This window comes from Pseudomonas sp. OTU5201 (assembly GCF_038440135.1).
GTDB lineage: Bacteria > Pseudomonadota > Gammaproteobacteria > Pseudomonadales > Pseudomonadaceae > Metapseudomonas > Metapseudomonas resinovorans.
In genome coordinates this window covers 1-112,327 of the sequence record NZ_JASATC010000008.1, presented here as the reverse complement: position 1 = coordinate 112,327, position 112,327 = coordinate 1, and the positions used below count along the sequence as shown (strand labels likewise).

105 protein-coding genes, 1 tRNA gene and 1 pseudogene (1 of these 107 cut by a window edge) are annotated in these 112,327 nt (G+C 63.9%); 56 read left to right on the top strand and 51 right to left on the bottom strand.

Annotated elements, in window-relative coordinates; genetic code table 11:
- The 16 genes from AAHM40_RS07395 to AAHM40_RS07320 form a co-directional block, all read left to right on the top strand.
- Positions 1–648: the 3' portion of a 5-oxoprolinase subunit PxpA gene (locus AAHM40_RS07395; protein WP_342244067.1), read on the top strand. 111 nt of this gene lie to the left of the window's left edge; only the last 648 of its 759 coding nucleotides appear in the window; its start codon lies beyond the left edge, outside the window; the stop codon is at positions 646–648.
- Positions 649–694: 46 nt separating this feature from the next.
- Positions 695–943 carry an acetyl-CoA carboxylase gene (locus AAHM40_RS07390; RefSeq protein ID WP_342244066.1) on the top strand — a complete coding sequence of 83 codons (249 nt, stop codon included), beginning with the start codon at positions 695–697 and terminating at the stop codon, positions 941–943.
- A 10-nt stretch (positions 944–953) separates the two neighbouring features.
- On the top strand, positions 954–2,342 hold the full coding sequence (locus tag AAHM40_RS07385; protein ID WP_342244065.1) for an acetyl-CoA carboxylase biotin carboxylase subunit: 1,389 nt from the start codon (positions 954–956) through the stop codon (positions 2,340–2,342).
- Position 2,343: 1 nt separating this feature from the next.
- Positions 2,344–3,225 (top strand): 5-oxoprolinase subunit B family protein, encoded by an 882-nt coding sequence (locus AAHM40_RS07380; RefSeq protein WP_342244064.1) that lies wholly within the window; start codon positions 2,344–2,346, stop codon positions 3,223–3,225.
- Positions 3,215–4,192 (top strand): 5-oxoprolinase subunit C family protein, encoded by a 978-nt coding sequence (locus tag AAHM40_RS07375; RefSeq protein ID WP_342244063.1) that lies wholly within the window; start codon positions 3,215–3,217, stop codon positions 4,190–4,192. The genes AAHM40_RS07380 and AAHM40_RS07375 overlap by 11 nt, the downstream gene beginning before the upstream one ends.
- Positions 4,193–4,297: 105 nt before the next feature.
- Entirely contained in the window at positions 4,298–5,632 is a 1,335-nt protein-coding gene (locus AAHM40_RS07370; RefSeq protein ID WP_446731543.1) for a purine-cytosine permease family protein, read from the top strand.
- Positions 5,633–5,800: 168 nt separating this feature from the next.
- Positions 5,801–6,859, top strand: a complete 1,059-nt coding sequence (gene bioB, locus AAHM40_RS07365) for a biotin synthase BioB (protein WP_342244062.1) — start codon at positions 5,801–5,803, stop codon at positions 6,857–6,859.
- Positions 6,860–6,956: 97 nt separating this feature from the next.
- Positions 6,957–8,138 carry an 8-amino-7-oxononanoate synthase gene (gene bioF / locus AAHM40_RS07360; RefSeq protein WP_342244061.1) on the top strand — a complete coding sequence of 394 codons (1,182 nt, stop codon included), beginning with the start codon at positions 6,957–6,959 and terminating at the stop codon, positions 8,136–8,138.
- Positions 8,131–8,856: an alpha/beta fold hydrolase gene (locus AAHM40_RS07355; RefSeq protein WP_342244060.1), complete on the top strand. Its 726-nt coding sequence runs from the start codon at positions 8,131–8,133 to the stop codon at positions 8,854–8,856. Before bioF ends, AAHM40_RS07355 begins: the two co-directional genes overlap by 8 nt.
- Positions 8,849–9,667: a malonyl-ACP O-methyltransferase BioC gene (bioC, locus tag AAHM40_RS07350; protein ID WP_342244059.1), complete on the top strand. Its 819-nt coding sequence runs from the start codon at positions 8,849–8,851 to the stop codon at positions 9,665–9,667. The genes AAHM40_RS07355 and bioC overlap by 8 nt, the downstream gene beginning before the upstream one ends.
- A gap of 1 nt (position 9,668) precedes the next feature.
- Positions 9,669–10,364: a dethiobiotin synthase gene (gene bioD / locus AAHM40_RS07345; RefSeq protein WP_342244058.1), complete on the top strand. Its 696-nt coding sequence runs from the start codon at positions 9,669–9,671 to the stop codon at positions 10,362–10,364.
- A gap of 63 nt (positions 10,365–10,427) precedes the next feature.
- Complete coding sequence (locus AAHM40_RS07340) at positions 10,428–10,673, top strand: hypothetical protein (RefSeq protein WP_342244057.1); 246 nt, start codon at positions 10,428–10,430, stop codon at positions 10,671–10,673.
- Between the two features lie 282 nt (positions 10,674–10,955).
- Positions 10,956–12,761 (top strand): phenylacyl-CoA dehydrogenase, encoded by a 1,806-nt coding sequence (locus tag AAHM40_RS07335; RefSeq protein ID WP_028631141.1) that lies wholly within the window; start codon positions 10,956–10,958, stop codon positions 12,759–12,761.
- 174 nt (positions 12,762–12,935) lie between these two features.
- The gene (locus AAHM40_RS07330; protein ID WP_342244056.1) at positions 12,936–14,228 is read left to right on the top strand and encodes a GGDEF domain-containing protein; all 1,293 of its coding nucleotides are present in this window, start codon (positions 12,936–12,938) and stop codon (positions 14,226–14,228) included.
- 109 nt (positions 14,229–14,337) lie between these two features.
- Positions 14,338–16,131: an acyl-CoA dehydrogenase C-terminal domain-containing protein gene (locus AAHM40_RS07325; protein ID WP_342244055.1), complete on the top strand. Its 1,794-nt coding sequence runs from the start codon at positions 14,338–14,340 to the stop codon at positions 16,129–16,131.
- 186 nt (positions 16,132–16,317) lie between these two features.
- Positions 16,318–18,096, top strand: coding sequence for an acyl-CoA dehydrogenase C-terminal domain-containing protein (locus AAHM40_RS07320; protein WP_342244054.1), 1,779 nt, complete (start codon positions 16,318–16,320; stop codon positions 18,094–18,096).
- Positions 18,097–18,199: 103 nt separating this feature from the next.
- On the opposite strand, the gene AAHM40_RS07315 is transcribed toward AAHM40_RS07320, so the two are convergent.
- Complete coding sequence (locus AAHM40_RS07315; RefSeq protein ID WP_342244053.1) at positions 18,200–18,850, bottom strand: endonuclease I family protein; 651 nt, start codon at positions 18,848–18,850, stop codon at positions 18,200–18,202.
- Between the two features lie 374 nt (positions 18,851–19,224).
- Entirely contained in the window at positions 19,225–20,124 is a 900-nt protein-coding gene (locus AAHM40_RS07310; protein WP_342244052.1) for a LysR family transcriptional regulator, read from the bottom strand.
- Positions 20,125–20,227: 103 nt separating this feature from the next.
- Here AAHM40_RS07310 and AAHM40_RS07305 point away from each other — a divergent pair, with 103 nt between their 5' ends.
- From AAHM40_RS07305 to AAHM40_RS07295, 3 genes are read left to right on the top strand one after another with little or no spacing between them, the layout of a single operon-like run.
- A complete protein-coding gene (locus AAHM40_RS07305) occupies positions 20,228–20,926 on the top strand; it encodes an MOSC domain-containing protein (RefSeq protein WP_342244051.1) in 699 nt (232 codons plus the stop codon).
- The gene (locus tag AAHM40_RS07300; RefSeq protein ID WP_342244050.1) at positions 20,923–21,162 is read left to right on the top strand and encodes a hypothetical protein; all 240 of its coding nucleotides are present in this window, start codon (positions 20,923–20,925) and stop codon (positions 21,160–21,162) included. The genes AAHM40_RS07305 and AAHM40_RS07300 overlap by 4 nt, the downstream gene beginning before the upstream one ends.
- Entirely contained in the window at positions 21,137–21,328 is a 192-nt protein-coding gene (locus AAHM40_RS07295) for a hypothetical protein (protein WP_342244049.1), read from the top strand. The genes AAHM40_RS07300 and AAHM40_RS07295 overlap by 26 nt, the downstream gene beginning before the upstream one ends.
- An 80-nt stretch (positions 21,329–21,408) precedes the next feature.
- Here the strand turns inward: AAHM40_RS07295 and AAHM40_RS07290 are convergent, their stop codons facing one another.
- From AAHM40_RS07290 to AAHM40_RS07280, 3 genes are all read right to left on the bottom strand, one after another.
- A complete protein-coding gene (locus tag AAHM40_RS07290; protein ID WP_342244048.1) occupies positions 21,409–22,203 on the bottom strand; it encodes a carbon-nitrogen hydrolase family protein in 795 nt (264 codons plus the stop codon).
- 14 nt (positions 22,204–22,217) lie between these two features.
- On the bottom strand, positions 22,218–23,900 hold the full coding sequence (locus AAHM40_RS07285; protein WP_280284055.1) for a flavin monoamine oxidase family protein: 1,683 nt from the start codon (positions 23,898–23,900) through the stop codon (positions 22,218–22,220).
- A 313-nt stretch (positions 23,901–24,213) separates the two neighbouring features.
- Positions 24,214–24,681: an Lrp/AsnC family transcriptional regulator gene (locus tag AAHM40_RS07280; RefSeq protein WP_342244047.1), complete on the bottom strand. Its 468-nt coding sequence runs from the start codon at positions 24,679–24,681 to the stop codon at positions 24,214–24,216.
- Positions 24,682–24,858: 177 nt separating this feature from the next.
- Between AAHM40_RS07280 and AAHM40_RS07275 the strand changes: the two genes are divergently transcribed.
- The gene (locus AAHM40_RS07275) at positions 24,859–25,317 is read left to right on the top strand and encodes a hypothetical protein (RefSeq protein WP_342244046.1); all 459 of its coding nucleotides are present in this window, start codon (positions 24,859–24,861) and stop codon (positions 25,315–25,317) included.
- Here AAHM40_RS07275 and AAHM40_RS07270 read toward each other — a convergent pair.
- A pseudogene (locus tag AAHM40_RS07270) lies at positions 25,314–25,469 on the bottom strand (DUF533 domain-containing protein); the annotation flags it as partial. The gene AAHM40_RS07275 and the pseudogene AAHM40_RS07270 overlap by 4 nt on opposite strands.
- A gap of 282 nt (positions 25,470–25,751) precedes the next feature.
- Here AAHM40_RS07270 and AAHM40_RS07265 point away from each other — a divergent pair.
- A complete protein-coding gene (locus AAHM40_RS07265; RefSeq protein ID WP_280284051.1) occupies positions 25,752–26,009 on the top strand; it encodes a DUF2790 domain-containing protein in 258 nt (85 codons plus the stop codon).
- A gap of 529 nt (positions 26,010–26,538) precedes the next feature.
- Here the strand turns inward: AAHM40_RS07265 and AAHM40_RS07260 are convergent.
- Positions 26,539–27,108 (bottom strand): tetratricopeptide repeat protein, encoded by a 570-nt coding sequence (locus AAHM40_RS07260; RefSeq protein ID WP_342244045.1) that lies wholly within the window; start codon positions 27,106–27,108, stop codon positions 26,539–26,541.
- A 215-nt stretch (positions 27,109–27,323) separates the two neighbouring features.
- Here AAHM40_RS07260 and AAHM40_RS07255 point away from each other — a divergent pair, with 215 nt between their 5' ends.
- The 4 genes from AAHM40_RS07255 to AAHM40_RS07240 all read left to right on the top strand — a co-directional run bounded on the left by AAHM40_RS07255 (position 27,324) and on the right by AAHM40_RS07240 (position 31,673).
- Positions 27,324–28,229 carry a LysR substrate-binding domain-containing protein gene (locus AAHM40_RS07255; RefSeq protein WP_342244044.1) on the top strand — a complete coding sequence of 302 codons (906 nt, stop codon included), beginning with the start codon at positions 27,324–27,326 and terminating at the stop codon, positions 28,227–28,229.
- A 184-nt stretch (positions 28,230–28,413) separates the two neighbouring features.
- Complete coding sequence (locus tag AAHM40_RS07250; protein WP_342244043.1) at positions 28,414–29,703, top strand: NAD(P)/FAD-dependent oxidoreductase; 1,290 nt, start codon at positions 28,414–28,416, stop codon at positions 29,701–29,703.
- Positions 29,704–29,737: 34 nt separating this feature from the next.
- A complete protein-coding gene (locus tag AAHM40_RS07245; RefSeq protein WP_342244042.1) occupies positions 29,738–30,295 on the top strand; it encodes a helix-turn-helix domain-containing protein in 558 nt (185 codons plus the stop codon).
- Between the two features lie 25 nt (positions 30,296–30,320).
- Complete coding sequence (locus AAHM40_RS07240) at positions 30,321–31,673, top strand: glutamine synthetase family protein (protein WP_342244041.1); 1,353 nt, start codon at positions 30,321–30,323, stop codon at positions 31,671–31,673.
- A 99-nt stretch (positions 31,674–31,772) separates the two neighbouring features.
- On the opposite strand, the gene AAHM40_RS07235 is transcribed toward AAHM40_RS07240, so the two are convergent.
- Positions 31,773–32,678, bottom strand: a complete 906-nt coding sequence (locus AAHM40_RS07235; protein WP_342244040.1) for a LysR family transcriptional regulator — start codon at positions 32,676–32,678, stop codon at positions 31,773–31,775.
- A 110-nt stretch (positions 32,679–32,788) separates the two neighbouring features.
- On the opposite strand from AAHM40_RS07235, the gene AAHM40_RS07230 reads away from it, so the two are divergent.
- Together AAHM40_RS07230 and speB are read left to right on the top strand one after the other, a co-directional pair.
- A complete protein-coding gene (locus AAHM40_RS07230; RefSeq protein ID WP_342244039.1) occupies positions 32,789–33,871 on the top strand; it encodes a polyamine ABC transporter substrate-binding protein in 1,083 nt (360 codons plus the stop codon).
- A 66-nt stretch (positions 33,872–33,937) separates the two neighbouring features.
- Positions 33,938–34,900, top strand: a complete 963-nt coding sequence (gene speB, locus AAHM40_RS07225) for an agmatinase (RefSeq protein WP_342244038.1) — start codon at positions 33,938–33,940, stop codon at positions 34,898–34,900.
- 109 nt (positions 34,901–35,009) lie between these two features.
- Here speB and AAHM40_RS07220 read toward each other — a convergent pair whose 3' ends face one another.
- The 4 genes from AAHM40_RS07220 to AAHM40_RS07205 all read right to left on the bottom strand — a co-directional run bounded on the left by AAHM40_RS07220 (position 35,010) and on the right by AAHM40_RS07205 (position 41,201).
- Entirely contained in the window at positions 35,010–36,269 is a 1,260-nt protein-coding gene (locus AAHM40_RS07220; RefSeq protein ID WP_342244037.1) for an OprD family porin, read from the bottom strand.
- Between the two features lie 125 nt (positions 36,270–36,394).
- The gene (locus AAHM40_RS07215) at positions 36,395–37,951 is read right to left on the bottom strand and encodes an acyl CoA:acetate/3-ketoacid CoA transferase (RefSeq protein WP_342244036.1); all 1,557 of its coding nucleotides are present in this window, start codon (positions 37,949–37,951) and stop codon (positions 36,395–36,397) included.
- Between the two features lie 86 nt (positions 37,952–38,037).
- Complete coding sequence (locus tag AAHM40_RS07210; RefSeq protein ID WP_342244035.1) at positions 38,038–39,423, bottom strand: GntP family permease; 1,386 nt, start codon at positions 39,421–39,423, stop codon at positions 38,038–38,040.
- A gap of 314 nt (positions 39,424–39,737) precedes the next feature.
- A complete protein-coding gene (locus AAHM40_RS07205) occupies positions 39,738–41,201 on the bottom strand; it encodes a sigma-54 interaction domain-containing protein (RefSeq protein ID WP_342244034.1) in 1,464 nt (487 codons plus the stop codon).
- Positions 41,202–41,317: 116 nt separating this feature from the next.
- On the opposite strand from AAHM40_RS07205, the gene AAHM40_RS07200 reads away from it, so the two are divergent.
- Complete coding sequence (locus AAHM40_RS07200) at positions 41,318–41,476, top strand: YqaE/Pmp3 family membrane protein (RefSeq protein ID WP_342244033.1); 159 nt, start codon at positions 41,318–41,320, stop codon at positions 41,474–41,476.
- Between the two features lie 33 nt (positions 41,477–41,509).
- Here AAHM40_RS07200 and AAHM40_RS07195 read toward each other — a convergent pair whose 3' ends face one another.
- Entirely contained in the window at positions 41,510–42,358 is an 849-nt protein-coding gene (locus AAHM40_RS07195; protein WP_342244032.1) for an EamA family transporter, read from the bottom strand.
- A 111-nt stretch (positions 42,359–42,469) separates the two neighbouring features.
- On the opposite strand from AAHM40_RS07195, the gene AAHM40_RS07190 reads away from it, so the two are divergent.
- Positions 42,470–43,381: a LysR substrate-binding domain-containing protein gene (locus tag AAHM40_RS07190; protein ID WP_342244031.1), complete on the top strand. Its 912-nt coding sequence runs from the start codon at positions 42,470–42,472 to the stop codon at positions 43,379–43,381.
- A 98-nt stretch (positions 43,382–43,479) separates the two neighbouring features.
- Here AAHM40_RS07190 and AAHM40_RS07185 read toward each other — a convergent pair whose 3' ends face one another.
- From AAHM40_RS07185 to AAHM40_RS07155, 7 genes are all read right to left on the bottom strand, one after another.
- Positions 43,480–44,142 carry a flavin reductase family protein gene (locus AAHM40_RS07185; protein WP_342244030.1) on the bottom strand — a complete coding sequence of 221 codons (663 nt, stop codon included), beginning with the start codon at positions 44,140–44,142 and terminating at the stop codon, positions 43,480–43,482.
- Positions 44,136–45,656: an amidohydrolase family protein gene (locus tag AAHM40_RS07180; protein WP_342244029.1), complete on the bottom strand. Its 1,521-nt coding sequence runs from the start codon at positions 45,654–45,656 to the stop codon at positions 44,136–44,138. Before AAHM40_RS07180 ends, AAHM40_RS07185 begins: the two co-directional genes overlap by 7 nt.
- The gene (locus tag AAHM40_RS07175; RefSeq protein WP_342244028.1) at positions 45,653–46,849 is read right to left on the bottom strand and encodes an amidohydrolase family protein; all 1,197 of its coding nucleotides are present in this window, start codon (positions 46,847–46,849) and stop codon (positions 45,653–45,655) included. Before AAHM40_RS07175 ends, AAHM40_RS07180 begins: the two co-directional genes overlap by 4 nt.
- A 148-nt stretch (positions 46,850–46,997) precedes the next feature.
- Positions 46,998–48,050 (bottom strand): extracellular solute-binding protein, encoded by a 1,053-nt coding sequence (locus AAHM40_RS07170; protein WP_342244027.1) that lies wholly within the window; start codon positions 48,048–48,050, stop codon positions 46,998–47,000.
- A 50-nt stretch (positions 48,051–48,100) separates the two neighbouring features.
- Complete coding sequence (locus AAHM40_RS07165; RefSeq protein ID WP_028631102.1) at positions 48,101–48,892, bottom strand: ABC transporter permease; 792 nt, start codon at positions 48,890–48,892, stop codon at positions 48,101–48,103.
- Positions 48,892–49,806, bottom strand: coding sequence for an ABC transporter permease (locus AAHM40_RS07160; RefSeq protein WP_028631101.1), 915 nt, complete (start codon positions 49,804–49,806; stop codon positions 48,892–48,894). Before AAHM40_RS07160 ends, AAHM40_RS07165 begins: the two co-directional genes overlap by 1 nt.
- A gap of 1 nt (position 49,807) precedes the next feature.
- Positions 49,808–50,893: an ABC transporter ATP-binding protein gene (locus AAHM40_RS07155; RefSeq protein WP_342244026.1), complete on the bottom strand. Its 1,086-nt coding sequence runs from the start codon at positions 50,891–50,893 to the stop codon at positions 49,808–49,810.
- A gap of 142 nt (positions 50,894–51,035) precedes the next feature.
- Between AAHM40_RS07155 and AAHM40_RS07150 the strand changes: the two genes are divergently transcribed.
- Entirely contained in the window at positions 51,036–51,725 is a 690-nt protein-coding gene (locus tag AAHM40_RS07150) for a GntR family transcriptional regulator (RefSeq protein ID WP_342244025.1), read from the top strand.
- A gap of 7 nt (positions 51,726–51,732) precedes the next feature.
- Positions 51,733–52,470 carry an aspartate/glutamate racemase family protein gene (locus tag AAHM40_RS07145; protein ID WP_342244024.1) on the top strand — a complete coding sequence of 246 codons (738 nt, stop codon included), beginning with the start codon at positions 51,733–51,735 and terminating at the stop codon, positions 52,468–52,470.
- Between the two features lie 193 nt (positions 52,471–52,663).
- Here AAHM40_RS07145 and AAHM40_RS07140 read toward each other — a convergent pair whose 3' ends face one another.
- Positions 52,664–52,999, bottom strand: a complete 336-nt coding sequence (locus AAHM40_RS07140) for a hypothetical protein (protein WP_342244023.1) — start codon at positions 52,997–52,999, stop codon at positions 52,664–52,666.
- Positions 53,000–53,092: 93 nt separating this feature from the next.
- On the opposite strand from AAHM40_RS07140, the gene AAHM40_RS07135 reads away from it, so the two are divergent.
- Positions 53,093–53,590: a DUF1543 domain-containing protein gene (locus tag AAHM40_RS07135; RefSeq protein ID WP_342244022.1), complete on the top strand. Its 498-nt coding sequence runs from the start codon at positions 53,093–53,095 to the stop codon at positions 53,588–53,590.
- Positions 53,591–53,644: 54 nt separating this feature from the next.
- Here the strand turns inward: AAHM40_RS07135 and AAHM40_RS07130 are convergent, their stop codons facing one another.
- The 6 genes from AAHM40_RS07130 to rpsU form a co-directional block, all read right to left on the bottom strand.
- Positions 53,645–54,598 (bottom strand): 1-phosphofructokinase family hexose kinase, encoded by a 954-nt coding sequence (locus AAHM40_RS07130; protein ID WP_342244021.1) that lies wholly within the window; start codon positions 54,596–54,598, stop codon positions 53,645–53,647.
- A gap of 101 nt (positions 54,599–54,699) precedes the next feature.
- Positions 54,700–54,776 (bottom strand) — tRNA-Ile (locus tag AAHM40_RS07125).
- Between the two features lie 15 nt (positions 54,777–54,791).
- Complete coding sequence (locus AAHM40_RS07120) at positions 54,792–58,529, bottom strand: bifunctional diguanylate cyclase/phosphodiesterase (RefSeq protein ID WP_342244020.1); 3,738 nt, start codon at positions 58,527–58,529, stop codon at positions 54,792–54,794.
- A gap of 141 nt (positions 58,530–58,670) precedes the next feature.
- On the bottom strand, positions 58,671–60,524 hold the full coding sequence (rpoD, locus tag AAHM40_RS07115; RefSeq protein ID WP_342244019.1) for an RNA polymerase sigma factor RpoD: 1,854 nt from the start codon (positions 60,522–60,524) through the stop codon (positions 58,671–58,673).
- 66 nt (positions 60,525–60,590) lie between these two features.
- On the bottom strand, positions 60,591–62,579 hold the full coding sequence (gene dnaG, locus AAHM40_RS07110) for a DNA primase (RefSeq protein WP_342244018.1): 1,989 nt from the start codon (positions 62,577–62,579) through the stop codon (positions 60,591–60,593).
- A 189-nt stretch (positions 62,580–62,768) separates the two neighbouring features.
- Positions 62,769–62,984 carry a 30S ribosomal protein S21 gene (gene rpsU, locus AAHM40_RS07105; protein WP_010795989.1) on the bottom strand — a complete coding sequence of 72 codons (216 nt, stop codon included), beginning with the start codon at positions 62,982–62,984 and terminating at the stop codon, positions 62,769–62,771.
- Positions 62,985–63,190: 206 nt separating this feature from the next.
- Here rpsU and tsaD point away from each other — a divergent pair, with 206 nt between their 5' ends.
- On the top strand, positions 63,191–64,216 hold the full coding sequence (gene tsaD / locus AAHM40_RS07100) for a tRNA (adenosine(37)-N6)-threonylcarbamoyltransferase complex transferase subunit TsaD (RefSeq protein ID WP_342244017.1): 1,026 nt from the start codon (positions 63,191–63,193) through the stop codon (positions 64,214–64,216).
- A gap of 31 nt (positions 64,217–64,247) precedes the next feature.
- On the opposite strand, the gene plsY is transcribed toward tsaD, so the two are convergent.
- Positions 64,248–64,817 (bottom strand): glycerol-3-phosphate 1-O-acyltransferase PlsY, encoded by a 570-nt coding sequence (plsY, locus tag AAHM40_RS07095; RefSeq protein ID WP_342244016.1) that lies wholly within the window; start codon positions 64,815–64,817, stop codon positions 64,248–64,250.
- Between the two features lie 51 nt (positions 64,818–64,868).
- Between plsY and folB the strand changes: the two genes are divergently transcribed.
- Together folB and folK are read left to right on the top strand one after the other, a co-directional pair.
- The gene (gene folB, locus AAHM40_RS07090; RefSeq protein WP_028631090.1) at positions 64,869–65,222 is read left to right on the top strand and encodes a dihydroneopterin aldolase; all 354 of its coding nucleotides are present in this window, start codon (positions 64,869–64,871) and stop codon (positions 65,220–65,222) included.
- A complete protein-coding gene (gene folK, locus AAHM40_RS07085; RefSeq protein ID WP_342244015.1) occupies positions 65,213–65,755 on the top strand; it encodes a 2-amino-4-hydroxy-6-hydroxymethyldihydropteridine diphosphokinase in 543 nt (180 codons plus the stop codon). The genes folB and folK overlap by 10 nt, the downstream gene beginning before the upstream one ends.
- Here folK and AAHM40_RS07080 read toward each other — a convergent pair.
- From AAHM40_RS07080 to AAHM40_RS07025, 12 genes are all read right to left on the bottom strand, one after another.
- Entirely contained in the window at positions 65,728–66,960 is a 1,233-nt protein-coding gene (locus AAHM40_RS07080; protein WP_342244014.1) for a multifunctional CCA addition/repair protein, read from the bottom strand. The two genes, folK and AAHM40_RS07080, sit on opposite strands and share 28 nt — an antisense overlap.
- A gap of 32 nt (positions 66,961–66,992) precedes the next feature.
- Positions 66,993–67,502, bottom strand: coding sequence for a DUF4136 domain-containing protein (locus tag AAHM40_RS07075; RefSeq protein ID WP_342244013.1), 510 nt, complete (start codon positions 67,500–67,502; stop codon positions 66,993–66,995).
- A gap of 65 nt (positions 67,503–67,567) precedes the next feature.
- Complete coding sequence (locus AAHM40_RS07070) at positions 67,568–69,133, bottom strand: SpoVR family protein (RefSeq protein ID WP_342244012.1); 1,566 nt, start codon at positions 69,131–69,133, stop codon at positions 67,568–67,570.
- Positions 69,134–69,146: 13 nt separating this feature from the next.
- Positions 69,147–70,418 (bottom strand): YeaH/YhbH family protein, encoded by a 1,272-nt coding sequence (locus tag AAHM40_RS07065; RefSeq protein ID WP_342244011.1) that lies wholly within the window; start codon positions 70,416–70,418, stop codon positions 69,147–69,149.
- A gap of 98 nt (positions 70,419–70,516) precedes the next feature.
- The gene (locus AAHM40_RS07060; RefSeq protein WP_342244010.1) at positions 70,517–72,439 is read right to left on the bottom strand and encodes a PrkA family serine protein kinase; all 1,923 of its coding nucleotides are present in this window, start codon (positions 72,437–72,439) and stop codon (positions 70,517–70,519) included.
- Between the two features lie 288 nt (positions 72,440–72,727).
- A complete protein-coding gene (gene glpE, locus AAHM40_RS07055) occupies positions 72,728–73,057 on the bottom strand; it encodes a thiosulfate sulfurtransferase GlpE (protein WP_342244009.1) in 330 nt (109 codons plus the stop codon).
- A complete protein-coding gene (locus AAHM40_RS07050; RefSeq protein WP_342244008.1) occupies positions 73,050–73,877 on the bottom strand; it encodes a symmetrical bis(5'-nucleosyl)-tetraphosphatase in 828 nt (275 codons plus the stop codon). Before AAHM40_RS07050 ends, glpE begins: the two co-directional genes overlap by 8 nt.
- 11 nt (positions 73,878–73,888) lie before the next feature.
- Complete coding sequence (apaG, locus tag AAHM40_RS07045; RefSeq protein ID WP_342244007.1) at positions 73,889–74,269, bottom strand: Co2+/Mg2+ efflux protein ApaG; 381 nt, start codon at positions 74,267–74,269, stop codon at positions 73,889–73,891.
- Between the two features lie 31 nt (positions 74,270–74,300).
- Positions 74,301–75,107 (bottom strand): 16S rRNA (adenine(1518)-N(6)/adenine(1519)-N(6))-dimethyltransferase RsmA, encoded by an 807-nt coding sequence (rsmA, locus tag AAHM40_RS07040; RefSeq protein WP_342244006.1) that lies wholly within the window; start codon positions 75,105–75,107, stop codon positions 74,301–74,303.
- Between the two features lie 122 nt (positions 75,108–75,229).
- Positions 75,230–76,228: a 4-hydroxythreonine-4-phosphate dehydrogenase PdxA gene (pdxA, locus tag AAHM40_RS07035; RefSeq protein ID WP_342244005.1), complete on the bottom strand. Its 999-nt coding sequence runs from the start codon at positions 76,226–76,228 to the stop codon at positions 75,230–75,232.
- Between the two features lie 74 nt (positions 76,229–76,302).
- Entirely contained in the window at positions 76,303–77,595 is a 1,293-nt protein-coding gene (locus AAHM40_RS07030) for a peptidylprolyl isomerase (RefSeq protein ID WP_342244004.1), read from the bottom strand.
- Positions 77,576–80,353, bottom strand: a complete 2,778-nt coding sequence (locus AAHM40_RS07025) for an LPS-assembly protein LptD (RefSeq protein WP_342244003.1) — start codon at positions 80,351–80,353, stop codon at positions 77,576–77,578. Before AAHM40_RS07025 ends, AAHM40_RS07030 begins: the two co-directional genes overlap by 20 nt.
- 126 nt (positions 80,354–80,479) lie before the next feature.
- Here AAHM40_RS07025 and AAHM40_RS07020 point away from each other — a divergent pair, with 126 nt between their 5' ends.
- Genes AAHM40_RS07020 through AAHM40_RS07010 form a run of 3 tightly spaced genes read left to right on the top strand, consistent with a single transcriptional unit; the run spans position 80,480 to position 82,942 of the window.
- Complete coding sequence (locus AAHM40_RS07020) at positions 80,480–81,505, top strand: aminoglycoside phosphotransferase family protein (protein WP_342244097.1); 1,026 nt, start codon at positions 80,480–80,482, stop codon at positions 81,503–81,505.
- A complete protein-coding gene (gene murU / locus AAHM40_RS07015; RefSeq protein WP_342244002.1) occupies positions 81,502–82,173 on the top strand; it encodes an N-acetylmuramate alpha-1-phosphate uridylyltransferase MurU in 672 nt (223 codons plus the stop codon). Before AAHM40_RS07020 ends, murU begins: the two co-directional genes overlap by 4 nt.
- Before the next feature lies 1 nt (position 82,174).
- On the top strand, positions 82,175–82,942 hold the full coding sequence (locus AAHM40_RS07010; protein WP_342244001.1) for a TerB family tellurite resistance protein: 768 nt from the start codon (positions 82,175–82,177) through the stop codon (positions 82,940–82,942).
- 15 nt (positions 82,943–82,957) lie between these two features.
- On the opposite strand, the gene AAHM40_RS07005 is transcribed toward AAHM40_RS07010, so the two are convergent.
- Positions 82,958–83,977 (bottom strand): alpha/beta hydrolase family protein, encoded by a 1,020-nt coding sequence (locus AAHM40_RS07005; RefSeq protein WP_342244000.1) that lies wholly within the window; start codon positions 83,975–83,977, stop codon positions 82,958–82,960.
- A 134-nt stretch (positions 83,978–84,111) separates the two neighbouring features.
- Here AAHM40_RS07005 and AAHM40_RS07000 point away from each other — a divergent pair, with 134 nt between their 5' ends.
- From AAHM40_RS07000 to trpC, 12 genes are all read left to right on the top strand, one after another.
- Complete coding sequence (locus tag AAHM40_RS07000) at positions 84,112–86,502, top strand: PAS domain-containing sensor histidine kinase (protein WP_342243999.1); 2,391 nt, start codon at positions 84,112–84,114, stop codon at positions 86,500–86,502.
- The gene (locus AAHM40_RS06995) at positions 86,499–87,128 is read left to right on the top strand and encodes a response regulator transcription factor (RefSeq protein WP_342243998.1); all 630 of its coding nucleotides are present in this window, start codon (positions 86,499–86,501) and stop codon (positions 87,126–87,128) included. The genes AAHM40_RS07000 and AAHM40_RS06995 overlap by 4 nt, the downstream gene beginning before the upstream one ends.
- 151 nt (positions 87,129–87,279) lie before the next feature.
- Complete coding sequence (locus AAHM40_RS06990; protein ID WP_342243997.1) at positions 87,280–88,389, top strand: ABC transporter ATP-binding protein; 1,110 nt, start codon at positions 87,280–87,282, stop codon at positions 88,387–88,389.
- 49 nt (positions 88,390–88,438) lie between these two features.
- Positions 88,439–89,470, top strand: coding sequence for an ABC transporter substrate-binding protein (locus tag AAHM40_RS06985; protein ID WP_342243996.1), 1,032 nt, complete (start codon positions 88,439–88,441; stop codon positions 89,468–89,470).
- 112 nt (positions 89,471–89,582) lie between these two features.
- Positions 89,583–90,830, top strand: coding sequence for an ABC transporter permease (locus AAHM40_RS06980; RefSeq protein ID WP_342243995.1), 1,248 nt, complete (start codon positions 89,583–89,585; stop codon positions 90,828–90,830).
- A gap of 10 nt (positions 90,831–90,840) precedes the next feature.
- Positions 90,841–91,668 carry an ABC transporter permease gene (locus AAHM40_RS06975; RefSeq protein ID WP_342243994.1) on the top strand — a complete coding sequence of 276 codons (828 nt, stop codon included), beginning with the start codon at positions 90,841–90,843 and terminating at the stop codon, positions 91,666–91,668.
- Between the two features lie 139 nt (positions 91,669–91,807).
- Positions 91,808–92,476 carry a ribulose-phosphate 3-epimerase gene (rpe, locus tag AAHM40_RS06970; RefSeq protein WP_274800885.1) on the top strand — a complete coding sequence of 223 codons (669 nt, stop codon included), beginning with the start codon at positions 91,808–91,810 and terminating at the stop codon, positions 92,474–92,476.
- Position 92,477: 1 nt separating this feature from the next.
- Positions 92,478–93,317 (top strand): phosphoglycolate phosphatase, encoded by an 840-nt coding sequence (locus tag AAHM40_RS06965; protein ID WP_280284008.1) that lies wholly within the window; start codon positions 92,478–92,480, stop codon positions 93,315–93,317.
- A gap of 91 nt (positions 93,318–93,408) precedes the next feature.
- Complete coding sequence (trpE, locus tag AAHM40_RS06960) at positions 93,409–94,896, top strand: anthranilate synthase component I (RefSeq protein WP_342243993.1); 1,488 nt, start codon at positions 93,409–93,411, stop codon at positions 94,894–94,896.
- A 10-nt stretch (positions 94,897–94,906) separates the two neighbouring features.
- Positions 94,907–95,500 (top strand): aminodeoxychorismate/anthranilate synthase component II, encoded by a 594-nt coding sequence (locus AAHM40_RS06955; protein WP_342243992.1) that lies wholly within the window; start codon positions 94,907–94,909, stop codon positions 95,498–95,500.
- Positions 95,500–96,549, top strand: coding sequence for an anthranilate phosphoribosyltransferase (trpD, locus tag AAHM40_RS06950; protein ID WP_342243991.1), 1,050 nt, complete (start codon positions 95,500–95,502; stop codon positions 96,547–96,549). Before AAHM40_RS06955 ends, trpD begins: the two co-directional genes overlap by 1 nt.
- Entirely contained in the window at positions 96,546–97,382 is an 837-nt protein-coding gene (gene trpC / locus AAHM40_RS06945; protein WP_342243990.1) for an indole-3-glycerol phosphate synthase TrpC, read from the top strand. The genes trpD and trpC overlap by 4 nt, the downstream gene beginning before the upstream one ends.
- A gap of 60 nt (positions 97,383–97,442) precedes the next feature.
- Here trpC and crp read toward each other — a convergent pair whose 3' ends face one another.
- Positions 97,443–98,087, bottom strand: coding sequence for a cAMP-activated global transcriptional regulator CRP (gene crp, locus AAHM40_RS06940; protein WP_028631060.1), 645 nt, complete (start codon positions 98,085–98,087; stop codon positions 97,443–97,445).
- Positions 98,088–98,313: 226 nt separating this feature from the next.
- Between crp and AAHM40_RS06935 the strand changes: the two genes are divergently transcribed.
- On the top strand, positions 98,314–98,736 hold the full coding sequence (locus AAHM40_RS06935) for an OsmC family protein (RefSeq protein WP_028631059.1): 423 nt from the start codon (positions 98,314–98,316) through the stop codon (positions 98,734–98,736).
- Between the two features lie 248 nt (positions 98,737–98,984).
- Entirely contained in the window at positions 98,985–99,779 is a 795-nt protein-coding gene (speD, locus tag AAHM40_RS06930) for an adenosylmethionine decarboxylase (RefSeq protein ID WP_280284097.1), read from the top strand.
- Positions 99,780–99,839: 60 nt separating this feature from the next.
- On the opposite strand, the gene coq7 is transcribed toward speD, so the two are convergent.
- Together coq7 and AAHM40_RS06920 are read right to left on the bottom strand one after the other, a co-directional pair.
- Positions 99,840–100,487, bottom strand: coding sequence for a 2-polyprenyl-3-methyl-6-methoxy-1,4-benzoquinone monooxygenase (gene coq7, locus AAHM40_RS06925; RefSeq protein ID WP_342243989.1), 648 nt, complete (start codon positions 100,485–100,487; stop codon positions 99,840–99,842).
- 118 nt (positions 100,488–100,605) lie between these two features.
- Positions 100,606–100,944, bottom strand: coding sequence for a histidine triad nucleotide-binding protein (locus tag AAHM40_RS06920; protein ID WP_342243988.1), 339 nt, complete (start codon positions 100,942–100,944; stop codon positions 100,606–100,608).
- A 90-nt stretch (positions 100,945–101,034) separates the two neighbouring features.
- Between AAHM40_RS06920 and AAHM40_RS06915 the strand changes: the two genes are divergently transcribed.
- Positions 101,035–102,516, top strand: a complete 1,482-nt coding sequence (locus tag AAHM40_RS06915) for an AAA family ATPase (protein ID WP_342243987.1) — start codon at positions 101,035–101,037, stop codon at positions 102,514–102,516.
- A 6-nt stretch (positions 102,517–102,522) separates the two neighbouring features.
- On the opposite strand, the gene AAHM40_RS06910 is transcribed toward AAHM40_RS06915, so the two are convergent.
- The 5 genes from AAHM40_RS06910 to hemJ all read right to left on the bottom strand — a co-directional run bounded on the left by AAHM40_RS06910 (position 102,523) and on the right by hemJ (position 106,556).
- Complete coding sequence (locus AAHM40_RS06910; RefSeq protein WP_342243986.1) at positions 102,523–103,311, bottom strand: SDR family NAD(P)-dependent oxidoreductase; 789 nt, start codon at positions 103,309–103,311, stop codon at positions 102,523–102,525.
- A 55-nt stretch (positions 103,312–103,366) separates the two neighbouring features.
- Positions 103,367–104,404, bottom strand: a complete 1,038-nt coding sequence (locus AAHM40_RS06905) for a DUF805 domain-containing protein (RefSeq protein ID WP_342243985.1) — start codon at positions 104,402–104,404, stop codon at positions 103,367–103,369.
- A gap of 463 nt (positions 104,405–104,867) precedes the next feature.
- Positions 104,868–105,128: a hypothetical protein gene (locus AAHM40_RS06900; RefSeq protein ID WP_342243984.1), complete on the bottom strand. Its 261-nt coding sequence runs from the start codon at positions 105,126–105,128 to the stop codon at positions 104,868–104,870.
- A gap of 19 nt (positions 105,129–105,147) precedes the next feature.
- Complete coding sequence (locus AAHM40_RS06895) at positions 105,148–106,110, bottom strand: NAD(P)H-dependent flavin oxidoreductase (RefSeq protein ID WP_342243983.1); 963 nt, start codon at positions 106,108–106,110, stop codon at positions 105,148–105,150.
- Between the two features lie 20 nt (positions 106,111–106,130).
- Positions 106,131–106,556 carry a protoporphyrinogen oxidase HemJ gene (gene hemJ / locus AAHM40_RS06890; protein ID WP_342243982.1) on the bottom strand — a complete coding sequence of 142 codons (426 nt, stop codon included), beginning with the start codon at positions 106,554–106,556 and terminating at the stop codon, positions 106,131–106,133.
- A 133-nt stretch (positions 106,557–106,689) separates the two neighbouring features.
- On the opposite strand from hemJ, the gene argC reads away from it, so the two are divergent.
- Together argC and erpA are read left to right on the top strand one after the other, a co-directional pair.
- Positions 106,690–107,724, top strand: coding sequence for an N-acetyl-gamma-glutamyl-phosphate reductase (gene argC / locus AAHM40_RS06885; protein WP_342243981.1), 1,035 nt, complete (start codon positions 106,690–106,692; stop codon positions 107,722–107,724).
- Between the two features lie 151 nt (positions 107,725–107,875).
- On the top strand, positions 107,876–108,226 hold the full coding sequence (gene erpA, locus AAHM40_RS06880; protein ID WP_028631048.1) for an iron-sulfur cluster insertion protein ErpA: 351 nt from the start codon (positions 107,876–107,878) through the stop codon (positions 108,224–108,226).
- Positions 108,227–108,288: 62 nt separating this feature from the next.
- On the opposite strand, the gene AAHM40_RS06875 is transcribed toward erpA, so the two are convergent.
- Together AAHM40_RS06875 and AAHM40_RS06870 are read right to left on the bottom strand one after the other, a co-directional pair.
- A complete protein-coding gene (locus AAHM40_RS06875) occupies positions 108,289–109,380 on the bottom strand; it encodes an anhydro-N-acetylmuramic acid kinase (protein ID WP_342243980.1) in 1,092 nt (363 codons plus the stop codon).
- Between the two features lie 4 nt (positions 109,381–109,384).
- Entirely contained in the window at positions 109,385–110,824 is a 1,440-nt protein-coding gene (locus tag AAHM40_RS06870) for a peptidoglycan DD-metalloendopeptidase family protein (RefSeq protein WP_342243979.1), read from the bottom strand.
- 184 nt (positions 110,825–111,008) lie between these two features.
- On the opposite strand from AAHM40_RS06870, the gene tyrS reads away from it, so the two are divergent.
- Positions 111,009–112,208, top strand: a complete 1,200-nt coding sequence (gene tyrS / locus AAHM40_RS06865) for a tyrosine--tRNA ligase (protein ID WP_342243978.1) — start codon at positions 111,009–111,011, stop codon at positions 112,206–112,208.
- Positions 112,209–112,327 lie beyond the last annotated feature (119 nt).

The window sequence follows — 112,327 nt, the reverse complement described above, 5'->3', positions numbered from 1 at the left end:
ACCGGCTTCCACGCCGGAGATCCCAACACCATGCTGCGCACCGTCGAACTGGCCCAGCGCCATGGCGTGGCCATCGGCGCCCACCCGGGCTTCCGCGACCTGGTGGGCTTCGGCCGCCGGCACATCAATGCGCCGGCCCAGGAACTGGTCAACGACATGCTCTACCAGCTCGGTGCGCTGCGCGAATTCGCCCGCCTGCAGGGCATGCCCTTGCAGCACATCAAGCCCCACGGCGCGCTTTACATGCACCTGGCGCGCGACGAAGGCGCGGCGCGCCTGTTCGTCGAAACCCTGCGCCGCCTTGACCCCGAGCTGCTGCTGTTCTGCATGGACGGCTCGGCCACCTGCCGCATCGCCCGCGAACTGGGCCAGCCGGTGGTGCGCGAGTTCTATGCCGACCGCGACTACGACGCCTCCGGTTCCATCGTGTTCATCCGCCGGGTCACCGCGCTGGACCCGGAGCAAGTGGCCGACAAGGTCCTGCGTGCCTGCCAGGAAGGCGTGGTGCGCACGGTGGATGGCCAGGACATCCCGATCGCCTTCGAGTCGGTGTGCATCCACAGCGACACCCCCGGGGCCCTGGCCCTGGTCCAGCGCACCCGTGCCCGCCTCGACGCGGCTGGCATCGCCGTCCGGGCGCCGCGCTGAACCCCCTACTTCGCCTGCCTAGACAATGATTACAAGAGGATCAGATATGGCCGAGTTCCATGTGCTTTCGCCCTTGCCGGGCACCTTCTACCGCAAGCCGAGCCCGGATGCCGACAACTACGCCAGTGCCGGCGACACCGTGCAGGCTGGCGCCGTGATCGGCCTGGTGGAGGTGATGAAGCAGTTCTCCGAACTGACCGCCGACCAGGGCGGCCGCGTGCTGGCGTTCCACGTCGAGGACGGCGACCCCGTCGAGCCGGGGCAATTGCTGGCCGTCATCGAAACCGACGCGTGAGGGCAGGGCGATGAGCAACTCCATCCACAAACTGCTGGTGGCCAACCGCGGCGAGATCGCCGTGCGCATCATCCGCGCGGCCCAGGCCCTGGGCATTCCCACCGTGGCGGCGTGCAGCGAGGCGGACGCCGAATCGCTGCCGGCGCACCTGGCCGACGAGGTGCGGATCATCGGGCCGGCCCGCGCCGACAAGAGCTACCTGAACGCCGAGGCCCTGCTGCAGGCAGCGCGGGACAGTGGCGCCAATGCCATTCACCCGGGTTATGGCTTTCTCTCCGAGAATGCGGCCTTCGCACAGGCGGTGGTCGAGGCGGGGCTGATCTTCGTCGGCCCGGATGCCGACACCATCCGCCGCATGGGCGACAAGGCCGAAGCGCGGCGCACCGCCCAGGCCGCCGGCGTGCCGGTGGTGCCGGGCTCCCCGGGCGAACTCGATGACCTCGCCGCAGCCCTGGCCTGTGCCGAGACGGTGGGCTACCCGCTGCTGATCAAGGCTTCCGCCGGCGGCGGTGGGCGCGGTATCCGCATCGCCCACGATGCCGCCGAACTGTCCCGCGAGTTCCCCCTGGCCCAGCGCGAAGCCCAGGCCGCCTTCGGTTCGGGCGCCGTGTACCTGGAGCGCTTCATTCGCCAGGCGCGGCACATCGAGGTGCAGATCCTCGGCGACGGCCAGCACGCGGTGCACCTGTTCGAGCGCGAGTGCTCGCTGCAGCGCCGCCGGCAGAAGGTCTTCGAGGAGGCGCCATCGCCCGCCCTCAGCGCCGAACAGCGCCAGGCCCTGTGCGACAGCGCCGTGCGCCTGGCCCGCGACATCGGTTACTGCGGTGCCGGCACCCTGGAATACCTGTTCGATTCCCACAGCGGCGAATTCTTCTTCATCGAGATGAACACCCGCATCCAGGTCGAGCACCCGATCAGCGAGATGATCACCGGCATCGACCTGGTGCAGTGGATGCTGCGCATCGCCGGTGGCGAGCCGCTCTCGCTGCGCCAGGAGGACATCCGCATCCAGGGCGCGGCGCTGGAGATGCGCATCAACGCCGAAGACCCGGCGCGCAACTTCTTCCCCAGCCCCGGTCTGGTGGAGCAACTGGCCTGGCCCCAGGGCGAAGGTATCCGCGTGGAAAGCCACCTGTTCGAGGGCTACCGCGTGCCGGCCTACTACGACTCGCTGCTGGCCAAGCTGGTGGTACATGGCGGCGACCGCGCCGAGGCCTTCGCCCGCGCTGAAGCGGCGCTGGACGCCACCCGCCTCACCGGCATGGCGACCACTCTGCCGCTGCACCGCTTGCTGCTCGCCGACCCGGCCGTGCGCGATGGCCAGTTCGACACCGGCACCCTGGAACCCTGGCTCGCCGAACGGGCCGCTCTGCTGGCGCCCGCCGCCCCGGAGGCTTGAGATGAACGCAGCACCTGTGCGCTACAGCTTCGGCGGCGACGAGCACCTGTTCGCCGAAGTGTCCGAGTCCATGTCGCTGGAAGCCTTCTTCCGCGGCATGGCGATCACCCGCGCCGTCGAGCAGCAGGCGCTGCCCGGCGTGCTCGACATCTGCCTGGCCAACGCCTCCTTCCAGATCCGCTTCAACCCCGACCAAATCGCCCCCGAGGCGCTGCTGGAAAAAGTCCGCGAACTGGAAGCCCAGGCCACGGCCGAGCGCAGCATCCAGACGCGGATCATCGAGATTCCGGTGCTCTACAACGATCCCTGGACCCATGAAACGCTGATGCGCTTCCGTGACCGCCACCAGGACCCGTCCTCCACCGACCTGGAGTACGCGGCCAAGGTCAACGGCTTTGCCGACGTGCAGGCGTTCATCGAGGCCCACAGCGGCTCGCCCTGGTTCGTCTCCATGGTCGGCTTCGTCGCCGGGCTGCCCTTCATGTACCAGATGGTCGAGCGCGAGCAGCAACTGCAGGTGCCCAAATACCTGCGCCCGCGTACCGACACGCCGAAGCTGACCCTCGGCCACGGCGGCTGCTTCGGCTGCATCTACTCGGTACGCGGCGCCGGCGGCTACCAGATGTTCGGCGTCACCCCGGCGCCCATCTACGACCCGCAACAGAGCCTGGGCTACCTGAAGGACTCCATGGTGTTCTTCCGCTCCGGCGACATCGTCCAGTTCAAGCCCATCGACCGCGCCGCCTACGACCAGGCCGTGGCCGAGGTCGAGGCGGGAACCTTCCAGTTGCGCATCCGTCCGGTCAGCTTCGACCTGGATGCATTCATCCAGGACCCGCAAGGCTGCAAGCAGCGCCTGCAGGAGGTGCTCCATGTCGATTAAGGTGCAGAAACCCGGCCTCGCCACCTCGGTGCAGGACGCCGGCCGCGAAGGCCATTACCACCAGGGCATCCCGCCCTCGGGGGCGCTCGACCAGTACGCCCTGCGCGCAGCGAACCTGCTGGTGGGCAACCCGGCGACCGCCGCGCTGCTCGAATGCACGCTGCTCGGCCCGCAACTGGAGTTCCAGCGCGACGCCCTGGTGGCGGTCTGCGGCGCGCACATGACGCCGCGCCTGGATGGCGCCGAAATGCCGCTGGATACCGCCTTCCGCGTCCGTGCCGGCCAGGTGCTGGGCTTCGACTACATCAAGGCCGGGGCCCGCGGCTACGTGGCCATCGACGGCGGCATCGACGTGCCGGAAGTGCTTGGCAGCCGCTCCACCTATGGCCTGGGCGCCATCGGCGGATTCCACGGCCGGCGCCTGGTGGCCGGCGACGAGCTGCCGCTGGGCCGGCCGTCCGCGCAGGATCGCGAAGGCCTGGCCCTGCCGCGCTCGCTGCAGATCGAGCTGGGCGGGGAGGTTACCCTGCGCGTGGTGCCGGGCCTCTACCACCATCGCCTCACCGCCCGCGCGGCGGAGCAATTCTTCGCCGATACCTGGACCGTGGGCTCGGAGGCCGACCGCACCGGCTATCGCTTCAAGGGCGGCACGCCGCTGGAGTTCGAACCGCGCGAGCAGCCTTTCGGCGCCGGCTCCGATCCGTCGAACATCGTCGACGCCTGCTACCCCATCGGCTCGATCCAGGTGCCCGGCGGGCTGGAACCCATTGTCCTGCACCGGGACGCGGTATCCGGCGGCGGCTACGCGATGATCGGCACGGTGATCAGCCCTGACCTCAACCTGATCGCGCAGATGCAGCCGAACCAGCGCGCGCGCTTCGTCGCCATCTCCCTGGAGGAGGGTCTGGCCGCCCGACGCCAGTACAACCAGCAACTGGAACGCCTCAAGCGCTTCTTTCTTGCCTGAATAACAACAGACGCGTCGATACGACCGGTGGCTCCCTGTGCGCAGGGGGCCGTCGCGGTCCCCTGCTGGCGCAAATCCCGGATTTCATCTTGCGGAGAAACCAAGATGGCAAGCCTGTCGAAACAAGAACAAGACATCGACCTTTCCACCCAACCCGTCCCGCTCGACGCCCGCATGGGCAAGCTTTCGCTGACCATGGCCTGGTGGGCCGTGTGCAGCGCCATGTTCTACATCGTGGTCGGCGCCTCGCTGGCACTGGCCTATGGCGCGCGCAACGCGATCATCGGCATGCTGCTCTCGGTGGTCTGCTACGGCGTGATCAATGCGCTGATCAGCCGCTTCGCCGTGCGCAGCGGCCTGTCGGTGGCGCTGTTTTCCCGCCTGCTGTTCGGCCGCCTCGGCGCCTCCCTGGCGACGCTGATCTTCTTCTCCACGGCGATCTACTACGCAGTCTTCGAGGGCTCGGTGATCGCCGTGGCGTTCAACCACCTCTACCCCTCGATTTCCTACCCCGTGGCGGCGCTGCTGGTGGTGCTCTACAGCGTGCCGCTGATCTTCGGCAGCGTTCAGAACTGGCTGGACAAGTTCAACGGCGTGCTGCTGCCCTTCTACCTGTTCGGCCTGCTGGCCGCCGTGGCGCTGTCCATTGGCGAATACGGCTACCAGCCGCAGTGGCTGGACTTCGGCCCGGCCGCGCCTGCGGCCACCGGCTGGTGGGATTGCTTCACCGCCTACATGGGCGTGTGGGTGCTAATGATGTTCACCTTCGACTACGCCCGTTTCGGCAAGCCGGAAGATGCCCGCTACCACGGCCGCTGGAATTTCGGCATGCCCTTCTACCTGGTGACCTTCCTGCTCAACGGCATGGCCGGCATCTATCTCGCGGCGAGCATTCCGCGCCAGGGCGAGCTGAGCGAAGTGACGGTGGTGCTGGCCATCCTCCAGCTCATGGGCATCTGGGGCCTGCTGTTCGTCTGGGTGACCCAGACGCGGATCAATACCGCCAACTACTATCTGGCCACGGTGAACATGCAGGCCTTCTTCGGCGAGCTGCTGCGTCTGCGCCATTCGCGGCTGGTCTGGGCCCTGGTGGTGGGGGCGGTGGTCTACGGCCTGATGCTGGCGGATGTCTTCGCCTGGCTGCTCAAGGCGCTGGCCTGGCAGGGGGTGTTCGTGGTGGCCTGGGTCGGCGTGGCGCTGGCGCACATACTCGGCAAGGGTGCGGCCGAGGTGACCGACTCCCCCAACCTGAATGTCGGCGGGCTGGCCGCCTGGTTCAGCGGCGTGCTGCTGGGCTTCGCGCTGATGCAGGCCGGTGGCGTACTGCAGTCGTTCTCGGCGCCCTTGACCTTCCTGGTTTCGGCGGGCGTCTACGCTGCCGCGCTGCGGCTGCGCCGGACGGGGGGATCCGTCCTGGCCAGAGGACTTGCCGACCAGTAGACGGCCATGAAATTGATTTGATCAATAAATGATCAGATGTAAACCTGTGTCCAGTTTGTGGTTGACAGCGTCACAGCTCAACTTATGATGCCCTAAGCCTGAATTCCCGGACTCCACGTCCGGGTATCCCTGACAAGAGGCGCCGCACAAGCGTCGAAGGAAACCTCCATGAGTGCAACCGCATCCATCGCTACCCGTCACGACTGGTCCCTCGCCGAGGTGAAGGCTCTGTTCGAGCAGCCGTTCAACGACCTGCTGTTCCAGGCCCAGACCGTCCACCGCGCGCATTTCGACCCGAATCGGGTACAGGTTTCCACCCTGCTGTCGATCAAGACCGGCGCCTGCCCGGAAGACTGCAAGTACTGCCCGCAGTCCGGCCATTACAACACTGGCCTGGACAAGGAAAAACTGATGGAAGTGCAGAAGGTCCTCGAGGCCGCTGCCGAGGCCAAGGCCATCGGCTCGACCCGCTTCTGCATGGGCGCCGCGTGGAAGCACCCGTCCGCCAAGGACATGCCCTACGTGCTGGAAATGGTCAAAGGCGTGAAGAAGCTCGGCCTGGAAACCTGCATGACCCTCGGCAAGCTGACCCAGGAGCAAACCCAGTCTTTGGCCGAAGCCGGCCTCGACTACTACAACCACAACCTGGACACCTCGCCGGAGTACTACGGCAACATCATCACCACCCGCACCTACAGCGAGCGTCTGCAGACCCTGGCCTACGTGCGTGAGGCGGGGATGAAGATCTGCTCCGGCGGCATCCTCGGCATGGGTGAGTCGGTGGCCGACCGCGCCGGCCTGCTGATCCAGCTGGCCAACCTGCCGGAGCACCCGGAATCGGTGCCGATCAACATGCTGGTGAAAGTGAAGGGCACCCCGTTGGCGGAAGAGAAAGACGTCGACCCGTTCGATTTCATCCGCACCCTGGCGGTCGCCCGCATCATGATGCCGAAGTCCCACGTGCGCCTGTCCGCCGGTCGCGAACAAATGAACGAGCAGATGCAGGCACTGGCCTTCATGGCTGGCGCCAACTCGATCTTCTACGGGGAGAAGCTGCTGACCACCAAGAACCCGCAGGCGGAGAAGGACATGCAGCTGTTCGCTCGCCTGGGTATCAAGCCGGAAGAGCGTGAAGAGCACGCCGACGAAGTGCACCAGGCTGCCATCGAGCAGGCTCTGGTGGAACAACGCGATTCGCAGCTGTTCTACGACGCTGCATCCGCCTGACACCGCGTCAACGACCCCTGTAGGAGCGAGCTTGCTCGCGAGGGCGGCTCCTGCAGGTTCGCCAGCAAGCTGGCGCCTACGAGCAACCGAACCGCCCATGCCTTTTGATCTCGCCTCGCGTCTTGCCGCCCGCCATGCGGACAACCTCTATCGTCAGCGCCCGCTGCTGGAGAGCCCACAAGGGCCCGAAGTTGTGGTGGATGGCCGGCGAATGCTGGCCTTCTGTTCCAACGACTACCTGGGCCTGGCCAACCATCCCGAGGTGGTCCGTGCGCTGCGCGATGGCGCGGAGAAGTGGGGTGCCGGTGGCGGTGCCTCGCACCTGGTGATCGGTCATAGCGGCCCGCACCACGAGCTGGAACTGGCCTTGGCCGAGTTCACCGGCCGCCCTCGTGCGCTGCTGTTCTCCACCGGCTACATGGCCAACCTGGGCGCGGTGACCGCGCTGCTGGGCAAGGGCGATACGGTGCTGGAAGACCGCCTCAATCATGCGTCCCTGCTGGATGCCGGCCTGCTCTCCGGTGCGCGTTTCTCGCGGTACCTGCACAACGATGTCGACAGCCTGGCCAGCCGCCTGGAAAAAGCCGAGGGCAACACGCTGGTGGTCACCGACGGCGTGTTCAGCATGGACGGCGACCTGGCCGAGCTGCCCGCCATATGCGCTGCGGCCAAGGCCCGTGGCGCCTGGGTGATGGTGGATGACGCCCACGGCTTCGGTCCCCTTGGCGCCACTGGCGGCGGCATTGTCGAGCATTTCGGCCTCGGCCAGGACGATGTGCAGGTGCTGGTGGGCACCCTGGGCAAGGCCTTCGGCACCGCCGGCGCCTTCGTCGCTGGCAGCGAGGAGCTGATCGAAAACCTGATCCAGTTCGCCCGTCCCTACATCTACACCACCAGCCAACCGCCGGCCGTGGCCTGTGCCACGCTGAAGAGCCTGGAGCTGCTGCAGCGCGAGAGCTGGCGCCGCGAACACCTGGACAAGCTGATCCGTCGCTTTCGTGAAGGCGCGGCCGAAATCGGCTTGACCCTGATGGACAGCCCGACGCCCATCCAGCCCATCCTCATCGGCGACAGCGCCCGTGCGATGAAGCTATCGGCCCTGCTGCGCGAGCGCGGCATCCTGGTCGGCGCCATTCGCCCGCCCACCGTGCCAGCGGGTAGCGCGCGGCTGCGTATCACGTTCTCCGCCGTCCACACGGAAGAGCAGCTTGAATCCTTGCTGAGTGCCCTGGCCGAATGCTGGGCAACCCTGGCGAAGGAGGACGCCCTTGATGCGTGAACGCCTGATTCTGCTGCCGGGCTGGGCTATCGGCCCGGCCGCCCTGGAGCCCCTGCGTGATGCCTTGCTGGAGCGCGCGCCGCACCTGCTGGTGGAGGTCGAGCCGTTGCCCGCCCTGGAGCAGGCCGGCGCCTGGCTGGACGAGCTGGACGCCCGCTTGCCCCAGGACTGCTGGCTCGCGGGTTGGTCCCTCGGCGGCATGCTGGCCGCGCAACTGGCTGCACGTCGTGGCGACGCCTGCCGAGGGCTGATCGGCCTGTGCAGCAACATGAGTTTTCGCGACCGTGATGATTGGCCGTGTGCCATGTCCCAGGAAGTCTTCGCGGCCTTCCACGAGGCCTGCCGCCTCGATCACGTACAGACCCTGAGGCGCTTCACCATGCTGGTGGCCCAGGGCGCGCGGGATGCCCGTACCCTGGCGCGGCAGCTGCAGGTCACCCAGGTGCCCACCGAGCCCAAGGTGCTGGATGCCGGCCTGCGTCTGCTGGACGTGCTGGATATCCGCGCGGCCGTCCAGGGCTACGGTGGTCCGCAACTGCACCTGTTTGGCGGGCGCGATGCGCTGGTGCCAGCTACGGCCGCCGCCGCGCTGCTGGAGTGGCTTCCCGACCTGGAAGTCCAGGTGGTCGACGACGCCAGTCACGGTCTGCCGCTGGAAGGACCCGATGAGGTCGCAGCGGCCATCCTCCGATTCATGCGCGAGGGTGACGATGTCTGACGCGCGAATCGCCGCCGAAGAAGCCGAAGGTCATCTGCCGGACAAGCGCCAGGTGGCGGCTTCCTTTTCTCGTGCTGCAGATAGCTACGACAGCGTCGCCGCCTTGCAACGGGCGGTCGGCAACGAACTGTTGCGTCGACTACCGGAAAGGTTCGTGCCGCAACATTGGCTCGACCTGGGCTGCGGCACCGGCTACTTCTCACGGGCCTTGGCTGGACGTTTCCCGGAGAGCGATGGCCTGGCGGTGGATATCGCCGAGGGCATGTTGCGTCATGCCCGTCCTCTGGGTGGCGCCCGGCGCTTTATTGCCGGGGACGCCGAGCATCTGCCATTGGCCAGTGGAACCCAGCAACTGATTTTCTCCAGCCTCGCCGTGCAGTGGTGCGCTGACTTCGCCGCCGTGCTCGCCGAAGCGCGCCGCGTATTGCAGCCGGGTGGCGTGTTCGCCTTCAGCAGCCTGTGCGTCGGCACCTTGCAGGAACTGCGCGACAGCTGGCAGGCCGTGGACGGCTTCGTCCACGTCAATCGCTTCCGTCGTCTGGAGGACTACCAGGACCTCTGTGCCGCCAGCGGCCTGCTGCCGCTGGACCTGGGCAGCGAACCCCAGGTGCTGCACTACGCCGACCTGCGCACCCTGACCCACGAACTCAAGGCCCTTGGCGCGCACAATCTCAACCCCGGCCGGCCGGGTGGCCTAACCGGGCGGGCGCGCATCCTCGCGCTGGTGGAGGCCTACGAGCGCTTCCGCCAGCACCAGGGCCTACCGGCCACGTACCAAGTGGTCTACGGCGTACTGAAAAAGGAAGACTGACATGGCGGCGGCTTACTTCGTCACCGGCACCGACACCGAGATCGGCAAGACCACCATCGCGACCGGCCTGCTTCACGCTGCGCGGATGCAGGGCCTGTCCACTGCGGCTGCCAAGCCGGTCGCGTCCGGTTGTGAAGAGACCCCTGACGGCCTGCGCAACAGCGATGCCCTGGCGTTGCTGCGAGAGTGTTCGTTGCCGCTGACCTACGAGGAGGTCAACCCGCTGGCCTTCGCTCCAGCCATCGCCCCGCACCTCGCAGCACGTGAAGCGGGTGTCGTGCTGGATGTTGATTCGCTGACGGCACCAGTGCGCAGGGTGCTGGCCGGGGGCGCTGATTTCAGCCTGGTGGAAGGTGCTGGCGGCTGGCGCGTTCCGTTGGCGGGTTCCGCCAACCTCTCTGACCTTCCGATTGCCCTTGGGTTGCCGGTGATCCTGGTCGTCGGAGTGCGCCTGGGCTGCATCAACCATGCGGTACTGACTGCCGAGGCCATTCTGCGCGATGGCCTGACTCTCGCAGGCTGGGTAGCCAATGTGGTCGATCCGCAGACCTCGCGCCTGGCCGAGAATCTCGCCACCCTGGCCGAGCGACTGCCAGCACCCTGCCTGGGCCGAGTGCCCCGCCTGGACGAAGCGACCCCGGCCGAGGTGGCGCGCCATCTCGACCTGTCGCCGCTGGGCACATTCGTCCCGCGCTGATTGCGCAGCGCGCGACGGGCTGCTTCAATTGCGGGCATCTCCCTCCGAGCTTCGGTATCCGACATGGAAATCCAGGGTAGTGGCTTTAGCGCCGGTCTTGGCGCGATTCAGTCCGGCCAGCGCATGATCCAGCAGGCAGCCAGTGAAATAGCCAGCAACACAGTCAGCGGCGAGGGTGCTCAGCAGCCAGCCGACCTCACCACCATCCTGCTCGCCCTGGAGGCCGGCAAGGTCCAGGCAGAGGCTGGCAGCATGGTCGCCAAGGCCACCGACCAGATGATTGGCAGCCTGATCGATACTTTCGCCTGACCTCTCAAGGGCCACTTCTCGTGGCCCTTTCGCATTCTTCTCGCCCTTCGCCCATCCAGCGCTGCTGCGCTGTTTCTTGATCTTTACTGTCTGAAGGCAGGGCTTCGTGCTGCCTGCCAGGGGGGGCGTGACCGACCGGTCCGGCGGAGCGCTTGACAAGGTTTTGGCATAAACGTATGTTTCAAACGCCTGTTTGATTGTTCCCGCAATCACCACAAGATGCCGTTAGCGACCGGCGCTCCGGTCAGCTGAACCAGGAACCCACTGCAGAGGTTTACCGCTATGCCTGATTACAAGGCCCCCTTGCGTGATATCCGCTTCGTTCGTGACGAGCTGCTCGGCTACGAAGCGCACTATCAGAGCCTGCCTGGCTGCCAGGACGCTACCCCGGACATGGTCGACGCCATCCTCGAAGAGGGTGCCAAGTTCTGTGAGCAGGTAATCGCTCCGCTGAACCGTGTGGGTGACACCGAAGGTTGCACCTGGAGCGAGTCCGGTGTTAAGACCCCGACTGGTTTCAAGGAAGCCTACAAGCAGTTCGTCGAAGGCGGCTGGCCGAGCCTGGCCCATGACGTCGACCACGGCGGTCAAGGCCTGCCGGAATCCCTGGGCCTGGCTATCAGCGAGATGGTTGGCGAGGCCAACTGGTCCTGGGGCATGTACCCCGGTCTGTCCCACGGCGCGATGAACACCCTGTCCGCCCACGGGACCGACGAGCAGAAGCACACCTACCTGACCAAGCTGGTATCCGGCGAGTGGACCGGCACCATGTGCCTGACCGAGCCGCACTGCGGTACTGACCTGGGCATGCTGCGCACCAAGGCCGAGCCCCAGGCTGATGGTTCCTACAAAGTCTCCGGCACCAAGATCTTCATCTCCGCCGGTGAACACGACATGGCCGACAACATCGTCCATATCGTCCTGGCCCGCCTGCCTGATGCCCCGGCCGGCACCAAGGGTATTTCCCTGTTCATCGTTCCGAAGTTCATGCCGAACGCCGATGGTTCGGCCGGTGAGCGCAACGCCGTTTCCTGCGGTTCCATCGAGCACAAGATGGGCATCCACGGCAACGCAACCTGCGTGATGAACTTCGACGGCGCTACCGGTTACCTGATCGGCCCGGCGAACAAAGGCCTGAACTGCATGTTCACCTTCATGAACACCGCTCGCCTGGGTACTGCGCTGCAAGGCCTGGCCCACGCCGAGATCGGTTTCCAGGGTGGTATCAAGTACGCTCGCGAGCGTCTGCAGATGCGTTCCCTGACCGGCCCGAAAGCGCCGGAGAAGGCGGCCGACCCGATCATCGTCCACCCGGACGTGCGTCGCATGCTGCTGACCATGAAGGCCTTCGCCGAAGGCAACCGCGCCATGGTCTACTTCACCGCCAAGCAGGTAGACATCGTCAAGTACAGTCAGGACGAAGAGCAGAAGAAAGCTGCTGACGGCCTGCTGGCCTTCCTGACCCCCATCGCCAAGGCCTTCATGACCGAAGTGGGCTTCGAGTCCGCTTCCCACGGCATGCAGATCTACGGTGGTCACGGCTTCATCAGCGAGTGGGGCATGGAGCAGAACCTGCGCGACTGCCGTATCTCGATGATGTACGAAGGCACCACCGGCGTTCAGGCGCTCGACCTGCTGGGCCGCAAGATCCTGATGACCCAGGGCGAAGCGCTCAAGGGCTTCACCAAGATCGTGCACAAGTTCTGCCAGGCCAATGAAGCCAACGAATCCGTGAAGGAGTTCGTCGAGCCGCTGGCCAAGCTGAACAAGGAGTGGGGCGAACTGACCATGAAGGTCGGCATGGCCGCCATGAAGGACCGCGAGGAAGTCGGTGCCGCTTCGGTGGACTACCTGATGTACTCCGGCTACGCCTGCCTGGCTTACTTCTGGGCCGACATGGCTCGCCTGGCTGCCGAGAAACTGGCTGCCGGCGAAGGCGATGCCGCCTTCTACAAGGCCAAGCTGCAGACCGCGCGCTTCTACTTCAAGCGCATCCTGCCGCGTACCCGTACCCATGTAGAAACCATGCTGTCCGGTGCCAGCAACCTGATGGACATGGCCGAAGAAGACTTCGACCTGGGTTACTAAGGTTCAGCGCAACACGAAGAGCCCGCCGTTTCGGCGGGCTTTTTCGTTTCCGGCGTGCCCCAACCGCCGGGTTGTGGAGGACTTCGCACCGGCCCCCGTGCTTGCTTTTCGTACCTGTGCAATCATATCGCCATCTCGATTTTTCCCGTCTTTCGAATCCCAGGATCAGATCCCGTGCGGCCTCGTGCGTCCTATCGCCCCAGTCATTTCCTGCCTCCCTTGTTGCTGGTGATCGGGGGCGGAGTGGCGGGCTCGCTGTCGGGAATGAGCGAGTTCTTCACCTCACTCTTCAACGTGCTGCCCACCTTGCTCCTCCTACTGGGCGGCGCCTTCTGCTCGGCCTACGGGCGGGTGCGCCAGGTGGCGCTGCTGCTGGTGGTCTACCTCGCGTACTACCAGTTGGATACCCAGGTCGATTACTACCAGGCCGAGCGCGTGGTGCGGGAAGACGCCGGGCTCGTGTTCCACCTGGCCAGCCTGCTGCTGCCCATGCTCTACGGCCTGTATGGCTGCTGGGAGGAGCGCACCCATTTGCTGCAGGACTTCGTCGCCCGAGGTGCTGTGCTGATCGCGGTGCTCGGTGTGGTGGTGGCTCTTGGCAACAGCTACCCGGACGTCGTACTGGGCTTCATCGTCAAGGTTCACTGGCCGCTGCTGCACGGCAGCTGGATGACCCTGGTGCAGCTCGCGTATCTCGCATTCGTCGTGGCCCTGGTATCCCTGCTGGTCAACTACCTGCGCCAGCCGCGACCGCAGCATGCCGCGCAGTTGCTGGGACTGGCCGGCCTGCTGTGGATGCTGCCCAAGGCATTCCTGCTGCCCCACGCCCTGCATGTGATGAGCAGTATGGTGATGCTTGCCCTGACCGCTTCGGTGGCCCATGAGGCGTACCAGATGGCCTTCCGCGACGAGCTCACCGGTCTGCCCGGCCGCCGCGCCCTGAATGAGCGGCTGCGGCGTCTCGGGCGTAACTACGTGCTGGCGATGACCGATGTCGACCACTTCAAGAAATTCAACGACACCTATGGCCACGACGTCGGTGACCAGGTGCTGCGCCTGGTGGCCAGCCGGCTGCGCAAGGTGGGCGGCGGCGGCAAGGCTTACCGTTATGGCGGCGAGGAGTTCACCATCCTCTTCCCTGGCAAGTCGGTGGAGGATTGCATGCCCCACCTGGAAGCCGTGCGCCAGGCCATCGAGCAGTATCAGATGCACCTGCGTGACCAGGGTAGCCGACCGAAGAATGACGAAACCGGTAGGGCTAGACGCGGTGCTCCGAGCGGGCAGACCGTATCGGTGACCATCAGCATCGGCGTGGCTGGGCGCGACGCCGAGCAGCGCACCCCGGAAGAGGTGATCAAGGCCGCCGACCAGGCGCTCTACAGCGCCAAGAGCGCAGGTCGCAACCGGGTCTTCCGCCATGGTGAGAACCGTCGGGGGGCGGTGCGGGTGAAGCGGGCGACTGGCTGATACGCCCGGTTATGACGCTGCATTCAGCAGCGGCAGCGTCGTTGTGGGTGTCATGGAGGAACAGTAGGGTCGATGGTTCGAGTGCTGCCCCTTTCAAGGAGAACCTGCCATGCCCGAATACAAGGCCCCCCTGCGCGACATCCGCTTCCTCACCGACGAAGTCTTCGATTACCCGGCCACCTACGCGGCCCTGAACGCCAGTGATGCCACCCCGGACATGGTCGCCGCCATCCTCGAAGAAGGTGCCAAGTTCTGCGAGCAGGTGCTCTCGCCGATCAACCGCTCCGGCGACGAAGAGGAGTGTCAGTGGCGGGACGGCGTGGTGACTACGCCCAAGGGCTTCAAGGAAGCCTTCGCCCAGTACGTCGAAGGTGGTTGGAACGGTCTGGCGGCAGACCCGGCCTACGGTGGCCAGGGCCTGCCCCATTCCCTCGGATTGATCATCAGCGAGATGGTCGCCTCGGCCAACCAGTCCTGGGCCATGTACCCGGGCCTGACCCACGGCGCCATGTCGGCCATCCATGCCCACGGCAGTGAAGAACAGAAACAGACCTACCTGACCCGCCTCACCGAAGGCCGCTGGACCGGCACCATGTGCCTCACCGAGCCCCACTGCGGCACTGACCTCGGCATCATCAAGACCCGCGCCGTGCCGCAGGCCGACGGCAGCTACGCGATCTCCGGCACCAAGATCTTCATCTCCGCCGGCGAACACGATATGAGCGAGAACATCATCCACCTGGTGCTGGCCAAGTTGCCCGACGCACCAGCCGGCACCAAGGGCATCTCCCTGTTCATCGTGCCTAAATTCCTCCCCGCCGGAGAGGGCGTGGGCGCGCGCAATGCCGTGTCCTGCGGCTCCATCGAACACAAGATGGGGATCAAGGCCTCGGCCACTTGCGTGATGAACTTCGACGGCGCCACCGGCTACCTCATTGGCGAAGCCAACAAGGGCCTGAACTGCATGTTCACCATGATGAACCACGCCCGCCTCGGCACCGGCATGCAGGGCCTCTGCCTCGGCGAAGCCAGCTACCAGGGGGCCGTGCGCTACGCCAACGACCGCCTGCAGATGCGCGCCCTCACCGGACCCAAGGCGCCGGACAAGGCCGCCGACCCGATCATCGTGCACCCCGACGTGCGCCGCATGCTGTTGACCATGAAGGCCTTCAACGAAGGCAACCGCGCCCTGGCCTACTTCACTGCCCAGCAACTGGACATCGCTCACCGCAGCGAGGATGCCGCCGCCCGCGAGGAAGCCGACAATCTGCTCGCATTCCTGACTCCCATCTGCAAGGCCTTCATGACCGAATCCGGGCTGGAAGCCACCAACCTCGGCATGCAGGTATTCGGTGGACACGGGTACATCCGCGAATGGGGCATGGAACAGCTGGTGCGCGACTGCCGCATCGCCCCCATCTACGAAGGCACCAACGGCATCCAGGCGCTGGACCTGCTCGGCCGCAAGGTGCTGGGCAGCCAGGGCAAGTTGCTGCGTGGCTTCACCAAGCTGATCCACAAACTCTGCCAGGCCCAGGCCGAGCATCCGCGTCTCAAGGTCTATGCGTCCGAACTGGCGCGCCTCAACCAGCAGTGGGGCGAGTTGACCCAGCAGGTCGGCATGGCCGCCATGAAAAACCCGGACGAGGTGGGTGCCGCTGCGCTGGATTACCTGATGTATTCCGGCTACATCACCCTGGCCTACTTCTGGCTGCGCATGGCCCTGGTGGCCGATGCCAAGTTGCAGGCAGGCGAGGGCGACAGCGCCTACTACCAGACCAAGCTGGTGACCTGCGACTTCTACTTCAAGCGCCTGCTGCCGCGCACCGAAGCCCATCGTGCGGCAGTGGAGGCAGGCAGCGACTGCCTGATGGGGCTGCCGGCCGAGCATTTCTACTTGTAAGCACCGATGAACGGCTTGAGGCCCGCCCCGTGCGGGCCTTTTCCATTCTGGATAGCGAAGTGACCGCGAGTGAATATATGGTCACTAAATGACACTATGTCTCCAAAAAGTTGGTCATGTACACTTCCGGTCTATCCGTGAAACCGGCCAACCCGGCCACCTGTAGAGTGTTTGCGAGGTTTGCACATGGCTGACTACAAAGCGCCCCTGCGCGATATGCGCTTCGTCCTCAATGAAGTCTTCGAGGTGTCCAAGCTCTGGGCCGAACTGCCCGCCCTGGCCGAAGTGGTCGATGTCGATACCGCTTCCGCCATCCTGGAAGAAGCCGGCAAGGTTACCGGCGGCGTCATCGCCCCGCTGAACCGCAGCGGCGACGAAGAAGGCTGCCAGTGGAAGGACGGTGCCGTGAGCACCCCGGCCGGTTTCCCCGAGGCCTACAAGACCTACGCCGAAGGCGGCTGGGTCGGCGTGGGTGGCGACCCCGTCTTCGGTGGCATGGGCATGCCCAAGGTGATCTCCGCCCAGGTCGAAGAGATGGTCAACTCGGCCAACCTCTCCTTCGGCCTGTACCCGATGCTGACCGCCGGCGCCTGCCTGTCGATCAACGCCCACGCCAGCGAAGAGCTGAAGGAAAAGTACCTGCCGAACATGTACGCGGGTGTCTGGGCTGGCTCCATGTGCCTGACCGAACCCCATGCCGGCACCGACCTCGGCATCATCCGCACCAAGGCCGAACCCCAGGCCGACGGCAGCTACAAGATCACCGGTACCAAGATTTTCATCACCGGCGGTGAGCACGACCTGACCGAGAACATCATCCACCTGGTACTGGCCAAGCTGCCGGACGCCCCGGCGGGTCCGAAAGGCATCTCCCTGTTCCTGGTGCCCAAGGTAATGGTCAACGCCGATGGTTCCCTGGGAGGGAACAACTCCCTGTCCTGCGGCTCCATTGAGCACAAGATGGGCATCAAGGCATCCGCCACCTGCGTGATGAACTTCGACGGCGCCACTGGCTACATCATCGACGCCCCGAACAAGGGCCTGGCCGCCATGTTCACCATGATGAACTACGAGCGTCTGGGCGTCGGTATCCAGGGACTGGCTTCCGGCGAGCGTTCCTACCAGAGCGCCGTGGAATACGCGCGTGACCGCATCCAGAGCCGTGCCCCGACCGGCCCGGTCGCCAAGGACAAGGCCGCCGACCCGATCATCGTCCACCCCGACGTGCGCCGCATGCTGCTGACTATGAAGGCTGCCAACGAAGGCGGTCGTGCGTTCTCCAGCTACGTTGCCATGCAGCTGGATACCGCCAAGTTCAGCGAAGACACCGTCGTGCGCAAACGCGCCGAAGAAATGGTCGCCCTGCTGACCCCCGTCGCCAAGGCGTTCCTCACCGACCTCGGCCTGGAAACCACCGTCCACGGCCAGCAAGTGTTCGGCGGCCACGGCTTCATCCGCGAGTGGGGCCAGGAGCAACTGGTGCGTGACGTGCGCATCACCCAGATCTACGAAGGCACCAACGGCATCCAGGCCCTCGACCTCGTGGGTCGCAAGGTAGTGGGCAGCGGCGGCGCGTTCTACAAGCACTTCTCCGACGAGATCAAGGCCTTCGCCAACGGCGCTTCCGCCGAGCTGGCCGAATTCGTCGAGCCGCTGAAAGCTGCCATCGCCAACCTCGACGACTTGACTGCCTGGGTCCTGGACAGCGCGAAGAACAACCCGAACGAAATCGGCGCTGCCTCGGTCGAGTACCTCCACGTGTTCGGCTACACCGCCTATGCCTACATGTGGGCCCTGATGGCCCGCGCTTCGCTGGGTAAGGAAGGCCAGGATGATTTCTACGCCAGCAAGCTCGGCACCGCGCGTTTCTACTTCGCCCGCCTGCTGCCGCGCATCCACTCCCTGACCGCCTCGGTGAAGGCCGGCAGCGAGTCGCTCTACCTGCTGGACGCCGCGCAGTTCTAAGCGGCACTCCGCAAACACGAAGCCCCGCTTGTGCGGGGCTTTGTGCTTTCTGAAGCGAGGTCCTCTGCCGGGGCAAATTCAATCGCCCCTGCAAGGCGGCTTCCTACGGCTGCAACGAATCCGCCAGCGTCGGGTCGTCGATAAAGCGGTTGCGATTGCCTTGGATGGCTTCGATGCGGCTATTGCGAGCGCGTTCGTCATCGTCCACCGGGTCCAGGCGGTTCCACTGCTGGAACATCTGCAACTGGCCAACGATGGGCAGGCCGTATTCGCTGTGCATGTAGAAGATCGCCCGAGCCACGTTGCCCTTGGCGGCATCGCGGGGCTCCACCAGTTGGTAGGATGACTTGAAATCGCAGTCGGCGACTTTACTCTGCCCGCCATCACCCGCATCGCCAAACAGGGCGTTGCGCCGTGCCAGCTCGATGCGCGACTGGTCCGGGTAGAGGTTGTGCAGGTCGGAGAGCATGAAGGGGTACTGCGGATTCGCGGATTGGCACTGGCTGTCGGTGACACAGCGCAGGGCGCTCTTGATCTGCTTGGTGCTGTACACCGGGCTGGCGCTGAGCAGGCCGCCGGGGGCACTGAAGGTCTTGCCGCAATAGAGCGTGGTGCCGCCGCCGGCATAGAGCTGTTGCCAGAAGGCCTGCTCGACCGCGGCGTTGGGATCGGCCAGGCGATCCTGGCCACCGGCGAATGCGAAATGGGCGGCCACGGCCGCCAGGCAGGAGAGGGCAGTAACGACTGGGCGCATGCTGATGACCCTGGGACCACCTTGTCGGGGTCTGTTGTTTTTGTAGGACAAAACGAGTCTAACAATAGCGCTGCGGGCAAACCAAGGCCAACCGACCGCTTGCTTGGTTGTGCGGCCGGGTTGCGATAAGCCCATTCAGACTAATTGCCAAATCGTGTAAGCATTGGCTTACAAGTGCTGGTGGCTATGGCTCCTTTCGGGCCTCTGCGGCGGGGGCTAATCTTCATGACATTGGACGTAGCGCAGGAAGCGCACTGCAAAAAAGGGATACGCCGGATTTCCGCCAGGATGGCGGTCAGATCAGGGATGTCGGGACACAGTCTGCAAAGCCTCGCTTCGGCGGGGTTTTTCTTTTTCTGTGTCCTGAAACTCCGCTACAGCAGCAGGTCTTTCGGGCCCACTACCCCTTCCAGCATCGAGCGCAGCAATTCCAGGGTCGCCTGTTGGCGCTGCGCATCGCGAAACACCAACCCCACCTTCAGCGGCACCCGTGGCTCGCTCAGTGGCTTCCACAGCAATCCCTGGTTGGCGTGCATCTGACGCGCGCGGCCGGGCAGCACCGTGGCCAGCATGGTGTGCGGCAGGCTATCGAGTATGCCCGCCATATGGTTCAGCTCCGCCTGCACGTGGGGGCGGCGACCGAGCAGGGCGAGTTGTTCCTGCCAGATCTGCCTGACACGGAATTCCTCGCCCAGCAATAGCATCGGCAGCTCAGCGGCCTGGCTCAGGGAGACCTTCTTGAACTCCTTCAGCGGGTGCTCGGTGGGGATCACCAGCTGCAGTTCGTCCTCATACAGCAACTGACTGTGCAGCCCGGTCTGGCGAGGCGGTAGGAAGCCGATGCCGATGTCCAGATTGCCGGTGAGCAAGCGGCGCTCGATATCCAACCCGGACAGTTCGTAGATCTGCACCACCAGCTGTGGCTGTGCTTCGCGCAGACGTTCCAGCAGCATCGGCACCAGTGCCGCGTTCACCGTCTGCAGTACGCCGATGGCCAGGCTGCGCGGTGACTGGCCGCGGAAGCTGCGCAAGGCCTCGCGAGCGCGCTCCAGACCATCCAGCAGCGGCAGGGCATGGCCGTACAGCGTGTGCGCGGCGAGGGTCGGCAGCAGGCGCTTGCCGCTGCGTTGGAACAGGCTCACATCCAGGCTCTGTTCCAGTTGGCGGATCTGCTGGGACAGTGCCGGTTGCGACAGGCTCAGGCGCTCGGCGGCGCGGCCCACATGGCCTTCCTCGTAGAGCGCGACGAAGTAGCGAAGCTGACGAAAATCCATAAGTATTACTTATCGATAAAGCTGGAAAATCGAAATGGTCCCCAACACCTTGAGCCCATAGCCTATGCGGCGTAGAGACTGTTTATCGCGCTGGAGAGGGCGAATGTCCAGGTTAGTGATGCAGGGCGTTTTCATAGGCAAAGCCGAAGATATAGGTGGCGGTTTGTGCAGCGCAATCGACAAGCAGCCGATCGATCATCGACTCTGGCTCTGGCCCCAGGGCCTGGGCAGCGATGAGCAGGGTGACCCGCGTTTCCATGGCGGCCCGGAACGCGCCCTCCATCATTATCCCGCCGAGCACTATCGCTACTGGCGCAAGCATTTCGGCCATCTCGACTGGAAGGCACCACGCTTCGGCGAGAACCTTTCCACCCACGGCCTGACCGAAGACCAGGTGTGCATCGGCGATATCTTCCGCTGGGGACAGGCCTTCATCCAGGTCAGCCAGCCGCGTTCACCCTGTTACCGCCTGAGCCGCCGCTGGGGGATTCCCGATCTGCCGCAACGGGTGCAGGAAACCGGCCGCTGCGGCTGGTTCTACCGCGTGCTGCGGCCTGGCTTCGTCAGCCAGGCAGACTCGCTGGAATTGATTCAGCGCAGTTACCCCGGCCTGACCGTCGCCCACGCTGTGCAGAGCTTCTTCCACTACCCGCTGGAGCATGCCGGCCTGCAACAGCTGCAGCAGTGCGAGGCGCTGTCCGCCCGCTGGCGCGACACCGCTACCCGCCGCCTGAGCACCGGCCTGGTGGAAGATTGGAACGCCCGCCTGCTGGGCCTGCCGCTGGAGGGCATGCGTGCATGAGTGACTACCGCATCAGCCTGCGCCGCGACGAGGTGCTGCTCGCCGAACTCAGCGTCAGTCAGGCGCGCTACGTGGAAATGACCCGCGAACTGCGCAAGCGCTTTCCCCGCGAGGAAGGCTTTACCCTGCACATCGAGCGCCGCCGCGAGTTGCGCCGCATCCTCGAACAGGGGCCGGACGGTCTGCGTTTGCTGGGTATCGAATACCGCCATGAAGAGGTTTCCGAGCCTGCGTGACTCTCTCGCCAGCCTCTGCCTTATGAAAACCTTGGAACGCTCCGCGCGGCTCCCCGCCCAGGCCCTGATCGCCGAAGTAGGCAAGGGCGAGGCGGAAAATGGCGGGTGGCCGATGGAAAAACACCCCGAGGCGGACCTTTCGCCGCTTGGCCCCATGCCGCGTTGACCTGACGCTTCCACTTTGCATTGGAATTGAGGCGGGTGCGGTTCGATGTAGGGGCGAATGAATTCGCCCCTACAGAGGTTTCAGACCAGTGGACGGTACAGCTCCGCGCGCCGGTCCTTGAGGTAGGTGATGCTCGCCCGCGAAGCCTCCAGCTTGTCGCGCCTGAGGTCGGCAAAGGCCAGGGTCTCCTCGCGACCACACACCGCTGCCAGCGTGCCGTCCGGCGCGGCGACGCTGGAGAGACCGCAGTAGCGGATGTCCCCTTCGCCGCCGCAGTAGTTGGCGTAGGCCACATAGCACTGGTTCTCGAAGGCGCGGGCGCGGACCAGCACCTCGCAGACGAAGTCGTAGGGCACCATGTTGGCCGTCGGCACCAGCACCACATCGGCGCCGGCCAGCGCCAGGCGGCGGACGTTTTCGGGGAACTCCACGTCGTAGCAGATCAGCATCCCCAGCTTCCAGCCGTTGAGTTCCAGCAGCGGATAGTCATCACTGCCAGCGCTGAACATGCTGTTGTCCAGTTCGCCGAAGAGGTGCGTCTTGCGGTAGTTGCCCAGGGGTTGGCCCTGGGCGTCGATTAATTGCACCGAGTTGAAGAGGGCACCTTCGGCACTGCGCTCCGGGTAGCCGTAAAGGATGGCGATGCCGTTTTCACGAGCAATGTCCGCCACCCGCGCAGCCCAGGGGCCGTCGCATGGCTCGGCCAGGGCGCTGACCGCGTCCAGGCCGATGTTGTAGCCGCTGAGGTACATCTCCGGGCACACCAGCAACGCTGCGCCGCGCTTGGCGGCCTCAATCGCCCGCTGTTGCAGGCGGTCGAGGTTGGCCGCCGGTTCCAGCGGCAGGGGCGGGCATTGGTAGAGGGCGATGCGCATAGGCGTCTCCTGGCTCAGTCCGGCAGGGCGATGGGGCCGAGCTCGGCGAACAAGTCTCCGGGGCCAGGGTTCTCAACCGAGGTCTTGCCGCCGAAGTGCTTCATGATGCCCCACACCGCGTTGAGCGAGGTCTGCACCGCACCTTCCACCCAGGCCGGCGTCCAGGACACGTCGTCACCGGCGATGAACATGCCGCGCTGTTCGGCGGGCATGTCGTCCTGCATGAAGTGCGCGTACATGCGTTGGTTGTAGCGGTAGTGGCCCGGCAGTGCGCCCTTGAAGGCGCCAAGGAAGTGCGGGTCGGCCTCCCAGGAAATGGTGATGGGGTCGCCGATGATATGGCCGGCGATGTCCACGTCCGGGTAGATCTTCTTCAGCGCGTCCAAGGCCAGCTTCACGCGCTTCTCCACCGGGTGCGGCAGCATTTTCAGCGCATCGCTCATCCACGAGTACGACAGGCAGATCACCCCCGGCTTGTCGTCGCCGTTGTCGAACAGGTAAGTGCCTCGGGTGAGGCGGTCGGTCAGCGTCATGCTCAGGGTGTCGCGGCCGGTCTGCGGGTCCTTGTCCTTCCAGAAGGGGCGGTCGACCATCACAAAGGTCTTGGACGACTGCATGTAGCGGGTGCGGTCCAGGGCCATCCACATCTTCTGCGAGAACAGCGATTCCTCGCACTCGATCTGGGTGGTCAGCAACCAGCTCTGGCAGGTGGTGAGCACGGCCGCGTAGTGGCGGGTGTCGCCCCAGTTGTCGGTCACGGCCAGGCGGCCATCGGCAGCACGGGCGATGCGCTTCACGCCTGGGCGCGGTGCGCCGCTGTGCAGCGAAGCCAGGCTGGTGCCGGCAGGCCAATGCACGCAACGCTCCGGCTCATGGCGCCAGATGCCCAGCGGCACTTGTTGCACGCCACCGACGATCAGGTGCTGGTTGTCGTCGCAGGCGGTCATCACCACGCGGAAGATTTCCAGCATCGAGTTGGGGAAGTCGGAGTCCCAGCCACCGGTGCCAAAGCCGACCTGGCCGAACACTTCGCGATGGTGGAAGGACAGCTTGGCGAAGGCCTTCGAGCTGGCGACAAAGTCATAGAAGGTGCGGTCGTCCCACAGTGGCACCAGGGTGTTCCACAGCTCTTTCAGGCGCTTCACATCGCGGTCGCGGATGGCCTGCTGGATGTCGCCGAAGCGGGCGCCGTCTTCCAGGGCGTCGGCCCAGGCGTCGGCCACTTCCTGGAACAGTGCCGGCAGGTCGGCCATTTTCTCGGCGTAGTAGGTCTTGCCCTCGATATCGATCACCGTGCTGCCCGAGGCCGGGGTCAGCGGGTTGGGGAAGGGCTGGGTCTCGAGCCCGAGCATGTCCACGTAGTGGTAGAAGGCGGTGGAGGAGGCCGGGAAGCGCATGCCGCCCAGTTCGGCAATGATGCCGTCGGTGCCTTCGAAGGTCTGAGAGCGCAGGCGCCCGCCCATCTTCGAGGCTTCGTACACGACTGGCTTCAGGCCCAGCTTCATCAGCTCGTAGGCCGCCACCAGGCCGGCGATGCCGGCGCCGACGATCGCCACCTCGGCACCATGCTGCTCGGCGGGAATGCTGCCCAGGCCAGCCGGGTGCTGGATCCAGTCATCGAAGGCAAAGGGGAAGTCCGGGCCGAAGATAGTGATGGGTTTCTTGCCGTCGGCGGGGTGGCGATTGTTGTTGTTCATGATCGACCTTGAAGGCGGTGAGAGGGGCTGCCGGGCGGGGCAGCGTTGCAGGCCATTCTAGGGAGCGCCGATTTCGTCCATAAGACGCAGAGTGTCGTCATTTGGCAGTCATGCACTGCAAAAAGACGACTTCATAATTCATTTTGACGAAAATAGCGGTGCACCTGCTTTCCATCAGGTTAGCCGGCAACGGAGGGACTCAGGCTTGCTTGGGGCGGGCGGCACTGTGCAGTTCCTATCCCGCGGATGGCTTTCAGCAGGGTGGAAATCGCTTTTCATTTCCACCACTCGAGCCGACACCAAGGCGCAGCGTTCACGGCGAGGTTGGAGCCAACGGCTGACCGCGATCGATCTTGCAGCTGAGAATGATCGAGGTGGTGGTCTTTTCCACCCCATCGACGCTGCCAATCTGGTCCAGCAGCTCATCGAGGCGCTCGGGGGAATCCGCGCGCAGCCAGGCCACGTAATCGAACTCGCCGCTCACCGCGCAGAGCACCTGCACCTCTGCCATGCCGGTCAAGCGCCGCAGCACGTCCTTGCCGCTGCGCGGCTTGACCGTGATGCCCACATAGGCCTGCAGGCCGCCATCGGCCACGCGCTGGCCCAGGCGCACGCCGTAGCCGGTGATGATCTGCGCCTTCTCCAGCCGCGCCAGGCGTGAGGTCACCGTGGTGCGCGCGATGCCCAGACGCCGGGCGAGCATGGCGACGCTTTCGCGGGCATTGATCTGCAGCGCGGCGATCAACTGGCGATCGATTTCGTCGAGGGATAGGTCGGACATGGTGGGCTCGGCGCGGGGCGGTGGTCAGAGATTAGCGGGTGCGCAAGGCTACCTGAAGCATGGCGGCCGCGCCCACTGGTCGGCGCTCACGTCGTGGTAACCAACTGGGACCCAGACTGAACGCTAGAAGGCCGGCGATTTGCCGGTTTCCCTACCCGCTCCTGGAGCTCTACTGCCATGCGCCCAATCGCTTCTTGCCGCTGGACCCTGCTCGCTTCGCTTGTCTGCCTGCCCGCGTTCGCCGAAACCGTGGTGCCCCTGCAAGGCCAGACCCAGCAACAGATCCAGCAGGACATAGCCGACTGCCAGGCCCAGGCCGGCAGTTCAACCTCCAGCTCCAGTTCCAGCTCCACCACAAGCGGGGGGCGTGCTCGTGGAGCCGCCGCTGGCGCTATGGCGGGCGCCGCCGTCGGGCAGGCGCGCAGCAACGATTACGAGCGTATCGATGACGACTTGCAGCAGGAGTACCGTCAGGAGAAAGCCAAGGATGCCGCTGTAGCGGGCGCCGTAGTCGGTGGCTCGCGTCAGCGCCAGGACCGTCGCGAGGATCGCCGCACCAATGAACAGGCCAGCAGCGCGTCTTCATCGGCCTATACCAGCTGCCTGCAGCAGCGCGGTTACCAGGTCAGTCCTTAGGCGTTACCGCATGCCTGCCGCTCCAGTTGCGCCTGCAAGTCCGGATCGAGCCGGAGGTGATAGGCCAGTTCATCCAAGTAGGTGCGTTCTGCGGCCTGCTGGTCATCCACCTGCATCACGCCGGCCAGGTACATTTCGGCGGCCATGCCCGCGCCGCCTTGTCGCGATGCACCGGCCTGCAACAGTTGTTCGAGCAGATCACTGGTGTTCACGGCCTCATCCTCGTTTGGTGGCAGTTGCCCGGACTGGGAATGATCGACCCGACCAAACACGGGAGCGTGACCGCCGGGCGGGGAAGATTGTTGCGCGCCACGGAAAAGCGCTTTCAGCAAAGGCGTCTTTTTCACGAGCCGTGCCGGGAGTCCAATAGGCACATGGGCCAAGAACGCATCTCCTGCGATGTCGGGCCTTCAAGGAAAACCAGGAGATCCCCCATGAACCGTGCCATCGCCACCAGTACCACCCTGTTGCTCGCCTTCCTGGCCAGTGGCAGCGTCTTCGCCGCGAAATCCGCCGAGTCAGTGCCCTACCGCTACGGCATGCCGCTGGATGTCGCCCGTGTGATTTCCATCGACGAGCCGAACTCGCTGATCTGCGAAACCATCCAGGCGAAGATGACCTACGTCGATTCCAACGGCGAAGAGAAGTCCGTGACCTACCTGAAAGAGTCCAGCGCCTGCGCCAACAGCTGATGCAGGCGTGCAGGGGCGAATTCATTCGCCATGTCTGCGTTAGCTGTTGTGAGCGATTTACCCTCGGGCCAAGAGCCTTGTAGGAGCTGGCTTGCCAGCGAAACGCCGCCATTCGCTGGCAAGCCAGCTCTCACGGACAATGCAGCTGCCCACAACACGTCATGCAGACATAGCCAACTCATTCGCCAGGGACGGGCTGCTGTCGATTGCAGCACAGTGCATTAACCCACCACCTCCACCACGAACGCTTCGAATGACGTCACCGTGGTGTTTCCCGACCGCCATCCTTCCAGGGACTTCACCGTCCGCTCGTTGATGCTCTGGACCAAGCCCTTTCGCGAATGAATTCGTCCTCGCAGGACTGCGCCACGGTTGAGCCGAGAGTCACCCCTCTCCACTTCAGGGAGAGGGGACGGGGGAGAGGGAAGTTACCGCGTTACCCGGTGCCTATCACTTTTCGCGAATGAGTTCGCTTACGGGGCAGACCTTCGGCCTGCTTGACGATTGAAATTGCCCCCACAAGATCGACTCAATTCGCCTGCAGCTTCTTCAATGCCTCGCAGCTCGGCGCGTATTGCTTGTCGCATGCGCTCTGGAACAGGGCGCGGGCCTGGTAAGGGTCCTGCTTGAGGCCTTCGGCGCCCTGGGCGTACATGCTGCCGAGCACGTGCTGGGCCATGGCATTGCCGGCGGCAGAGGCCTGGCTGAGGTACTTGTGCATGGCGCGCTGGTCGGCGAATGCGGGGTCGGCGCGGCCGGTGTAGAGGAAGGCGAGGCTGAAGGCCGATTGGGAATGCCCCTTGTCGGCGGCCTGCTTCCACCAGTACTCGGCCTGCTTGATGTCCTTCTGCGGTTTGCCGACGAAGTACAGGCTGCCGAGCTGATACTGGGCGTCGAGGTCGCCGCGCATGGCCTTTTGGCGAACCCGTTCGAATTCGCTGGCCTGTTGGTCCTGCGGGGTCGTGGCGGGGGCCTGGGGTTGGCCAGCGGGCGGTGTGGCGGCGGGCGGGGTGGGTTGCTGCTGTTGCTGGGCGCAGGCGCCGATCAGGGCGAGCGTGGCCATGCAGATGAGGCGCGGTAGTGCGCGTTGGATGCACATGGGGTGTTTTCTCCCGGGCAGAACAGGGAGGAGGGTAGTTGCATCCCCCCGCCGCGTCACCCGCTTCATGGCAACCGTAGGATGGATTGGGCGGCATTCCGCGAGCCAAGCGATGCACATCACCTTGGCTAGCATGGATGGGCGCATAGGGTCGCCGCTCGACTCATGCGGAAATTCCGGCTATCAAGGCCAAGATATTTGCCCTGGAGTCACGAATGAAAACCACCCTGGACGAGCTGCAAGCCTTCACCTCGGTGGTCGACACCGGCTCCATCACCGCCGCGGCCGCGCAACTGGCGCAGACCGCCTCGGGCGTCAGCCGTGCCTTGAGCCGGCTGGAGGACAAGCTCGACGTCACCCTGCTGCGCCGCACCACCCGCCGTCTGGAACTGACCGAGGAAGGCGAGGCGTTCCTGGTTCAGGCGCGGTGCATCCTCGCCCAGGTGGAAGAAGCCGAAGAGCAGATGGCCTTGCGCAAGCAGAAGCCGGCCGGGCGCCTGCGCGTCAATGCAGCTTCGCCCTTCATGCTGCATGTGCTGGTGCCGCTGGTGGCGGGCTTTCGTGAGCGTTACCCAGAGATCGAGCTGGAGCTGCACAGCAGCGACCAGATCATCGACCTGATCGAGCACCGCACCGATGTCGCCATCCGCATCGGCACCCTGCGCGACTCCACCCTGCATGCCCGCCCCCTGGGCAGCAGCCGCATCCGTGTGCTCGCTAGCCCCGCCTATCTCAAGGCCCATGGCACACCGAAGCAGGTGGAAGACCTGCAACGTCACGGCCTGATCGGTTTCACCCAGCCGGAAAGCCTCAACCAGTGGCCCCTGCGCAATGCACTGGGGGATGAGGTGCAGATCGAACCGACAATCAAGGCGTCCAGCGGCGAAACCTTGCGCCAGCTCGCCCTGTCCGGTTCCGGCATCGTCTGCCTGTCGGATTTCATGACCCAGCAAGACCGCGCCAACGGCAGCCTGGTCCAGCTTCTGGCTGCGGACACCCTTGAAGTGCGCCAGCCGATCAATGCCGTGTACTACCGCAATACCGCGCTGGCCTCGCGCATCGCCTGCTTCCTCGACTATGTGGCGGAGTGTCTGAAGCAGCAGGAGTGGTTCCGGCGCTAGTGCGACAACGCCGCGGGGCGGACCATCAGTTGTCTGTAATTTCATTCACTCGTTCGCCAGAATCCCGCGGATTCAGGCGTTCATCAGTCTTTATGTTGTTTATTTTGAACAAAAGGCTTGGCTTCGTGAATTTCATTGTGTAAATTTTCATGAAATTTAAAATTGAAAAATTCACGAGGCACCCATGTTCAAGCAGTCCGCCCAGCATGTCGGCACCTACTACGCCCGCACCTACCCAGGCAGTATTCCCCTGCGTCCGAGCCAGGCCGGCAGCGAGGAGACCGATGTCCTGATCATCGGGGCCGGTTTCAGCGGACTGCACACGGGCCTGCGTCTGGCCGAGGCCGGCAAGCGCGTGACCCTGCTGGAAGCCAGCCGCGTGGCCTGGGCCGCATCGGGGCGCAACGGTGGGCAGGCGCTGCTGGGCTGGTCTTGCGATATGCCGCCGCTGGAGAAGGCGCTGGGCCTGGAACGTACCCGCCGGCTGTGGGACAGCATGCGCTGGGCCGCCGAGGAGATGCGCGAGCTGCCGGTCCGTCACGGCTTCGATGTGGACTACCGCGTCGGCAGCCTCTGGACCGCCGTGATGGAACGCCGGGTGAAGTTGCTGGAAGAGGCCCAGGAAGACGCCATCCACAAATGGGGCTACGACCGGATGCGCCTGATCCGCCGCGACGAACTGGGCGAATGGATCGACAGCCCGCGTTACCAGGCTGCGCTCTACGACCCGGAGGCCGCCCACCTCAACCCGTTGAAGCTGGCCCAAGGCCTGGCCGCCGCCATCGAAGCACGCGGCGGGCGCATCTACGAACAGAGCCAGGTGCTGGAATACCGAGAAACGCCTTCCGGCTATGTGGCCCGCACCGCCCAGGGCGAAGTGCGCGGCAGCACCCTGGTGATGGCCTGCAATGCTTACGTCGACGGCCTCGACCGCCAGCTCTCCAGTCGCCTGCTACCGGTGGGCTCCTATCAGGTCGCCACCGCGCCGCTGGACCCGGAACTGGCGCGTTCGCTGCTGCCGAAGAACAGCTGTGTGATCGACAACCAGTTCGTCCCCGATTACTTCCGCCTCACCCCCGACAACCGCCTGCTTTTCGGTGGCGGCTGCACTTACCTGGGCGGCCTTCCCAAGGATGTGCCGGCGGCCACCCGGCCCTACCTGGAGCGCGTGTTCCCGCAGCTCAAGGGCGTAGACATCGAGTTCGGCTGGGGCGGCCATATCGACGTCAGCATGAAACGCACCCCGGATATCGGCCGCGAAGGTTCGCGTTACTGGCTCCAGGGCTTCTCCGGTCACGGCATCCTGCCGACCCTGGCCGGCGCCAAGGCGGTGAGCGACGCCATCCTCGGCAACGACGACCTGCTCGATCTGTACCAGGCCATCGGCAATCCGCGCTTCCCGGGCGGCTCGTTGCTGGCGGCTCCCCTGGAGGCTGCCGGCAAGGCCTATTACCGCCTGCGGGATGTGATTTAAGGTCGCGCCATTCGAGTACGACCGGAGCGCTCCAATGGACAAGCAAGACGAAATTGAAAGCCTCGCGATCCTGATTCGCGACCTGCGCAAACACAAGAACGTGACCCTGGGTGACCTCGCCGCGCGCATCGATCGCTCGGTGGGCTTCCTCTCCCAGGTGGAGCGCGGGCTCTCGCGCCCGACGGTGGCCGACCTCACCGCCATCAGCGAAGCCTTGGGCGTGCCCACCACCTACTTCTACAACCTGAGCAAGCCCCGCGAGACGCCTTGGGTCACCCGCCCCGGCGAGCGCCGCACGCTCTATTACGCCGGCGGCATCACCGACGTGCTGGCCTCGCCGACCATGTCCGGCGGCTTCTCCATGCTGGAAAGCCACCTGGAGCCCGGCGCCACCAGCGGCGAGGGCCATCTGGATGACAGCTCCGAACAGGGTGGTTTCGTGCTCGAAGGCGAGCTGACCGTCTGGTACGGCGACAACGCCGAGCCGGTCACCCTTTACCCGAATGACAGCTTCCAGTTGCCGCCCCATGCGCAGTTCCGCTACGCCAATCTTTCCGACAAACCGACGCGGGTGCTTTGGGTGTTTACCTGAGGCGAGAACCTGCAGGACCGCAGTGATGACAACAACAAACCAGTACCCCGACCTGCTCAGCGAAGTCCGCGCCTTCCGTGCCCAGTACCCGGAAGTTCGCTACATCGACCTGATCTGCCTGGACATCCCCGGCCACTTCTACGGCAAGCGCTACCCCGTGGAGATGGTGGAGAAGGTGGCCGCCGGTAGTCCGCTGAAAGTGCCACAGAACTGCGTGCTGCTGGGGACCCAGGGCGGGCTCTACCCCATTGGCGACTACTGCTTCGCCGACGGCGACCCGGACGCGCCACGTCGTCTGGTGCCGGGCACGCTCAAGCCGGTGCGCTGGGAAAAGGAACCCCTGGGACAGATGCTCATCACCTCCGACGGTACCGAAGCGCCCATCGAGTTCGAGCCACGTGAGGTGCTGGCGCGGGTCCTGCAACGCCTGGAAAAACGTGGCATCCGCCCGGTGGTGGCTTTCGAACTGGAGTTCTACCTGTTCGACCGCAAGCTGCAGAATGGCCTGCCGCAGTTCCCCCGCGACCCGCTCTGCGATGACGAAGACGATCAGCCGAACATGCACATCGAGCGCCTGTCGCGCTTCTCCAGCGTGCTGCATGAAATGGTCGAGGCCGCCAACGAGCAAGGCGTCGCCGCCAACGTCATCACCGCCGAACTCGGCCCGGGCCAGTTCGAGATCAACTTCGGCCACTGCGACGACGGCCTCCAGGCCGCCGACTGGGCCGCCCTGTTCTGCCGCAGCACCCGTGGCGTGGCGATGAAGCACGGCCACCGCGCCAGCTTCATGAGCAAGCCCTACCTGAATGCGCCGGGCAGCGGCATGCACGTGCACGTCAGCCTCTACGACCGCGATGGCAACAACCTGCTGGCCGCCAACGACCAGCGTCCGCTGCGCCATGCCGTGGCCGGCTGCCTCGATCTGCTGCCGCACTGCATGCCGATCTTCGCCGCCAACCACAACGCCTTCCGCCGCTACGGCGCCATGGTCAACGCCGCCAGCCGTGCCAGCTGGGGCTTCGAAGACCGCGATGCGTGCATCCGCATTCCCGAATCCGACGGCCGCAACCTGCGCATCGAACACCGCCTGGCTGGCGCCGACGCCAATCCCTACCTGGTGCTGGCCGCCATCCTTACCGGCATGGAGCACGGCCTGGATGCCGCCCGCGAGCCTATCGCCCCGCTCAACGAAGACCGTTCCAGTGGCATCGACTTCCCCACGGATATGCTCACCGCCGTGACCGCCATGCGCAGCCACCCCGATGTGAACGAAGGCCTGGGTAGCGAATTCGTGATGGTCTATTGCGAGAACAAGCGCCAGGAATACTTGGACTTCATGAACGAGGTCAGCGCGCGGGAGTACCGCTGGTATATGTGAACTCGGAGCGCATGTAAGTTGGGCAGAGAGCAGCGAAGCCCAACATGGTGGCCTGCCTGACGTACCGCATTGTTGGGCCGCGCTGCGCTTGGCGCCAACCTACGGCGAGTTGGCGCCGAACGCCTTCAGCAGATCCTCCACGAACGCCTGCTGCGCCTCGCTCGGCTGGCGCCCGCGATGGCTGCTGAGGTGGAACTGCACGCGATAGCCCGTCTCCTCCGGCAGTAGCGCCTGCAGTTGACCGGCTGCCTCCCAGGGGGCGGCGATGTGCTCCGGCAGGTAGCCGATATGCGCCCCTGAAAGCACGAACGCCAGGCTGCACTCCACCTGCTCTGTCCGTGCACTGCTTGGGCCGCTCTGGAAAGGCTGCCGCGCTTCTTCGAAACGGTACGGGTGATGCACCAGGTCGCAGTCGGCCAGGTCGTCGAGACTGACCTGCCCACGTCTGAACAGCGGATGCCCGACACCACAGAACAACCGTTGCTGCTCACTGAACAGCGGCTGGTAGTCCAGCGCCGCCTGGGTGCCCGAGAAATAACCGATCGCCAGGTGCAGCTGGTCTTGCAGCAGGCGCCGCTCCAACTCGGCCGGCATGGCACTGATCAGCTCGAACTGCACCGCCTGGTTGCGCTGGCGGAAGCGCCCGATAGCATCTCCCAGGCGTTGCAGCACCTGGTTGTCCAGGGCTTCGGACAGGCCGATGCGCAGTTCCCCCAGGAGCAGGTCGGCCATCCCCTGCGCCTCGCCCTTGAAGGTCTCGATGGCGCCGAACAGCTTGCGCGTGGCGGCCAGCACCTGCTCGCCCTTGGGCGTCAGGCGGAAGCCCGCCTTGCCGCGCTCGCACAGGCGAAAGCCCAGCCGCGTCTCCAGCTTGGCCATCTGCGTGCTGATGGTGGACTGGCCGATGCCCAGTTCGCCCTGGGCGGCGCTGAAGCCGCCGCTCTCTACCACCGTGACGAAGAGGCGCAGCAGTTGCAGGTCGAGGTCATGGAGCTGGCTAAGCATGGCGGCACCAAACATTGATGGCTGTAGATGCCAAAGTAGAACACTTCATATTTATTCAAAGCAAAGCCCGGCGCAGCATGGCTCCACCTGCAATCCCCCAGGAGCCCACCATGCGTTTCCCCCTGTTGCTTGCCGCCCTGTTCGCCTGCGCCTTGCCCGTGCAAGCCGAAGACAAGGCACTGAACCTCTACAGTTGGTCCGCCTACATCCCGGAGAAGGCCCTGCAGGGCTTCAAGACTGAAACCGGCATCGAGGTGAAGTACGACATCTTCGACAGTGCCGAAGCCCTGGATGCCAAGCTGCTTACCGGTGGCAGCGGTTATGACGTGGTCTTCCCCGCCAGCAGTGGCCTGGCCCGCGCCATCCAGGCCCAGGCGGTGCAGCCGGTGCAGCGCGAACGGCTGAAGAACTTTGCCAACCTCGACGCCGAGCTGCTGGCCAAGCTGGCCACCGTCGACCCGGACAACCGTTTCGGCGTGCCTTATACCTGGGGCACCGTGGGCCTGGGCATCAACCAGGAGGCGGTGGCCAGGCGCATTCCCGATGCACCGCTGAACAGCCTCGACCTGCTGTTCAAGCCCGAATATGCCAGCCGACTCAAGGATTGCGGTATCGCCGTGATCGACTCGCCCCAGGAGGTCATCAGCGTCGCGCTGCATTACCTCGGCAAAGACCCGTACAGCACCGACAAGGCCGACCTTGCTGCTGTGCAACAGCTCTTCGCCGAACTGCAACCGAACGTGCGTTACGTGGGCTCCGGCAAGCACATCAACGACCTGGCCAAGGGCGAGATCTGCCTGGCGCTGACCTACAACGGCGACGCCGCCATCGCCGCCGACCAGGCGCGGCAGGCGCAGATGCCCTTCGAGGTGATCTACCGCATCCCCCGTGAAGGCACGCTGATCTGGTTCGACACCATGGCCATCCCGGCCGACGCCCCTCACCCCGAGGCGGCTCACGCCTTCATCGACTACATGCTGCGCCCCGAGGCCATCGCCGAATTGACCAACAGCCAGTTCTTCGCCAATGCCAACCAGGCCGCCAATCCGCTGCTGACTCCGGAGGTGGCCGGCGACCCGGACATCTACCCGAGCAAGGACGTACGTGATCGCCTGTTCGGCGAACAGATCCAGTCGCTCAAGGACCAGCGTGCGCGTACCCGGCTCTGGACTTCGTTCCGTACTCAGTACTGAGTCGCCTTCAACCACTCTCTCACCCCTCTCCCAAAAGGAGAGGGGAGCCAACCGATGGAGCCCGATATGGACCACGCCTTCGACAACGACCAGGCCATCACCCGTGACAGCCTCTATGGCACTGCGGCCGAATCCACCTATGCCGGCATCACCAGCTTCATGCGCCGCCGCTACAGCCGCGACTTGCGCGGCGTCGACCTGGTGGTGAGCGGGGTGCCCTTCGACACCGCCACCACCAACCGCCCCGGCAGTCGCTTCGGCCCGCGTGCCATTCGCGCTGCGTCGGTGCAGATGGCCTGGGCCCGGCATTACCCCTGGGAGTTCGATCCGTTCGACCACCTGGCGGTGATCGACTACGGCGACTGCGCCTTCGACCACGGCACGCCCCAGGACACGCCGGAAATCATCCAGGCCCATGCCGCGCGCATCCTCGAATCCGGCGCGGCGATGCTCACCCTGGGCGGCGACCACTTCATCAGTTACCCGTTGCTCAAGGCCCACGCGGCCAAGCATGGTCCGCTGTCGCTGATCCACTTCGACGCCCACAGCGACACCTGGCCGGACGAAGAAGTGCAGCGCATCGACCACGGCACCATGTTCTATCACGCCGCCCGCGAGGGTCTGGTGGACCCCTCACGCTCGGTGCAGGTGGGCCTGCGCACCACCAACGACGACGTGATGGGCTTCCAGGTGCTGGATGCCCGCGAGGTGCACCGGCATACCCCGGAGCAGATCGCCGAGCGCATCCGCGCCCGCGTCGGCGACAACCCCGTGTACCTGACGTTCGACATCGACTGCCTCGACCCGGCCTTCGCCCCTGGCACCGGCACCCCGGTCTGCGGCGGGCTGACTAGCCACCAGGCGCTGGAAATCCTCCGTGGCCTGCGCGGCATCAACCTGGTGGGGATGGACGTGGTGGAAGTCGCGCCACCCTACGACAACGCCGAAGTCACTGCCCTGGCCGGCGCCACCCTGGCGATGGAGATGGTTTGCCTGTACGCGGCGCGGCATAAGTTGGGGATGAAGTAAGCCGCCTGCGGGTGGAAGTCGCTTCTCACTTCCACCATTCGGCGTCCGACCGGGCACCTGCAGGATGGGTTTCGCTGCGCTCAACCGCATCCTGCGAACCGGTGCCAGTTCACCACAACGCGAGGGTGTAACTCAGGATCAGCCGGTTCTCGTCGATGTCGCTGCCGAAGTTGCTCCGCGTGCTCGCGTTGCGCCACTTCACACCGAGGTTCTTCAGCGGTCCGCTCTGCACCACGTAGGCGATGTCGGTGTTGCGTTCCCACTCCTTGCCTTCACCGGCCACGCCGCGCAGGTCGACGCTGTCGCCCGACAGGTAGCGCGTCATGAAGGTCAGGCCAGGCATGCCCAGGGCTGCGAAGTTGTAGTCGTAGCGAGCCTGCCAGGAGCGCTCGTCTTCGTTGCCGAAGTCGTTGATCTGCACCAGGTTCACCAGATAGGCGTCGGTGCCGTTGATGTTGGCAAAGCCGGTGTCGCCGCTCATGCGCTGGTAGCCCAGGCCGAAGGCGTGGCCACCCAAGGCGTAGGTGAACATCGCGCCGAAGGCGTCGTTATCCACATTGCTGCCGCCGTCGTCGGTGCTGTGCGCCCAGCGGATATCGCTCTTCAGTGACTGGCCTTCGGCAATGGGCAGCAGGTGGTTAAGGGTCAGGTAGTGCTGCTTGTAGATGCCGTCGAGGACGCCGTAGTGGTAAGCGCTGCTGAGGTTGGTCGTCCACTTGTAGGTCGCACCGGCGAAGTCGAATTGGTCGCTGGTTTTGGTCCGGCCCAGGACAATGTTGCGGTTGCCGCCGTTGAACACAGCCATCTCTTCGTTATCAGACGAGTTGCGCAGGTTGATGCGGTCGAATCGGCCGAGGTCGAGGCTGAGGCTCTCCACTTCCGCCGAGTTCACCCAGGCACCGCGGAAGGTCTGCGGCAGCAGGCGGCTGTCGTTGTACAGCGCCACCGGCAGCTTGGGCAGCAGGGTGCCGACCTTGAGGGTGCTCTGCGAGGCGCGCAGCTTGGCGGTCAGGCCCAGTTCGCCGTACTCATCCTGGGCGCGATTGGGCCGCTCGCGGTCGGACTTCAGCAGGCCGGTGCCGGTGCGATCCGGGCTGGAATCCAGCTTCACGCCCAGCAAGCCGAGGGCGTCCACGCCCACGCCGACGGGGCCGCCGGTGTAGCCGGACTCAAAGCGCAGCAGGAAGCCCTGGGCCCATTCTTCGGCCTTGCTCTGGGCGGCGCCGTCATGGCGGAAGTCGCGGTTGAAGTAGAAGTTGCGCAGCTCAAGGCCGGCCTTGGAGTCCTCGATGAAGTCGGCGCTGACCGGGCCGCAGAAGGTCAGGGCAGTGGCGCTGCAGAGTGCGAGGCTGAGGGTGTTGCGATCCATGTGTGTTCCTCTTCTTGTTGTTGTTCAGGCACAGCGATACCCGCTCCGGCGCGAAACGCCGAAGGCGGAATAGACTGAAAAAAAGACGCGGACCCAGGACGGGCCCGCGTTATCACGCACAATCTTTACGGGGCGATCAGCTCACGCAGCCCGATACGCCCCTCGCGGAACAGCCGCGCATCCATCAGCTTCGGCTCGCGCACGATGGGTCGGAAATCCATGCGGGCCAGGATGTCCCGCTCCAGGTCCACACCGGGTGCGATCTCGATCAGCTCCAGGCCCTCAAGGCTCAGGCGGAACACGCAGCGCTCGGTGACGTAGAGCACCGGCTTGCCGGACTCGGCCGCTAGCCGTCCGGCGAAGGTGCGGTGCTCCACCTCGCGGACGAACTTGCGTACCTCGCCGTCCTGCACGATGCGCAGCTCACCGTTCTCGATGCGGATGTCCTGCGCGCCGGCGCTGAAGGTGCCGACGAAGACCACCGCCTTGGCGTTCTGGCTGATGTTGATGAAGCCGCCGGCGCCGGCCAGGCGAGTGCCGAACCGGGATACGTTGAGGTTGCCCTCGGCGTCGGCCTGGGCCAGGCCGAGGAAGGCGATGTCCAGGCCGCCGCCATCGTAGAAGTCGAACTGGTAGGGTTGGTCGATCAACGCGCTGTGGTTGCTCGCCGCGCCGAAGTCCAGGCCGGAGGCGGGCACGCCGCCGATCACGCCGGGCTCGGCGGTCAGCGTCAGCAGGTCGATCACGCCTTCCTCCGCGGCCACGGCGGCCACACCTTCCGGCATGCCGATGCCGAGGTTGACCACCGCGCCCGGCGGCAGCTCCAGGGCGGCGCGGCGGGCGATCAGCTTGCGCAGGTCGAGTGGCATGGGCGCCAGGCTGTCCACCGGCACCCGCACCTCGGCGGCGAAGGCCGGGTTGTAGGTGGTGGCGAAGGTCTGCTGATGGTTTTCCGGGCGGGCCACCACCACGCAATCCACCAGTATTCCGGGGATCTTCACGTCGCGCGGGTTCAGCGAGCCACGCGCCACCACGCGCTCCACCTGGGCGATCACCAGGCCGCCGGAATTGCGTGCGGCCATGGCGATGGCCAGGCTCTCGATGGTCAGGGCCTCGCGCTCCATGGAGAGGTTGCCGTCTTCGTCGGCACTGGTGGCGCGGATCACCCCGACATGGATCGGGAAGGCCTTGTAGAACAGGTAGTCCTCGCCCTCGATGGGCATGTGCCGCACCAGTTCCTGGGTGGTGCGCGCGTTCAGCTTGCCACCGCCGAACAGCGGATCGACGAAGGTGCCCAGGCCAACCTTGGACAACTGCCCCGGCTTGCCCGCCGCGATATCGCGGAACAACTGCGAGATCACACCCTGGGGCAGGTTGTAGGCCTCGATGCGGTTCTCCACAGCGAGCTTCTGCAAGCCCGGCACCAGGCCCCAGTGGCCACCGATTACCCGGCGCACCAGGCCTTCATGGGCCAGGTGGTTGAGGCCGCGGCCCTTGCCGTCGCCTTGCCCGGCGGCATACACCAGGGTCAGGTCCTGCGGCGCCTGCTCGGCGGCAAAGCGCTGTTCCAGGGCGATGGCGATTTCCTCGGCGAAACCGATGCCGACGAAACCGCCCGTGGCCAGGTTGGCGTTATCCGGGATCTTGGCGACCGCATCGGCGGCGCTCATCACTTTGCTCATGGTGTTCCTCGAGCGTTGAATACGGATGCTGCTCTTGGTAGGGGCGAATTCATTCGCCCCTACAGGTTCTGTTGTCCGGTCCGGGATCAGAAACTCCCGAACAGGCTGCCCAGGGTGATCACCACGGTCAGGGCCATGAGCGGGAAGATCACGGTGTTCATGAAGATGAATTTGTACGAATCGCGGTGGGTCAGCTTGCAGATGGCCAGCAGCGAGATCACCGCGCCGTTGTGCGGCAGGGTGTCCATGCAGCCGGAGGCCATGGCGGCGACGCGGTGCAGCAGTTCGGGACTGATGCCGGCGGCGTTGGCCATTTCCAGGTACTGGGCGCCGAGGGTCTTCAGCGCGATGGACATGCCGCCGGAGGCCGAGCCGGTGATACCGGCGAGGATGTTCACGGCAACGGCTTCGGACACCAGCGGGTTGCCCGGCACGCTGAGCACCAGGTCGCGGATCACCACGAAGCCGGCGAGCGAGGCGATCACGGTACCGTAGCCCACTTCGGACGCGGTATTGAGGATCGGCAGCATGGAGCCGAAGGTGCCGTCGTTGAGGCTCTGCTTGAGGTCGGTCCAGCGCTTCCAGTGCAGGCCGATCAGCAGCAGCACGGCGGCGCTGAGGGCGACGATGATTGACCAGATGCCGATCACCGACTTGGCGTCCTGCAGGCCGCCGAACTCGGGCTTGGCCAGGAAGCTGGTATCCACATTCGGCAACACCTGCTTGGCCATCAGGAAGTTGAGGACGATCACCAGCAGGATCGGCAGCAGCGCCAGCCAGAAGCCAGTGGTGGGTACGCCAACTTGCTCCGTCGCCTCATCCTTGTGGCTGCCGTAGCCTTCACCGGCGGCCATCAATTTGCGCGCCTGGGCGCTCAGCCACCAGCTGCCGAGGCCGAGCATCATCAAGCCGCCGATCAGGCCGAGGATGGGCGCGGCAAAGGCGTCGGTGCCGAAGAAGGGGCTGGGGATGGCGTTCTGGATGGCCGGGGTGCCGGGCAGTGCGGTCATGGTGAAGGTGAAGGCGCCGAGGGCGATGGCACCTGGCAGCAGACGCTTGGGAATGCCTGCCTCGCGGAACAGTGCAGTGCCGATGGGGTAGACCGCGAACGCCACCACGAACAGCGACACGCCGCCGTAGGTCAGCAGGCCGCAGGCCAGCACGATGGCCAGGATGGCGCGCTCGCGGCCGAGCTTGGCAACGATGCCGTGGGCGATGGCGCGGGCCGAGCCTGAGTCGTCCATCAACTTGCCGAAGATGGCGCCGAGCAGGAACAGCGGGAAGAACTGGATCAGGTAGCCGCCCAGGGACTTCATGAAGACCTGGGTGTAGGTCGGCAGCATCAGCGCCGCGTCGCCGGCGAAGAGCACCGCCAGCAGGGCCATCAGGGGCGCAAGGATCAGTACGTTGATGCCGCGGTAGGCGAGGTACATCAGCAGAGCGAGGGAGATCAAGATACCTAGGGTGCCCATGGGGACTTCCTTCTTGTTGTTGTTTTCCGCCGCATCGAGGCGGCCGGTGGCGGGCCATTGTGCGGCCCATGGCGCTCTTAGAGCGAAAGCTGTGCCAAGTGCGGTGAAGATTGCGCCAATGGCTCTGGGACGGGGCTTCACGGCTGAGGAGGGTGTTTCGCCGGGGAAAGCCGGTGTCTACATATATGGACATTGCCCAGAAAATTGGACGCCCTGTTAAGAGGGTGTCCATCTGAATGGACAGCTGCGCTGCTCAACCTGTAGGGGCGAATGAATTCGCCCCTACAAAGGCTGGTTCGCCAGCGAATGCGCGATCAGATCCCGTGCACCTGCAACTTGTTGTACAGGCTCGCCCGCGCGATCCCGAGGCGCTCGGCGGCCTGGGTGCGATTGCCATTGCAGGCGGCCAGGGCGGCGAGGATGGCCTGGCGTTCGGCGGCGGCCACGCTGTCGGCCAGGAGGCGAATCTCGCCTGCGGGCGCCGCTGCTGCGGGCATGGGGGGCACGACGGCGCTGGCGGCGGGTAGCGGGTCTACCAGCAGTGGGCGCAAGGCGCTGGTGCTGAGTGGGCCGGCCTCGCTGCTCATCTGCGCGCGCTCCAGCAGGTTGCGCAGCTCGCGCACGTTACCCGGCCAGGGCTGGGCCTGGAGCAGGTGCAGGGCGTCGTCGGCCAGCTCCAGGGGTGGCTGGCCGGAGCGGCTGGCGATATCGTCCAGCAGGTGTTCGATCAGCGCTGGCAGGTCCTCGCGCCGTTCGCGCAGGGGCGGCAGGCGCAGGGCCAGGACGTTGAGCCGGTAGTAGAGGTCCTCGCGGAACTGCCCGGCGGCCACCTTGGCTTCGAGGTCCACGTGGGTGGCGGCTATCACCCGCACGTTCAGCGCCTTCACCTGGTTGGAGCCCAGCGGCTCCACTTCCTGCTCCTGCAGCACGCGCAGCATCTTCGCCTGCAGCGGCAGCGGCAGGTCACCGATCTCGTCGAGGAACAGGGTGCCGCCGTTGGCGAGTTCGAACTTGCCGGCACGGGCGCGTCTGTCGGCACCGGTGAAGGCGCCGGGCGCGGTGCCGAACAGCTCGGCTTCCACCAGGGATTCGGGAATGGCCGCCACGTTCACCGCCACGAAAGGCCCGTTGGTCCGCAGCGAGAGGTTATGGATGCCCTGGGCGAGCAGCTCCTTGCCCGTGCCGGTTTCGCCGCGCAGCAGCACCGTGGCGTCCAGTTGTGCGGCGCGGCGGGCCTGGCGTTTCACCTCGCTGGCGGCGGCGCTGGTGCCGATGAAGCCGGCGATGGTGTAGCGGGCACGGCGGGCCTTGGCCAGTTCGCGCTGGGTGGCGGCAAGCTGGGTCTGCAACTGGTTGTACTTGGCCATGACCGGCTGCAGGTGGCGGGCGCGGTCGAACAGCACGAAGCCCAAGGCGCCGACCAGGGTGCCGTCTTCGTCGCGCAGGGGGATGCGGGTGACCACGAAGTGCTCGTCGCCGAAGGCCATCAGGTCGAGCATGCTCGGCTGGCCGTTTTGCACCACTTCGCGCAGGCGGCTGGCGGGCAGGACTTCTTCGATTTCCTTGCCGAGCACGCTGCGCGGGTCGGTGATGCCGACCTTCTCGGCGTACTTGTCGTTGATCCAGACGATCCGCGCCTGGCGATTCACCGCTATGGTGCCCTCGCACTGGGCGTTGAGGTGGTCGAACAACAGCGGCATGGCCACTTCGCGGAACCGTTCGGGAGAGACGCCGATGACCAGACCGTTCTGGTCGATGTCTTCGCTGGCGATGGGCATGGCAGGGGCATCCGGCTGAAACATCAGGCAGCGATTATGGAGATGTGCCGGATGAACGCCTAGCCTGTACTAAGGTCGGTAACCAGGCGTACGGCATTTCTCACAAGGAGCTTCACATGGACCTTTTCCGCATCCTCATCGCCATCCTCCTGCCACCGCTGGGCGTGTTCCTCCAAGTGGGCATCGGCGGTGCCTTCTGGCTGAACATCCTGCTCACCCTGCTGGGTTACATCCCCGGCATCGTCCACGCGGTGTACATCATCGCCAAGCGCTGAATCCTGTCCTGCGTCTTGCCGCGATCCCGCGTGCTAATCCACCAGCTTGATTAGCAGGATGCCGGCTGTGACGACGCAAGCCGCGAGGATGCGGCGGATGCCGAATGGCTCCTTGAATACCAGGCTGGCGATGATGGCGGCGATGATCACGCTGCTTTCGCGCAGGGCCGCGACCTTGGCGACGTTGTCCAGGGTCATGGCGAACAGCACCAGGCCGTAGGCGACGCAGTAGTTGAAGCCGCCGAACAGGCCGATGCGCCAGTTGTCGCGGGCGAAGCGCAGCACCAGCGGGCCGCGGCGCATCCAGGCGAGCAGCGGGATGGTCATGCTCTGCATCAGCGTCAGGTAGACCACGAACTGCAGCACGCTGTCGGCGCGCCGCACGCCCTGGGCGTCGATCAGCGTGTAGAGCGCCACCCCGGCACCGGCCAGCGCCGCGCAGCCCAGCGCCTTCAACGCCCGGGACTCAAGGCGGGTGGAGAGCAGGCTGAGGATGCCGATCGAGATCAGCACCACGCCCAGCAGCATGGCGCCGGACAGGTGCTCGCCGAACACCAGCCCGGCCGACAGCGCCACCAGCAAGGGCGGCAACCCGCGCACTACCGGGTAGACCTGGCCGAAGTCGCCGTACTGGTAGGCGCGGATCAGCAGCAGGCGGTACAGGGTGTTGACCACTACCGACAGCCCGATCAGCCCCCAGACCGCCAGCGGCGGCGGGCTCACCAAGGGCAACAGGGCGATGCTGAAGCAGAAGGCCACGGCATCCACCAGCGCCATCGACGAGAGGCGGTCGCTGCCCGATTTGATCACCGCGTTCCAGGCCGCGTGCATCAGTGCGGACAGCAGCACCAACAGGGTGGCGAGATCGGTGTCGGTGAGCACGGCGGGCTCCGGTAATGGCGGGAGAGATGCGGGCTAGCGTGCGGCTTCATCGAGCCATCATTCAAATCGTTTATCGTTATCCGTCGAATAAGTCCTACTGATGGAATCGCCATGAACCTCTTCCAGCTCCGCGCCTTCGATGCGGTGGTCCGCGAGGGCAGCTTCACCCGCGCCGCCGAGCGCCTGTGCATCAGCCAGCCAGCGGTGACCGGGCATATCAAGGCGCTGGAGGAGCACTACCAGGTGTGCCTGCTGCGCCGCTCCGCCCGCCAGGTGGAACCGACCGAACTGGGCCGGCGCCTGGCGGCCATCAGTCACCAACTGTTCGCCCTCGCGGAACAAGCCGAAGACCTGCTGGATACCAGCCAGGCATTGGAATCCGGTCGCCTCGACCTTGCCGCCGACAGCCCGCACCTGGTGATGCCATTGCTGGCGCGGATGCGTGAACGCCACCCCGGCGTGACCATCAACCTGCGCCTGGGCAACACCCAGGAAACCCTGACGGCGCTGAATGGCGAGCGGGTGGACCTGGCGCTGATCAGCGACATGAGCGAACGCCCCGGCCTGCGGCTGCAACCCATTGGCGAGGCGCGCCTGTGTCTACTGGTGCCGGCGGCGCACCCCTGGGTCGGTACGCGCAAGGACGTGGCCCTGAATGAGCTGCGCAGCGAGGTGCTGCTGCAACGCGAGCCCGCCTCCCTGACCCGCCGCACCTTCGAAAAAGCCTGCATGGAGCAGGGTCTGGAACTGCGCGCGGCGCTAGAGCTGAACAGCCGCGAGGCGGTGATCGAGGCGGTGGCCGCAGGGCTCGGGGTGAGCATCCTCTACTCGCTGGAAGTCCCGCGTGATCCGCGCGTGGCGGCGCTTCCGTTGAAAGGTGAGGGACTGGTCAGCCGGCACTACCTGGCGTGCCTGGAGCGCTATGGGGAGTTGCGCGTGGTGAAGGCGTTTTTTGAGGTGGCCGGCGGCACTCTGCCGGGATTTCCCTCATCCCCGCCCCCTCTCCCGGAGGTAGAGGGGTGATTCGCGCCTGAAATGGCCAGATCAATCAAGACTTCGTAGTGAAACCGGGCACAAACAATCCCCCCCTCCCCCTGGGAGAGGGGAGGGTGAGGGTTTTATCAAGCCTGCTCCGGCCAAACCCGTTCGCCAGCCCCCGGCTCTTCCTTCCACGCCTTCAACGATCGCGTCGGCAGGTCGAAGTATTCCCGTGTGCGGGCGTAGCCATGCCCGCCCATGCGGCCGATGGCGTCGAGGCCGAGTTGGTCGATGTAGAGAGTCTTCGGATCGATCAGCTCGTCGCGCACATGCACCATCAGCACTTCGCCGAGGATGATTTCCCGCGACTGGCCGATGGACAGGCCCATCATTCGCCGGCACTCCAGGGCGACCGGTGCTTCGGCAATGTACGGGCAGCCGACACGGCTTCCGGGCAGTGCAGTGAGCCCGGCGGCGAGCAGTTCGTCGAAGCCCGGCTCAAAGGGCACCGCGCAAACGTTCATGGCTTCCACCAATGCGTCGGAGACGATGTTCACGGTGAACTCCTGGTTCAGCAGGATGTTGCGCGTGGTGTCTTTCGGGGTCAGGTCGGCATGGTTTTCCACGCCCAGGGCGAGGAGCGGCGGGTCAGCGGACAGGGCATTGAAGAAACTGAAGGGAGCGGCATTGGCGCGGCCTTCGGCGTCCACCGTGGTGACCAGGGCGATGGGGCGGGGCACTACGCTGCCGATGAGGATCTTGTATTTCTCGCGCGGGCTCAGTTGGGCGAAGTCAAAGCTCAGCATGGCGTTATCTCTTGTTTTTGGTCGGGCTCGCTGGCGAAGGCGCACAGCGGGCGTTCTGCGCTCCAGGCATCGGCGAAGGGAATGGCCGGCTGGAACAGGTCGCGCCAGTCGGGCTGGCCGAAGGCGCGGGTGGCGTGGCTCTGCATCAGCTTGTGGAATTGGCGTTGGGCCTGCCGTTGCAGGTCCTGGTAGTCGACGCCCCGGACCTGGCCGCCTTGCATTACGCAGCGGCCACCGATCCAGCTGGCAATGCAGTCGTCGCCCCGTCCGGCGAGGACGAGGTTCTTCAGTGGATCGAACAGCGGCCCCAGGTGCAGGCCGTCGAGGCTGAACACGGTGATATCGGCGCAGGCGCCCGGTGCGAGCCGGCCCAGGTCGTCGCGACCAAGGGCCTTGGCGCCGCCCAGGGTGGCGGCGTTGTAGAGGTCAAGGGCGCGGGTGCCTTGGCTGCCGCCTTCCTTGAGGCGGGCGATGTTCAGGCCCTGGCGCATGTTGTCCAGCAGGTCCGCCGGCCAGGTGTCGGTGCCGAGGGCGAAGTTCACCCCGTGGGCACGGTAGCGGCCGAAGGAGTCCAGCGCTTCGCCGTCGCGGGCGAACACCACGGGGCAGTGCACCAGGCTGCTGCCGCTGTTGACGAGGCGCGCGAGGTCGTCGTCGCCTTCGATGTAGATGCCATGGGGCAGCACGGCACGCGGACCAAGCAGGTCCAGCTCCTCCAGCCAGGCCAGCGGCGCCTTGCTGCGCAGCGCTTTCACCAGGGCCACTTCGCCCGGTCCCTGGCAGCAGTGCAGACGCACCGGGGCGGTCAATTCGCGGCTGAGGGCGACTGTGCGTTGCAGCAGCGCCGGGGTGCAGGTCTGGATGCGGTCCGGCAGCAGGGCGCCGCGAATCAACCCGTTGTGAGCGCCGTCGAAGTCGCGGAAGAAGCGCTCGGCAGCGTCCAGCCCGGCCAGGCCACGGGGTTCGTCCCAATGCTCGGCGAGGCTGCCGTCGGCGCGCAGGTACTGCATGCCGCTCATGTAGCAGGGGCCGAGGTAGGTGCGCAGGCCAAGCTCGCCGGCAATGCCCGCCACGGCGGCGAATTCGTCGTAGGTTTCGGCCCACTCGCGGTAGTACATGGAGGTGATCGGCATGGCCGTGGTGATGCCGTTGCGGATCAGCTGGGTGAAGGCATAGCGGTACTTGAAGACTTCCTCTTCGAAGCGGTAGCTCTCCTTCGGCCCACGGGCGAGGTATTCCGCCGACCACATGCGGCCCATGGCGGCCTCATCGCCGTTGTCGAGGCACAGCACGGTGGAGTCGAGATCGCCCAGGGCATCCAGGTCGATGAAACCGGGGCCGAGCAGGGCGTTGCCGTAGTCGATCCACTGATCCACCGGGCCGGGAAAGCCCCGGCCGACGAAGAGAATGCGGGCGCCTTCGATGATCACCTCGCCATCGCGCCAGAGCACGTGGCGAGTACCATCGAAGCCCACCACGCAACTGGCTTTCAGGCCGATGCGCGGCGTGTTCACAGACGGCTCTCCAGTAGGCGGCCCTGGGCTGCTATCAGCTTGCCGGAGCGATACACCTGGCGCGTCGGCCGCGCCACCACGGCTTCGCCGAGGCTTTGTGCATCCATCAGCAGGAAGTCAGCGCGGGCACCGAGGGTGAGGCCGTGTTCCGACAATCCCAGGGCCTTGGCGCCATTCTGGCTGGCGGCATCGAAGGCGGCCGCCAGCTCGTCGTCCTTGGCGAGGTCGAAGCGGAAGGCCAGCAGCATGGCGCGTTCCAGCATGTCGCCGTTGCCCATGGGCGACCAGGCATCGCGGATGCCGTCAGAGCCCAGGCAGAGGTTCACGCCGGCTTCGCGGAGGGCGAGGAAGGGCGGTACGGAACAGTCGGCCGGTGCCGAGCTCATCAGCGAGATATTCAAGGCGGCCAGGCGCTCGGCCAGTGGCTTGACCTGGCTCCAGGGCGCCATGCCCAGGCAATAGGCGTGGCTGATCATCACCCGACCCTGGCGATTGAAGCGTTCGGTGTAGTCGGCGATGCGGGCGATCTGCCAGAGGCCGAGTTCGCCCTTGTCGTGCAGGTGGATGTCCACGCCCCGGTCAAACTCGGCGGCCAGGCTGAAGACGATGTCCAACTGGGCGATGGGGTCGTTGTCGATGCCGCAGGGGTCGAGTCCGCCGACGTTTTCCACGCCCAGGCCGAGCGCTTCGCGCATCAGTTCGGCGGTGCCGGGGCGGCTGACCAGGCCGGTCTGCGGGAACACCACCAGCTCCAGGTCGATCAGGTCGCGGTAGCGATCGCGCAGGGCCTGCATGGCCTCCACATGGCGCAGGCCGAACTCGGGGTCGATGTCCACATGGCAGCGCATGGTCAGCGAGCCACGGGCGATGCAGTTTTCCAGCAGGGCGCCGGCACGCTCGGCGATGGGCGCGGTGACCTCGCGCAGCACTTGGCGCTCGTTGGCGATGTAGTCCTTGAGCGTTGGGCCGGCACTGTTGGGGCGCCAGGGTTGGCCCCAGAGGGTCTTGTCCAGGTGGATATGGCTTTCCACCAGGGCACTGGTCATCAGTTGGCCGGCGCCGTCGATATCACCGTCGGCGAGCGGCGCACCGCTGGCTGGGCGGCGCTCGGCGAAGCGGCCGTGCTGGATGAGGAAGTCTTCGGCCGCGCCGCCGAAAGGGCGGACATTGCGCAGCCAGCAGGTGTCGGTCATGGGGACCTCAAAGGCAGAGTGCAAAAGAGAGTGCTTTGTAGGAGCGAGCTTGCTCGCGAAGCGTCGGGCATATTCGCGGGCAAGCCCGCTCCTACAGGGGACCGCTGCGCAGTCCTTGGCGAATGAATTCGCCCCTACAAAAGCGGTGTCAGCCCTTGAGCTTGGACCAGATGCGGTCCTGCAGCTCGCGGGCCTGGTTACTGCACGCCTTTTCGGGGCGCAGGCGCTCGGCGTAGGCGTCGGGCATGTTGATGGCGTCCATCACGCGCCACTTCTTGTCTAGCAGCGCATCGCTGTCGATACCGTTGGCGTAGGCGATGGCGTTGGACACGGCGGCGGCGTTTTCCGGCTTCATCATCCAGTCGATGAAGACCTTGGCGTTGCCCGGGTGCGGTGCGCTTTTCGGCACGGCGAAGTTGTCCTGGAACATGGCCACGCCTTCACGCGGGTAGACGTACTTGATGGTGCTCTTCTGCAGGGTGGCGCGGGCGGTGGAGCCGTTCCAGTTCTGCATCATGATCACCTCGCCCGAGGCCATGCGGTCCACGGTGTTGTCGGAGCTGTACATCTTCAGGAAGGGTTTCTGCTTCTGCAGCAGCTCGAGGATGCGCTTGGCGTCCTGCGGGTTTTCGCTGCATTCATCCACGCCCAGGTAATGGCTGGCGGCGTTGATCACGCTGCTCGGCGTATCCAGCGCAGCGAGCTGGCCCTGCAGTTCGGGGCGCGGCTCGAAGAACTCTTTCCAGGAGTCGTCCAACTTGCCACCCGGCACCCGTGCGCTGTCGTAGGAGAAGCCGGTGGTGCCCCAGAGGTAGGGCGCCGAGTACTTGCGGCCGGGGTCGAATTCGGGATCGCGGAAGGCCGGTTTCACATGGGCGAAGTTCGGCAGGCTCGGCGCGTCGATTTCCTGCAGGTAGCCCTGTTCGATCAGGGTGCGCATGATCGAGTGCGACGGCACGATCACGTCGTAGGCGGCGCCGCCGGCCTGCAGCTTGGCCAGCAGGGTCTCGTTGCTGTCGTAGCCGTCCATGGTGACCTTGATGCCGGTCTCCTTCTCGAACTTGGCGAGCAGTTCCACCGGGTAGTAGTCGGTCCAGTTGTAGAAGAACAGTTCCTTGGGTTCGTCCGCCTGGGCGCAGGCGGCGGCGAAACAGCCGAGGGTCAGACCGGCTACCCCATGACGCAATGCTTTCAACTTCATTGTTTTTCTCTCCGGTTGAAGAACAGGTTGGGCAGAGGTGGAACAAAGGATCAGGCGGTGGGTTTGCCTCGCTGGCCGAGCCAGAAGGAGAGCACCACCAGGACGATGGAAATCACCAGCATCAGGGTCGAGATTGCGTTGATCTCGGGGGTTACCCCGGCCTTGATGGCCGAGAAGATGTAGACCGGCAGCGTGGTCGAACCGGGGCCGGCGACGAAGAAGGTCATGATGAAGTCGTCCAGGCTGACCACGAACGCCAGCACCGCGCCGGACAGCACCGCCGGGAACAGCAGCGGCAGGGTCACCCGGCGGAACGTGTGGAAGGGGTTGGCGTAGAGGTCGTTGGCCGCTTCCAGCAGGCTCTTGTCCAGGTCGTTCAGCCGCGCGCGAATCGGCAGGTAGGCGAACGGGATGCAGAAGCCGATGTGGGCGATGATCACCGTCAGCAGGCCGAGCTTGATGCCGAGCGCCATGAACAGCAGCAGGGTGGCCACCGCCGTGACGATTTCCGGCAGGATCAACGGCAGGTTGATGCCGCCTTCCACCATCTTCTGCCCGTAGAAGGGCCGGTAGGTGGCCAGTGCCGCGAGCAGCGCGATGGCCGTGGCGCAGACGGTGGCGATGCTGGCGACGATCACCGAGTTCAGCGCCGCCGCCTGGATCGACGGGTTGGCGAGGATGCGCCCGTACCAGGCGAAGGAGAACTCGGTCCACACCGTGGCGGTGCGGTTGGCGTTGAAGCTGTAGGCGATCAGCACCAGGATCGGCAGGTACAGGTAGGCCAGCACTAGCAGGCTGGTTTCGCGGGTCAGCGGCAACTTTTTCAGGTGTGAGGCGATCATCAGCGGGCTCCCTGGCGGACGGCCTTGGCGGCTTTCTTGGCGTAGAGGGCGTAGAGCACCAGGGCCAGCAGCATCAGCCCGAGCAGGAGGAAGGACAGCGAGCTGCCCAGGGGCCAGTTGCGCGCGGTGCCGAACTGCTGCTGGATCAGGTTGCCGATCATCAGGGTCTTGCCGCCGCCGAGGATGGCGGGGGTGATGAAGGCGCCGAGGCTCGGCACGAACACCAGCAGCGAGCCGGCCACCACGCCGGGCATGGACAACGGCAGGATCACCCGGCGCAGGGCTTTGGCGCGGTTGGCGCCGAGGTCATAGGCGGCTTCCACCAGGCGCCAGTCGAGCTTTTCCAGGGTGGAGTAGATCGGCAGGATCATGAATGGCAGGAAGCTGTAGACCAGCCCGACGACCACGGCGAAATCGTTGTACAGCAGGGTGATCCCGCCGGCCTGCGGGAACAGTGCGTTGAGGCTCTGGGCCAGCCAGCCGTGCTCGCGCAGGATGATCAACCAGGCGTAGTTGCGGATCAGCAGGTTGGTCCAGAACGGGATGGTGATCAGCAGCACCATGATATTGCGCGAGCGCTCGCTGAGGCTGGTCATCCATAGGGCCACGGGGAAGCCCACGAGGAAGCACAGCAGCGTGGTGCCGCCGGCCTGCAGCACCGAGCGCAGCAGCGCCTGGGCGTAGACCCAGTTCAGTTCGAGGTTGCCGTCGAAGTCTTCCTGGAAGAACAGCTGCGTGTAGCTCTGCCACTGCCAGTCGGCGCTCCAGTCCACGCCGCCATAGAGGTTGCGCGGCAGCAGGCTGATGTAGCCCATGATGCCCAGCGGAATGGCGATCAGGCAGAGCAGGGTGAGCAGCACCGGCGACAGCAACAACAGCCGGTTGAGGCTGGGGGAGGTGGCGCTGACGCTCATCTCAGGCCTCCATCAGCAGGCAGGCGTGAGGCGGCAGATGCACCGCCACCGGCGATCCCACGGGACGGGCGCTGGTGGCGCCTTCGTTGCTTTCCCGCAGCATCACTTTCACGTCGTTGGCCAGGCGGCACTGATAGAGCGTGGCCGTGCCGACGTAAAGCACGGCTTCGACCACGCCGCGCAGGTGGTGCGGCTCTGAGGGGTCCACCAGCTTCGAACGCTCCGGGCGGAAGGCCAGTTGCACCTGGCCGGCGTCCAGAGTCGAGGGCGCGCAGGGGATTTCTACCGGCAAACCCTCGGGCTGGAACAGGCTGCCGTTCTGCGCACAGCGCTTGAGGTTGCCGGGCAGGAAGTTGATGTCGCCGATGAAGTGGGCGACGAAACGGTGCTGCGGGCGTTCGTAGATGTCGTTGGGGGTGCCGATCTGCAGGATCTTGCCGGCGGACATCACTGCGATGCGGTCGGAGAGGGTCAGCGCCTCTTCCTGGTCGTGGGTGACGAAGATGAAGGTGATGCCGGCTTCCTGCTGCACGCGCTTGAGCTCCACCTGCATTTCCTTGCGCAGCTTGAGGTCCAGCGCGGAGAGGGGTTCGTCCAGCAGCAGCACGTCTGGGCGCGGCGCCAGCGCACGGGCCAGCGCCACGCGTTGCTGCTGGCCGCCGGAGAGTTCGGCGGGGCGGCGGCGGGCCAGGTGCTCCATCTGCACCAGGGCCAGCATTTCCTTCACGCGGCCAGGAATGGCGCTGTGCTCCATCCCCTGCATCTCCAGGCCGAAGGCGATATTCTCGGCCACGCTCATGTGCGGGAAGAGCGCGTAGTTCTGGAACACGGTGTTAACCCGACGCTTGTAGGGCGGGAGTTGATCCACGCGCTGCCCGCCAATCTGGATGCTGCCGGAACTGACCTGCTCGAAGCCGGCGATGGCCCTTAGCAGTGTGGTTTTGCCGCAGCCCGAAGGGCCGAGGAGCGTGAAGAATTCGTTGTGGCGGATGCTGACCGAGACGTCGTCGAGCGCCGGCGCCACCTCGGGGTCATCGGTGTAGCGCTTGCTGACGCGTTGCACCTCGATGGAGGATGTGTGCTTCATAATGGTGCATTCCTCTTGTTTTTGTATGCAAAATTTGAATGCAATCTAGAAATACTCGGATTATGCTGACAACGCAACCGGGTTTTTCTGCCTGCTTGTTTCCCGCAGGGCCTAGGTTGCGAACGCATCTACGGAGTCACGAATGGCAGACAAGAAGCTGGAAACCACGGTCGACCGCGTCTACCAGGGGGTTTACCAGGCCATCAGCAACCGCTCGCTGCGGCCGGGTATGAAGCTGGGAGAGGCCTCCCTGGCGGAGCTGTTCAATGTGAGCCGCACCTCGGTGCGCGCGGCGTTGAAGCAACTGGAGGCAGACGGCCTGGTCTCATCCGAACCGAACAAGGGCTGCTGGGTGTCGCTGCCCAGCGATGAAGAAATCCGCCTGCTCTTCGAAACGCGGCGGCTGATTGAAATCGGCATCGTCACCGAGCTCTGCCGGCGGCGGGACAGCGCGGCCATGCAGGACCTGCGCGAGCACTTGTTGCTGGAGGAAGAAGCCCGGCGCCACCACGACCACGAGCGGTTGATCCACCTGCTGGGCGAGTTCCACATAAAACTCGCCGAGGCGCTGAACAACCCGGTGCTGCTGGATTGGTTCCGCAAGCTGATCTCCCGCGCCTCGCTCTATGCCGCCGCCCTGGACGACGAACGCCACGATGCCTGCCGCGACGACGAGCACCTGCGCCTGATTGAGTTCATCGAGGCCGGCAACCAGAACGCGGCAATCGAGCTGACCTGCTTCCACCTGGCGGCCATCGAAACCGCCATCGTCGAGTCGGCCGGCAAGCTCAAGGCCAACTACCACCCGCTGAAGCACCTGATCGAGACCTGACCTCGGCATGAAAATCCAGCTGATCAACCCGAACACCAGCGTCGCCATGACCGCCGGCCTGGCCGAAGCCGCCAGCCAACTGCTGCGCCCCGGCAATGAGTTGCTGGCGGTGACCAACAGCGCCGGCCCGGCCTCCATCGAAGGTCACTACGACGAAGCGCTCTGCGTGCCAGGGTTGCTCCAGGCCATTCGCGATGGCGAGCGGGACGGCGCCGAGGGGCATGTGATTGCCTGCTTCGGCGACCCCGGCCTGCTGGCGGCCCGAGAGATCGCGCGGTATCCGGTCATCGGCATCGCCGAAGCGGCCATGCACCTGGCCACCTGGGTGGCGACCGGTTTCAGCGTCGTCACCACCCTGGGCCGCACCAAGGTCATCGCCCGCCACCTGGTGGAACGCTATGGCTTTCACCAACACTGCCGGGGCATCCACGCCGTGGAAATCCCGGTGCTGGCGCTGGACCATGACCCGGACGGGCTGTTTCGCCTGATGCGCACGGCCTGTCGCGACGCGCTGGCGCGCGATGAATCCGGCGCCATCGTCCTCGGCTGCGGCGGTATGAGCCACCTGGCGCAGGGGTTACAGGAAGAACTGGGCGTGCCGGTGATCGACGGCGTCAGCGCCGCGTTGAAGATGGTGGAAATGCTCGGCGAACTGCGCCTCTCCACCAGCAAGCGCGGCGACCTCGACTTCCCCCTGCCCAAGCCCTACGCGGGATTCCTGCGGGGCTTCGCCGTCGGCGCCTGATTGTCCGCCAGGGGTGAAACCTTGTAGGGGCGAATTCATTCGCCAAGCAGGTTGAAGACCTGCCCGCAGGAGCTGGCTTGCCAGCGAAGCGAGGCCATTCGCTGGCAAGCCAGCTCCTACAAGGCTGTTGGCCCGATGGTTAATCTCTCGCAACAGTTAACGCAGACATAGCGAATGAATTCGCCCCACAAGGTCAGGTTGCCGGCGTGAGGCCCTTCCCCTCGAACAACTCCGCCACATCCGTTACCCGCACGCAGCTGCGGCCCTGCCACTCCATCAGGCTGTACTCCTTGCCCTGCCACTCCACCCGGCGATGGCGGGGCAGGTGCGGGTGGGCGGCCGAGCGCAGGGCGGGCACCACTTCACCGGTGAACCACTGGCGTAGGCGGCGGTTTTCCGGGTGGTAATAGTTCGTCCTGAGCACCTCGCACACGGCGCTTTCGCTGATCAGCAACTGCTGCTCGGAGTCGCCCTTGGGCTTCTGCAGGGTTTCCATGCGCCACTGGTCGCGGTCGAGTTTCTCCAGCAATGACCAGCCCGGGTAGGAATTCTCGGAAGAGCCGGGGCGCCGAATCGCCCGGCTCCGATGCTAGGATTGCCACCCCCGACCGAGGAGCAGGACATGCTGTACGTGGTGATGCTGGGCGGCCGACACCCCCGCGCGAAGATCGAAGTGCACGACGTGGTATTCGCCGTGGCGGACCGTCTTGAAGACACCTATCCACGCCTGCGCGAAGGCTGGTTCGGCAGCCCGGCGGGCCTGCACATCGACTCCTGGATGGCGGTGGACGGCGTGGAAGGCTACCGCGTGACCTTCAGCGACCTCGCCCCCGCTGCCGGCGACCCGCGCCTGTACTTCATCAACCTCGGCGGCTACGCAACCGGCACCTTCGGCGAAGACCACCGCTACCTCCTGGTCGTCGCCCGCGACAAGGCCGAAGCCAAGGCCAAGGGCAAACGCCAGCTCGCCGAACTGAACTGGAACAAACCCCACACCGACAACCTGCACGACGTGGACGACTGCATCCCGCTGGACTGCGTCGCCGGGCGCTATGTGCACCTGGTGCCAGGGGAGCACCGCGGCGTTCGCGCGGGGAATGACTACATCGTGCTGGGGTGAGCCGAATAGAGGCGCTAATCGGCTCAACGGCAGGTGCAGGTCGTTGCGCCGCGTTTACGCCAAGGGTGCAGGCGTCCCGTTGAGCCAGCCGTACAGGCGCTCCGCATCCTCGCGCCGGCACAACTCGCTGCCTTCGACCATGATCGCCGCCGTCCCGGCCGCCACGCCGTAGCGCGCCGCTTCACGCCAGTCGGCGCCGGCTGCGAGCTTCAACACCATGGCCGCCACCAGGCTATCGCCCGCGCCCACGGTACTGCGTCGGGGCACCGTGGGCGCTGGAATGCGCTCGCAAACGTGCGGCGTCACCAGCACAGCACCCTGCGGCCCCAGAGACACCAGCACCGCCTCGCAGCGCCCTCCGGCCAACAGGTCCCACGCCTCACGGGCGAGCTGCTCCGGGCCGGCGATCGGGTGGCCGACCAGCGCCGCCAACTCATCCAGGTTCGGCTTGATCAACGCTAGACCTCCGCAGTCCAGCGCCTCCCGCAGCGCGCTGCCGGAACTGTCCACCACGCAGCGGCTGCCGCGTTGCTGGGCGCTTCGCAGCAGGCGCACGAGAAAACCCGCAGCCAGACCTTCTGGCAGGCTACCGCTGATCACCAGGAAATCCGGCACCGGCAGCGCCTCCAACCCAGCCAACAGGCCCACCTGCTCCGCGTCGCTGAGCGGGCTGCCCGGCAAGACAAAGCGGTACTGCTGGCCGTCGGCCTCATTGGTCAGGTTAATGCACTCACGGGTCCAACCGGCCACCGGCAACGCCTCGCAGGCCACGCCCTCGGCCGTCAGCAGCTCCACCAGATGCTCCCCCGTAGAGCCCCCGACCGGAAACAACGCCAACGCCTCCCCACCCAGCCGCCGCAGCGCCCGCGCCACATTGATCCCACCACCACCCGGCGCATAAACCGGCGTGCTGCAACGCAGCTTGTCATTGGGACACAGACGCGGCACCCCGGTCGCCAGATCCAGCGCAGGGTTGAGGGTTAGGGTGACGATGCGGTGGGCGATCATGCCAAACGACCTCCAGCTGCCGGACTGCAGCCTCAGGGTTCAGCGTAGGTGATGGCAGGGGGCGGAAACGCAAAAGCCGCGCAATGCGCGGCTTTCGTATTTGGTGGGCCCACACGGACTCGAACCGTGGACCAAAGGATTATGAGTCCTCTGCTCTAACCGACTGAGCTATAGGCCCCAGAAGGCCGGCGGATTATACAGGCGCCTTTTGCTGGGCGCCAATCGCGGGGAGGGGGTTGAGGAATTTACCGGCGAATGCCTCGGCCGACAGTGCGGCGCTGACGATAAATCCTTGAATTTGTTCGCATCCTTCGGCGGCGAGGAAGTGTTCCTGGGCTTTGGTTTCGACCCCTTCGGCGATGACGGTGAGTTGCATGCTGCGGCCGAGGGCAATGATGGCGCGGCTGATGGCGGCGTCGTTGGGGTCGTCGGGCAGGCCGCGGACGAAGGACTTGTCGATCTTCAGCACGTCCAGCGGCAGGCGCTTGAGGTAGCTCAGGGAGGAGTAGCCGGTGCCGAAGTCGTCGATGGCTAGTTGCACGCCGAGGGCCTTGAGGTTGTGCAGCACGCTGAGGGCTTCTTCGGCCTGGCTCATGATGAAGCTTTCGGTGATTTCCAGTTGTAGCCGCTGCGGCTCGAGGCCGAGGGCCTGGAGGAGCCGTTGCAGGCGCTCCACCAGCTGGGGCTGGCGCAGTTGCGCGCCGGCGAGGTTGATCGAGAGTGGGCCGAAGTGCACATGGCGTTCCTGCCAGTGCTGCATTTGCCGACAGGCGTGTTCCAGGACCCAGTCGCCAAGTGGGAGGATGAGTCCGCTTTCTTCGGCCAGGGGGATGAAGCGCTCCGGTGGGATTTCGCCGAACTGTGGGTGGTTCCAGCGCACCAGGGCTTCGGCGCCCACCAGGGTTTGGTATTGCAGGCTGAACTTGGGTTGGTAGGAGAGCGACAGTTCGTTGCGCTCCAGGGCCCGGCGCAATTCGGTTTCCAGGGCCATGCGTTCGGTGGCCTGGCTGGTCAGGTCGTGGGTGTAGAACTCGATGCGGTTGCGACCTCGGGCTTTGGCGCGGTACATGGCGGCGTCGGCGTTCTTCACCAGGGTGGCGACGTCCAGGCCGTGTTCCGGAAACAGGCTGATGCCGATGCTGGCGCTCATGAAGAACTCGTGCTGGCCGGCGGGTACGGGGGCTTCGAAGCAGGTCAGCAGTTTGGTGGCGACCGATTGTGCGTCGCTGGCGCTGTGCAGGCCGGGTAGCAGGATGATGAATTCGTCGCCGCCGAGGCGGGCTACGGTGTCGACATCGCGCAGTTGTTCGCGCAGGCGGGCGGCGATGCCTTTGAGCAGCAGGTCGCCCACTGGGTGGCCGAGGCTGTCGTTGATGTGCTTGAAGCGGTCCAGGTCAATGAACAGGACGGCGCCGTGGTGGTTGTCGTTGGCGGCGTCGGCCAGGGCCAGTTGCAGGCGGCTTTCGAAGAGCAGGCGGTTGGGCAGGCCGGTGAGCGGGTCGTGGTGGGCCTGGTAGTCGAGCCGCGCTTGGGCGTGCTTGAGCGGTGAGATGTCGGCGAACACGCCGACGTAGTGTGTGACCTGGCGGTAGCGGTCACGTACGGCGCTGATGGTGAGCCATTCGGGGTAGGGCTCGCCGTTCTTGCGGCGATTCCAGATTTCGCCCTGCCAGTGCCCTTCACGTTCCAGCTGGTGCCACATGGCGGCGTAGAAGGCGCTGTCATGTTGGCCGGACGCGAGTAGGCGCGGTGACTGGCCGAGCGCTTCGCTTTCGCTGTAGCCGGTGATTTCGCTGAAGGCGCGGTTGACTGCGGTGATGCGTTGTTCGGTGTCGGTGATCATCACGCCTTCGGCGGTGCTTTCGAAGACGGTGGCGGCCTGCAGCAGTTTTTCCTGCATCTGCTGACGCTCGGTGACGTCGCGAGCGATGGTCAGCAAGCAGGGTTCTCCGCCGATGGGTATCGGCTGCGCGGAGAGCTCGCAGATGCGCACCTGGCCGCTCTTGGTGTGGATGGCTGTAGTGAAGTGGTGAAGGCTGCCCTGGTCGCGGATGAGCTGGATCATGTGCTGACGATCCGCCGGATTGGCCCATAGGCCGAGTTCAAGGGTGGAGCGCTCAGCGACTTCCGGCTGGCTGTAGCCGGTGATGCGGCTGAAGCCGTCGTTGGCCTCCAGCAGCAATCCGTCGCTGATGCGGGTGATGAGCAGGCCATCCGGGGAGGCGTGGAAGGCGCTGGCGAACTTTTCTTCGGAGACCTGCAGCAGTTGCTGGGTTTCCTTGAGCTGGGTGATGTCGCGGACTACCACCACGAGGGCGGGCGTGTCGTCCAGATCGATGGTCTGGGCGGAGATCAGGCCGATGAAGGTTTCGCCATTGGCGCGCCGGAAGGGCATTTCCAGGTTGTGCAGCGGATTGCCCTGTTGCAGACGCTGCAGGAGTTTCGGCCCGATGCCGGGAATGCCCCAGATGTCGAGTTCGGTGGCAGTGCGGCCAAGGGCTTCGCTGGCCTTGAGGCCGATCTGCTGCTCGAAGGTGTGGTTGATGGCCAGCAGGCTGCCGTCAGTGCGGCGCGCGATGACGATGATGTCCGGGCAGTTGTGGAACACCGAGGCGAACTTCTGTTCGGACAGGCGCAGGGCCTGCTCGGTCTGCTTGGCCTCGGTGATGTCGATCATCAGGCCGCGCATCATCTGGATCTCACCGTGGGGGATGAGGGTGATGATGTCCCGTACCCAGAGCACCCGACCGTCGGCGGCAATCATGCGGTAGTCGAGGCTGTGGTCCCGGCCGGCGATGGTTTCCGCTTCACAGAAGGCATTGGCCCAGGCTGTGTCGTCGGGATGCAGGGTGCGGCGCCAGAAGCCAGGCTCCAGCCAGTCGCTCAGAGGGTAGCCGAGCAGGCGTTCGGCATGGGGGGAGACATAGGTGTAGCAGTAATCGTCGACGCGCATTTCCCAGGCGATGGCGTTCAGGCTTTCCACCAGGCCACGGTAGTGCTGTTCACTGCTGCGCAGTTCGTCTTGCAGGGCGGCGCGGCTGGCCATTTCGTTGCTGAGCCGGCGGTTGACGCGCAGGACGAATGCCAGCACGCCGGCCAGTAACAGCAGGGCAGGCAGGCCGTAGAGCAGGATGCGGCCCCAGTCAGGCTTTCGGTAGAGGGCGCCGCCCACCCAGCGTTCCTGGATGGCGATAGCGTCTTCGGGGCTGATCTCGGTGAAGACTTTGTCGAGAATGCTGGCCAGCATCGGGTGGTTCTTCGGCGTCGCCATGGCCAACTGGTAGCGGTAGGGCGTTTCGCCGCTGATGCTGATGCCGTCGAGCTTGAGTTGGCGCAGGCTCCAGACGCTGGAGGCGAGGTCGCCGACGAAGGCATCTACCTGTCCGGTGGCGAGGGCCTGGAGGGCCGCGGCAACGGAGGGATAGGCTTGCAGGCTCAGGTCGGGGTGCTGGTTGCGCAGCAGTTCGTGGGGGGCGTAATCGGCTACCACGCCGACGCGCAGGCCGTAGAGGTCGTCAATGCTGGACGGCTGTGGGCCACGGGTCTGGGACAGGATGACGATGGGGAAGTCGAGGTAGGGGCGGGTGAAGTTCAGGTATTGCTGGCGCTCCGGGGTGGACATGATGCCGGGCAGCAGGTCGAGGTCACCGTCGCGGGCACGTTGCAGCACTTCAGTCCAGCTGCTGGGTTCGACGGGTGTGAGTTTCACGCCGAGTCGGCGGCGGATCTGGTCGATGTAGTCGGCGGCCAGACCCTGGTGGTTACCCTGGGCGTCGCGAAACTCGAAGGGCGGCCAGGAGGCGTCGATGCCGAGGCGCAGCTCGCCGTGATTGTCGAGCCAGGCCTGTTCTTCCGGGGTGAGCGTCAGGGCGCTGGCCGGGAAGGTCCAGAGTGCCAGCCAGAGCATCAGTAGGGCCCGCGCTCGCGCCATTGGCGACCTCGTTCCTGGTAGGGATGTCAGACCGAAGTGTAGACGTGGCCGCCTGTCGCCTGGAAGAGAAAAGCACGCGGCTGCAGCCCTGCGGAGGCACAAAAGAAAACCCCCGGACTGGCCGGGGGTTCTTTATATCGCTTACTCGTCCAGGAACGAGCGCAGGTGCTCGCTTCGCGACGGGTGACGCAGCTTGCGCAGCGCCTTGGCTTCGATCTGGCGGATACGCTCGCGGGTTACATCGAACTGCTTGCCGACTTCCTCAAGGGTGTGGTCGGTGTTCATGTCGATGCCGAAGCGCATACGCAGGACCTTGGCTTCGCGGGCGGTGAGGCCGGCCAGGACTTCACGAGTGGCTTCCTTGAGGCTTTCCACCGTGGCCACGTCGATCGGGGACTGCATGGTGCTGTCCTCGATGAAGTCGCCCAGGTGCGAGTCTTCGTCGTCACCGATCGGGGTTTCCATGGAGATCGGCTCTTTGGCGATCTTCAGAACCTTGCGAATCTTGTCCTCAGGCATCTCCATACGTTCGCCAAGCTCTTCCGGAGTGGGCTCGCGGCCCATTTCCTGCAGCATCTGACGGGAGATGCGGTTGAGCTTGTTGATGGTCTCGATCATGTGCACCGGGATACGGATGGTGCGCGCCTGGTCGGCGATCGAGCGAGTGATCGCCTGGCGGATCCACCAGGTGGCGTAGGTCGAGAACTTGTAGCCGCGACGGTATTCGAACTTGTCCACCGCCTTCATCAGGCCGATGTTGCCTTCCTGGATCAGATCGAGGAATTGCAGGCCGCGGTTGGTGTACTTCTTGGCGATGGAGATCACGAGACGCAGGTTGGCCTCGACCATCTCTTTCTTCGCCCGGCGAGCCTTGGCTTCGCCGATGGACATGCGACGGTTGACGTCCTTGATCTCGTTGACAGTCAGTTCGACTTCCTGCTCGAGATCTACCAGCTTCTGCTGGTTACGCTTGATGTCGACCACCAGCTTGCCGATGGCTTCAGCGTACTTGGCCTTGCCCTTGGCCAGGCCGTCGGCCCAGTCGAGGTCGACTTCGTTGCCCGGGAACAGGCGCAGGAAGTCGGCACGTGGCATACGGGCGTCACGTACGCAGAGCTGCATGATGGCGCGTTCCTGGGCGCGGACACGGTCCAGGGCGCTACGGACTTTTTCCACCAGGGCGTCGAATTGCTTCGGCACCAGCTTGATCGGCATGAACAGCTCGGCCAGGGCCAGCAGTTCTTCGATAGCCTGTTTGCTGCTGCGGCCATGCTTCTTCAGGGCCTTCTTGGCCTTGTCGAGTTGGTCGGAAACCGCTGTGAAGCGGCGCAGGGCCTCTTCCGGGTCCGGACCACCGTCGCCTTCTTCTTCGGCGTCGTCGCTTTCGCCTTCTTCCTCTTCGTCTTCGTCCTTGTCCTTGGCCGCGGCGGTATCGGATTTAAGCTCGACAGGCTCGACCTCTTCAGCCGGCACGGTGCCGTCATCCGGGTCGATGTAGCCGCTGAGAACGTCGGACAGGCGGCCACCTTCGGTGGTGACGCGCTGGTATTCGGCGAGAATGCCGTCGACGGCGCCGGGGAAGTGGGCGATGGCACTCATCACCTCGCGGATGCCTTCCTCGATGCGTTTGGCGATTTCGATTTCGCCTTCGCGAGTCAGCAGTTCCACGGTACCCATTTCACGCATGTACATGCGCACTGGGTCGGTGGTGCGACCGATATCGGTCTCCACTGCGGCCAGGGCGGCAGCGGCTTCCTCTGCTGCGGCTTCGTCGGTGTCGGCTTCGGCCAGCAATAGGGCGTCCGCATCCGGGGCACTCTCGAATACGTTGATCCCCATGTCGTTGATCATGCGGATGATGTCTTCCACCTGTTCCGGATCGGAAATATCCTCCGGCAGGTGGTCGTTGACCTCCGCGTAAGTCAGGTATCCCTGCTCACGGCCACGGGCGATCAACTCTTTGAGGCGAGACTGCTGTTGCGCTTTTCCGGACATAGCACCCTATCCACTTAGGTCTTGGCGGGCTAAAAACAAGCCGAGGATTATACCTGATCCTGGGCCTTACGCGCCAGTTGAGGTCGGAGTCAGGGAAGACGTGTTGCGGCTGAGTAGGTCGCGCAGCTGATCTTTTTCCTCTGCGCTGAGTTCACTTTGCCGCGCTTTGCGCAGCAGATTCTCCAGGCGGCGTTCCCGCTGGCGTGCCGACAACCTAGTTATAGTGTCGAAAAACTGTTGTTCAAGGTTGTCGTCGGAAATCAGCCATTCCTTTTCCGCGAGAGCCCGTAACAGTCGGCCCTGATCCGTGCCGTGCCAGCGGGCGATCAGCTGCAGCGACCGCAGTTTCGGGTTCTTCTGCACGGCCTCTACCAATGCCACCATGAGTTGGGCATAGGTGTCGTCTTCTGCGGCGAAATGGCTGGCATCCTCGACTTTCTGTGCAAGCGACGGATGGTGCAGCAGGGTGCGTAGTGCGGTGAGGGTGGGGGATTCCACCTTGACCTCGGTGCGCGGTGGACGCTTGAAGTCATCGCGGCCTTGCTTGCTCCACTTCTTGCCGTCTTTTTTCCAGTCGTCCTTCTTCCAGCTCTCTTTGCGCCGCTCGTCTTTCTGCCAGTTGCCCTGCTGCGCGGCGGGCTGCTCGAAGTAGTGCGCTGGCTCGGGTTCGTACTGCTGGTCGCCGTAGCCGGAGAAGGATTCGTAGTAGGTGTCGTCCGAGTTTACGTGGCTCTCGCTGCTGACTGGGGCGCTGCGTGCGAACTGGCTGAGAGCATCGCCATTAAGGCCGGTAATTTCGGCCAGTCGCTGGCGCATCAGGACTTTCAGGTTGGCGCCGGGCACGCGCTCGATCAGAGGGGCTGCTAGAGTGGCCAGGTGGGCCTTGCCTTCCAGGGATGAGGGGTCGGCTTCCTGGGTCAGTTGCTGGAAGAAATAGTCGGCAAGTGGCTGTGCATGCTGGGTGATACGCGCGCGGAAGGCGTCGGTGCCTTCCTTGCGAACCAGACTGTCCGGGTCCTCGCCTTCGGGTAGGAAGAGGAAGCGCGCACGGCGGCCGTCTTCGAGGCTTGGAAGCGTGGCTTCCAGGGCGCGCCAGGCAGCCTTGCGTCCGGCTTGGTCGCCGTCGAAGCAGAAGAGGATGCTCGGTACCAGTCGGAACAGGCGGCGGATGTGCTCTTCGCTGGTGGCGGTGCCCAGGGTGGCGACGGCGTTGCGCAGGCCTTGCTGGGCCAGGGCGATGACGTCCATGTAGCCTTCGACGACCATGATTTCGTCGAGATTGCGATTGTGTTTGCGTGCCTCGAACAGCCCGTAGAGCTCCTGGCCCTTGTGGAATACCGGGGTTTCCGGTGAGTTGAGGTACTTGGGCTTGTCGTCGCTCAGGACTCGGCCACCGAAGGCGATGATGCGTCCGCGGCTGTCGCGGATCGGGAACATTACTCGGTCGCGAAAGCGGTCGTATCGCTTGCCGGTCTCGGCGTTTTCGATCAACAGGCCGGCGTCGATCATGTGCTTCTGCTGCAGGCTGTCGCCGCCCATATGTTTGAGCAGGTTGTCCCAGCCGGGTGGGGAGAAGCCTAGGGCGAAGTCGCGGGCGATTTCGCCGGTCAGTCCGCGACCTTTCAGGTATTCGACTGCGGCTTTGCGCGTCGGATGCTGCTTCAGTGCGTGGCGGTAGTAGTCCGACGCGGCGGTGAGCAGGGCATAGAGCGGGGAGTCGGTTGGCTGGCGGTGGCCGCTGCTGCGGCCGCCTTCTTCCCGGGGGACTTCCAGGCCGGCGCGCTTGGCCAGATCCTCGACCGCCTGGGGGAAGTCCAGGTGGTCGTGGTCCATGACGAAGCCGAGGGCATTGCCACCAGCGCCGCAGCCGAAGCAGTAATAGAACTGTTTGTCCGGGCTGACGCTGAACGACGGTGTCTTCTCGTTATGGAAGGGGCAGCGCGCGGTGTAGTTCTTGCCGGCCTTTTTCAGCTGCACGCGCGCGCCGATCACTTCGACTATGTCGGTGCGGTTCAGCAGGTCATCGATGAAGCCTTGGGGGATCAGGCCAGCCATAGGGTGCTCGGGGCGCAGGAAGGATCAAAGCATACTCGCGCCAGGTCGGTGACGACAGGCGGGAGGTGAAAGCTGGAAAGCAAAAAACTCCGCTAATCGCCGTGGCGAAGCGGAGTTTCTTGTGTGCTCAAGATGCACTTGCCCGGCCAGGGCCGGGCGAAGCTTGAGCGTGCGGCGGTGCCTGTTAACTCAGTACAGGCGCTCGCGGCGGCGCTGCTCGCGCTGCACTTTCTTGGCATGACGCTTGACCGCGGCTGCGGCTTTGCGCTTGCGCTCGGAAGTGGGCTTCTCGTAGAACTCACGGCTACGGACTTCAGCCAGTACGCCGGCTTTCTCGCAGGAGCGCTTGAAACGACGCAGGGCTACGTCGAAGGGTTCGTTCTCTTTAACTTTGACGGCTGGCATCCAGGTCGTACCTTCATCAATTACCGAATGGTCGACGCATTCCGGCAAAAGCAGGCTCGGTGGCGCGTCGGATTTCAAGGGCTGCGGATATTAACGCCTCAAGGCTCGGAATGCAAAGCCTTCAGTCGAAAACCGCTGGTCGGCACAGGGGGCGACGATTATGATTCGCGCCTTCTTCTTTTGCCAGGCCAGAAGGGCTCGTACCCATGCTAGTGCTGGGGTTGGAAACCTCCTGCGACGAAACCGGCGTCGCGCTATACGACAGTGAACGCGGCCTGCTGGCCGATGCGCTGTTCAGTCAGATCGACCTGCATCGGGTCTACGGCGGCGTTGTCCCTGAGCTGGCGTCCCGCGACCACGTCAAGCGCATGCTGCCGTTGCTGCGTGAGGTGCTGGAGCAGGCCGGTCGCAAACCCGAGGATATAGACGGCATCGCCTACACCGCCGGCCCCGGCCTGGTGGGCGCGCTGCTGGTGGGGGCCTCCTGCGCCCAGGCGCTGGCCTTCGCCTGGGGCGTGCCAGCGCTCGGTGTGCACCATATGGAAGGCCACCTGCTGGCGCCCATGCTGGAAGAGCAACCGCCGGAGTTTCCGTTCGTCGCCTTGCTGGTTTCCGGTGGTCATACCCAACTGGTCCGGGTAGACGGCATTGGCCGTTACCAACTGCTCGGCGAATCGGTGGATGACGCTGCCGGGGAGGCCTTCGATAAGACCGCGAAGCTGATCGGCCTCGGTTATCCCGGTGGCCCGGAGATCGCCCGCCTGGCCCAGAGTGGTACGCCGGGTCGCTTCACCTTCCCCCGTCCGATGACTGATCGCCCCGGCCTGGATTTCAGCTTCAGTGGCCTCAAAACCTTCGCCCTCAACACCTGGCAGCAGTGCCGCGATGCTGGGGACGACGGTGAGCAAACCCGTTGCGACATCGCTCTGGCCTTCGAGCAGGCGGTGGTGGAGACTCTCACCATCAAGTGCAAACGTTCTCTCAAGCAGACTGGCCTTAATCGCCTGGTGATCGCGGGCGGTGTCAGCGCCAACCAGTCGCTGCGCCAGTCCCTGGGCAAGATGCTGGGCGATCTCAAGGGCGATGTGTTCTACGCGCGGCCGCGCTTTTGCACCGACAACGGCGCGATGATTGCCTACGCTGGATGCCAGCGACTGCTGGCGGGACAGCATGACGGTCCCGCAATCGCGGTTCAGGCACGTTGGCCGATGGAACAGCTTCCCGCGATCTGATGGCGGCTTGAGCCGTTTTCACTCGAGGTGTTCAGAAATGCCGTTCGCGTCCGGCAAAAAGGTCGCGTAGATTGCCGCGATGGCGCCAGACAATGAGTCCGGTCAGTACCGTCATTGGCAAGAGCGCACCGGGTTGCTGCCAGGCCAGCAATGGCAAGGTCAGCGGCGTAGCGATCAGCGCCGCCAGCGAGCTGGTACGAGTCAGATGGAAGGTCAACAGCCAGACACAAACAGCCAGCAGTGCGGCCAGGGGGTATAGCCCCAGCAGCATGCCGGCGGCGGTGGCGACGCCCTTGCCGCCTCGGAAGCGGAAGTACAGGGGATAGAGGTGCCCGAGCACTGCGGCAAGGCCAATCCAGGCCTGCTGCTGGACTTCGAGGCCGCAGAGATGGGCGACCAATACGGGCAGCAGTCCTTTGAGCAGGTCGCCGAGCAGGGTCAGGATCGCCAGCTTCTTTCCTGCCACCCGCAGCATGTTGGTGGCGCCAGGGTTGCCGGAGCCCTGGGCACGTGGGTCGCCCGTGCCGAACACACGGCTGAGCAGAATGGCGAAGGACAACGATCCGAGCAGGTAGGCGAGAGTCGCCAGCAGCCAAAACATGGTATCCATTCCGGGGCGAGGAAGTCCCGATTCTAGCGGGGCATCACTGACGTGGACACGGTTTTCATCGAGGGTCTGGAGGTCGACACCGTAATCGGTGCCTATGACTGGGAACGCAGCATTCGCCAGTGCCTGCGCCTGGACCTGCAACTGGGCTGGGACAATCGCCCCGCAGCCGAGGGCGATGACCTGGACAAGGCACTCGATTACGCGGCTGTGTCCCAGCGCATCCAGGCTTTCGCCGCCGAAGCGCAGTTCCTGTTGGTGGAAACGTTCGCCGAGCGGCTGGTTGCCGTACTGATGACCGAGTTCAACATCCCGTGGGTCCGTCTGAAATTGCACAAGCCTGGCGCCGTACCGGCGGCCAGCAGCGTTGGCGTGGAGATCGAGCGCGGATGTCGCTGACCCCTATCTACCTTGGCCTCGGCAGCAACATCGAGCGCGAGCGCAACCTCACGGCAGGGCTCAAGGCCTTGGGTGGCTTCCTGCAGGACATCCGTTGTTCGCCGGTGTTCGAGAGTCTTCCTGTGGGTATCAAGAGCGGGAATTTCTTCAATTTCGTGGTGGCCGCCCGAGCCGATTTGTCCCTGCACGAACTGGATCGCCGACTGAAGGAGATCGAGGCCGATAACGGCCGGTATGCACCGGGCCGAAAGGGCTTGCCGCTGGATATCGATGTGTTGCTCTATGGCGACCGCGTGGGCAACTTCGATGGCCTGGTCCTGCCGCGCCCCGAGGTGTTGAAGAATGCTTTTGTGCTCTGGCCCCTGGCGCTGCTGGCGCCGGAAGTGAGGCACCCGGGTGAAAACCGCACCTTCGCTGAACTCTGGGAAAACGCCGCCATTGAGCAGGCACTCTGGCCTGCGTCCTTCTCTTGGGGCGGCGTCGAGTTGACGCCGCCAGACCTGATTCAGGCCTTTCCGCGACTTTCCTTGTAAGCCTTGAGCGCCTTGAGGCGTTCGCCCTTGAGCGCTTCACCCAGCTCTGCGCCTTTGAGCCCCTTCGCCAGCAGTGGCTGCACTGCCACGCCGCGGGCGACTGCGGCTGCGCCCAGGAGATAGGCAGCCTGGGGATAGTCGCGCCGTTCGAGGCCGGTCCTGCCGCGGGCATCCATTTCGCTGGCTGCAACGAACTCTTCGAAACGTTGCGGTCGGCGATAGACGTCGAAACTCTGTAGCAGTTCAAGCAAGGTCGAGGCGCGCAGTTCCAGGGCGCGATGGGCGTGGGTGTGATACTCGCCCACCAGCAGCGCCAGTTCCTGACAGTCACGAGGTGCCTTGCAGCGCTCGTTCACCGTCCTGATCAGCTTCAGTCCACGCTTCTCGTGGGCGATGTGCTGCGGCCACTCCTCTTCCGGGGTAAGCCCCTTGCCCAGGTCATGCAGCAGGCTGGCCCAGCGCACTGTCAGCGGTTGGTTGTGCTCGGCGCACTGGCGCAACACGGCCAGTACATGCACACCGGAATCCACCTCGGGATGGTGCTTTTCCGGCTGCGGCACGCCGAACAGACGGTCCATTTCCGGCAACCAGGCTGCGAGGGCGCCGCTGTCGCGCAGCACCTGAATGAACACATCCGGACGCGGCTCCATCAGGGCGCGGGAGATTTCCTTCCAGCTACGCTCCGGCGACAGTGCGTCCAGTTCGCCGGACTCGGCGATCTGTTGCATTAGCGCGAGGGTTTCCTTGGCAACTGTGAAGCCCAGCGGCGCATAGCGTGCAGCGAAGCGCGCCACACGCAGCACGCGCAGGGGGTCTTCGGCGAATGCCGGGGATACATGGCGCAGTAGCCGGGCTTTCAGGTCTTTCTGGCCGCCGTAGGGGTCGATCAGGTGCCCGTGATCGTCCTCGGCCATGGCATTGACCGTAAGGTCGCGGCGGATCAGGTCTTGCTCGAGCGTCACGTCCGGGCTGGCGTAGAAGGTGAATCCGCCGTAGCCGCGTCCGCTCTTGCGCTCGGTGCGCGCCAGCGCATATTCCTCGCCGGTCTCCGGGTGGAGGAACACCGGGAAGTCGGCGCCCACCGGGCGGTAGCCCTTTTCGAGCATTTCCTCGGCGGTGGCGCCCACCACGACCCAGTCATTCTCGGTCACTGTGCGACCCAAAAGGCGGTCGCGTACTGCTCCGCCCACTTTGTATATCTGCATGGCTTGCCTCCGTGGCTGCGGAGGATAGCAGTCTAACGGGCCGCGGGGACCTGCTCGACCAGTGCGCGAACCGCGCTTTCCAGCAGTTTGGCGCTGTCCCAGGAGGGGCTTAGGCCGGTGCTGGCCAAGCCTTCCCAGAGCACAGTGCCGGCAGTGTCGGTCAAGCGCAGGCGCAAGGTGCCGGTTTCATCGCGCAGTCGGTGGATGGCCTGGTAGGGGCCGAGGGGGCTGGGTGGTGCCGGGTCGACCTTGAATTCCAGTGGCTGGTCGTTCACCGCCAGCCAGTAGTAGACCCGAAACTGTGCATCGCGGGTGGCGCGGTAGCCGCGTGCTTCCAAGCCGTGGCTGATGAGTGCTGCGACCTGGGCATAGCGGTCCTCGTAGGGCAGTTCGCCATCTAGTGCCTGCTCTGGTGAAACCAGCTCGAAGCGGATGCGCCCAGCCAGCTCGGCAGTGGCCGGCTGCACGATGCGGATCTGGGGCACGGAGGTCGAACAGGTGGCCAGGGCCAGGCACAGCAGCAGGACGAGGAACAGGCGCATCTGAGGGCGGCTCCCATAGAGGGTTAGCCGCATGCTCGGCGTGCGCCGGGCATGCGGTCAACCGATCAAATGGGTGGAATGATCAGGTCCAGGCGTGGGTATTCCCCGTCCTCAGTGCGTTCCCCCTTTGGGGGAACGTGGTGGCTCCCGGTGATCTGTTCGCCGTGTCGGGTCTCCAGGTGAATGTCGAAACCCCAGAGGCGGTGCAGGTGCTTGAGTACCTCCTCGGTCGATTCGCCCAAAGGTTTGCGGTCGTGCTGCTGGTGGCGCAGGGTGAGCGAGCGGTCACCACGGCGATCGACACTCCAGATCTGTACGTTGGGCTCGCGGTTGCCCAGGTTGTACTGGGCCGCCAGGGTTTCGCGGATCAGGCGGTAGCCCTGTTCGTCATGGATGGCCGGAACAAGCAGTTCGTCCTTCTGGTCATCGTCGAGGATGCTGAACAGCTTGAAGTCGCGAATCACTTTGGGTGAGAGGAACTGCAGGATGAAGCTCTCGTCCTTGAAGCTATTCATGGCGAACTTGAGCGTGGACAACCAATCGCTGCCGGCAATGTCCGGGAACCAGTACCTGTCTTCTTCGGTTGGCTCCTCGCAGATGCGGCGGATGTCGCGGTACATGGCGAAGCCCAGGGCATAGGGGTTGATGCCGCTGTAGTAGGGGCTATCGAAAGGCGGCTGGTAGACCACGCTGGTGTGCGACTGGAGGAACTCCATCATGAAGCCGTCGGTGACCAGGCCTTCGTCGTACAGATCGTTGAGGATGGTGTAGTGCCAGAAGGTGGCCCAGCCTTCGTTCATCACCTGAGTCTGGCGTTGCGGATAGAAGTACTGGGCGATCTTGCGCACGATGCGCACCACTTCCCGCTGCCAGGGTTCGAGCAGGGGGGCGTGTTTTTCGATGAAGTAGAGGATGTTTTCCTGTGGTTCGGCGGGGAAGCGCTGGTTGTCCCGCTCGCCACCTTTGCCGGTACCCTTGGGAATGGTGCGCCAGAGGTCGTTGATCTGTTTCTGCAGGTGCTCTTCGCGCTCCTTCTGCCGGCGCCGCTCTTCCTCGGCGGAGATCGGGTACGGGCGCTTGTAGCGGTCAACGCCGTAGTTCATCAGGGCATGGCAGGAGTCCAGCAGGTCTTCTACCGCGTCGATGCCATGGCGTTCCTCGCACTGCATGATGTACTGCTTGGCAAACACCAGGTAGTCGATGATGGAGCTGGCGTCAGTCCAGGTGCGGAAAAGGTAGTTGCCCTTGAAGAAGCTGTTGTGGCCGTAGCAGGCGTGGGCGATGACCAAGGCCTGCATGGTGATGGTGTTTTCTTCCATCAGGTATGCGATGCAGGGATCGGAGTTGATCACAATCTCGTAGGCCAGGCCCATCTGGCCGCGCGAATAGCCTTTCTCGGTGGCGAGAAAGTGCTTGCCGTAGGACCAGTGGTGGTAGCCGATGGGCATGCCGACGGAGGCGTAGGCATCCATCATCTGCTCGGCGCTGATCACTTCGATCTGGTTCGGGTAGGTGTCCAGCGCATAGCGCTCGGCGATCCGGCTGATCTCGCGGTCATAAGTGCGAATCAGGTCGAAGGTCCATTCCGATCCCGTGGAGATGGGCTTGCGTTCCTTCTTGCTGGCAGTCATTTCACGCCTCCCCTCAGGTCACGAGCCTGCGTTGAAACAGCTCGCGGAACACCGGGTAGATATCCGCCGCCGAGACGATCTGCTGCTGGGCGAAGGTATCGCCGAACGTATCGCAGACCTGCTCGTACTCGTACCACAGCGCCTGGTGCTCGCGCGGAGTGATCTCGACGTAGGTGTAGTACTGCACGAACGGCATGATCTGCTTGATCAGGATATCCCGGCAGATGGGTGAATCGTCGTTCCAGTTGTCGCCGTCCGAGGCCTGTGCGGCATAAATGTTCCATTCGTTGATGGGATAGCGCTCGGCCATGATCTCCTGCATCAACTTGAGCGCACTGGAGACAATGGTGCCGCCGGTTTCCCGGGAATAGAAGAACTCCTCCTCGTCGACCTCGCGGGCGCTGGTGTGGTGGCGGATGAACACGACCTCGATCTTGTCGTAATTCCGCTTGAGGAACAGGTACAGGAGGATGAAGAAGCGCTTGGCGATGTCCTTGGTGGCCTGGGTCATGGAGCCGGAGACGTCCATCAGGCAGAACATCACTGCCTTGGAGGAGGGGTTGGGCTGCTTGACCAGCAGGTTGTACTTGAGGTCGAACGTGTCGAGGAAGGGTACACGTTCAATTCTGGCGCGAAGTTTTGCGATTTCTGCTTCAAGTTCCTGTATATCGCCGAAGTTATCCGGCTCCTCGCGCTTCAGGCGTTCCAGTTCTTCTTTCGCTACCTTCAGTTTGCCGCGGCTGCTGCCGGACAAGGCGATGCGCCGGGCGTGGGCCGAGCGCAGGGTGCGGACGATATTGATGCGCGAAGGATTGCCTTCATTGCTGATGCCGGCTCGCACGGTCTTGAAGGTATCGGCACCGGTGAGGTGACGTTTGACCAGATTGGGTAATTCGAGGTCCTCGAACATGAAGTCGAGGAATTCTTCCTGGGTGATCTGGAAGACGAAGTCGTCCATGCCCTCACCCTGGTTGCTGGCCTTGCCCCCGCCACGGCCTCCACCCCCGCCCTGGGGGCGCGGAATGCGATCGCCGGTGGTGAATTCCTTGTTGCCGGGATGGACGATGGTCTGCCGTCCGCCACGGCCGTGGTGCAGGACGGGCTCGTCGATGTCGCGGCCGGGGATGCTGATCTGTTCGCCATGCTCCATATCGGTGATGGAACGGCGGCTCACGGCCTCCTCCACGGCCTTCTTGATGTGCTCGCGGTAGCGCCGCAGGAACCGCTGGCGGTTCACCGTGCTCTTGTTCTTGCCGTTCAAACGCCTGTCGATGACATAGCTCATAGACCCCTCCGGGGAGCTTCAGGCTGCAAGACGCGGAGGACGCCGTACGAGACGGCGCCTCCGGCTAGCGTATTCCTGGCTTGCAGCTTGAGACTGTTTTACTGCGACTTGCGTACCCGCAGGTACCATTCGGACAGCAGGCGTACCTGTTTCTCCGTATAGCCGCGTTCGACCATGCGTTTGACGAAGTCGTTGTGCTTCTGCTGCTCCTCCTTGCTGCCCTTGGCGTTGAAGCTGATGACCGGCAGAAGGTCTTCGGTGTTGGAGAACATTTTCTTCTCGATGACCACACGCAGCTTCTCGTAGCTGAGCCAACTGGGGTTCTTGCCGTTGTTGTTGGCCCGGGCGCGGAGAACGAAGTTGACGATCTCGTTGCGGAAATCCTTCGGGTTGCTGATGCCGGCTGGTTTTTCGATCTTTTCCAGTTCCTCGTTCAGGGCCACCCGGTTGAGGATTTCGCCGGTTTCCGGATCACGGTATTCCTGGTCCTGGATCCAGAAGTCCGCGTAGAGCACATAGCGGTCGAAAATGTTCTGGCCGTACTCGCTGTAGGACTCCAGGTAGGCGGTCTGGATTTCCTTGCCGATGAACTCGATGTAGCGCGGCGCCAGGTACTCCTTGATGTAGCGCAGGTAGCGTTCGCGCACTTCAGCCGGAAACTGCTCCTGCTCGATTTGCTGTTCCAGCACATAGAGCAGGTGCACCGGGTTGGCCGCCACTTCGTGCGGATCGAAGTTGAACACCTTGGAAAGAATCTTGAAGGCGAAGCGGGTGGATAGCCCGTTCATGCCCTCGTCCACGCCGGCGGAGTCGCGGTATTCCTGGATGGACTTGGCTTTGGGATCGGTATCCTTGAGATTCTCGCCATCGTAAACGCGCATCTTCGAGTAGATGTTCGAGTTTTCCGGCTCCTTCAGGCGCGACAGCGCGGAGAACTGCGCCAGCATGCGCAGTGTGTCTGGTGCGCAGTGGGCGTGGGCCAGGGAACTGCCGACAAGCAGTTTGTCGTAGATCTTGATCTCGTCGGCGACCCGCAAGCAGTAGGGCACTTTGACGATGTAGATCCGGTCGATGAAGGCCTCGTTGTTCTTGTTGTTACGGAAGCTGTGCCATTCCGATTCGTTGGAGTGGGCCAGGATGATGCCGCTGAAGGGCAGGCCGCCAAGGCCTTCGGTACTGTTGTAGTTGCCTTCCTGGGTGGCGGTCAGCAGCGGGTGCAGCACCTTGATCGGCGCCTTGAACATCTCGACGAATTCCATCAGGCCCTGGTTGGCCCGGCACAGCGCGCCCGAGTAGCTGTAGGCGTCGGCGTCGTTCTGCGGGAACTCCTCCAGCTTGCGGATATCCACTTTGCCCACCAGGGCGGAGATGTCCTGGTTGTTTTCGTCACCTGGTTCGGTCTTGGCGATAGCGATCTGGTTGAGGATCGAGGGGTAGAGTTTGACCACGCGGAACTTGCTGATATCGCCCCCAAACTCATTGAGGCGTTTGGTCGCCCAGGGCGAGATCACCGTACGCAGGTAGCGTCGCGGGATGCCGTACTCTTCCTCGAGGATGGCGCCATCCTCGTCGGCATTGAACAGCCCGAGGGGCGACTCGAATACGGGAGAGCCCTTGATGGCGTAGAAGGGCACGCGCTCCATCAGTTGCTTCAGTTTCTCCGCCAGGGACGATTTGCCGCCGCCGACCGGACCCAGCAGGTAGAGGATCTGTTTCTTCTCTTCCAGGCCTTGGGCGGCATGGCGGAAGTAGGCGACTATCTGGTCGATGCATTCTTCCATGCCGTGGAAGTCCGCAAATGCCGGATAGCGGCGGATCACCTTGTTGGAGAAAATCCGCGAAAGCCGCGGGTCTAGCGAGGTATCCAGCAGTTCCGGATCGCCGATTGCCAAGAGCATGCGTTCCGCCGCGCTGGCATAGGCACTACGGTCCTGCTTGCACAGGTCGAGATACTCCTGAAGGGAATATTCCTCCTGGCGTGTCGCTTCGAAGCGTTGTTGGAAGTGGCTGAAAATGCTCATGACGTCACCTCGCTGGAAACAGGAAGCCGGCGCGGGGTCGGTTGTGCGGGTGCGGGCAGTCAGCCGAAGAAGGTCGGCCGATGAAAATCCCCCAGAACACCTGAATGGTCGCTGCCGATGGCCCGGAACCGGTGGACCGGCTCTCCCCTTTTTTGGATGGCCTGAGCTAAGAGTAGTTCGTTATCGGCAAGGTCAAGCATGACGGAACGATAACAAGGGATTACCGTTCGTCGGGATGGAGGCGCTAAGCCAGTGATGGCGCGGGGTTGCGCCTCACTGGAAAAAATTTCAATCGACGCTGCTCTGGGTGACTTCGCCGGGATAGGCGCTGCGCCAGAGCTCAAAACCGCCGTCCAGGCTGTAGACCTCGGCGAAGCCCTGATGTGCGAGATAGGCAGCCGCGCCCTGGCTCGAGTTGCCGTGGTAGCAGGAAACGATCAGGGGCTTGTCGAAGTCGGCATGGGCGATGAAGTCGGCAAGGGAGTAGTTATCCAGGTGGTGTGAACCACTGATGTGGCCCAGGGCAAAACTCTGCGGGTCGCGGATGTCCACCACCACTGCGCCTTGCTCGCGCAGGGCTTGGGCCCGTTCGGGGGGGATGCGCTGGAACTCACTCATGGCGATTCTCCTCACAGCTGCAGCTGATGCGTTCGCGGCTGTCGATGTTCAGCAGGGTCATGGCGCCGCCCCAGACACAGCCAGTGTCCAGGGCGAACAGGCCGGGTTCGTCACATTTGCCTTCCAGGGACGCCCAGTGGCCGAAGATGATCTTCTGCCCACGAGTCTTGCGCTCGGGGAAGCTGAACCAGGGGGCGAAGCCGGGCGGTGCTGTGCCCAGGCCTTCCTTGGATTTGAGGTCCAGGGTGCCGTCGGCGCGACAGAAACGCATTCGGGTGAAGTAATTGGTGATGACGCGCAGGCGGGTGACGCCGTGCAGGTCGCTGTCCCACTTGGCTGGTTCGTTGCCATACATGCCGTCGAGGAACAGCGGCAGGCGAGCGTCGTCCTGCAGCGCTTCTTCGACTTCAGCGGCGCGCTTGAGGGCCTTCCTCAGCGACCACTGTGGCGGGATGCCGGCGTGGACCAGGGCGATGTCCCGCTTCTCGTCGTAATGCAGCAGCTTCTGTCGGCGCAGCCAGTCCAGCAGGTCAGCGCAGTCCGGCGCATCGAGGATCTCGCGCAGGGTGTCGGCCTTGCGCAGTCGCTCGATGTTGTTGGCGACGGCCAGAAGGTGCAGGTCGTGGTTGCCGAGTACGCAGATTACCGATTCACGGATGGAATAGAGGAAGCGCAGGGTTTCCAGGGATTTGGGGCCACGATTGACCAGATCACCTACCAGCCAGAGCTGGTCCCTGGCCGGGTCGAAGCGGACTTGCTCCAGCAGGCATTTCAGCTGATCCAGACATCCCTGGATATCGCCAACCGCATAAGCCGTCATGCTGGCCCTCCTCAGTGCAGCGAGCCGGGAACGGCGAGACGGAAGGGGGCGATGATGGCGTCGAAGCGTTTGCCGTCTTCGGCGACCATCTGATAGCTGCCCTGCATGCTGCCGACTCGCGTGGCCATCACTGTGCCGCTGGTGTAGGTGTGGCTGGCGCCGGCCTCGATCAGGGGCTGTTGACCGATCACGCCAGCACCGCGGACTTCCTGAACGTGACCGTCGCCGTCGGTGATCACCCAGTGGCGGGTGAGCAGTTTGGCGGGCAGTTCGCCGTTGTTCTGGATGGTCACGGTGTAGGCGAAGGCAAAGCGATTCTCGTCCGGCTGTGACTGTTCCGGGAGGAAGCGGGTGACGACGCTTACGTCGACCTTATAGCGGGAATCGGACACGCGAAAGCTCTCGAGTAGCTGGGATTGGAGTCTAGGGCCTGGGGCCGGCCACGGCCAGTTGATCGGCCAGGCGGACAAAAGCGGCCAGGTCGAGTTGCTCCGGGCGCAGACCGCCGTCGACGCCAGCGGCTTCGATGGCGGCGGCGTCCAGCAGGCCCTTGAGGGTATTGCGTAAGGTCTTGCGCCGCTGGTTGAAGGCTTCGCGTACCACACGTTCCAGCAGTGCAGGGTCCTTCGCAGGATGCGGCAACACGTCGTGGGGCACCAGCCGGACGATGGCGGAATCCACCTTGGGCGGCGGGTTGAAGGCTCCGGGGCCGACATTGAACAGGTGCTCCACCCGGCAGTGGTACTGGACCATGATCGACAGCCGGCCCCAATCGCCGCCACCAGGCTCGGCAGCCAGGCGTTCGACCACCTCCTTCTGCAGCATGAAGTGCATGTCGCGAATCAGGTCTGAGTGGTCCAGGAGGTGGAAAATCAGCGGGGTGGAGATGTTGTACGGCAGGTTGCCCACCACCCGAAGGCTGTGCGGTTCAGCGTCGAGCTGGCGGAAATCGTACTTCAGCGCATCGCCCTGGTTGAGGCGAAAGTTCGGCAACTGGCCGAACTTGTGCTGCAGGATGGGGATCAGGTCCAGGTCCAGTTCGACCACATCCAGTTGCGCGCCGCTGGCCAGCAGGCCTTCGGTAAGGGCGCCCTGCCCTGGGCCGATCTCCAGCAGGCGCTCGCCTGGGCGGGCGTGGATGCTGCGCAGGATGCGATGAATCACGCCGGCGTCGTGCAGGAAGTTCTGGCCGAAACGCTTGCGCGCGCGGTGTTGGTAGTGTTCGGACATCGAAGGCTCCAGGCCTTGGGCCAGGCGGCGAGCCTGGCGTGGAAACGTAGATCGCGCAGTTTATCAGGCGTCAGCCCGCGCCGCCTAAGGCTTGGCCGAGAAAGCGTCGCGGGAGGGGCTGCTCACTGATTGCGTTGCTGCGCGGCGGCCATCTGGTAGGCGGTTTCCAGCGCGACTTCCAGGCTGCCGCAGTCGATTCGGCCGGTGCCAGCCAGATCCAGGGCAGTGCCGTGGTCCACCGAGGTACGGATGATCGGCAGGCCGAGAGTGACGTTCACGGCGGCGCCGAACCCCTTGTATTTGAGTACCGGCAGCCCCTGGTCGTGGTACATGGCAAGCACCGCGTCGCAATGCTCCAGATGCTTTGGCGTGAACAGGGTGTCGGCCGGCAGCGGGCCGATAAGGTCCAGGCCTTCGGCGCGCAGGCCTTCCAGTGTTGGCTCGATGACTTCCAGTTCCTCCCTGCCCAGATGGCCACCTTCTCCTGCATGGGGGTTGAGGCCGCAAACCAGGATGCGCGGCTGGGCAATACCGAACTTGTTCACCAGATCGGCATTCAGGATGCGGCTTACCTTTTGCAGTCGCTCAGGGGTGATGGCAGCGGCGACGTCCTTGAGCGGCAGGTGGGTGGTGACCAGTGCCACGCGCAGGCCTCGGGTCGCGAGCATCATCACCACTTGGCGAGTAGCGGTCAGATCGGCGAGGAACTCGGTGTGGCCGGAAAAGCCGATGCCAGCTTCGTTGATCACACCTTTATGCACCGGCGCGGTGATCATCCCGGCGAAGAGGCCATCGAGGCAACCCTGTCCGGCGCGGGTCAGGGTCGCCAGCACATACTCCGCGTTCTCCGGTGACAGTTGGCCTGGTTTGACCGCTGCCCGCAGTGGCGTATCCCAGACAAAAAGGCTGCCGGCGGGGGCCGGGGCGTCCGGAAGCCGGGAGGGATCGACATCGATCAGTTGGATGGACAGGCCCAATTCAGCGGCGCGCTGTTCAAGCAGGCTGCGGCTGGCGATGGCGATCAGGGCGTGGGGCTGGGCGGAGCGGGAGAGGAGCAGGCATAGGTCGGGGCCGATGCCGGCAGGTTCACCAGGGGTGAGGGCGAAGCGGAGAGGGTTCATTCCGGGTCCTTGCGTGGTGTCCAGCGCGTTGGCGGTGATTGTACCGCCAGCGCGCTGTCCTGCGACCCGTGTGATTACAGCTTGGTTTCGACGTAGGCCTCGTCGCGGATCTGGCGCAGCCAGGCCTGCAGTTCCTCGTCGTACTTGCGATTGCGCAGGATGTTCATGGCCTGCTGCTCGCGGAACTGCTCGCTGCTGTCCGTGGCGCGGCGGCCCAGCACTTCCAGCACATGCCAGCCGTAGGGACTCTTGAACGGCTTGGAGAGTTTGCCTGCCTGGGTCTGGCTCATGACTTCGCGGAACTCCGGCACCAGTGCATTGGGGTCGATCCAGTTCAGATCACCGCCGTTGAGAGCAGAGCCCGGGTCTTCGGAGAAGCTCTTCGCCAGTTCGGCGAAGTCTTCGCCGGACTGGATGCGCTCGTAGAGGCGCTCGGCCAGACGCTTGGTATCCGCTTCACTACGAATCTCGCTCGGCTTGAGCAGAATGTGGCGAACATGCACTTCGTCGCGAACCAGGGTGTCGCCGCCACGCTTGTCCAGAAGCTTCAGGATGATGAAGCCGCCTGGAGTGCGAACCGGCTCGGTGACCTGGCCGGGTTGCAGGGCGCTGATCATGCCGTCGAAAGGGGGCGGCAGCTGTGCGGCTTTGCGCCAGCCGATTTCGCCGCCTTCCAGTGCTGTTTCACCGGCGGAGCGAGAGATGGCCAGCTGGGTGAAGTCGGCACCTTGCTGCAGCTGCTGGTACAGCTCCTGGACCTGGCGTTCGGCGGCCTGAATGGTGCTGGGAGACGAGCCTTCCGGGACCGGGATCAGGATGTTGGCCAGGCGGAACTCTTCGGACAGCTGGATCTTGCCCATGTCGGAGGCCAGGAAGTTCTGCACTTCCTGGTCGGTGACCTGAATGCGCTCCGCCACGCGGCGCTGACGCACACGGCTGATGACCATCTCACGGCGCACCTGGTCGCGGGCGTCGTCGTAGGACAGGCCGTCGCGGGACAGGGCGCCGCGGAACTGGTCGACCGTCATGCCGTTACGCTGGGCAATGGCTTCGATGGCCTGATTCAGTTCTTCGTCAGCAATACGGATGCCGGAACGATCACCGATCTGCAGTTGAATATTCTCGATGATCAGGCGCTCCAGCACTTGCTGGTTGAGCACATGCTCAGGTGGTAGCGAGGCGCCGCGCTTGGCGATGGTCTGCTGCACTTCACGCAGGCGCTGATCCAGCTGGCTCTGCATGATTACGTCGTTGTCGACAATGGCGACCACGCGGTCGATGGAGCGAACCTCGGCGTGCGCAGTGCCGCCGAGGAGCAGGGCGCCCAGCAACAGCGGGCGCAGACAATCAGAGAGCTTGGTCTTCACGTTCACGGTAACCTTGAATGCCTTTTTCCAGGAAGCCTTCGGCCTTGTTGCCCACGATGCCGCCGAGGCCCTTCAGGACGATTTGCAGGAAGATCCCGCGGTCGCCGCTTTCGTTGGCTGTATCCGGCGTCTGGTCGAACTCGTCGTAGTCCACCCAGTAGCGGTTGATCAGGCGCAGCTTCCAGCAGCAGTTGTCGTACTCGAAGCCGCCGAAGGCTTCCAGGGTACGGTCGCGATTGTAGTCGTACTGCCAGCGAGCAATAGCGCTCCATTGCGGGACCACTGGCCAGATGACCGAGAAGTCGTGCTGGCTGATCTTGTAGTAGTCCTCGATGAAGCCCGGGGTGCCCGGGGTGCCGAAGTCACCGCCGCCAACCACCCAGTTACCAGTGGACTGATCGTAGCGGACGGCGTCGTTGCGGTAGCGATAGCCGGCATTGACCACCTTGTTCGGATTGTCTTCCGGCTGGTAGTGGAACATCGCCGCGCCGGAACGAGTGCGATGGGAATCCGGATCCCAGTTGAAGTTGGAGCTCAGGCGCCAATCGCGATTGAAACGGTAGAGGTAATCCAGTGCATAGGGTGAAACCGAGGATTGGGCATCGGCGCGGGTGTCGGCATCGATTCCGGGGAGCTGCACCTTGCGGTCCTGGAAGTAAAACGCCTGACCGATGCTGAAACGCTGGCGTTCGAAGCCGTTGGACTCGATCCAGCGGTTCGTCACGCCTAAGGAGATCTGGTTGGCGTCGCCAATGCGGTCGCGGCCGGAGAAGCGGTTATCGCGGAAGAGCTGGGCGTAGTTGAAGGTGTACTCACCGGTGTCGAACACTGGGATATCGGTCTGATCTTCTTCCGGAACGTAGAGGTAGAACAGGCGCGGCTCTAGCGTCTGGGTATAGTCCTTGCCGAAGAACTGAGTCTTGCGGTCGAAGTAGAGACCACTGTCGACGCTGTAAATCGGAACCTGGCGATCCTGGCTGCCATGGAAGGTCTGCTCGGCCAGCAGCGTACTCTTGCCGCGCTGGTCGAGGTCCAGCTCGTACTGAGTGTAGGTGTACTTGATCTGCGGTTTCACGAAGCCCCAGGTCCAGTTCATCGGCAAGCTGACGATCGGTTCCAAGTGGGTACGATCGCCATTGGAACGGGCGAGGCCGCGCACGTTGTTGTCATTCCAGGGGGAGGAATTACCGTCGATATCGGTGAAGTTGCCTTTGCGCAAGTCGCGGTCGAAGCGCACAAACTCGGTGTTGTAGGCAAAGCTCAAGCCGGCGGGCCGGTAGGGCAAAACACCGTTGAAGGTGATCTGCGGAAGACGGTCATACGGCGTGGTATCGGTAATAGTCGCCTGCTCGTAGGCGTGAGCATTCAGTTTTGCGGTATAGGAATCGCCGCGGTAGGTCAGGGTTCCGCGCTGGTTTACGAAAGTCGGAGTACTGACGCTCAGGTCGGTATCCAGGTCGTCGAAGTAGTACGGGTCGCTGATGTCGGTGTAGTCGACTTCGGCCAGCAGGCGGGAGTCCAGACCGCCGGTGTGTTTCCAGCTGTACAGCCAGCGTTTTTTCTCGTACTCGGACATGAGCTTGCGCTCGTCTTCCTGGTCGTCCAGGTAGGCGGCGCCCAACTGGCCTTCGCTGCTGTGGGTCAGGTAGCGGAACTCGCCTTCCATCATCATGCCGCGCTTGGCCATGTAGCGTGGGTACAGGGTGGCGTCGTAGTTCGGTGCCAAGTTGAAGTAGTAGGGCGTGACCAGCAGGAAGCCGGTGTCGGTGCTGCTGCCGATGGTCGGTGGCAGGAAGCCGGACTGGCGACGGTCGTCGATCGGGAAATAGATGTACGGGGTGTAGAACACCGGAATGTCCTTGACCCGCAGTGTGACGTTGGTCGCGGTGCCAAAGCCGGTAGCCGGGTTCAGCTTGATGTTGTTGCCTTTCAGGTGCCAGGCATTGTCACCCGGTTCACAGCGGGTGTAGGTGCCGTCCTTCAGGCGAATGATGGCGTCTTCCTGGCGCTTGGCGTAGAGCGCGCTACCGCGGGTGTGCGACTGGTGCAGGACGTACTCGGCGTTGTCGACCTTGGCTTCGCCGTTGTCCAGTTGCAGCTCGGCGTGATCGCCGACGACAAGGGCGCCGTTGTCACGCAGCTTGACGTTTCCGACCAGTTCACCGCGGTTTTCCGCCTGGTGCAGGTTGGCTTCGTCGGCCTCTACCTGCATGCTGCCCTGGCGAAGCACGACATCACCGGCGAGGGTGGCGATCTGCTTTTCCTGCTCGTAGCGCGAGGCCTTGGCGGAGATATAGGTGGGCGCATCCTCCATGGGCGTGTCATCGTCCATGCCCGGACGCGGCGGCTCTATATAAGCGCCGGCGCAATAGGGACCGGCTTCGGCCAACTGCGCGGGCGTGAGCTTGTCTCGCGGTACCCAGTCGAGGTGACTGTAGTCGGCGCTGCGGGACGTCAGCCCCTTGCCTTCGGCTTCGGTCACCAAGGTGGCCTTGCTGCCTTCAGCTTCGCTGCCTTCGGGGGCCTGGGTAGCACCGCCAGTGGTCGAACTCACGGCGCTGCCGCTGTGAACAGGGCGTGGCGGCAGGCTCTCGGCGCTGGCTTTGGGCGCGCACGCCCAGCTTCCAGTGGCGGAAGCCTGGCAGTCGAACTGCTCGGCGGCGACGACGAATGAGGTGGCTACTGGCTGAAGGGCCAGCAGGCTGCCGGTCACCAGCAGAGGGAACTTTTTACGAAACGCGGGGGATCTTACTGCCATCTTGTTAGTCCGGGCTTCCTGCGCGCCTTCGGCCCGCTGGGGCCGCACGCCTCTCGATGGGCTGAAAAAGATGCTGGATAATAAAGCATGACCCGCACAACGGCTAGCGCCGCCGGAGACCACCTGATGCACCATGAAGACCTTCGCCTTCAGCAGCTGAGCCAATGGCTGGACCAGCAGTTGCCGACCCTGTTCGCTGCCCAAGGCTGGGGCCCCGTGCCTGCCGCCGAGCTGGTTCCAGCCAGCAGCGATGCCAGCTTTCGTCGTTATTTCCGCTGGGAGGCCGAAGGCCGCACCCTGATCCTGATGGACGCCCCGCCGCCCCGCGAGGACTGCCGGCCGTTCGTGAAGGTGGCCGGAATGCTCGCCGAAGCGGGGGTGCATGTGCCGCGCATCCTGGCGGCCGATGTGGAGCAAGGCTTCCTTGTTCTCGACGACCTGGGGCGCCAGACCTACCTCGACGTGATCAACAGCGAGAACGCTGATCAGTTGTTCGATGACGCCCTGCAGGCGCTGCTGACTTTCCAGAAGCGCAGTCTCGACGTGCCCATGCCCAGTTACGACGACGCCTTGCTGCGCCGTGAGCTGCAGCTCTTCCCCGAGTGGTACCTGCAGCGCCATCTGGGCGTCGAGCTGGAAGGTGAGCGCCTGGCCGCCTGGCAGCGCATCTCCGACCGGCTGATCGATAGCGCCCTGGCCCAGGCCAAGGTGCTGGTGCACCGTGACTACATGCCGCGCAACCTGATGCTCAGCGCGCCCAATCCCGGTGTGCTGGATTTTCAGGATGCGGTCTACGGTCCGGTCACCTACGACGTTACCTGCCTGTTCAAGGACGCTTTCCTCAGTTGGCCAGAGGCGCGCGTTGCCGGTTGGCTGGAGCGTTACTGGAACCAGGCACGTGAGGAGGGGATTCCGGTCCAGGCGGATTTCGCCGAGTTCCATCGCGCCAGCGACCTGATGGGTGTGCAGCGCCATCTCAAGGTCATCGGCATCTTCGCGCGAATCTGCCACCGCGACGGCAAGCCCAAGTACCTGGGTGATGTGCCGCGATTCTTCGCCTATATAAAGGCAGTGATCGAACGTCGCCCCGAGCTGGTCGAGCTGGGTGACCTGCTGGCCAGCCTGCCCAAGGACGAGGTCAGCCAACCATGAAGGCCATGATTCTTGCCGCTGGCAAGGGTGAGCGCATGCGTCCGCTGACCTTGCATACCCCAAAGCCGCTGGTCCGTGCCGCGGGCACTCCGCTGATCGAGTTCCATCTTCGCGCCCTGGAGCAGGCCGGTTTCCGTGAGCTGGTGATCAACCATGCCTGGCTGGGCCAGCAGATCGAGGATCACCTGGGCGATGGCGCACGCTTTGGCCTGTCCATCCGTTTTTCCGCTGAAGGGGAGCCGCTGGAAACCGGGGGTGGCATCTTCCGCGCGTTGCCGCTGCTGGGGGACGAACCTTTCCTCGTGGTCAACGGTGATGTCTGGACCGACTTCGACTTCAACCACCTGCGCCGACCACTGGACGGCTTGGCCCACCTGGTACTGGTGGATAACCCGGCGCATCACCCGCACGGTGACTTCCGCCTGGACAGCGGCCGGGTGAGTGATGCCGTGGACGGGGAGCCGAGCCTTACCTACAGCGGTATTGCCGTGCTCCATCCGCGCCTGTTCGAGGGCTGCCAAGCGGGAGCCTTCAAGCTGGCGCCGCTACTGAGACGGGCGATGCTTGCCGGCCAGGTGAGCGGCGAGCATTTCCGCGGGCGCTGGGTAGATGTCGGTACCCACGAGCGCCTGGCGGAAGTCGAAAGCCTGTTGCTGGCGGAGGCCTGAGTTGGTCTGGCCCGCCACCCTGATCGGCGCCGCCGCCGGATTCGCCTTGGCGAGCATTCCAGGGGCCATGCTCGGCGGGCTCCTGGGGCATGTGCTCGATCGCCGTCTGGCGCTGGATTCCTGGAGCGCCCTGCGTGCCCGGCTGCGCGGCGATCCTGCCATTGACCAGCAGGACCTGCTGTTCATCCTGCTCGGTCGTCTGGCCAAGAGCGATGGCCGTGTGCAAGAAGCTCATATCCAGCAGGCGCGATCCGAAATGAAGCGTCTTGGGTTGGACGAGGCTGGCACCCGCCGCGCGATTGCCGCTTTCAACCGGGGTAAAGCGGGCGGCGACAACCTGCGTCCCTGCCTGTGCAAATTGAAGGACGAACGTCTGACGGTCGAACGCCTGCTGCGCAGTTGCTGGCAGATGGCTGCGGCCGATGGCCGGATCGGCCAGTGCGAGCGCGAGCTCATCCTGCAATGGGGGCGCTGGCTTGGTTTCTCGGCATCTCGGGTGGAGACCCTTGGGGCCGGCTATGACACGCCTCAGCGCCTGCCGCCCAAACGCAGCAATAGCTACAAAGAGGCGTTGACCTTGCTGGGCGTGACCGCCGATTGCGAACCCGCGGTGATCAAGCGAGCCTACCGCCGCCTGCTGAGCCAGAGCCATCCGGACAAGCTTGCCGGGTCAGGCGCCAGCCAGGCCGTGGTGCGCGCCGCCACTGACCGCACTCGTGAACTGCACAGTGCGTATAACTTGATCCGTGAGCGTCACGGCTTTCGTTGATTGCTCGTTCGTCGTTCAACCGTCCCCGGCCGGGGACTTGCCGCTGTCCGCTTCCAGATGCAGGCTCAGCCACCCGCGAATGCGCCGGATCAGTTGTTCCTGCTCGATGTCGGGATCGGCCGGCAGCGCCTTCATGGCGATCTGGATGTAGGCCGGGTGTTGCTGTCGTTTGCTCGCCTGGAGGCGTCGCAGAGCTGCATCGCGGTCCGTGGGCTGGTCCTTGTAGTAGAAGTCGCCGGTGGCCAGTTTCAGTTCAGGCAACGAATCTTCCAACGCCGGTTCATAGCCGGGGGGCAGCTCTGCTGCAACCAGCAAGAGGTTGCGTACGTCCTTCGGTTCATGGGCAGTGAGGAATTGCGTTGCCCAGTAGGCGCCGCTGCCGTGCCCCAGTAGCACGATGGATTTCGGCTTCTGCTGGCGGGCGAAGGCCAGGGCCGCTTCGATGCGGGCGAATACCCGATCGGTCTGGGCCTTCTGAATGGCGTCGCGAGACAGCGCTGGAGGTGCCGGGTCGGTATTGGGCTCGGCGCTGCCGGCCTGTTCGGTATTGGCCGGGCCTTCCTCCTGCGCCTTCTCCGGGCTTACCGCGGGTTCCGCCTTGGTCGGTTCTTCGGTTTTCACCGGACGCGGTGGCGGCGGGTTGCCGCTGGGGTCCGGCAGGGTCAGTGCGAGGGTGCTCCAGCCAGCGTTCGGAAGCTGACGCCGCAACGGGCCTATGGCTTCTGGCCAATCGGCACTTTCGCCCTCGCCGGGCAGGAGGATTACCAGGCCGTTGGGATTGCTCACATTGGCCGGCTGCCAGAGTGCAAGGAACGCCTCTTCACCGGCCACGAGCGTTTGTTGCTCCCGGCTCGGGAGCTGCCGCTCCAGGTTGGCGGCTTCCTCCTGGCTGCGCTCCACCAGGGGCGCGCGCTCTAGCGTTGGTGCGGATTCCTTGGACATGGTTGCGGCCTCTTCTTCCGCCAGCAGGGCGGGAGACGCGGGCAGCAGGGCGAGGCAAAGGGCCGCAAGGGTCGGGCGAAAGACGCGGGGCATCTGGGATTTCCTGGTCGAGCTGGAAAGCAGGAGCCTAATGGCTCGATGGATCTTTGTCAGGCTGTGCCTTCGCATGGTTCGTCGAGGCTGGAGTAAGGTATGTCGGCTGTTCTCCTCGTTGCGGTTGGCTTTCGATGATGCGTGCGCTCCTTTCCCTGTTGTTTGCCTGCTGCCTGGCGATACCCGTATCGGCGGCACCTGCCCAGCTGCCGCTGGAAGAGAGCCAGCGACAATGGCTCGAGAACCATAGCCAACTCCGCGTTGGTGCCGTGTTGCAGGCGCCCTATGTCCAGTTGGACCGTCGCCTGCAGCAGCTCTCGGGGGCCAACGTCGAGTTGATGAACTGGCTGGCCACGTCCATGGGGGTGGAACTGGTCTGGCGTACCTACGACAGCCTGGGCGAGCTGGAGCAGGCCTTGCGTGCCGGGCAGATCGATTTGGCTCCGGGCCTTGGCCAGACACCCGCCGGACTGCGCCTCTGGTTATTTTCCGACCCGTATATGCGGGTCTCGCAATTGATGGTTGGGGAGCGAGAGGGCAACGCGGCGGTGGATCTGGAGCAGTTGGACGCCACCTCCCCGGTTGCCCTGCGCGAGCCCAGCGCGGTGGCCGACTACCTGCGAGCCACATACTCCAACCTCAACCTCAAGCCCGTGGCTAGCGAACGGCAGGCCTTGCAGGCATTGCTCGCCGAGCAGGTGCGTTATGCCGTACTGGACGAGGCCCAGCTCAGTCGATTGTCCCGTGAACAGGAGTTCGCCGGGCTCGCCGTGGTGGCGGACATTGGTTTTCCACAGCTGCTGCGAGTGGCCTCGCGGCGCGACTGGCCGGAATTGGCGTCCATCGTCGATATCGCCCTGCGCAGCCTGCCAGCCAAAGACCTCGACCAACTCCACGAGCGCTGGCTGCAACCCAAGTACCCCCGCCTGGGTGAGTCCGCCGGCTTCTGGCAGAACCTCAGCCTGCTGCTCGGCGTACTGCTGTTGGCCGCTGCGGCCATCATCGCCTGGCTGCGTCGACAGCGGCGCAGGCTTGAACGGCAACTGCTCGATGCCCGCCAGGCGCTGCAGTTGCGCGAAGCGGCCGAGGAAGCCCTGCGCCTCACCCAGTTCTCCATCGACCACAGCACACTCGGCATTCTCTGGGTGAACTGGGACAGCCATGTGCGTTACGCCAACCGAGCTGCCGAACAGATGCTCGGCTATGCACCGGGTAGCCTGGCGGACCGGCCCCTGGCGGACTTCCAGCCCGAACTGAACATGGATCGCTGGCTGAACCTCTGGCGCCGCGCGCGCAATAGCGACGAGGGTCCGCTGAGCTTCGAGACGCGCAGCCTGCGGCCGGACGGCAGCTGGCTGCCGGCAGATGTGTCGCTGAGCTTCCTGCGCTTTGGTTCCTCGGAGTACCTGGTGGTCTTCCTCTCCGATGCCACCGAGCGCCGTCGCGCCCGTGAGGCGTTGGAGGAAAGCGAAGCGCGCCTCAAGGGCATCGCTTCCAACGTTCCTGGGCTGGTGTTCCGGCTGGAACGACCGAAGGCCGGCGCGCCGTCGAATTTTGCGTTCATCGGCGAAGGTAGCGAGGGACTGGTGGGCTACAGCGCAAGCGAGCTGCTGGATACCGGGCGCGGCATTCGTGGCCTGGTCCATCCGGAAGACCGCGATGGCTACTGGGACAGCCAGACCCAGGCGCTGGACGCCGATCGAGATTGGCACTGGCAAGGGCGAATCCTTACCCGTGACGGCGAACTGCGCTGGGCCGACATCAAGGCCAGTGCGCGGGTCTTCGACGACGGTCGTGCGGTTTGGGACGGCGTGGTCTGGGACATCACCGGCAACAAGCAGATCGAGCTGGAACTGGCCGCATCCCGTGCCCAGTTGCGCGACCTCTCGGCGCACCTGGAAAGCGTGCGCGAAGAAGAGAAGGCGCGTATCGCTCGCGAAGTGCATGACGAGCTGGGCCAGGTGCTCACGGTGCTCAAGCTGGAAACGTCCATGTGCGAGCTGGCTTTCGCAGGGCTCGATGCGGGCCTGCGCGAGCGTCTGGACAGCATGAAACGGTTGATCGCTCAGCTCTTCCAGTTGGTGCGCGATGTCGCCACCGCGCTGAGGCCACCCATCCTCGATGCAGGTATCGCCTCGGCCATCGAATGGCAGGCACGGCGTTTCGAGGCGCGCACTCAAATTCCCTGCTTGGTGGAAGTGCCCGAGCAACTGCCGCAGCTGTCCGATGCCAAGGCGGTGGGGCTGTTCCGGGTGCTGCAGGAGGCGCTGACCAACGTCATGCGTCATGCCGAAGCGCATACTGTCGCGGTTCGTCTCTGCGAGGAAGACGGCATGCTCTGCCTGCGGATCAGCGATGACGGTCGAGGGTTCGACACCCGCGTCGCGCGTGGCAGCTCCTTCGGCCTGGTGGGCATGCGCGAGCGGGTGCTGATGCTGGGCGGCAGCCTGCAGATAGAGAGCCAACCAGGGGAGGGCACCACCCTCTGTGTACGCGTGGCATTGGATAAGGAGAAAGCAGCGTGATCCGAGTACTGGTAGCCGAAGACCACACCATCGTCCGCGAGGGCATCAAGCAACTGATCGGGCTGGCCAAGGACCTTTGCGTAGTAGGTGAAGCTGGCAATGGTGAGCAACTGATGGAAACCCTGCGCCAGACGCCCTGCGAGGTGGTACTGCTGGATATCTCCATGCCCGGCGTCAACGGCCTGGAAGCCATTCCTCGCATCCGCGCCCTGACAAATCCGCCAGCGGTACTGGTGCTGTCCATGCACGACGAGGCGCAGATGGCCGCGCGGGCGCTGAAGATCGGCGCCGCCGGTTATGCCACCAAGGACAGCGACCCGGCCCTGTTGCTCACCGCCATTCGCAAGGTGGCTACGGGAGGTCGCTACATCGATCCGGACCTGGCCGACCGCATGGTCTTCGAGGTGGGGCTGACCGATGCCCGCCCCGCCCATACCTTGCTCTCGGAGCGGGAATTCTCGGTGTTCGAGCGTCTGGTGCGGGGCGAAGGGGTGAACGAAATCGCCCAGCAACTGGCGGTCAGCAGCAAGACGATAAGCACCCACAAGGCCCGCCTGATGCAGAAACTAGGGCTGCATTCCGTGGCGGACCTGGTGAAATACGCCGTGGAGCACAAGCTGCTGTGAATGTCCGATAATCGCGCTCTGATTTGTAGGGCGATCCCTACAAGAAATCCTCTCTAAGCCTTATAGCAATCTCTCATACCGCCCGATTTGCGTGACCTGCTGCCTTCTCTAGGCTTTTGTCTACGGCAGACACAAAAACAAAGGTGCGGTTATGGCCGAGACACAAGGCAACGACATCCTGGTCAGCTTTCGCGGCGTGCAGAAGAGCTACGACGGCGAGACCCTGATCGTCAAAGACCTCAACCTGGACATTCGCAAAGGCGAATTCCTCACCCTGCTCGGGCCATCCGGCTCCGGCAAGACCACCAGCCTGATGATGCTCGCCGGGTTCGAAACCCCCACCAGCGGCGAGATTCTCCTGGCCGGTCGCTCCATTAACAACGTGCCGCCGCACAAGCGCGACATCGGCATGGTGTTCCAGAACTACGCATTGTTCCCGCACATGACAGTGGCCGAGAACCTAGCGTTCCCGCTCTCGGTGCGCGGCATGAGCAAGACCGACGCCAGCGAGCGGGTCAAGCGTGCGCTCTCCATGGTCCAGCTCGACGCCTTCCGCAACCGCTACCCGGGCCAGCTCTCCGGCGGTCAGCAGCAGCGTGTCGCCCTGGCCCGTGCCCTGGTGTTCGAACCTCAGCTGGTGTTGATGGACGAACCCCTCGGCGCGCTGGACAAGCAGCTGCGTGAACACATGCAGATGGAGATCAAGCACATCCATCAACGCCTCGGCGTGACCGTGGTCTACGTGACCCACGACCAGGGCGAAGCCCTGACCATGTCCGACCGCGTGGCCGTGTTCCACCAGGGTGAGATCCAGCAGATCGCCCCGCCGCGCGAGCTCTACGAGCTGCCGCGCAACACCTTCGTGGCGAACTTCATCGGTGAGAACAACCGCTTGAACGGGCAGCTGGAAAGCCACGACGGCGATCGCTGCGTGGTGCGTCTGGCCCGTGGCGAGAAGATCGAGGCGCTGGCGATCAACGTCGGCAAGCCGGGTGAGTCGGTGACCTTGTCGATCCGTCCGGAGCGCATACGCCTGAATGGCCACAGCGAGAGCTGCGCGAATCGCTTTTCCGGGCGCGTTGCCGAGTTCATCTACCTGGGCGATCACGTGCGTATCCGCATGGAGGTGTGCGGCAAGCCCGATTTCTTCGTCAAGCAACCTATTGCTGAGCTCGACCCCGCACTGGCGGTAGGCGATGTGGTGCCGCTCGGCTGGCAAGTGGAGCACGTCCGCGCACTGGACCCGCTTCTGGCGGAATGACGCGGCGGCGCCAAGGCATTAGCAACCCTGCACTGTGGAGAAAATAACAATGTCGAAATCCCTGAAACTCACCGCCATCGCTCTCGGGCTGGCCTGCGCCTCCCAGGTGATGGCTGCTGACCTGACCGTGGTGTCCTTTGGCGGCGCCAACAAGAATGCTCAGGTCAAGGCGTTCTACGAGCCCTACGAGCAGAGCACCGGAAACAAGATCATCGCCGGTGAGTACAACGGCGAAATGGCCAAGGTGAAAGCCATGGTCGACACCAACAGCGTGTCCTGGAACCTGGTGGAAGTGGAGTCGCCAGAGCTTTCCCGTGGCTGCGACGAAGGCATGTTCGAAGAACTCGACGCCGCTCAGTTCGGCAAGTCCGAAGACTTCGTCCCCGGTGCCATCCAGCCCTGCGGCGTCGGCTTCTTCGTCTGGTCCACCGTGCTGGCCTACAACGCCGACAAGCTGCAGAGCGCGCCAACCAGCTGGGCTGATTTCTGGGATGTGAAGAAATTCCCCGGCAAGCGCGGCCTGCGCAAGGGCGCCAAGTACACCCTGGAGTTCGCCCTGATGGCTGATGGCGTTGCGCCGAAAGACGTCTACAGCGTGCTCGCCACCAAGGAAGGCCAGGACCGCGCCTTCAAGAAGCTCGACGAGATCAAACCGAGCATCCAGTGGTGGGAAGCCGGCGCCCAGCCGCCACAGTTCCTCGCTTCCGGCGACGTGGTCATGAGCTCCGCCTACAACGGCCGCATCGCTGCCGTGCAGAAGGAAAGCAACCTGAAAGTCGTGTGGACCGGCGGTATCTACGACTTCGACTCCTGGGCGATCCCGAAGGGCGCCAAGGATGCCGACAAGGCCAAGGAATTCATCGCCTTCTCGGTCAAGCCCGAGCAGCAGAAGATCTACTCCGAGAACATCGCCTACGGCCCGGCCAACACCCAGGCGGTGCCGCTGCTGGACAAGGCCCTGCTCAAGGACATGCCGACCACCCCGGAGAACATCAAGGACCAGGTCGCCATGGATGTCACCTTCTGGGCTGACTACGGCGAGCAACTGGAGCAGCGCTTCAACTCCTGGGCGGCCAAGTAAGGCTGCCGCTATTCCCCTCTCCCTCCGGGAGAGGGGCTGGGGGTGAGGGAAGTCTTTCCTCACCTCGGCCCTACCGGGCTGAAAGTCCAACCCTGTTCCAACGGAGTTCGTCATGGCCACTGCAGTGCCCCTTACCGAGGTCGCCGGCCCCAGCCTGAAGCAGCGCCTCGCCCGTGCCGAGCGGATGAATCGCCTGAAGTCCCAGGCGCTGATCCTGCCGCTGCTGATTTTCCTCCTGCTGACCTTCCTGGTGCCCATTGGCGCGCTGCTCTACAGGAGCGTGAACAACCCGGAAGTGGTCGGCTCCATGCCGCGCACCGTCGACGCCATTTCCAGTTGGGACGGCAAGGCGCTGCCCGACGAACCGGTGTACAAGGCCCTGGCTGAAGACCTCGCCGCGGCGCGCAAGAACCAGACTATCGGTGACCTTTCCAAACGCCTGAACATGGAGCTGGCCGGCTACCGCAGCCTGATGGCCAAGACTGCCCGTGCCCTGCCGTTCAAGACCGAGCCAGCCTCGTATAAAGATGCCCTGGAAAGTCTGGATGAGCGCTGGGGCGACCCGGCCTACTGGCAGGCGATCCGCCGCAACGCCAGTGAACTGACCCCCTATTACCTGCTGGCCGCGCTCGACCATCGCATCGATGATCTGGGAGAGGTTGCCCCGGCCACTCCGGACCAGGCGATCTATCTGGATATCTTCGCCCGCACCTTCTGGATGGGCGCGGTGATTACAGTGATCTGTCTGATACTGGCCTACCCGCTGGCCTACTTGCTGGCTAACCTCCCGACCCGGCAGAGCAACCTGCTGATGATCCTGGTGCTGCTGCCGTTCTGGACTTCCATCCTGGTGCGCGTCGCCGCCTGGATCGTGCTGCTGCAGTCTGGCGGCCTGATCAACGGCGCGCTGATCAAACTCGGCCTGATCGACCAGCCGCTGCAGCTGGTGTTCAACCGCACCGGCGTCTACATCGCCATGGTGCACATCATGCTGCCGTTCATGATCCTGCCGATCTACAGCGTAATGAAAGGCATCTCGCCGAGCTATATGCGGGCGGCGATCTCCCTCGGCTGCCACCCTTTCGCCAGTTTCTGGCGGGTGTATTTCCCGCAGACCGTGGCCGGCGTTGGTGCCGGGTGCCTGCTGGTGTTCATCCTGTCCATCGGCTACTACATCACCCCGGCGCTGCTGGGTAGCCCGAACGACCAGATGGTGAGCTACTTCGTCGCCTTCTTCACCAACACCACCATCAACTGGGGTATGGCCACGGCCTTGGGCGGCATGCTGCTGTTCGCCACCCTGATTCTCTATGTGGTGTACAGCTGGCTGGTGGGCGCTGGCCGCCTGCGTCTGGGTTGAGGAGAGAAAAATGCTGAGCCCTTACATGTCCCCGATCGAGCGCCTGTGGTACTTCACCCTGCGCGGCCTCTGCGGCCTGGTGCTGCTGTTCCTGATCCTACCGGTGCTGGTGATCATCCCGCTGTCGTTCAACTCCGGCACCTTCCTCGTCTATCCGCTGCAGGGCTTCTCCTTGCGCTGGTATGCCGATTTCTTCGGCTCAGCGGAATGGATGCGCTCGCTGGCCAACAGCATGATCGTTGCCCCGGCGGCCACCGTGCTGGCTATGGTCTTCGGCACCCTGGCTTCTATCGGCCTGACCCGGGGCGAGTTCCGCGGCAAGGCGCTGGTGATGAGCCTGTTGATTTCGCCGATGGTGGTGCCGGTGGTGATCATCGGTGTCGCCAGCTACCTGTTCTTCGCACCATTGGGGCTTGGCAACAGTTATCTGTCGCTGATCCTGGTGCATGCGGTGCTGGGGGTGCCCTTCGTGATCATCACGGTGTCGGCCACCCTGCAGGGCTTCAACTACAACCTCGTGCGCGCCGCTGCCAGCCTGGGGGCGCCGCCACTGACCGCGTTCTTCAAGGTAACCCTGCCGCTGATCGCGCCGGGGGTGATCTCCGGAGCGCTCTTCGCCTTCGCCACCTCCTTCGACGAAGTGGTCGTGACCCTGTTCCTCGCCGGCCCCGAGCAGGCCACCCTGCCGCGGCAGATGTTCAGTGGTATCCGCGAGAACCTCAGTCCCACCATCGCCGCTGCCGCGACGTTGCTGATCGGTTTCTCCGTCGCGCTGTTGCTGGTGCTGGAATGGCTGCGCGGTCGCAGTGAGCGCATGCGCACCTCCATGCCGGAGTAAACCTCTCCAACCTTCGCCTGCCCGCGTCCCCATCGCGGGCAGGTTCTTTTCCGCCTCACCTCAGTCATCGGTCGAATCCCCGCGCGCCATTCATCCCGGCTACAATCCGCGCCACCGTGATTCTGCCCTGAGGTCCGCCATGCAGCCCTTCGCCATCGCACCGTCGATCCTGTCCGCCGATTTCGCCCGCCTGGGCGAGGAAGTGGAGAACGTCCTCGCCGCCGGCGCCGACATCGTTCACTTCGACGTGATGGACAACCACTACGTACCCAATCTGACCATTGGCCCGATGGTCTGCTCGGCGCTGCGCAAGTACGGCATCACCGCGCCGATCGATGCGCACCTGATGGTCAAACCGGTCGATCGCATCATTGGTGACTTCATCGAGGCGGGTGCGACCTACGTGACCTTCCATCCGGAAGCCTCCGAGCACGTCGACCGCTCCCTGCAACTGATTCGCGACGGCGGCGCCAAGTCTGGCCTGGTGTTCAATCCGGCGACTCCGCTGGACGTACTGAAGTACGTGATGGACAAGGTCGACATGATTCTGCTGATGAGCGTCAACCCCGGCTTCGGTGGGCAGAAGTTCATCCCCGGCACGCTCGACAAGCTGCGCGAGGCCCGTGCCCTGATCGACGCCTCCGGTCGTGACATCCGCCTGGAAATCGACGGCGGCGTCAATGTGAAAAACATCCGCGAGATCGCCGCCGCGGGCGCCGACACCTTCGTCGCCGGGTCGGCCATCTTCAACACCCCGGACTACGCCGAAGTCATCGCCGCCATGCGCGCCGAGCTGGCCCTGGTTTGATATGAGCGCGCTACAGCGGCTGTTTGACGGGCGCCTGCCACGCCTGGTGATGTTTGACCTGGATGGCACTCTGGTGGATTCAGTTCCCGACCTGGCGGCCGCTGTCGACAGCATGTTGCTTGCCCTTGGCCGTCCTGCCGCCGGAGTGGAGCGGGTTCGCGAGTGGGTCGGCAACGGCGCCCGGGTGCTGGTGCGCCGTGCCCTGGCCGGGGATATCGATCATTCCGCAGTACATGACAGCGACGCCGAGCGCGGTCTGGCGCTGTTCATGGACGCCTATGCTGAAAGCCACGCCCTGACCACCGTCTACCCGGGTGTGGCGGAAACCCTGAAATGGCTGAAGAAAAAGGGCGTGGAGCTGGCGCTGATCACTAACAAGCCGGAACGCTTCGTCGCCCCCCTGCTGGACGAGATGAAGCTTGGGCGCTATTTCCCGCTGATCATCGCTGGCGACACCCTGCCGCAGCAAAAGCCCGACCCGGCCGCGCTGTTGCATGTGATGCACATGACCGGGGTCAGTCGCACCGATGCGCTGTTCGTCGGTGACTCGCGCAACGATGTGCTTGCAGCCAAGGCCGCCGGGGTGCAATGCGTGGCGCTGAGCTACGGTTACAACCACGGCCGCCCCATTAGCGAGGAAGAACCGGCCCTGGTGGTGGATGACCTGCGCGAGCTGTTGCCTGGCGGTTGCGCCGCCCACGGTGCTGCGCTAATGTCGCCGGACTCCTCCGACAATCCGCCTCAACGAGATAGAAACGTGGTGGTTCACTGCAAGCATCGGCTCGAACGAGCCGGAATGAAGATCATCAAGGCCGTCGCCCGCTGGCGCTGGCGCGCCTGAATTCATTCTGGCCGGATGCTCCGGCGCGCTTGCACACCGACGTTCTAATCTCCAGGAGTCCTCAACGGGCTCCTTGCCCACGAGGCTGATCATGACCCGCGAAGAATTCCTGCGTTTGGCCGCCGAAGGCTACAACCGCATTCCGCTTGCGTTCGAAACCCTGGCGGATTTCGACACCCCCCTGTCCCTCTACCTGAAGCTTGCCGACACGCCGTACTCCTATCTGCTGGAGTCCGTGCAGGGCGGCGAGAAGTGGGGGCGGTACTCCATCATCGGCCTGCAGAGCCGCACTGTGCTGCGCGCCCACGGCCTGAAGGTCAGCGTCAGCGTCGACGATGTCGAGGTGGAGTCCCACGATTGCGAAGACCCGCTGGCCTTCGTCGAAGACTTCAAGGAGCGCTACCAGGTGGCGCCCATCGCCGGCTTGCCACGCTTCAACGGCGGTCTGGTGGGTTACTTCGGCTATGACTGCGTGCGCTACGTCGAGAAGCGCCTGGCCAACTGCCCGAACCCCGATCCGTTGGGCACCCCGGATATCCTGCTGATGGTCTCGGACGCGGTGATCGTGTTCGACAACCTGGCCGGCAAGCTGCACGCCATCGTCCTGGTCGACCCGACCCAGCCCGAGGCCTACGAGAAAGGGCAGGCGCGGCTGATCGAACTGCGTCAGAAGCTGCGCCAGCCCGTGGTGCCGCGCCTGGGGGTGGACCCCAGCCTGCCGGTTGGGGGCGAGCCGGAGTTCCGCTCCAGCTTCACCCGTGAGGACTACGAGCAGGCGGTGCGTGAGATCAAGGAGTACATCCTGGCCGGCGACTGCATGCAGGTGGTGATTTCCCAGCGCATGTCGATTCCCTTCCAGGCCGCTCCCATTGACCTGTACCGCGCCCTGCGTTGCTTCAACCCCACTCCCTACATGTACTTCTTCAACTTCGGTGACTTTCACGTGGTGGGCAGCTCGCCGGAAGTGCTGGTGCGCGTCGAGGATGGCCTGGTCACCGTGCGCCCGATTGCCGGTACCCGCCCGCGTGGCGCGACCGAGGAAGCGGACCGCGCCCTGGAAGAAGACCTGCTCTCCGACGCCAAGGAGCTGGCGGAGCACCTGATGCTCATCGATCTCGGCCGCAATGACGTCGGCCGCGTCGCTAGCACGGGCAGCGTCAAGGTCACCGAGAAGATGGTGATCGAGCGCTACTCCAACGTGATGCACATCGTTTCCAACGTCACCGGCCAGCTCAAGGAAGGTATCTCCGCAATGGAAGCGCTGCGCGCCATCCTGCCGGCCGGCACGCTCTCTGGTGCGCCGAAGATCCGCGCCATGGAGATCATCGACGACCTCGAACCGGTCAAGCGTGGCGTCTACGGCGGTGCCGTGGGCTACCTGGCCTGGAACGGCAACATGGACACGGCCATCGCCATCCGTACCGCGGTCATCAAGGACGGCGAACTTCACGTACAGGCTGGCGCCGGCATCGTCGCCGACTCGGTCCCAGCCCTGGAATGGGAAGAGACGCTGAACAAGCGCCGGGCCATGTTCCGGGCCGTGACTCTCGCCGAACAGACCGCCAAGACCGACGCGTGAGGATTGAACCATGCTGCTGATGATCGACAACTACGATTCCTTTACCTACAACGTGGTGCAGTACCTCGGCGAGCTGGGCTCGGACGTCCATGTGATCCGCAACGACGAGCTATCCATCGCCGAGATCGAGGCGCTGAACCCGGAACGCATCGTGGTATCCCCCGGCCCCTGCACGCCCAACGAAGCGGGCGTGTCGCTGGAGGTGATCCGCCATTTCGCCGGCAAGCTGCCGATCCTCGGTGTCTGTCTCGGCCACCAGAGCATCGGCCAGGCCTTCGGCGGTGACGTCGTGCGTGCGCGCCAGGCCATGCACGGCAAGACGAGCCCGGTATTCCACAAGGACCAGGGCGTGTTCGAAGGCCTGAACCACCCACTGACCGTCACCCGCTATCACTCCCTTGTGGTGAAGCTGGAAACCCTGCCCGACGAGCTGGAAGTCACCGCCTGGACCCAGCACGCCGACGGTTCGATGGACGAAATCATGGGGTTGCGTCACAAGACGCTGAACATCGAGGGTGTGCAGTTCCATCCGGAGTCCATCCTTACCGAACAGGGCCATGAACTGCTGGCCAACTTCCTCAAGCAAACCGGTGGAGTGCGCTGATGGACATCAAGGAAGCCCTGAACCGGGTGGTCAACCAACTGGACCTGACCACCGAAGAAATGCAGGACGTGATGCGCCTGATCATGACGGGCCAGTGCACCGATGCACAGATCGGCGCCTTCCTCATGGGCATGCGCATGAAGAGCGAGACGATCGAAGAGATCGTCGGTGCCGTTTCGGTCATGCGTGAGCTGGCGACTCGTGTCGAGCTTTCCAGCCTCAAGCATGTGGTGGACGTGGTCGGTACCGGTGGTGATGGCGCCAACATCTTCAACGTTTCTTCCGCCGCCACCTTCGTGGTCGCAGCGGCAGGCGGCAAAGTGGCCAAGCATGGCAACCGCGCGGTGTCCGGCAAGACCGGCAGTGCCGACGTACTGGAAGCCGCCGGCATCTACCTGGACCTCAAGCCGGAGCAGGTGGCGCGCTGCATCGAGAGCATCGGTGTCGGCTTCATGTTCGCCCAAGTGCATCACAAGGCCATGAAGTATGCTGCCAGCCCGCGTCGCGAACTGGGTCTGCGCACCCTGTTCAACATGCTCGGCCCGCTTACGAATCCGGCCGGGGTGAAGCACCAGGTGGTCGGCGTATTCAGCCAGGCGCTGTGTCGTCCGCTGGCCGAGGTGCTCAAGCGCCTGGGCAGTGAGCACATCCTGGTGGTCCACTCCCGTGATGGCCTGGACGAAGTGAGCCTCGCCGCGCCGACCCATGTCGCCGAACTGAAAAACGGTGAGGTGACCGAGTACCACATCCAGCCCGAGGACTTCGGCATCAAGAGCCAAAGCCTGATCGGCCTGACCGTCGGCAGTCCGCAGGAGTCGCTGGAGCTGATCCGCGACGCCCTCGGCAGGCGCAAGACGGAAAACGGCCAGAAGGCCGCCGACATGATCGTCCTGAACGCCGGCGCGGCGCTCTATGCTGCCGACCTGGCGTCCAGCCTGAAAGAAGGTGTGCGCCTGGCGCAGGACGCTCTGCACACTGGTCTGGCCCGCGAAAAGCTGGACGAGCTGGCCTCCTTTACCGCGGTGTTCCGAGTGGAGAATGAAGCGTGAGCATCCCAACCGTTCTTGAGAAGATCCTGGTGCGCAAGGCCGAGGAAGTGGCTGATCGCCGTGCCCGAGTCTCACTGGCCGAAGTCGAAGCATTGGCCCGCGCCGCCGACGCCCCTCGTGGTTTCGCCCGGGCGCTGCTGGAGCGTGTCGAGCGCCACGAGCCAGCAGTAATCGCCGAAGTGAAGAAGGCCTCCCCGAGCAAAGGCGTGCTGCGCGAGAACTTCATTCCGGCGCAGATTGCCAAAAGCTACGAAGCCGGCGGTGCAGCCTGCCTGTCGGTGCTGACTGATGTGGACTTCTTCCAGGGCGCCGATGCTTACCTGCAGGAAGCGCGTGCGGCCTGCTCGTTGCCGGTGATCCGCAAAGACTTCCTGATCGATCCGTACCAGGTGGTTGAAGCCCGCGCGCTCGGTGCTGACTGCATCCTGCTGATTGTCTCCGCGCTGGAAGATACGCGGATGAAGGAGCTGGCGGCCACCGCCAAGGACGTCGGCCTCGATGTGCTGGTGGAAGTGCATGACGGCGAGGAACTGGATCGTGCGCTGAACTGCTTGGATACCCCGCTAGTGGGTATCAATAACCGTAACTTGCACACCTTCGAAGTCAGCCTGGAAAACACCCTCGACCTGCTGCCGCGCATTCCGCGTGACCGCCTGGTGGTAACCGAGAGCGGTATTCTCAATCGTGCCGATGTGGAGCTGATGGAAGTCAGCGGCGTGTATGCCTTCCTGGTGGGCGAAGCCTTTATGCGCGCCGAAGAACCGGGCACCGAACTGAGCCGCCTGTTCTTCCCCGAGCGTAATCGCGTGGTTGCGGGCATCGATCCGGACTGAGCAAGGCCTTTGTTTCAGGCATGAAAAAGCCGGTTTGCGCCGGCTTTTTCGTTTGCGGCTTCAGCGGGTGCCGAAGACCACCATGGTCTTGCCCTTTACATGCACCAGGCCCTGTTCCTCCAGGCTCTTGAGCACGCGGCCGACCATTTCGCGGGAGCAGCCGACGATACGGCCGATTTCTTGGCGGGTGATCTTGATCTGCATGCCGTCCGGGTGAGTCATGGCGTCCGGCTGCTTGCACAGGTCGAGCAGGGTACGTGCTACGCGGCCAGTCACGTCGAGGAAAGCCAGGTCGCCTACCTTGCGCGTGGTGTTGCGCAGGCGGTCGGCCATCTGGCTGCCCAGGGCGTAGAGGATTTCCGGATCCTGCTGAGTGAGCTCGCGGAACTTGGCGTAGCTCAGTTCGGCTACTTCGCACTCGGTCTTGGCGCGGACCCAGGCGCTGCGCTCTTTCTCCGCGCCTTCCTTTTCGAACAGGCCCATCTCACCGAAGAAGTCACCGGCGTTGAGGTAGGCGATGATCATCTCTCGGCCGTCGTCATCCTCGATCAGGATGGTGACGGAGCCCTTGATAATGAAGAAGAGGGTTTCGCAGCGATCGCCCGCATAGATGATGGTGCTCTTGGCCGTGTAACGGCGGCGGTGACAATGCGCGAGAATCTTGTCCAGGCTCTTTATTTTTGGTGTAAGGGTAATTGCGACCATGCCCGAGTCCCGAAATAGAGAAGGTAAGCCTTTGTCCAACAGGCAATTTTCTAATAGTTGTCCGGCCAAGTGTGCCAGTAATCCGGCGCCAGCTTAACAGAGGGCCCCGGTTCGACAACGTGATTTTGCGACGCACCTAACACCTGCTCCGGAACTATTTGCAGCCCGGCATGGAAATCGCGCTGTGATAAGCTACCGCACCTTTTTCCGAGCGGAGTTCCAGGCGATGAAAGCACGCATCCAATGGGCGGGCGAAGCCCTGTTCCTTGGCGAGTCCGGCAGTGGCCACGCGGTCGTGATGGATGGCCCGCCCGAGGCTGGCGGTCGCAACCTAGGCGTGCGTCCCATGGAAATGCTGTTGATCGGACTTGGCGGTTGCACCAACTTCGACGTAGTGAGCATCCTGAAGAAGTCCCGCCAGCCGGTGGAAAGCTGCGAAGCCTTTATGGAAGCCGAGCGCGCCAGCGAGGACCCCAAGGTCTTCACCAAGATCCACGTGCACTTCGTGGTGAAGGGGCGCGGACTCAAGGACGCCCAGGTCAAGCGTGCGGTGGAGCTGTCTGCGGAGAAGTACTGCTCGGCTTCGATCATGCTCGGCCGTGCCGGTGTCGAGATCACCCATGATTACGAAATCGTCGAGCTGGGCTGAGCCCTGCCTCGATGGATGGCCGGATAACGACATCCGGCCATCATAATTGCGCGGCAAACTCTGGCAGACGGCGCCCGTCGTCTGCATAATTCGCCCCCTCCTAATTTCCGGGGCGTCGGGCCCCGAACCTACGACCACAATCGCCAACGCGAAGAGGTGTAAACCGTCCTACGCAGAAGTGTCGTGCGCTTCTGACGGGCATGCTCAACCACGCGGCAGAGCCGCATATGCACAGAGAGCTCTCAACGGTGAAAAGCAAACTCAAGCTCCACGGGTTCAACAACCTGACAAAGACCTTGAGCTTCAACATCTATGACATCTGCTACGCGGAGACCCCCGAGGATCAGCAGGCCTACGTCCAGTACATCGACGAAGAGTACGACGCCGAGCGCCTGACCCAGATTCTCACCGACGTGGTGGACATCATCGGTGCCAACATCCTCAACATTGCCCGCCAGGACTATGATCCCCAGGGCGCGAGCGTGACCATCCTGATCTCCGAGCAGCCGGTGACCCCAACCGACAGCCAGATCGAGGAATCTCCGGGCCCGCTGCCGGAGACCATCCTGGCGCACCTCGATAAAAGCCACATCACCGTTCACACCTATCCGGAGATCCATCCGGTATCGGGTATCGCCACCTTCCGGGTGGACATCGATGTTTCCACCTGCGGCGTGATTTCCCCGCTGAAGGCGCTCAATTACCTGATCCACCAGTTCGACTCGGACATCGTCACCGTCGACTATCGCGTGCGCGGTTTCACCCGTGATGTGGAAGGTAAGAAGCACTTCATCGACCATGAGATCAACTCGATCCAGAACTACCTCTCCGACGACACCCAGGACGCCTATCAGATGACGGACGTCAACGTGTACCAGGAGAACATGTTCCACACCAAGATGCTGCTCAAGAACTTTGAACTGGACAATTACCTGTTTGGCGATGCCACTAGCAATCTGACAGCAGAGCAGCGCAAGGAAGTCGAAGAGCGTGTGCGTCACGAGATGCTGGAAATCTTCTACGCGCGGAACATGCCTCATTGAGGACGTTTCCCGGTAGAAACGAAAAAGGGCGCTGATGGCGCCCTTTTTCATGTGCGGTGTTCAGACCCGGTAGGTGCTCTTGGTCATGACCTTCGACAGCAGCGTCATGCCGAACTTCACCGGGGCGGGGAAGCGCAGGCCGCCAGCTTCCAGGGCGCTGGTGGCGTGTTGCTCTTCGTCGGTACGCATCTGCTCAAGGATGGCGCGGGACTTGGCGTCTTCGGCGGGCAGTTGCTCCAGATGCTCGTCGAGGTGCTTGCACACCTGCTCTTCGGTCGCAGCAACGAAGCCCAGGCTCACTCGGTCGCTGATCAGGCCGGCTACGGCGCCGACGCCTAACGACAAGCCATAGAAGATCGGATTGAGGACACTCGGGCGACTGCCCAGCTCGCGGATGCGCTGTTCGCACCAGGCCAGGTGGTCGACCTCTTCCTCGGCGGCGTGCTCCATGGCATCGCGCACTTCCGGCAGCTTCGCGGTCAGCGCCTGCCCCTGGTAAAGCGCCTGGGCGCAGACTTCGCCGGTGTGGTTGATACGCATCAGCCCGGCGATGTGGCGGGCGTCTTCGGCCTTGAGTTCGGCATCGGGTTGGCCATCGGCCGGAGAGGGGCGGAATGGCTGACCGGTAAATGGCAGCAGGGTGCGCAGCGCGGCATCGGCCTGCAGCAACAGGCGGTCGGCGGGTGAGTAGGAACGTTCGCTGGTCATGCGGCACCTCCGTAGGACGTCGGCAGGCATTCTACCGCAAGGGGATGACCAAGGTTTGACCGGTGTCAGACGGTGGTCGGTGGGCGGGAGGGCTTCCCGCCCTTGGGACGATGCTGGATCAGCCCGGCGGCCAGTGCATCTGGCGCTGGCCGAGCACGTGCATGTGGATGTGGTAGACGGTCTGGCCACCCTGTACGTTGCAGTTCATCACCACGCGGAAGCCTTCGTCGCAGCCTTGCTCCATCGCCAGGCGCTGGGCGGTGTAGGCGATATGGCCTACCAGCGCCTTGTCGTCCTCGGTGAGGTCGGTGAGCGCGGGCACGTGCTTCTTCGGGATCACCAGGAAGTGCACGGGAGCCTGCGGCGCGATGTCGTGGAAGGCGACGACCTGGTCGTCCTCATAGAGCTTGCGCGCGGGAATTTCCCCGGCGGCGATTTTGCAGAACAGACAGTCCACGGGAATTCTCCGGCCTGTTATAAGAATGCCCGAGTTTAGCGGCGACTGATTTCCCCGGCCAGCATCGGCCGATGCCCACAAGGAGCCTCTGTGAAGAACGATATCCACGACCTCGGCCTGGTGCTGGACTCGCGGGTCAAGCTGGTCCTGATCGAGTCCTGGGATGAGCGCCGGGTACTTGAAACCCTCACTAGCCTGGCCGTCAAACGCGGTCTCGGACTCTTCACCTGGGCGGTCAGCGAAGGATTGCAGCGTCTGGGTTTCGGTGGTGAGAGCATGGGCGAAGGTGACAGTCGCGAGCCGGAAACGGCGCTCAAGTTGATCAAGGCCGATCCGCAACCAAACCTGTATGTGATGTGCGATCTGCATCCCTTTCTGAGCGACAACCCTAAGGTGGTAAGGCTGCTCAAGGAAGTGGCCATGGCCGAGGGCACCCACAAGCCTACCTTGGTGCTGGTGTCCCATGCGCTCAAGCTGCCGCCGGAAGTGCAGCGCTACGCGGCGCGCTTTGATCTGGCACTACCCAATGAGGAGGAGCTGCTGAGCATCGTCCGCGAAGAGGCGTCGCGCTGGAGCGAGCGCAATCGTGGTGCGAGGGTTCGTACCGACAACCGCACCTTGCAACAGGTGGTGAAGAATCTGCGTGGCATGAGTCATGGCGAAGCCCGGGCCCTTGCGCGCAATGTGATCTGTGACGACGGTGCCATTACCCAGGAAGACCTTCCGGATCTGAACAAGGCGAAGTTCCAACTGTTGGATCTGGAGGGCGTGCTCAGTTTCGAGTACGAGACGGCTCGTTTTGCCGAGGTGGGGGGGCTGGCCAACCTCAAGCGTTGGCTGGCCGAGCGTCAGTCCGCGTTGCTGGATGAAAAAGGTCTGGACCGACCCAAGGGGGTATTGCTGGTCGGTGTGCAGGGTGGAGGCAAGAGCCTCGCGGCCAAGGCAGTAGCCGGTCTTTGGGGGTTGCCGCTGCTGCGCCTGGACTTCGCTTGCCTGTACAACAAGTTCTTTGGCGAAACTGAGCGCAACCTGCGCGAAGCGCTGAAGCTGGCGGAGCAGATGGCCCCTTGCGTGCTTTGGATGGATGAGGTGGAGAAGGGCCTGGCGAGCGGCGACCATGATGGCGGTGTCAGCCAGCGCGTCCTGGGGACCTTGCTGACCTGGATGGCCGAGCGCAAGGCACCGGTGTTCATGGTGGCGACTGCCAATGCCATCGACCGGCTACCGCCAGAACTGCTCCGCAAGGGACGCTTTGACGAGCTGTTCTTCGTCGATCTGCCGCAGCCTGAAGTTCGTGCCGAAATCTTCCGCATCCACCTCGGCCGCCGCGAGTTGGACCCGGCGCAGTTCGACCTGCATCAACTGGTGGGTGCCAGTGATGGTTTCTCCGGCTCTGAGATCGAACAGGCGGTGGTAGGCATGCTCTACGCTGCCCAGGCCCAGCAATGCCCGGCCGACCAGGCTCTGCTGCTGCGTGAGGTCAAGGGTACCGCGCCATTGTCGGTGCTGATGGCCGAGCAACTGGCAAACTTGCGGGCATGGGCGAACGGGCGTTGCGTGAAAGCCGACTGAGGCCCCTCAGGGCTGGGCGAAACGGCGAATGACCCGGCCCAGCAGGCGGCGTACCAACCAGCGCGGGGCCAGTTTGGGGAGCAGGGTGGCCAGCCGGTTGCGCCAGCCGGGGATAATGATGGCGCGGTTCTTTTCCAGGGCGCGTACGGCGATCAGCGCCACTTCCTCAGGGCTCATCATCAGCTTGCTGCCTTCCAGGCTGTCGACTTGCAGATGGGCGCCGCGGAAGAAGGCGGTGCGGGTTGGGCCGGGGCACAGCACAGAGACATTCACGCCGCGAGGGCGCAGTTCTTCTCGCAGGCCTTCGGAGAGGTTCAATACGTAGGCCTTGCTGGCGTAGTAATTGCTCATCCAGGGGCCGGGCTGGAAGCCCGCCACCGAGGCGACGTTGAGAATCTGCCCGCCTCCCTGGCGTGCCATCAGGCCGCCAATGCCATGGCAGAGCCGGGCCAGGGCGAGGATGTTCAACTCGATCAACTCCTGCTCGCGGCCCCAGTCCTGGTCGACGAAGGCGCCGGAGGCCCCGATGCCTGCGTTGTTCACCAGCAGGTCGATTTCCCGCTCACCCTGTTCCAGGTCCATCAGCAGGCCGGACACCTGCAAGGGTTCGGCGAGGTCGCAGTAGCGGAACAGCACCTCCACGCCGAAGCGCTGGGTCAACTCGCAGGCGATGCTCTCCAGCACGTCCCGCTGTCGGGCCACCAGCAACAGGTGGCGCCCCCGTCTCGCCAGGGCCTCGGCCAGGGCCAGGCCAATACCGCTGGAGGCGCCGGTGATCAAGGCATAACGGGGCATCTGGAGGTTCTCCGTAACGGGGCCGGGTTGGACAACGCCGGCCCCGGGAGGTTGCTTACTCGGCGGACTCGCCTTCGAGCGGGGGCACTTCGGCCGGTTGCTCGAAGCTGGCGGCAGCGTCCATTTGGGCGCGCATCAGGTAGTCCTGATAGGCCGGTATCGAAATGGCGGCGACTATACCGATTACCGGCACCAGAATGATCAGCCAGGCCAGCACTTTTACTGCACGACTGTTTGGCGGCGGTGGCGGGCCGTAGCGGTTCGGGCCGTCAGTGCCGGGCACGAAGAGCATTAGAAGCGCGAAAACGCTGCCGACGACGGGGACGAAGTTCAACAGCCAGAGCCACCCGGACCAGCCGATGTCGTGCAGGCGCTGTACGCCGATGCAGACACTGACCACAACTAGCGCCAGACTCGCGACCAGAGTCAGCAGACCGGCGAGAGTCTCGGAAAGCACAAAGCTGCCCAGGATGACACCGCCGATCGGCAGGAAGGCAAGCATCAATGCCATGCTCCAGCCGAGGTAGCGCACCCGGCCGATGCGGCCATTGGTGCCGAACACCTTCAACTCGCCGAACTCCGGCAATTGCTCGCCGACCTGGGCCTGGGGCGGAGCGTAGGGCGATGCGGGTTCGCTGCTGGTGATTGAGGCCTTCACCAGGGCGGCTTCTTCGGACAGTTGCGTCTGGCGGGCCAGGTACTTGTCGATGATGATCCCGCAGGCCCGGCACTCAGCCGATTTCGGTTGTTCATGGCCGCATTTCGGGCAGTTCATGCTGTCGTTTGCCGGGGCGGCTTCGGCCGCAGGGGGGCTGGGCTCCGGGTGATTATCCGTGGCCGCCAGGCTCAGGCCTGCTGCCAGGTCGTGCTCCTTGCGCACTTTGGCTCCGGCGCGTTGCAGCGCAGCGAGGTACTTGTCCGCCTCGGCTTCCACCAGGTCGCGCTTGAGGGCGACACTGCGGCCCCCGAACAGGCTGTCGATCTTGCTGGTATCGCTCTTGAACAGGCGGGCGAGGTTTTCCTTGACGGTGTCCAGCGCCACACCGGGCATGGGTTCTCCGTCGAAGACGATCTTGTAGCGGGCTTCGGTCATGCGAGCATCCTTGTCAGCGACAGAAAAGATGATGGCACAGCGTAATTGCGCTCTGGCCCGCGGCACAAGCGGGCTGGCGCACAAAAAACAGGGTTCAGGCGAGGTCGAGCGGGCTCCAGCGTCCGACCAGGCTTCCGCGGCGCAGCAGGCGCAGATCAGCGAAATCGCCTAGGGTGCCTTCAGAGTGCGTCGGGCGCAGGAAGACCCAGTCGTCTACGGCGAGCCCTGTAGAGTGGGAGCCGATCAGGCGCTCCTGATTGGCGCTGCGACCGTAGAGGTTGTCATAGGCGAGTACAGCCGGGGAAACCGGGTTGGCGTGCCAGTTGCCTCCATAGAGGTAATGGGCGCGCTGACGATTGGGATTCCAGCCCTGCAGCAGGCCTTGTGCGCCTTTCAGATAGGGCAGGGCGCCTTGAGTACGGGGGTGGCGGTCTATAGGGCCGGCTGGTGCTCGTGGAGCAGGTCACTGTCGAAAGTAGAAGGCCAGTGCCGCCGCAGCGGGCAAGGGTTTACCCAGCAGGAGGTCAGCCCCGGGGAAAAGCTGTACCAGCTGATTAAGCTGTGGTTGGTGGAATGCCATGAAGCGCGAGCAATTCAAGCGCTGCGCCAGATAGTCGAGCAGTCCGCCGGATGCGAGTGATTTGGCCACCAGTCGCAAAGGACGTGGACCGAGCCTGGTGGTGAGCAAGTCGGCATTGGCGTCCAGGCGGTCAAGGTCGATCATCAGTTGCGGAATCCCTGCCTCATTGAGCCCAGCGTTGACCCAGTTGCCCGGCCTTGTCGCGGGCGGCGCGATACTCCTGGTCAAGACGGGCGATCAACTCGTCCACAGTGGGCAGGTCGCGAATGTTGCCCACCCCCTGGCCGGCTGACCAAACGGTCTTCCAGGCCTTGGCTTCATCGCTGACGGGTTTCAACTTCTCGCCGTAGTTGATATCGCCCTTGTCGGCGAGGCGCTTCAGGTCGTAACCGGCCGCTTCCAGGCTCTGGCGCATGAAGCTCGCAGGTACGCCGGAAACGGCCGGAGTGTGGATGATGTCGGCTGCGCGGGCATCGAGGATCATTTGCTTGTAGCGGGTTTCGGCATCGCTCTGCTGAGTGGCGATGAAGCGGGTGCCGAGGTAGGCCAGGTCGGCACCGAGCATCTGCGCGGCAAAGATTTCGTGGCCGTGGTTGAGGCAGCCCGCGAGGAGCAGGGTCTTGTCGAAGAACTGGCGGATTTCGGCGAGCAACGCAAAGGGGCTCCAGGTGCCGGCGTGGCCGCCGGCGCCCGCCGCTACGGCGATCAGACCGTCCACGCCTGCCTCAGCGGCCTTCTCGGCGTGGCGGCGCGTGGTCACGTCGTGGAAGACGAGGCCGCCGTAGCTGTGCACGGCGTCAACGATTTCCTTCACTGCGCCGAGGCTGGTGATGACAATGGGGACACGCTTGTCGACGCAGATGGCCAAGTCGGCCGAAAGTCTCGGGTTGCTGTGGTGAACGATGAGGTTCACCGCGAAGGGCGCAGCGTCTGCCCTAAGGCCCGCCTCGATCTCATCCAGCCAGGCGCGAAAGCTGCTGCTTTCGCGCTGGTTGAGGGCGGGAAAGCTGCCAACGATACCGTTGTTGCAGCAGGCCAGGACCAGGCTGGGGTTGGACACCAGGAACATTGGTGCGGCCACGACCGGCAAGCGCAGGCGTTGATCAAGCAGGGCAGGCAGGGACATCTGGAGTTCCTCTTGTCAGTTCAGAAGGGCTTGACGACCACCAGAATGACGATGGCGATCAGGAAAAGCACCGGGACTTCGTTGAACCAGCGGTAGAACACGTGGCCCCGGCGATTTTCGCCCCTGGCGAAACGCTTGAGCAGGGAGCCGCAGGCGTGGTGATAGCCGATCAGCAGGATCACCAGAGTGAGCTTGGCGTGCAGCCAGCCCTGGCTCAGCCAGCCCGAGTTGAGATAGAGCATCCAGATTCCCAGGACCAGGGTGGCGATCATCGAGGGGCCCATTATTCCGCGGTAGAGCTTGCGCTCCATGACCTTGAAGCGCTCGCGGCTGGGCTCGTCCTCGGACTGGGCGTGATAGACGAAGAGTCGCGGAAGGTAGAACAGGCCGGCGAACCAGCAGACGACCGCGATGATATGCAGTGCCTTGAGCCACAGATAGAGCATGGGAAGGTTTCCATCGGACAGATGGTCCGGATAGTAGAGGCTTGAGCGGCCGCACGTCACCTCAGCGGTTGGCCCCTGGCCGATGCGGCCTTATCATCGGCAGCTTTCCAATCGGTTCATTGAGGGGCAAGTGATGGTCAAGGTCGGAATCGTCGGCGGCACAGGCTATACCGGTGTCGAATTGCTGCGTCTGCTGGCTCAGCATCCGCAGGCGGAGGTCGCGGTGATCACCTCGCGATCCGAAGCCGGGGTCAAGGTCGCCGACATGTATCCGAACCTGCGCGGTCACTACGACAACCTCGCGTTCAGCGTGCCTGACGCCGCGACCCTGGGAGCGTGCGACGTGGTTTTCTTCGCCACGCCCCATGGCGTAGCGCATGCGTTGGCCGGTGAGTTACTGGCGGCCGGAACCCGGGTCATCGACCTCTCCGCGGACTTCCGCTTGCAAGACGCCGAGGAATGGGCCAAGTGGTACGGCCAGCCCCATGGCGCGCCGGCATTGTTGCCGGAGGCTGTTTACGGCCTGCCGGAAGTGAATCGTGAAGCCATCAAGGGCGCACGCCTGATCGCCGTCCCCGGTTGCTATCCGACTGCGGCCCAGCTCGGTTTCATCCCGCTGCTGGAAGCCGGCCTGGCCGATACGCATCAACTGATCGCTGACTGCAAGTCCGGTGTCAGTGGTGCTGGTCGTGGCGCGAAGGTGGGTTCGCTGTTCTGCGAGGCAGGCGAAAGCATGATGGCCTACTCGGTGAAGGGGCATCGCCATCTGCCGGAAATCAGCCAGGGCCTGCGCCGCGCTGCCGGTGGTCCGGTAGGCCTGACTTTTGTACCGCACCTGACTCCGATGATCCGCGGTATCCACGCCACCCTCTATGCGAACGTCGTGGACAAGAGCGTCGATCTACAGTCGCTGTTCGAGAAACGCTACGCCAACGAACCCTTCGTCGATGTGATGCCAGCCGGCAGCCATCCGGAAACCCGCAGTGTGCGCGGTGCAAACGTATGCCGCATCGCGGTTCACCGTCCCCAGGGCGGCGACTTGGTGGTGGTGCTCTCGGTGATCGACAACCTGGTGAAGGGCGCGTCCGGTCAGGCGGTACAGAACCTGAACATCATGTTCGGTCTTGATGAGCGCCTTGGCCTTTCCCACGCTGCTCTGCTGCCGTGATGTCAGGCGGCGCCGGAGGTTCGTGTGCTGGCGTCGCACGTCGAACCATTGGCAGGGTCGAATCGCTTAATAGTTGACCAGTTTTCTAGGGTAAGCGGATAATGCCTCGCCTTAGCGCAGTATGGCGGCGTCAAGCCGGGAGAGTTGCAGCATGAGCGTCGAAACCTTCACCCCTTCAGCCCTGATGTTCACCGAGGGCGCAGCCAGCAAGGTGAAGAACCTGATCGATGAAGAGGGCAACCCGCGCCTGAAGCTTCGTGTCTTCGTGACCGGCGGCGGCTGCTCGGGATTCCAGTACGGCTTCACCTTCGATGAGGACGTGGCGGACGACGACACCATCGTCGAGCGCGACGGCGTCAGCCTGGTGGTCGACCCGATGAGCTTCCAGTACCTGGCAGGTGCCGAGGTGGATTACCAGGAAGGTCTCGAAGGGTCGCGTTTCGTGATCAAGAACCCGAATGCCACCACCACCTGTGGCTGTGGGTCTTCGTTCTCGATCTGATTTTCAGCTCGTCAAGCAAACGCCGTGCATATGCACGGCGTTTTAGTTTCTGCTGACTTCGTTCAGGCGGGGTAAATGGCGCCGAGGATGCGCAGGCCACGGGCGCCGGTGACGCTGGGGCGGTTGGTGGGAATACCTTCCAGACAGCAGTGGGCCAGCCAGGCAAACGCCATGGCCTCGACCCAGTCCGGGTCCACGCCAAATTCGGCAGTGCTGCACACGCGAGTGCCAGGCAAAAGGGCGGCGAGACGCTGCATCAGCTGTTGATTGTGGACGCCGCCGCCGCAGACCAGCAGGTCGTCAGTCTTCGACTGCGCGGCGCGGAGGGCTTCCGTGATGCTGCGGGCAGTGAGCTCCAGCAAGGAGGCTTGTACATCTTCGGGCTTGAAGAGCGGCAGGCGCGCCAGCCGTGATTGCAGCCAACCGAGGTTGAATAGCTCGCGGCCAGTGCTCTTCGGTCCTTGGGTGGCGAAGAAGGTATCACCGTACAGGGTATCCAGCAGCCGCTGCTGCAGGGTACCGCTGGCGGCCCAGTCACCATTTCGGTCATAGCTCTCGCCGCGCTGAAGATGAATCCAGGCGTCCAGCAGGACGTTGCCAGGACCACAGTCGAATCCATGCACCGCTTTGCCCGGCTCGATCAGGCTCAGATTGCTGAAACCGCCGACATTGAGCACGGCACGAAAGCTGTTGGCGTCGCCGAACAACGACTCATGGAAAGCGGGTACGAGAGGCGCGCCCTGTCCACCAGCAGCGACGTCGCGCCGGCGGAAATCGCCAACCACGGTGATGCCGGTGAGCTCAGCAAGCAGGGCGGGATTGCCGATCTGGATGGTGAAACCACGCGCGGGTTCGTGGCGCACGGTCTGTCCGTGGCTGCCGATGGCGCGAATATCCCTGGCGCCCAGGTTGTTACGAACCAGCAGAGCGTTGATACCCGCGGCGGCCAGCTCGACCCAACCGTTCTCCGCCAGTGCAGCTCGGGCGAGTTCGTCAGGGCCGGAGGCGCAGAGCGCCAGCAGCTCGCTACGTAGCGGGCCTGGCATAGGGATGTAGTGGGTGTCGAGGAGGGTGATCCGATCGGTCTGTTCGACCAAAGCAATGTCCAGGCCATCAAGGCTGGTCCCGGACATCACCCCCAGATAGCGCTGCATGCGGTCAGCGCTTGTTCAAGGCCAGCATGCTGGCCTTTTCCCGATCCATGCGTGCCATCAGCGGTTGGCTCATCTGCAGGAAGCGCTTCTTCTCGCTGGCGATCAGCGGATCAGCCATCGGCAGTTTCACGCCAAGCGGGTCGACATGCACACCGTTGACCTGGAACTCGTAGTGCAGGTGCGGACCGGTAGAAAGGCCGGTAGTACCCACATAACCAATGATCTGGCCCTGCTTCACGCTGCCGCCGGTACGAATACCCTTGGCAAAACCGTGCATGTGGCCGTACAGCGTCTTGTACTTGCTGCCGTGCTGGATGATCACTGCGTTGCCGTAACCACCACGGCGGCCTGCCAGGACGATCTTGCCGTCGCCGGTGGCCTTGATCGGAGTGCCGCGGGGAGCAGCGTAATCCACGCCTTTGTGAGCGCGAATCTTGTTCAGGACTGGGTGGCGGCGACCGTTGGAAAAGCGCGAGCTGATGCGGGCGAAGTCCACTGGCGTGCGGATGAAGGCCTTTCGCATCGCCGTTCCGTCGCCGCGCAAGTAACTGGCAGTGCCTTGCTTGTCGACATAGCGGACCGCTGAGAAGGCTTTGCCGCGGTTGATAAAGCGTGCGGCGAGGATTTCCCCGCTACCTACTTTCTTGCCTTCAACCACCTTTTCTTCGTAGATCATCTCGAACTCGTCGCCTTCACGGATGTCGAGGGCAAAATCGATGTCGTAGCCGAAGATATTGGCAAGATCCATGGCCAGATCGTGGGAAAGGCCGGCGCGTTTAGCGGACAGGAACAGCGAGCTGTCGATCACGCCGCGGGCGTACGCTGAGCGCAGCTCCGGCTTGATCACATCACGCTTGAAGGCGTATCCCTTGGGGGTCTTTTCCAGGTGAACGCTCTCAAGACCGCTCACCTTGATGCTGATCTTTTCGAGCTCTCCGCTGGGAGTGAGCTTGAATTCGAAGTTCTGGCCAACCTTCAGGCGGCTGAGTTGCTTGGCGTCCTTGCTACTGCTCAGGACGTCGTGCAGGACATTGGCGGACAGACCGACCTTGGCGAACACCGTAGACAAAGTATCGCCGTTGCCCACGGTCACGGCCTTGAGGCTGGGATCGACAGGCTTCTGAGTAGCAACGAGGTCGATAGCTTCTTCTTTCTTCTTATCCGCGTCTTTTCCGGCGCTGTTCTGGTTGTCGGCTGGGTTCTCGATCTTGGTGAATGGCGAGAAACCCTCATCCCCGGTGATGGAACCTGGTCGGAGGTCGTCCTTCTCCTGGATTACCATCTCCGAGCTGTTCTCCAGCTCCAGGTTGATGTAGGTCTTCTTCGCCTCGACTTCGCGAGACGGGAACACCAGCAGGGCCAAGCTGAGCAGCGCAGCCACACCGCTAGCAGCCAGCAGGTGGCTCTTCGGATAGGGCGGCGCTTTGGGTACTGAATGCGTCATGGCGTGTGGTGTTGTTTTGGAATATGAACTAACTGCCTAAAATATAATCAAAATCCGCCCTAGGCAACCTTGGAGTGCAGCCTTCCGCTGACTGGTACGGGGCTGGGCTCAAAACTTGTAATTAGTTCGCGATCTTGTATGGTTGGTTCCCCTTTTGTCCATCCAACGGTCTACGAGTCCTGTCATGAAGTCGGTTGAAGAGCAGCTGGCGCTGATCAAGCGCGGTGCGGAAGAGGTTCTGGTCGAGTCCGAGCTGGTCGAAAAGCTCAAGCGTGGCCAGCCGCTGCGTATCAAGGCAGGATTCGATCCGACCGCCCCCGATCTTCACCTGGGGCACACCGTTCTTATTAATAAGCTGCGCCAGTTTCAGGAGCTGGGGCATCAGGTGATCTTCCTGATCGGTGACTTCACCGGGATGATCGGCGACCCCAGCGGCAAAAGCGCTACTCGCCCGCCGCTGACTCGTGAGCAGGTTCTGGAGAATGCTGAGACCTACAAGGCTCAAGTGTTCAAGATTCTTGATCCGGCCAAGACCGAAGTAGCGTTCAACTCGACCTGGATGGACCAGTTGACTCCTGCGGACTTTATTCGCCTGGCGTCCCAGTACACCGTCGCCCGCATGCTCGAGCGCGATGATTTCAGCAAGCGCTACGGCACCAATCAGCCTATTGCCATCCATGAGTTCCTCTATCCGCTGGTGCAGGGGTACGACTCCGTAGCGCTGCGCGCGGATGTCGAGTTGGGTGGTACTGATCAGAAGTTCAACTTGCTGATGGGGCGTGAGCTGCAGCGGGCCTACGGGCAGGAGTCCCAGTGCATCCTGACCATGCCATTGCTGGAAGGTCTTGATGGCGTGAAGAAGATGTCCAAGTCTTTGGGTAACTATGTGGGTATCCAAGAGGCGCCGGGTGTCATGTACAACAAGCTGGTCTCCATCCCGGATCAATTGATGTGGCGTTACTTCGAACTCCTTAGCTTCCGCTCCATGGGGGAAATCGAGCAGTTTAAGTGTGACGTTGTGGCGGGTGCCAATCCTCGCGACATCAAGATCAAGCTGGCTGAGGAGATCGTGGCTCGTTTCCATGGCGAGGAAGCTGCGGCCACCGCTCACCGCTCCGCCGGCAATCGCATGAAGGAGGGCGAACTGCCGATGGACCTTCCGGAGGTTCAGCTGTTCTCCGCCGAAGACATGCCGATCGCGTCCGTCCTTAATAAGGCAGGCCTGGTTAAGAATGCCGCGGTCGCCCGTGACCTTCTTGGTTCTGGCGGCGTGCGTGTGGACGGTCAGGTTGTGGATCGTGCATTTATCTTTAGGCTGGGTGCAGCTCATGTGCTGCAGGCCGGCAAGAAGGCATTTGCTCGCGTATCCCTGGCTGTCGAGTAAAACTTTTCAATTAAGTGTTGACGGCAGAATCTGCATCCCTATAATGCGCACCTCTTCCGGCGCAGTCGCCAAGCAAAACTCCTTGTAGATCAATGGGTTAAGTGGTTGGTGAAGGTGTC

Coding starts and splice junctions, on each gene's coding strand:
- AAHM40_RS07390 (WP_342244066.1), top strand. CDS start 695: ATGGCCGAGTTCCATGTGCTTTCGCCCTTGCCGGGCACCTTCTACCGC.
- AAHM40_RS07385 (WP_342244065.1), top strand. CDS start 954: ATGAGCAACTCCATCCACAAACTGCTGGTGGCCAACCGCGGCGAGATC.
- AAHM40_RS07380 (WP_342244064.1), top strand. CDS start 2,344: ATGAACGCAGCACCTGTGCGCTACAGCTTCGGCGGCGACGAGCACCTG.
- AAHM40_RS07375 (WP_342244063.1), top strand. CDS start 3,215: ATGTCGATTAAGGTGCAGAAACCCGGCCTCGCCACCTCGGTGCAGGAC.
- AAHM40_RS07370 (WP_446731543.1), top strand. CDS start 4,298: ATGGCAAGCCTGTCGAAACAAGAACAAGACATCGACCTTTCCACCCAA.
- bioB (WP_342244062.1), top strand. CDS start 5,801: ATGAGTGCAACCGCATCCATCGCTACCCGTCACGACTGGTCCCTCGCC.
- bioF (WP_342244061.1), top strand. CDS start 6,957: ATGCCTTTTGATCTCGCCTCGCGTCTTGCCGCCCGCCATGCGGACAAC.
- AAHM40_RS07355 (WP_342244060.1), top strand. CDS start 8,131: ATGCGTGAACGCCTGATTCTGCTGCCGGGCTGGGCTATCGGCCCGGCC.
- bioC (WP_342244059.1), top strand. CDS start 8,849: ATGTCTGACGCGCGAATCGCCGCCGAAGAAGCCGAAGGTCATCTGCCG.
- bioD (WP_342244058.1), top strand. CDS start 9,669: ATGGCGGCGGCTTACTTCGTCACCGGCACCGACACCGAGATCGGCAAG.
- AAHM40_RS07340 (WP_342244057.1), top strand. CDS start 10,428: ATGGAAATCCAGGGTAGTGGCTTTAGCGCCGGTCTTGGCGCGATTCAG.
- AAHM40_RS07335 (WP_028631141.1), top strand. CDS start 10,956: ATGCCTGATTACAAGGCCCCCTTGCGTGATATCCGCTTCGTTCGTGAC.
- AAHM40_RS07325 (WP_342244055.1), top strand. CDS start 14,338: ATGCCCGAATACAAGGCCCCCCTGCGCGACATCCGCTTCCTCACCGAC.
- AAHM40_RS07320 (WP_342244054.1), top strand. CDS start 16,318: ATGGCTGACTACAAAGCGCCCCTGCGCGATATGCGCTTCGTCCTCAAT.
- AAHM40_RS07315 (WP_342244053.1), bottom strand. CDS start 18,850: ATGCGCCCAGTCGTTACTGCCCTCTCCTGCCTGGCGGCCGTGGCCGCC.
- AAHM40_RS07310 (WP_342244052.1), bottom strand. CDS start 20,124: ATGGATTTTCGTCAGCTTCGCTACTTCGTCGCGCTCTACGAGGAAGGC.
- AAHM40_RS07305 (WP_342244051.1), top strand. CDS start 20,228: ATGTCCAGGTTAGTGATGCAGGGCGTTTTCATAGGCAAAGCCGAAGAT.
- AAHM40_RS07300 (WP_342244050.1), top strand. CDS start 20,923: ATGAGTGACTACCGCATCAGCCTGCGCCGCGACGAGGTGCTGCTCGCC.
- AAHM40_RS07295 (WP_342244049.1), top strand. CDS start 21,137: ATGAAGAGGTTTCCGAGCCTGCGTGACTCTCTCGCCAGCCTCTGCCTT.
- AAHM40_RS07290 (WP_342244048.1), bottom strand. CDS start 22,203: ATGCGCATCGCCCTCTACCAATGCCCGCCCCTGCCGCTGGAACCGGCG.
- AAHM40_RS07285 (WP_280284055.1), bottom strand. CDS start 23,900: ATGAACAACAACAATCGCCACCCCGCCGACGGCAAGAAACCCATCACT.
- AAHM40_RS07280 (WP_342244047.1), bottom strand. CDS start 24,681: ATGTCCGACCTATCCCTCGACGAAATCGATCGCCAGTTGATCGCCGCG.
- AAHM40_RS07275 (WP_342244046.1), top strand. CDS start 24,859: ATGCGCCCAATCGCTTCTTGCCGCTGGACCCTGCTCGCTTCGCTTGTC.
- AAHM40_RS07265 (WP_280284051.1), top strand. CDS start 25,752: ATGAACCGTGCCATCGCCACCAGTACCACCCTGTTGCTCGCCTTCCTG.
- AAHM40_RS07260 (WP_342244045.1), bottom strand. CDS start 27,108: ATGTGCATCCAACGCGCACTACCGCGCCTCATCTGCATGGCCACGCTC.
- AAHM40_RS07255 (WP_342244044.1), top strand. CDS start 27,324: ATGAAAACCACCCTGGACGAGCTGCAAGCCTTCACCTCGGTGGTCGAC.
- AAHM40_RS07250 (WP_342244043.1), top strand. CDS start 28,414: ATGTTCAAGCAGTCCGCCCAGCATGTCGGCACCTACTACGCCCGCACC.
- AAHM40_RS07245 (WP_342244042.1), top strand. CDS start 29,738: ATGGACAAGCAAGACGAAATTGAAAGCCTCGCGATCCTGATTCGCGAC.
- AAHM40_RS07240 (WP_342244041.1), top strand. CDS start 30,321: ATGACAACAACAAACCAGTACCCCGACCTGCTCAGCGAAGTCCGCGCC.
- AAHM40_RS07235 (WP_342244040.1), bottom strand. CDS start 32,678: ATGCTTAGCCAGCTCCATGACCTCGACCTGCAACTGCTGCGCCTCTTC.
- AAHM40_RS07230 (WP_342244039.1), top strand. CDS start 32,789: ATGCGTTTCCCCCTGTTGCTTGCCGCCCTGTTCGCCTGCGCCTTGCCC.
- speB (WP_342244038.1), top strand. CDS start 33,938: ATGGACCACGCCTTCGACAACGACCAGGCCATCACCCGTGACAGCCTC.
- AAHM40_RS07220 (WP_342244037.1), bottom strand. CDS start 36,269: ATGGATCGCAACACCCTCAGCCTCGCACTCTGCAGCGCCACTGCCCTG.
- AAHM40_RS07215 (WP_342244036.1), bottom strand. CDS start 37,951: ATGAGCAAAGTGATGAGCGCCGCCGATGCGGTCGCCAAGATCCCGGAT.
- AAHM40_RS07210 (WP_342244035.1), bottom strand. CDS start 39,423: ATGGGCACCCTAGGTATCTTGATCTCCCTCGCTCTGCTGATGTACCTC.
- AAHM40_RS07205 (WP_342244034.1), bottom strand. CDS start 41,201: ATGCCCATCGCCAGCGAAGACATCGACCAGAACGGTCTGGTCATCGGC.
- AAHM40_RS07200 (WP_342244033.1), top strand. CDS start 41,318: ATGGACCTTTTCCGCATCCTCATCGCCATCCTCCTGCCACCGCTGGGC.
- AAHM40_RS07190 (WP_342244031.1), top strand. CDS start 42,470: ATGAACCTCTTCCAGCTCCGCGCCTTCGATGCGGTGGTCCGCGAGGGC.
- AAHM40_RS07185 (WP_342244030.1), bottom strand. CDS start 44,142: ATGCTGAGCTTTGACTTCGCCCAACTGAGCCCGCGCGAGAAATACAAG.
- AAHM40_RS07175 (WP_342244028.1), bottom strand. CDS start 46,849: ATGACCGACACCTGCTGGCTGCGCAATGTCCGCCCTTTCGGCGGCGCG.
- AAHM40_RS07170 (WP_342244027.1), bottom strand. CDS start 48,050: ATGAAGTTGAAAGCATTGCGTCATGGGGTAGCCGGTCTGACCCTCGGC.
- AAHM40_RS07165 (WP_028631102.1), bottom strand. CDS start 48,892: ATGATCGCCTCACACCTGAAAAAGTTGCCGCTGACCCGCGAAACCAGC.
- AAHM40_RS07160 (WP_028631101.1), bottom strand. CDS start 49,806: ATGAGCGTCAGCGCCACCTCCCCCAGCCTCAACCGGCTGTTGTTGCTG.
- AAHM40_RS07155 (WP_342244026.1), bottom strand. CDS start 50,893: ATGAAGCACACATCCTCCATCGAGGTGCAACGCGTCAGCAAGCGCTAC.
- AAHM40_RS07150 (WP_342244025.1), top strand. CDS start 51,036: ATGGCAGACAAGAAGCTGGAAACCACGGTCGACCGCGTCTACCAGGGG.
- AAHM40_RS07145 (WP_342244024.1), top strand. CDS start 51,733: ATGAAAATCCAGCTGATCAACCCGAACACCAGCGTCGCCATGACCGCC.
- AAHM40_RS07135 (WP_342244022.1), top strand. CDS start 53,093: ATGCTGTACGTGGTGATGCTGGGCGGCCGACACCCCCGCGCGAAGATC.
- AAHM40_RS07130 (WP_342244021.1), bottom strand. CDS start 54,598: ATGATCGCCCACCGCATCGTCACCCTAACCCTCAACCCTGCGCTGGAT.
- AAHM40_RS07120 (WP_342244020.1), bottom strand. CDS start 58,529: ATGGCGCGAGCGCGGGCCCTACTGATGCTCTGGCTGGCACTCTGGACC.
- rpoD (WP_342244019.1), bottom strand. CDS start 60,524: ATGTCCGGAAAAGCGCAACAGCAGTCTCGCCTCAAAGAGTTGATCGCC.
- dnaG (WP_342244018.1), bottom strand. CDS start 62,579: ATGGCTGGCCTGATCCCCCAAGGCTTCATCGATGACCTGCTGAACCGC.
- rpsU (WP_010795989.1), bottom strand. CDS start 62,984: ATGCCAGCCGTCAAAGTTAAAGAGAACGAACCCTTCGACGTAGCCCTG.
- tsaD (WP_342244017.1), top strand. CDS start 63,191: ATGCTAGTGCTGGGGTTGGAAACCTCCTGCGACGAAACCGGCGTCGCG.
- plsY (WP_342244016.1), bottom strand. CDS start 64,817: ATGTTTTGGCTGCTGGCGACTCTCGCCTACCTGCTCGGATCGTTGTCC.
- folK (WP_342244015.1), top strand. CDS start 65,213: ATGTCGCTGACCCCTATCTACCTTGGCCTCGGCAGCAACATCGAGCGC.
- AAHM40_RS07080 (WP_342244014.1), bottom strand. CDS start 66,960: ATGCAGATATACAAAGTGGGCGGAGCAGTACGCGACCGCCTTTTGGGT.
- AAHM40_RS07075 (WP_342244013.1), bottom strand. CDS start 67,502: ATGCGCCTGTTCCTCGTCCTGCTGCTGTGCCTGGCCCTGGCCACCTGT.
- AAHM40_RS07070 (WP_342244012.1), bottom strand. CDS start 69,133: ATGACTGCCAGCAAGAAGGAACGCAAGCCCATCTCCACGGGATCGGAA.
- AAHM40_RS07065 (WP_342244011.1), bottom strand. CDS start 70,418: ATGAGCTATGTCATCGACAGGCGTTTGAACGGCAAGAACAAGAGCACG.
- AAHM40_RS07060 (WP_342244010.1), bottom strand. CDS start 72,439: ATGAGCATTTTCAGCCACTTCCAACAACGCTTCGAAGCGACACGCCAG.
- glpE (WP_342244009.1), bottom strand. CDS start 73,057: ATGAGTGAGTTCCAGCGCATCCCCCCCGAACGGGCCCAAGCCCTGCGC.
- AAHM40_RS07050 (WP_342244008.1), bottom strand. CDS start 73,877: ATGACGGCTTATGCGGTTGGCGATATCCAGGGATGTCTGGATCAGCTG.
- rsmA (WP_342244006.1), bottom strand. CDS start 75,107: ATGTCCGAACACTACCAACACCGCGCGCGCAAGCGTTTCGGCCAGAAC.
- pdxA (WP_342244005.1), bottom strand. CDS start 76,228: ATGAACCCTCTCCGCTTCGCCCTCACCCCTGGTGAACCTGCCGGCATC.
- AAHM40_RS07025 (WP_342244003.1), bottom strand. CDS start 80,353: ATGGCAGTAAGATCCCCCGCGTTTCGTAAAAAGTTCCCTCTGCTGGTG.
- AAHM40_RS07020 (WP_342244097.1), top strand. CDS start 80,480: ATGCACCATGAAGACCTTCGCCTTCAGCAGCTGAGCCAATGGCTGGAC.
- murU (WP_342244002.1), top strand. CDS start 81,502: ATGAAGGCCATGATTCTTGCCGCTGGCAAGGGTGAGCGCATGCGTCCG.
- AAHM40_RS07005 (WP_342244000.1), bottom strand. CDS start 83,977: ATGCCCCGCGTCTTTCGCCCGACCCTTGCGGCCCTTTGCCTCGCCCTG.
- AAHM40_RS07000 (WP_342243999.1), top strand. CDS start 84,112: ATGATGCGTGCGCTCCTTTCCCTGTTGTTTGCCTGCTGCCTGGCGATA.
- AAHM40_RS06990 (WP_342243997.1), top strand. CDS start 87,280: ATGGCCGAGACACAAGGCAACGACATCCTGGTCAGCTTTCGCGGCGTG.
- AAHM40_RS06985 (WP_342243996.1), top strand. CDS start 88,439: ATGTCGAAATCCCTGAAACTCACCGCCATCGCTCTCGGGCTGGCCTGC.
- AAHM40_RS06980 (WP_342243995.1), top strand. CDS start 89,583: ATGGCCACTGCAGTGCCCCTTACCGAGGTCGCCGGCCCCAGCCTGAAG.
- AAHM40_RS06975 (WP_342243994.1), top strand. CDS start 90,841: ATGCTGAGCCCTTACATGTCCCCGATCGAGCGCCTGTGGTACTTCACC.
- rpe (WP_274800885.1), top strand. CDS start 91,808: ATGCAGCCCTTCGCCATCGCACCGTCGATCCTGTCCGCCGATTTCGCC.
- AAHM40_RS06965 (WP_280284008.1), top strand. CDS start 92,478: ATGAGCGCGCTACAGCGGCTGTTTGACGGGCGCCTGCCACGCCTGGTG.
- trpE (WP_342243993.1), top strand. CDS start 93,409: ATGACCCGCGAAGAATTCCTGCGTTTGGCCGCCGAAGGCTACAACCGC.
- AAHM40_RS06955 (WP_342243992.1), top strand. CDS start 94,907: ATGCTGCTGATGATCGACAACTACGATTCCTTTACCTACAACGTGGTG.
- trpD (WP_342243991.1), top strand. CDS start 95,500: ATGGACATCAAGGAAGCCCTGAACCGGGTGGTCAACCAACTGGACCTG.
- crp (WP_028631060.1), bottom strand. CDS start 98,087: ATGGTCGCAATTACCCTTACACCAAAAATAAAGAGCCTGGACAAGATT.
- AAHM40_RS06935 (WP_028631059.1), top strand. CDS start 98,314: ATGAAAGCACGCATCCAATGGGCGGGCGAAGCCCTGTTCCTTGGCGAG.
- coq7 (WP_342243989.1), bottom strand. CDS start 100,487: ATGACCAGCGAACGTTCCTACTCACCCGCCGACCGCCTGTTGCTGCAG.
- AAHM40_RS06910 (WP_342243986.1), bottom strand. CDS start 103,311: ATGCCCCGTTATGCCTTGATCACCGGCGCCTCCAGCGGTATTGGCCTG.
- AAHM40_RS06905 (WP_342243985.1), bottom strand. CDS start 104,404: ATGACCGAAGCCCGCTACAAGATCGTCTTCGACGGAGAACCCATGCCC.
- AAHM40_RS06900 (WP_342243984.1), bottom strand. CDS start 105,128: ATGATCGACCTTGACCGCCTGGACGCCAATGCCGACTTGCTCACCACC.
- AAHM40_RS06895 (WP_342243983.1), bottom strand. CDS start 106,110: ATGTCCCTGCCTGCCCTGCTTGATCAACGCCTGCGCTTGCCGGTCGTG.
- hemJ (WP_342243982.1), bottom strand. CDS start 106,556: ATGCTCTATCTGTGGCTCAAGGCACTGCATATCATCGCGGTCGTCTGC.
- argC (WP_342243981.1), top strand. CDS start 106,690: ATGGTCAAGGTCGGAATCGTCGGCGGCACAGGCTATACCGGTGTCGAA.
- erpA (WP_028631048.1), top strand. CDS start 107,876: ATGAGCGTCGAAACCTTCACCCCTTCAGCCCTGATGTTCACCGAGGGC.
- AAHM40_RS06875 (WP_342243980.1), bottom strand. CDS start 109,380: ATGCAGCGCTATCTGGGGGTGATGTCCGGGACCAGCCTTGATGGCCTG.
- AAHM40_RS06870 (WP_342243979.1), bottom strand. CDS start 110,824: ATGACGCATTCAGTACCCAAAGCGCCGCCCTATCCGAAGAGCCACCTG.
- tyrS (WP_342243978.1), top strand. CDS start 111,009: ATGAAGTCGGTTGAAGAGCAGCTGGCGCTGATCAAGCGCGGTGCGGAA.